The following is a 111302-nucleotide window of genomic DNA, read 5'->3' as shown; positions in this document are numbered from 1 at the left end:
TAAAGTAGCCTGGGTGCAGCGCAGCGGAACCCGGGTTTATCATATTGAATCCCCGGGTTCCGCTGCGCTGCACCCAGGCTACATTGGCTACATTAAAGGAAGAATTGAAAATAAAATGACTTTTGAATTTCTATGGACTGATAAATGTTTTCTCACTTTATTAGCCTTAAGTGTGCTGGTTATTTTATTGGGCTTGCGCAAACAACATATAAGGCGTTCTTTTACCCTAATTTTGCATCGACCAATTGCTGTAAGTGCGGGTATTGTCCTGTTGTTTTTTATTACTATTGGTGTACTGGATTCAATTCATTTTACATCAGTAAATAATGAGGCAGAAACATCCGCAACTGTGTTGGATAGAATTCTGGCTCCTATCGATGAAATTACAGAAAAAACCTATTCGGCTCCTTTGGCTTTAAGACAGTTTATCAGCGAAACCATATTAGTTAATGGCGTAGTCAAGCAAATTTTCCCATTACTTGTTTATCCCAGTAAGCGAATAAAAAACGAAGTAGAAAGAAACGAATTCATTAAAAGTTCAATTTGGGATGCTTTAAAATGCGGTATTTTGGCCGCGTTTTTCATAGGAATTATTTCAGTATTCGTTCGATATGTCAGACGATTGAAACCATTTTATGCTTTAAGCCCTACCAGCTTAAGTACCTTAATTACTCTGAGCTTGCTTACCTTTTTTATTGTGCTTGGTTATGAGCTTTCAAGAACATTTCATGTATTGGGTACAGGGCAAATTGGACAAGATATTTTTTATTTTACTATTAAGAGCATACGTACTGGTCTAGTCATTGGTCTTTTAACTACTTTATTTATGTTGCCTTTGGCTTTATTTTTAGGGGTTGTCGCTGGATATTTTGGTGGTTTGGCTGACGATCTGATTCAGTATGTTTACACTACCTTAAGTTCCATTCCAGGGGTTTTATTGATTACTGCTTCTGTTTTGTCCTTACAAATTTACATTACCAACCATCCTGAACAGTTTACAACTTTAGCTCAAAGTGCGGATGCACGCTTATTAGCATTGTGCTTTATTCTTGGAGTAACGAGTTGGACCAATTTATGTCGACTTTTACGTGCTGAGAGTCTGAAATTACGTGAAGTAGACTATGTCCAGGCGGCACGTGCTTTGGGTTCTAATTGGTTCACTATTATTCGCAAGCATTTATTACCCAATGTGATGCATATTGTGGTAATAACCCTTGTTCTGGATTTCAGTTTTTTGGTTATGGCTGAGGCATTGCTTTCGTATGTGGGCGTAGGGGTTTCGCCTATGACCATTAGTTGGGGAAATATGATCAATAGTGCACGACTTGAGTTGGCACGTAATCCAGTAATTTGGTGGCCTATGTTAGCTGCGTTTGTTTTTATGTTTTTGTTGGTATTAGCAATCAACCTGTTTGCAGACGCGGTCAGGGATGCTTTTGATCCACATCAGTCTCAAGTTTGATGGAGCACCTACATAAACATATGCAAAAACTCTGATTTAGGTTAAAGTTCATTAATTAAGCTTAATGAGTTCAGTTCCTTATGCAACAACGTTTTGTTCATTTACGTGTTCACACAGAATTTTCTTTAGTTGATGGTTTGGTGAGGGTAAAACCATTAATGAAGGTTTTACCGTCTCGAGGAATGTGTGCTGTTGCAATCACCGATTATTGCAATTTATTTGCAGCTGTGAAGCATTACAAAAGTGCTGTTGATGCAGGAATCAAACCGATTATTGGCAGTGATTTACCCTGTCATGATCCCGAACAACCTGAGCGCGTCTCTTCTCTGGTTCTTTTATGTCTTAATTCAGAAGGGTATAAAAATTTAACCTGTCTTGTTTCCAAAGCATATCAAGAAGGACAATATCAAGGGCAACCTAGAGTCCACAATCAATGGATTAATGAATACTCGGCAGGACTTATTGCTTTATCCGGAGGACAATTTGGTGATATCGGTCAAGCCTTGTTGGCAAATGACGATGCTTTAGCCAAAAGTCGCGCTTTATATTGGCAGACCCTTTTTCCCAATCGTTTTTATTTGGAAATTCAACGTACAGGCAGACCTGACGAAACTCGCTATAACGAAAAGTTAATTGCTTTAGCTGATGAACTGCAATTACCTTTAGTAGCGACTAATGATGTGCGTTTTCTTGATCAAGATGATTTTGAAGCTCATGAAGCGCGCGTTTGCATACATGAAGGATATACATTAGCCGATCCGAGAAGAGTGCAAAAATACAGTGCACAACAGTATTTGCGATCTGCAGATGAAATGGTTGCCTTATTTTCGGATTTGCCCTCTGCGATAGAAAATACGCTCGAAATCAGTAAACGCTGCACCGTAAAACTGGATCTCGGTAACAATTATCTACCCAATTTTCCTATACCGGATGGATCTACAGTTGAGGAATATTTATCCCATTTATCGCAAGTTGGTTTAGAAGAGCGCTTGCAGCAAATATTTAAAAATAAATCGCCGGAAGAACTGCAGGCATCTCGAGAAGAATACGACCAACGTTTGCAGGTTGAGCTGGATGTTATAAATAACATGGGCTTTGCAGGCTATTTCCTCATTGTAGCTGATTTCATTCAATGGGCAAAAAAAAATGGGGTGCCTGTTGGACCAGGCCGAGGTTCAGGTGCTGGTTCATTAGTTGCGTATGCATTAAAAATTACCGACTTGGATCCCTTAGAGTATGAATTGCTTTTCGAGCGCTTTTTGAATCCAGAGCGCGTATCGATGCCTGATTTTGATATCGATTTTTGTATGGAAGGGCGCGATCGGGTCATTGATTACGTAGCAGAAAAATACGGGAGACAAAGCGTTTCACAAATTATTACCTTCGGTACTATGGCTGCAAAAGCGGTAGTACGTGATGTGGGACGTGTTTTAGGACATCCGTATGGCTTTGTCGATAAATTAGCAAAATTAATTCCTTTTGAGATAGGCATCACATTAAGCAAAGCACTGGAGCAAGAAGAAGAGCTCAAGCGTCGTTATGATGAAGAAGAGGAAGTGAAAGAGCTCATTGATTTGGCATTAAAACTCGAGGGGATAACTCGAAATGCAGGGAAACATGCTGGAGGGGTTGTCATTGCACCGTCCCAGCTTACCGATTTTACAGCGATTTATTGTGAAGAGGGATCCACTCAAATTGTTAGCCAATTTGATAAGGATGATGTTGAGGCAGCGGGTTTAGTCAAGTTTGACTTCTTGGGCTTAAGAACTCTGACAATTATTGATTGGGCTTTGGCTACCGTAAATAAGAAACAAACTCTTGATGGATTGCCTTTAGTCGATATCAGCCAAATACCTACAGATGATGCAGCAACTTTTGATTTATTAAAGGCATGCAAAACAACTGCCGTATTTCAGCTGGAATCCCGCGGAATGAAAGAATTGATTAATCGCCTGCAGCCGGATTGTTTTGAAGACATCATCGCTTTGGTCGCCTTATTTAGACCAGGCCCTTTGCAATCTGGAATGGTGGATGATTTTATCGATCGAAAGCATGGGCGTGCGGCGGTTGATTATCCTCATCCTGATTTGGAGCCTATTTTAAAACCAACATATGGCGTTATCTTGTACCAAGAGCAAGTCATGCAAATTGCGCAGGTATTAGCGAACTATACGCTTGGCGCTGCGGATTTATTACGACGCGCTATGGGAAAGAAAAAGCCTGAGGAAATGGCGAAGCAGCGGGAGATTTTTACCGAGGGAGCGACTGCTAGAGGGGTTGATGAAAAGGTTGCGACCCATATTTTTGATTTGATGGAAAAATTTGCAGGCTATGGATTTAATAAGTCGCATTCTGCAGCTTATGCATTGGTTGCTTACCAAACTGCATGGCTCAAAGCACATTATCCAGCAGCATTTATGGCTGCAGTAATGTCTTCAGATATGGATAATACAGATAAGGTAGTTACCTTTATCGATGAATGTGCTCATATGAAATTGAAGGTTTTACCACCCTCCATCAATCATTCAATGTATCCTTTTACAGTTATTGATGATACGACCATTATTTATGGTCTTGGAGCTATAAAAGGGGTAGGGGAGTCCGCGATTGATTGCATTACCGAAGCACGAAATGCAGGAGGACAATATTCGGATTTATTTAGTTTTTGCCAACGTCTTGATTTGCGTAAAGTGAATCGACGTGTATTAGAAGCACTGATTAAAAGTGGTGCCTTTGATGATTGGGGTGTGGAACGGGCAATATTGACCGCTTCTTTAGAAAAAGCATTAAAAGTAGCAGAAAAAGAGCACCAAAATCAGTCCAGTGGTCAATTTGATTTATTTTCATTATTGGACGACAAGAGCAATGAGCAAGATTATGTTCCATGTAAATCTTGGTCTGAGGCACAACGCCTGGAAGGTGAACGAGAAGTTTTGGGCTTTTATTTAACGGGACATCCTGCAGATCAATATCGACGTGAATTTGGTGATTTTATTGTTTCAATCAGTCAATTAAACCCCTCCATGCATAAAAAAGCGATTATTTGTGCGCAAATCGTCGGAATCCGCAAGATTATAACCAAGCGTGGAAAGAAGCTTGTGATTCTAGGCATGGATGATTCTACGGCTCGGCTTGATGTCGTTGTGTTTGGTGAGCTTTTTGAATCCTCTGGTTCTGCCTTGGCAACCGGAGATATGTTAGTTATTGAAGGTGAAGTAGCGCATGATGATTATAATGGTGGTGTGAAAATGACCGCAAATAATCTTTATGATGTACCAACAGCACGCACCAAATTTGCCCGATGCCTTGAGTTACGTTTGCATGCTGGAAATCAGGGAATTTTAGCTTCCATTCAGGCATTGTTAAAAGCGCATATTGGGCGTTGCGCAGTTCAATTTTCTTATAGCAACGAATGTGCTCGTGCACAGCTCAGTTTGCCGCCAAAATGGCAGGTAATTCCGAGTGATGAATTACTTGGACTTTTAAGCAATCTTTTGGGTGAAGAGCACGTTGTGATGCGGTATTAAAAGACACGCTGCGCTAATCCGGACTACAAAGTACCAAGGCTACATTTAATGTAGTACTTGTAGCCTGGGTGAAACGAAGTGAAACCCGGGTTCCGCTACGCTGCACCCAGGCTACATTTTAACTACAGTCGTTTAACCGATTAACAATTTATCCATTTTTGCTGCACAAATGAAATCATTATGACTCAAACCGTTAAGTGCATGGGTCATAAAACTGACGCGACAATAATTATAACCAACCTCCAAATCTGGATGATGATTTTCAGTATTAGCTATCCAGGCCAGTGCATTGACAAAAGCCATTGTTTCATAAAAATCTTTAAAAGATAAACTACGTTTGATGATTCGGTTATCCGCACTGACCTCCCAATTTTTATTTAATTGGGGCTTTAAATTTTTAATTTGCTCTGCAGTTAATGCAGCGCCAATGCCTTCACAAGATTCACAATGTTTGCTGCTTAAATCACTAGTCATTTTTTTTCCTTACTTGAAGTAATTATTCAACGCATCAAGAAATCGATTGTTCTGCTCCTTGGTTCCAACAGTTACGCGCAGATAATTGTTCATTTTATACGGATGCAGGGGTCTCACTATGATACCCCTATCTAAAAGATAGTTATAGAGCAACATGCCGTCTTCTTTACAGTCAAAGGTCAAAAAATTGCATGTAGAGGGCAAGTAATTGAGATTTAATTGATCAAATCCGTGTTTCATTTGCAGCATTCCCTCTGCATTGGTTTGCAAGCTTAATTGCATAAACTGCTCATCATCTAGGGCAGCATGGGCTGTAGTCAATGCGACCTGGTTGACGGTAAATGGCAGCTGTATACGGTACATGAGTTCAATTATTGAAGGATGCGCTATGGCATAACCTAAACGAACGCCTGCTAATCCATATATTTTAGAAAAGGTTCGTGTAATCACTAAATTAGGGTGTTGAGCCAGCCAATCGATACTGTTGCAATTTAGTTGAGATGCAGCGTATTCATAATATGCTTCATCAATGACTAAAAGAGTACTCTCAGGAATATTTTCTAACAAGCGTTTTATTTCATTTTGATTGATCAAGATACCCGTAGGATTATTGGGATTGGCAAGAAAAATGATTGCCGTTTTTGAATTGCATGCTTTGATCAAATTATCTATATTAACTTGCAAGTCCGCATTAACCGCAACGGAACGAACTGGAATGTTCAACGTTTGTGCTTGAATCGCATAAGTGCTAAATGCATAATCATGCGTGATAATGTGTTTGTCATGATGCAATGCGAAACAGTTGAGTAGAATAGTGTATATGTAATCCGAACCATTACTTACAAAAAGCTGGTCAGTATTGATATTAAGTTTGTGCGCCAATTTAGGCATTAAAGGATGATTGATTGGTGACGGATAAGTTGCTAAGAGGTGAGGGGACATTTTTTGAAATGCGGCTAGAGCTAAAGGACTGCAACCCAGTGGATTTTCATTACTAGCCATTTTAATAATGTCACTGTCGTTAATCCCTTTTTCACGTGCTAATTCTTCGATAGCTTTACCTGGTTTATAGGGGATTAAAGAGTGTATGCCTGGATGAGGTAATTGTTGAAAGTTAACTGCCATAAATTTTCCCTATTAAAAATTTTCTTCATATTATCCAAGCTTTAGCCTTCTGTCACGAGCTCATTGAAGCAAAGGAGTTATTTTAGTTTGACCGGGGATTGAAGAAACCCCGGTATTGAGATTACCCATAAGAATGGTTTGTTTGGGCAATTAAGTCATCAAAGGCGCGGTTGGGGACCAAATCAGTTTCTTTTAAGAATTGATGATCAAGAGGACACTCATGTTTTGTTTGCACCCAGAATCGAATACCTTTTCCAGTTCCCTTATCGTCATTAAAGGTATGGCCATGGGGATCAATTACGGTAGGAGTCCCATTAATTCCTAATGGCTCAAGAGTAAACGGATCAATAAGCTGATTATTAGCTTCTTTTTTCCTCTGGGCTGATGAAGCTTCACCTTTTAAAGGGCCAAAAAGAAGTTGTGCCCATGATGTGTGACTGTAATAGTCCACTTGTTTGTAAAATTCTTCTGAGTGGATTGCTTGCGCGGGGATACAACAATCATAGTCATGGCTCTCAGTTGTTACTGGAGTTTCTCCTGATTTGGCATAAACGAGTGCGACACCGTGTAGTATCGCGGTTCGACCTAGTTCGAGTAAATCGATGCATTTGCTTATAAAATAAGCGGGCGGAGAGATAAGGATCCCAAGAGCCCAGCCAGAAAGACCACCTATTGCAGAGCAAAGCGCAACAATAGGTTGCGACAAGGATAAAAAAGGCAAGAAAAATTCAAGCGCTTTTGCAATGATAAAAGGTATGGCAGCAAGTGACATGCCTATGGTCGCAGTTCCTATATTCCAAGCTTTTTGCAGAAAACTTGTTGGTTTGTCATAAACAAGCGATTCAAAAAAAGTTGTTTTGCCAATAAATACAGCAAAATCATCCAGAGAGTTCTCTAATTTCTTTTTAAGAAAAATAAGTCCCTGAAGCAAAAGATCGGGGAAAAATAAAACAGTGCCAATAATGGCTCCAATAGGTGCACCAATAACAAATCCTAATGCTTCACCTACCCAGCCAAATATTCCTCGCATCACTCCATAATGACGTGTTCTATCTGCATATTCGATGTATGAGCTGCCTTCTCTCCAATAAGAACTATAATTAGGAACCCAGAACATAGCTAAGATAAGATCGAGAATTATTCCAGGGATACTCGTAATTTCTCTTAATACCACTCGGGTTAATACATGACCTACAGTCAAGCCTTTAGCGAAATAAGCATACATCTTTTTCTTCCTTTTAGTTCTTGCGGAAAAGTTATAGGGATATATCCTGGCGTCATTTTAAACACATAAAAGTCTAATAACAACCTAATGAATTGCATATTGCCCAAATTGTATTAAAAATGTTTTTTAAAGCCCAAAGCCAATGCACAATGGCTTGCATTTTTATTGACACAGCGCTAACCTTTGGACGGCAAACCAACCACAGGAAAATGGAATATGAATCGGCAAAAGGGATTTTCCCTTACTGAAGTATTGGTGTCTTTATTGCTCGTAACCACTATGGCTTTAACTTTGTTCCAGCAGCAAGGGCAGAGCAAACAACTATTAAGTCAGTTGATCTTCCGCATGCAAGCCTCTCAATTTCTTGATCAAGTTGAAGAATCTTTGGTGGCTCAAGTTCCTAAATTACCGACCACCCCTACACCTTATCATTTGGAAATACAACATAAAAATCAACACGTTCTGATTCAACTTGCCTGGTTTGATCAACTAGGAGCTCTAACACGCAAACGTAGTTTCAGAGGTAGTATAAAATGAAAAAACAAGCGGGGATTAGCTTAACCGAGGTTTTAATAAGTCTTTTTCTGACCAGTGTGATTATCAGTACTTTATTCCAACTTTATTTAGGGAGTAAACGCCAATATGTTGAAATTGAAAAGATTTTGTCAACGCGTTTTGATTTGCAATGGGTGAGTGATTTATTGAGTGATAGCATTCGGCGTGCAGGTTTTACTCCTTGTTTGGGTATTGACCGCTTGCACGTTATTGATCGGAGGAATCATCAAAACAGGATTCATGCACTTCAAATTGGTAATCAACCTGTTCAATTCATCCAAGTAAATCGTATGAATGAACATTTTACAAAAATAATTAAAATTCAAGGTGCAACAAGAATATTGGTGCAAAATCCAGTGAGTTTCCATAAAAAGCGACCTGTACTTATCGCTGATTGTGATCATGCTGAGATACACGAAATGTTTGATATAGAACAACATGCTGAGAATTCGCTTATTACTTTAAACAAGCCACTATTTTTTCCCTACGATGGTTCGACCTATATAGGTGAGTATCTTGAGGAGAAATGGTTCATTAAGAAAAATGCACATGCTGAGGATACCTTGCATTATCAATTGGTACAGACAGAAGAAGTAACCCCTTTAATTCATTTTATACATACACGAAATCGACGTATAAAAGAGAAGCAGTTTCTTGAGATTATTATGGGCTTGGATGAAAACAAAACACATGAACTTAGAGTAGCGGTGCGTGGTTCATGAGTAAAAAAGATAAAGGATTTGTTTTACTCATTACCTTGCTTATTATCGGAGTGATTGGCTTACTCACATTGACTTCAATGCAGCATACTTTGTTGTATTACAAGGCAATTAACAAACAAGAAGTAGTGCATCAGAACTTTTATCAATTAGAAGATGTTGCATTGCAATTACTTCATCGACATACAGAGTTTAATCAGGATTGTGTGCTACACACAGATTCTGCAAACCAGGTTATGCATCATCTTCTATATAACAAAGGTTGTTCTTTGATAAGTGGTAAGACCCAGTACAAATATTACATTGAAGATTTAGGCGAGTTTCCTTGTTTAAGAGCCCGTTATAGGGGGAGAAAATCTGCTACACACCATCAACGGATTTCTATTGCACTCATTGAAAATGGTTTTCCTGAATCTTTATTGCAAATACGGTTTGTCAGTAGGGGAGAGGTAATACCTTGCCCCACAAAGGAACATTCAATTTCCCTTGGAGTGAGTAGTTGGCGGTATTTGCCAGTTCTATAAAATATAAAATGTAGCCTGGGTGCAGCGCAGCGAAACCCGGGTTCCGCTGCACCCAGGCTACTAGTCTCTATTAACAATTCGCTAGATAGTTTCATTGGGCCAATGAAGTTGCATGTTAAGATCCTAATATTTCTTGAGCTATCCAAAGCCTGGTTGTATTGTAATGGTTAGGATCAATAGAGAGGTTTTTCGGTGCGTTTCAAAAAAATTTTTGAATTTAAGTATTGGCCGCAAATTGCTGTCCTGGCGCTGTTGCTCGCAGGATATGCTGCTTATCGTTATTTTGCTTATTATGACACACGTTCGAATGATGCATATCTCTCAGCAAATATGGTTAATATGGCCTCTTTGGTTTCTGGGCCGGTGACACAAATTTATGTTAAAGAAAACCAAAGAGTTAAGAAAGGGGATAAGCTTATTGAAATTGATTCTCTTCCTTACACTTATGCCGTACAACAAGCTCAGGCTAAGTTAAATATTGCCAAATTGAATTATGAAAATGGAAAAGCTAACGTAATTAAAGCAGAACAACGATTGCAACAGATCCAAATCCAATTGAATCTAAGCCAGGATCACTATGACCGCTACTCAAAATTGCAATCGAAAGGAGATATGGCCAAAATCACTTTAATTAATTTGGCCGATAAAATGAAAGAACAAGTCGCAGCAATTAAGGAGGCTGAAGAGCAACTTAGAATTGCACAAACCAATTTGGACGATAATGAAATTTTAGCAGCACAGGCAGAGTTGGGACAGGCAAATTATCTTCTGAATCATACTACTCTTGTAGCACCCGAGGATGGTTACATCACCAATTTTAATATACGTGTAGGTCAATACATTAAGGCCGGAGAAGGATTATTTGCTTTTATAGAAACCAAGCAATGGTGGGTAGTTACGCGATATCGGGAAACAGCACTTCGGTTGATTCAACCTGGAGACAAGGCAAAAATTATGATTGATATGTATCCAGGAAAAGTATTTCATGGCCATGTCGATAGTATTGGTTGGGGAATTAATCGAGTACAAAGTGGCAATGTAGCCCCTTCAACCTTAGTTTATATGGAAGCAACTGAAGACTGGATTCGCATTGCACAACGCTTCCCTGTGCGAATTTATATTGATGATTTAACTGATGAATATCCAATGCGCATTGGTGCCAATGCGACTACCATTACCTACAGGTGATTTGTGTTTTTCTGGCCTCAAACCGTTGAAAACAGAGCAGCCATAAGAACAGCACTTGCTGCATTAGCTGCGGTGCTGATTTCATTTAAATTTCATTTAGAAACACCTTTTTGGTCAGGAATGAGTGTTGTTGTTGTGTCCAATTTGTACACGGGTAACATCATCGATAAAGCCATGTTGCGTATTATTGGCACCATTGCCGGCGCGTTTTTGGGTTTTTATGTCGCCGGGTTGGTTGCCAACAGTTTTTTACTTTATTTTCTTTCTTGTTTTTCAATCATGTGCATTGGCTCCTATTATTACAGTTTCAGTGTCAACGGTTATGCTTATTTATTAGGCGCACTTTGTGCTTTCCTGATTATTTCACAAGTCGCTGTGAGTCCACAAAACGCATTTTTCGTAGCGATTTGGAGGCCGGTTGAGATTGGGATTGGTGTTTTGGTATCTGCAATTAGCGCTTATTTTATTTTTCCAAATCACTTAAAAGACAATATTGATATACAACTTCATGATATTTTTACTGATTTTTCAGTTGGACTAGGTCAATTACTCAGTATGCTGAATGATGGTAAACCTGATTTTGATGTGTTGGCGCAAGATAATTTAAAGATAAAAAAGAAACTACGTAAGGCTGTAGAACTCATTGGCGCAATGAACTATGAGTTGGGGGTTACCAAAGCAAGAACGGATCAGGTACGTGCTTTGTTGGATATTTTTTATGATTTATCACGACGGTTACAATATTTGATTCTCATTTCTCCCCAGCACGGTGATTTAACGATTGTGCAATCATTATCGATACAGCCTGTACTGAATGCGATTCAAGCGGATCTGAAGCAGTTGCAGATGGCTTTTTCTAATCAAGAGATGCTTCTGGAATTAAAAACAGAGACTGGAATCACCGAATTGGAACAGCGTGTGAAACAGATGCAAAAAGGGGACGAGGGAGTTTTCTTACATTTGCATCCAAAAGTGAACTCTGACATGGAGGCACAAGAACCTGCTTTTAAGAGTAATTTTGCTTATGCTTTTATCCATTTCCTGCATCAGGTGAATCAAAGCCTTCTTTTGATGCACTCGTTATTAAGCCACATTCCTTTTAACATGACAGTAAAGTTGCAAGTCTTAAAAACCCGAGAGCGAATCCGTACTGATATGGATGTAATTAAGCGCAGCATTAAAGCTGGATTTTCGGTTATTCTGGCTTTGGGTTTTTGGATGGTAACTAATTGGCCTGGTGGTTTAAATGGAATTATCAGCAGTTTGGTGATTTCTATCCGTAAAAATCTTTTTGAAATGAAAAATGTCAGCATTCATCGCATACTTGGCTGCGTTTTAGGCGGAGGCATTGCTTTAGTCTCCTTATTTCTCATCAAGATGGATCTTTATGATTTTATTTTAATATTCTTTCTCTCGATTTGGGCTTTTACTTATTTTATGTTCAAGGTACCCAAATATTCTTATATTGGGCTACAGGCAAATATTGCTTTAATTATTTCTCTTGCCCAAGAAGGAGGGCCTCCTGTTTATTTGGGACCTCCATTGCAACGTTTGGGTGGGATTGTTATTGGAATTGTAGCCAGTTTTATTGTGGCAAATCTTATATGGCGTTCCGACGTTTGGACTATGTTGAATCGTTATCTTAACAAACTGTACGTTTATATAGGACAAAATTTAAAGCAAATACTCCTAACCTCAGAAAATCAAAAGAAAATACATGATTTAGCAAATTTGTTTTGGACTTCGCGGGGATTGCTTGAATCACTTGTTGATGAACCCTTAAGCACTAAAAAACAAAGTCTATTAACTGAGTTGTGGAAGCGTTTTGATTCTTTGGTCATGATACAGGCAACTATAAGTCATATTTTAGGAGCTATTAATCGAGATAAAGTTGAGGAAACGGCCAGATTATTGGGATGTGATTTATTTTTTTATGAACACGAAGTGTGTGTTGCTTTTAACCAACATGATACTGCATATGGATTGAAATTAAGCCATCAATTACAGGATCTATTATCCGAAATTGATAAAAAGAGGGCATTTGCCCAAGTTCCAGATAATGATTTACGAGGTTTTTTAGCTTATATAAATGCTTTAAACCAGTTAGTTTTAAGGATTCATTAGGCATTTCTACTATCTTGGCCAAACTGGCTTGATTTTCTGCGCTCCGATGCTCACATACTTCGTGTATGCTGCGCTTCGGTTCTCGAAAAATCAAGCCATTTTGACTCAAGCTCGCGAAATGGATATTTTTTTTTTATATTGAGAATTTATTCGATTCATTTGTTTGTGCGTTTTGAAGAAATTAATTAGAATCATATTCTTATAAAAAATATGTTTTACTCTTAAAGAGTTTTTTATAAGGGCAAGATGTTTAAAGTTTGTCAAAAATCGTTGCAAAATATTCCATAACGTGTAAAAATTGTCCGCCTATGAAAACGAAAATAATCTCTATTACAGCTATTTTAGCCTTAATTGCCTTGAGTTTTTCAGTATGGTGGTTTTGGCCAGCGAAAAAGCCATCAACCTTGTTTAGACAGGCTGATTTTGATCGATTACCCGGTTGGAAATCAGCGGATCTAAAAAAGTCTTTGCAGACTTTTCAGGCATCATGCCGTGCTTTTATTAAGCAAAGTCCTGAGCAGGTTGTGGGAACAGATCATATTGATTTGCAGGTAAGGGATTGGCAGCCAGCTTGTAACGCTGCATTAAAAATTTCTCCTACTGCCGAAAAAGAAGTAAAACAGTTTTTTGAAGAGTGGTTCACTCCAGTGGAGTTTACCGATACAGGTGAAAAGCCTGGCTTATTTACTGGTTATTATGTGCCTGCAATTAAAGGCAGTTATACTAAATCTAAAGAATTTCATGTTCCTCTTTATGAAACTCCTGATGATTTGGTCACATCTGATTTGGGTCTTTTCTTTAACGATTTAAAAAATCGCCGTATTATCGGTCGCTTAGAAGGGAAAAAGCTGGTTCCTTATTATACTCGTGCACAAATTAATCATGGAGCACTTAAAGGCAAAGCGCGCGTTTTAGTATGGATTAATAGTCCAATAGATCGTTTGTTTTTGGAAATTCAAGGTTCAGGGGTTATCCAGCTTGAGGATGGTAAGAATCTTTACGTTGGATACGATGCCCAGAATGGAGCTCCTTATACTGCTATTGCAGGGGTTTTGATCAAAAAAGGCGTTATGACTAAAGATAATGCGTCCATGCAAGCAATAAAACGTTATTTGGAAGCTCATCCCAAACAGATGGATAAAGTGATTAATAAAAATAAATCTTTTGTTTTCTTCCGTAAAATGTCTGAAGGCGTCGCTTTAGGCTCACAAGGTGTGGCTTTAACTCCCGGTTATTCTCTTGCTGTTGATAAGCAGTGGGTTCCGATGGGAGCACCTCTTTGGTTAGCAACTACGCGTCCAGACAGTACAAATCCTGATGAGAATAAACCCTTGCAACGCTTGATGATTGCTCAAGATACAGGCGGAGCGATACGTGGTAAAGTGCGAGGCGATGTTTTTTGGGGCGGCGGTGAAAAAGCTACTCTGATTGCTGGTCATATGAAAAATCATGGTCATTATTGGATTCTTTTGCCCAAAAATGCGGTATCTCGATTAGAGAAAAATAAATTAATTTCTGGGTAGTTTTGCGCCCTCACCCCCAGCCCCTCTCCCGTTGACGGGAGAGGGGAGTCCCTTTTCCCTTCTCCCCTTTGGGAAGAAGGTGTCCGATAGGGCGGATGAGGGGAGAAAGGCTAGCTTTAATCCTCGGATGTCTTATAAATATCAGCTTTTTTCCCTACCACTTTTATATGGTGGTATCACACTATTTAATGCTTCTTTATTGTTATTCAATGATTGAGCTGTATTGCCTTTTAAAGCATCCGCTAAGCTAATAAATTTGTATCCATTCTTTTTATATAATTCAATGATATCTTCTAAACATAAGCTATTAAGAAGATTTGCATGGATTAATAAAATTTGTTTGACATTCTTTCCTTTAGCACTTTTTTCAGCTCTTAATGTTTGTTTCCAGATGTACGCCAAATACTGTTTTTTGAATGCTGGAAGATTTGCGGCTCTTTTTCTATAAGCTATTCTGTAGAAACGCGCATTAAACTCATAATCTTTGCTATCAATCGTTACTGGAGCAATGGTGTATTGATGTGCAGCCAGGTAGTCATATACTTTTTGCTTTTTGGTGCCGGTACCTTCGGCCAGATAAGGATAGCGAAAATATTTAGGCTCTGTTAGTACAGGTGCTAAGACGTTATCTGCACGGTCTATATCAGCTATGTATTTATCGGCACTGATACTGTTTAAGCTTTTATGAGTATAAGTATGATTTCCTAGAGCAAACCCTTGATTGCGAAATGTTTGCAGCAAATCCCATTCATTTTTCGCCACCGCTCCGCCAATAGCAAAACCTGTAGCTGGAACTTGATTATCAACAAGCGCTTTGACGATTGCCATAAATCGAGCCTGAGTTCTTTTCAGACTTGCAGGTGTGCTTGTACCCGAACCGACAAAGGGTAGATCATCAATTGTAATTGCAATTTCTTTTTCTTCAGCAAAACATGGAGAATTTAGTATGCAAAACAAGAGTGTTACACCGGTCCATCGAAGTAACATGATATCCCCTAAGTTATTATTGTTATTTAAAAATAACTATAGTAGACAATTTTCAAAAAAGCCTAATTTCTTATAATTAATTCTTTATTAAGAAGATTATTTGGTGATATTATAGAAATTTTTTCACTTTAAAATTATTGCTTTTGATGTAGGTTGGACCAAAGCCCTGACGTATCCTCACTTTTTAAACTAAATATCTCTCATTCTACGTCCTGCGGCTTGTCTGTAGGATACACTATGATCTCGTCAATAACAAAAATACATTGCAATTAAGTATATCTCTGGATCCCGCGGACAAGCCTCGGGACGTTGAAGTCTATAAGGTACACAAATTAAAAGGTGAGGATCCCTCAAGCCAAGGCCCAACCTACATCTATATCCCGCTCATTATTCCAATTTTTGTTTTGCTTTTTGCAAGCCTTCAAATATAGGTTCACCATTCATCGTTCCATTGATTGGTTGTTGTTTGAGGTTCGCTTTTTATTGATGCTTTGAAGTCTAGACTAAGAGCGGATAATATTCGAAATAGAGTACTTAATCTCATATTTTCTGGGTTATTTTCAATGGCAGAAATGGTTTTCTGCTTTAAACCCACTAAGTCAGCAACCTCAGCTTGGCTTAGCTGCATTTTTTTTCGTTGATTCTTTATCAATAGTGCCAGTTCCCGTGGCGAGTGGATTAGCATAAACGCTCCTCAGTAAATCAATCATAAATTCGGATAGAGCATGTAACCGCTCAATTTTCAATAGAGGAATACTGCTAACTCGAATGCATTATGCTAAGGGGAGTTTTGATTTAAAATTTGGTATCAAGTATTATCATGAATCATTTATACACCAATGGTGAATTGTTTAACCCCACTTATGGGGCATAAGGACATAAAAATGAAGAAAATTGATTTAAGAAAATTCTTATTTATGGGATTGGTTGGGTTTTCCTTTCTCAATACAGCCCAGGCAAAAACCCCTCTTTGGACGTTTCAAACTGATCCAGCACACCCACCTCATGTGAATATCTATCCATCAGGAAATGTTACGATTCAATATAAGGTAACCAATCAATCATCTAAAACCCATACTTTACGGATGAAATCGATTGATGGGATTACTTCGTCTGGATGTACTGCGCCTTTAGGATATCATCAATCCTGTACCTTAATTCTCAAAGTTTCAGGCAGTTCTTTGCATGGTGATATATCAAGAGGTCCACAGCTCTGCCAAGCTAATCCTGATGGAATACCAAACCCTAATCAATGTTATCGGCCTAGTGAACCCGACAACTTGGCAATTCATTTTCTCAATCAGCCCGCACCAATTCTAACACCGAGTATGACCTTATTAGCACTGTCAACAAACTGCCAACCTCTTTCTTCATGTACTGCTACTCAGAATGCGGCACTAACAGGTAATCCGAGATTAATTACCGTTAAAAATACCGGACCAGTGAGCGCTAACAATGTATTAGTGAGTTCTTCAGGTTTACCCTTAGGAACCAGCATCACAAGTACTACCTGTACGGGAACACTCCTTGCCGGTGATTCGTGCACCATTACTCTTACCCCAGGAAATGTAGCGAGTAGTGATGCGAGCAATACTCCTTGTACTTCAGGTACACAACCGTTACCTGGTGTCGTGATGATCACAGCAGATGGGGGGCTTTCTACTCAAGCCGATGCTCTTGTCCTAGGTTATGGATGCCAGTATCAAGGAGGTTTTCTCTTTGCAGTGGATGATACGACTGTAAATACAGGAAGTATCGGTGGAAAAGTAATGTCTCTAGTCGATCAGGCAAAACCTTGGCTTCCACCGTTTACATCTCCAGGTCCAGGGGTTCCTTGGGATGCGGACCCTGCTTGCGCGACAGCTCCATTGTTCCAATGTACTAATGCAACTGGTGCATGGGATTTCAATTTTGGACAGAACCTAAGTAGTGTAACTGGTAGTACAAACCCTAATAACACGGGAACAAATGGTCCAGGAAATACATGGCAGATTTCAAAAGTTTTGAATGGCCACTTGGGCAACACCAACATCGCACCGGCAACTTATGCAGCAGGAGTATGTATTAGTTACAGTCATGCTGGTTTCAGTGATTGGTATTTGCCAGCTGTCTGTGAGACTGATTCAGTTAATGGTACTGTTTTTACGAACTGTTCATCAACAATGCAAAGCATTGTGGGTAGTCTTCCTTTTTTAATTGGAAGTGAAGCCAGTTCAACTCCGAGTACTTCATGCAATCCACCTACTGGTGCAAATTGTTTAACAGGTGGTTACTGGACTTCTACGGAACAAACTAATCCCGGTTCTCTCTTGTTTGCGTGGCAAGAAAGCTTTGACACCATTACTACCAATCCGCTTGGCAACAGTAAGGAGTTTAGGTTTGGGGTGCGGTGTATACGAGTTTTAAGCTAAATAGTCGAAATATATTCCCCAGGGTGTTTCATGCATCCTGGGATATTCCTTAATGATCTGTCTAGATGTACCAACTAATATTCTATGTATTTTGTTATCTATCATATAATGCTTGTTATCTACAATCGCGTTAATAACAATATTAAGAAAGTAAAATTCCCTCATGAACCCATAAACTGGCACTTTGTTTTTATTAGGAAAATATATTCATGCCGTATGATCAAAAAATTTTTGCTGAAACTATAAATCAACTCGTTACTGAAATTCAGGTTTTGAAAGAATCAGGGAGGAAGTCCCTTAATTTGGCGAGACATAACCTATGCCAAAAATCAGGTGTAGAGCTCGCTACGATGTTAGGTTTTATGAAAGATTCCGGGGTGATGCATCTTATTCTGACTGGAAATGGGCTCGGACAAAAATCAGATGTAGAGCTGGCTGCTATGTTAGCTGCCTTAAACAATTCAGGGGTGAGGTATCTTGATTTGAGTTGGAATGACTTCTGGTTAAAGTCTGGAGCTAACCTGGCCTCTATGTTAGGTGTTTTGAAAAATTCAGGGGTGACACACCTTGTTTTGAGTGGAAATGGTTTGGGACAAAAATCAGAAGCGGAGCTGATTTCCATATTGGCTGCTTTAAAGGATTCTGGAATAACAGATTTTGATTTGAGTTGGAGTGACCTTTGGGTTAAATCAGGCGAAGCGCTAGCTAAGGTGTTACGTGCTTTGAAGAATTCTGGGGTGATGCATGTTGATTTGAGTGGGAATGATCTATGGAAAAAATCAGGAGCTGAGCTGGCCATTATGTTGGCAGCATTAAACAATTCCGGGGTGACACATCTTAGTTTAAATTGGAGTGATTTTTGGCAAAAATCAGGTGTAGAGCTGGCTACTATGTTGGGTGGGTTAAAGGATTCTGGTGTGCGACGTCTTGATTTGCGTGGAAATGATTTTTGGCAAAAATCAGGCATTGAGTTGGCTGCGATGTTTGGTGCTTTGAAAGACTCTGGGGTAAGTCATCTTGATTTACGCGGGAATGAACTATGGAAAAAAACAGCCACTGAGCTTGAGATAATCGTAAATGCTATTCCTAAGGATATATCGATTAGTTTAACTTGTTATGAATTAGAAAAGATGGATGAAGCGCAACGCAAGGTAATTTTGGCTCGTTTTCCAACCGCAGAACAAATGATCCTGGTTGATGAACATGAGAGAAATTTGGATGTATCGCTTCGAAGAGCTGATGCGAATACTTACAGGAAGCTTGGATTTAAAACCGCTGTCCCATCATTCTTAAATCTTTACGCATTATTTGTGGCGCAGAACAAAGAGTTATTGAAAAAACGTGAAGAGCTTCCCATGGACTTAAATACTTATATCAACCAAATCGGGAGATAAACAAAAGCAAAGAGGCAAAATAAAAAAAGATACAAATTACACATTAAGTGAGTTCTTTATACATTTTTAAACTTTTATGTTTGAATAAGAGGCATTACATTGCTAAAATCCCATCCCTCCATTTTACTGAACATATATTTTTAGAACTAGTGCACTATTTAATTGTAATTTTATTCTTATTCAACTCCGTATGTCATGCCAATATTGGTGAGCAGATTTTAAAAGAATATCAGTCTAAATTTTATACTTTACCTGTGACCCATCAAGAACACTTTGCTATGAGAATGTATACTTTAACGGGCAATGAAGAATACATTAATCCGATTATTAATTATCTTTATTTATTAGGTGGTAGATATAGATATCTATATAAAAACCTACAAAATGACACGGTGATTGAAATTGAAAACAAAAGATTATTATCCATTACTGAGAGCGATACTGAAAAAACCAAAAGAAGAATAAAAGAAAGTTTGAAATATCCCAGGATAGCCTACTATCTTAGTTTGCTTATTTTGACCAATAAAATATATTTTTATCATATGGAAGAAACCCCATTATTTCCTGACACGCTCAAAATTATTAATTTTTTAAAAACAAAAAGTAATGATTTTGAAAAATTTATTCTTGATGAAGAGAACATTAAAATATATGGTGCCCAGCTTATTAATTATGTTTATTATCTATACGATTTAGGAATTATTGACTTAAGAAAACCGTATACCCAAAAATTTAAGAAAATTTTCTCTGACAGTCTGGACGATCAATTAACTGATTTGGATTATTCTGCAAAAATTTATGGCATGACGCACTTTATTTTAAGTGAAAGTCGTTATTATCAGAAACAACTTGACCCGCATCGATTTGATTGGATTACTGAATATTTTAAAATCCATATCGATGAAATAATATCACGCACTGAATATGATGTGATTGTTGAGGTTGGTGTTTGTCTTATGCTTATCCAGGCTAACGATTTGAAAACGATTAGTAAAATCAAATCCCATTTAAAAACCATTTACAATAAAAACCATCACATACTTCCTAATAAGGAAAACTCATTTGACCTTATTAAAGGAGAGCACCGCAATATTTTAACAATCATGCTTTTTAGTTGGCCAAATAAATTAACCAAAGTCCCAAAATCATTGTTTCAAATTATGTTGGAAAAAAACTTTATTCTCAGTGAATATGACTCAAAGATACTCTTTGGATTTCGTGTTCCGTATTAGATGCTCGTATTCGTTATGCTAATAAGGGCTGCACATAAGTTGCCACTATTGTCTGAACGGTCAATGGTGCCAACTTATGAGATATAGATAGACATGTAGATATTGTCTTAAATGCAATTTTTTAACGAAATTTAGGTTGCTTGTAATTGTTGTAGCCTGGGTGCAGCGCAGCGAAACCCGGGTTACGTTAAAAAATCACGCTTCTATATCCCGGGTTTCGCTGCGCTGCACCCAGGCTACATGTTCTCTTAAGTTGTCACCATTGCCTGAACGGTTACAAATCTTCTAACTGTGGTAGTGGGGTACACCTGTTACACTATTATATTATTAATGATTCAGCTATATTTTAAAGAGAGGAGTTGAAAAAGGCATTCAAATGAAACTAAGTAAAAAACTCTGCTTTATGTTGGCTTATTTATTGGTACTCCTGCCTTTTATGGGTTTTTATTTTGGTAGTTTTTATACTTTCCTCCCATTTTTTGTGTTATTCACGATGATTCCTTTGATGGATGTTTTGATCGTTGATCAAAGTAATCCAGACAGTACTCAAGAGAACATGTTACTAAAGGACCAATATTTCAAGCTCCTTACCTGGATCTATGTGCCTTTGCAATATTGTTTTATGATTTTTTCGGCTTATTTGGTCGTTCATTTCCCGTTAACAGTAACAGAATTTATTGGATTTAGTCTGTCAATTGGACTTCTAACCGGCGGGATTGGAATTACCCTTGCTCATGAGTTAATGCATAAAAACTCCAGGACGGATCAAATCCTAGGTAAAGCTTTGTTAGTCAGTGTATGTTACGGTCATTTTTTTATTGAACATGTTCGTGGGCATCATGTTCATGTGGCTACACCTAAAGATCCTGCGACATCTAGACTAGGGGAAAGTTTGTATCATTTTCTACCAAGAACAATTGTTGGTTCTTTTCGTTCCGCCCTGCACATAGAGCGTAAGCGTTTAAGCCGTCAAGGATATCCAAGGTACCATTTAAACAATCAATTCTGGTGGATTATTGGCATGCCTCTTGTTTTGGCAATGGCTCTTTTTTGTTATGGCGGATGGCGGGCTCTTTTATTCTTTATCCTTCAATCATTGACTGCCATTTTTTTGCTGGAAGTTATTAATTATATTGAGCATTATGGTTTGGAGCGCAAGAAACTCGCTAATGGGTCCTATGAAAAAGTTTCAGCTCAGCATTCATGGAATGCGAGTCACTGGCTGAGTAACATGATTCTTTTTCAACTGCAAAGACATTCAGATCATCATGTTCATGGAGCACGCCCTTATCAATTGTTAAGACATATTGATTCAAGCCCGCAACTTCCTTCAGGTTATTTGGGAATGTTAATTCTGGCTCTTTTCCCTCCATTATGGAGGAAAGTAATGGATAAAAGAGTGCTGATTTATCGCTCGAAAAACTTATGAGTTCAATTTTGTATTATCTGCACTCCAATACTTGTATACTTTTTCGTCATCCCGAGTGCAACGAGGGATCTCCCAAAGTAACCCAATACAACATCATAGAGATCCCTCGTTGCACTCGGGATGACGCAGAGATAAACAGCCCTCAAGTCAAAATGACCCAAACCTACACCTAAATTAAAAAAATATCTCGTATGAAGTATTTAAAATAAAAATGCATTTTTTTAGTACTTTTTTAAGAAAAATATGTTAGAATTTGCGCAATTCGTAATTACTCAAGCCCAAAATTAATCAAATAGGGCGAGTGGAGGGCTGGTAAGTTTAATTAATCTCGAATCAATAACTAGGCAAAATATGCCTGATGGGTTGTATTTGAGTGCAATTAAGCTATATCAGCCTAAAAAATGCGGAGCATCATTGCCTGTCAAGAACTTAGGCTTCTTTCATTGCTTAGTTTCAACCTATCAAGCTTATTTCTAGCCTTAAATTTTTAAGTTGGTTAATCGCATATTAACCGAAACAAATAAATTTTTAATAGGTATATAGAAATGACACTTCGTATTTTATCATTTGATTTTGATGGCTGTTTATTTAATGGGGCATACATTGATGCACCTTATACAAATTGGAATAAACATCTTACTGATGCAGTAATTGTTCATAATCGGGCATTTTTAGATCAGTTAAAAAGCGAAAATGAACAGTATTCGCAAGTCATTGCATTGATTGGTTCTAATCGCCAATCTTATGATGCTGATTTTGGCAATGCAGGCAATGCGATTCATTTCAAAGGTTCTTGTGCCTCAGCCATTCAAACTGTGTGTGATTATTTGGGTGTTTCCTTTAATCCCTTGTTATTAACGGACCTATACAACTCTCTTGAACCAGGTAGTGCTTACAAGCTTATTATGGAAGAGATTAAGAATAATAAGTGGATAGAAGGGGGGTCCTTTGAACATCCAAACTGCCCAATGGATGAAACTAAAGTAGCACTTATTTTCGCGCAAATGCAAGCAGCTGCTACCGCTCATCCTGATGAAGAAATAATCTTTGATTTTTATGATGATCGCCTTGATATATTGGGTAGGTTACAAGAATTTTATCAAACAAACCCACACATGATCCCACCCAAAGTGACCTTACGCCTTAACAACTATGATGGTTCACAAATCACTTTGAAAGCAGCGTTAGCAGGGAAACCGGAAGGAGTCATTTTCAATAATTATAGTGAAACGGTGGTTAAGCTGCTGGATACTCGTTTTTGGGAGTACAATCAGATTGCCGAAGAGTTGAAGCTCGAAATGCAACAACCTGTGATGCAAGGCGATTTGGTTGCTCAACCAGAACAATTCGACTCTGCAAATGCAAATGCAAATGCAGTGGAAGAGGGTGAGAAGGAAGCGAATTATGAGTCTCAAATTGCAATTGATACCCAACCTATGTTTTTACAGCCTGCTGAAACACTTGAAGATGAAGTCGCTCTGGAAAAAGAAGAACCTTTACCGCTAGAGGAACAAAAGCAAGCCGTTGCTATCGCTGCTCCTGCCGCTCCTGTTGTTGCCGCTGTTCCTGTTGCTGCTCCTGTTGCTGCTCCTGTTATTGAAGAAAAAGCATCCAGGGTCACCGAGGTTACAGCTGCTTCTAATCCAGGACGCAATCGCCATGGTTTTCACAATCAGGCCTCTCATGCCACTAATCGTGCTCCAATACCTGCAAAATATTTTCAAGATAGTTGCGGCTTCAGCAGTCCAACTAGTGGAAGTAGCTGCATTCTTTCCTAAGTTTTAACATCTAGCAATTGTCTTGAACTAAACATTTAAGGCAGTTGCTACACTTGCTTTGTTGGGTCAAAATTGATCCAACCTACTTATAATTAATGTCTATGAAGGAGTCGATGTAATACCTTCTTTGGGGATGATGTCTCCATTACTGGTGGTATTAACTTGAGTACCATATACCATTCTTGATACTGGGCTCCAGAAGAAAGAAAACCAGCCACTACTTGCTTCTACGGTTGTTTTTTCCGGTTCTTTATTTTTTTCTTTGAGGCGATCAACTACACCAAGATGTTCTATAGCATGTCTTTCTGCTAATTTCATGAACTCGGTTTCGGCAATGGGAGGAAGTGCATAGGGTCTGTCTTTATAAAATCGTTCTGCTGCTGTTGCGATTAACCCATTAGCTTGTTTTAGCAAGTGCAGTTCATCTACTTCAATTTTTTCACTAGGGACTATGCTACGCAAGGCAGCTAAGTCATAGATAAAGATTCGAATTTGTTGATAAAGCTTTGCAAAATCTTCAATAGTATTTGCAAATTGTTCTTCATAGCTTTTTGTTAGTTGTTCAATGCTGTATTTTTCTAGCCCTTTTCCACTCAGTTGTTTATAGATATGAGTTATTTTGATTGCTGATGGATGATTGGGCAGTTTTTTATATTCTTCTGAATTGATAATTTCACTCAGAATAACCGAGGGGCTATTCTCGGTATGATTTAATTGCATTAATAATTCACTAAAAAATTTTGTTAAGCGATTATCTATAGATTCCTGCAGGTATTTGAAATCCTTTTTAATGCCTTGGGCTCGAACTACTAATGTATGGTTTATGCTCGTGAAACTTAAAAGAAGAAGTTCTGCGACATACTGTCGAATCGTTAAATTATCTGATTTAGAGAGTTCTTTAAATTTAGTTAAGATATCAATGATTGCTTGATAGAGATCTTCTTTTTCCTTTTCTTTTTCAATGGGGGACCAATCATCAGTTAAATATTGTTGACTAACCTGACGAATCACTACGCCAAATGTTTCTAACACATTTTTGCGATTCACTTCAGAATCCAAAATGGATGCTTCTATGGATGCTTCTTTACTGGCAATTTTTTTAATGTTTTCTTCTAAGACTAAGTTTGCAGTATTAATTAAATCCGCAAGATTTTTTCTTTGTGTATCAAGACCAAAAATTTTAAAAAAATGAGCTTGCATTAATAAAGCATGCTCTTCATTAACATAGCCAGAGTATGTAGTAAAAACGTCATTGAAGAGGCCATAGACATGTCCTTTATTCAATATCTTGCGTTGCTTTGTGAGACCCATGTAGGAATAATAGGTTAAATTATATGCATCATAGCCAATTTGATTTTTGGCTATGATGGCATACAGTTTTCGTAAAATAGTAGGGAAATCGAGTGAACTTAAATTAATTGATTTCGTTTCGGTATCGTCTCCCAAATACTTTCTACCTAAAGCAGAATACTGGTGAAAAATCTGGGTGCCATCATTAAATTCTACATGATGTCTACTTAAAAAATTAAGTATCTTATATATCATTAATTTTTGGACATGAGTGGTTTTATAACCATTAGGGCAGACAATTATTCCTTGTTGGGAACCGTTATTTCCAGTTGATCCTGTTCCATGATGTCCGGGCATGGAATAACGAACATAATTTTGTGTTTCTTTGGAAACTACCTCAGGACAAATTGGGGTAAATCCCCAATCCGAGCGTTCGTTTGCATAAAAAATTAATTCAGTATTTTTTATAATTTGAGGCAATATAAAAAATCGTTCGTCATACCAAGTAATTGGAAAACAATCCCCAGGGACGGGATCTACACCAAAAAGATTTATTGATGCATTAGGCAGAGATGTTTTTAGTAGATTAAACCATTGCTCTTGATCTTCTTTGGGTATCTGATTAATTTGAGATTTTAAAACCTCTATAATATCTGGTGTATTGTTGGTCGGCGTGCCCTTGTGTCGTTTGGTTTGTTGCTCAGTTAAATGTTTCAATACCTCTTCAAAAGAAGCACACGTTGCAACCATTTTTTGTATTGCTTCTAATTCATGAGCTATCAAAATTGATTCAACAACACCTCTACTATGAGCAATAATATTGATTGATGTTTGTCCTCGAGCTATTGCTTTTAATACTGCTGCCAGACCTAGGGCAATTTTTTCTCCTACGTTAGCACCATCCGTTTTAGGTCCATTAACTACGGCAATTTCATCAGCCTGAAAAGGGTACGGATTTTTTAAGTCTCCTTTTGTCGTGTTAGCAGGTGAACTTGTTTTAATTAAAGAAGAGATGATGCTTAATGTTTCTCCCTTAGGATAATCTTTTACTTTGGATCCCTTAGTATAAGGAGTAGGTTTTCGGGTTTGTTTTAATTCAGGGGTAAAATCAGTGAGCGTCCCTAGCATTGTCAGTGTAAATGGTTGCTTTTCAATTTTACTGTCCATAGTATCTGCCTCATATTGTGACACAATGATCTATTATTCTGAATATAATTCATCGATTCTTTGCGGTTAATAACAATCAATCTGTCGAGGTTCAGCCACTTAACCCTTAAATAATTGGTTAGTGGTATTTTTTTATATTTTCATTTTTAGAAAATAATAGCAATAAAAATTGTCTGATTGTATTAAAAAGAAGATGACGCGGAACTCAGTTAGTATTTTATTAATTTTTATGTATAATGCACAAATAATAGTCATTTGAGCTGTGGCTGTGAGAGTTTATAGTAAAAGGAATATAGGGTTTCAGGAGGTTTATACTGATGACGACGTTCTCCCACTGGGTATAGATAAACCAGAGAAGAAACCATTTATTATCTTAACGATACCTGATGATTCTCTGAATACTCTGTATCTAAGTCAGGAGTTCCCCTTGTTTAAAAAACTGGGATACTCTGAGGTCATTAGTCCATCACAAATTTTAACGATTACGAGCAAAAGAAAAGTTGAGTTTGTGATCAACGCAATTCTTTCAAGTGCTGATTACAATCATGCTCAAAATGAGGTTTTACTCAATAGATTAAGGTTAATACAGCAAGAACTGGTTAGAACAATAAAACCCAAAAATCTGCCCCCTAAAAGTAAAAATCTCGCAAACTATCATCCAGTCAATGTCAAAATTACAAGAGAGAATAATGCGCCTGAACCTATCCATAGTGCTACGAAAGTACAAAAACACAATAAATCAACTATAGAAATTTTAAAAATTGAAGAGTCAGGAAGAAGAATTACTGAAATTGAGGCCTTCAATGGCATAGGTTATCGCCTCCTGCTAAATGACCGTACCCCCAGAGTCAGAAGCGTTCATGATGCTGAAGAGCATAGGCGTGGTGTTCTTTCTCAAGAAATAGATAATTTTCAATCTTTGCATGATTACTATCTAAAAGAGAAACAGAAGACCGGTTTCATGCGTTCACCAATGCAGAAGGATATAGTAAAATCAGGTATTGGTAGAATATTAGCTGCTGCCTATACTGAGGAAGAGAATGATCTTCATGGTGGCAATATTCAATATGATCCAATCAAGATTATATCTCGCAAAATTGATCATGACCAAGCAACTTGGCCATTCACCTCAAAATATCGAAATAAAAATCCTAATAAGACACGCTATAAAGAGGACGAAAGAGCTTATGGCTTAAAACCTAAAGACGCTTTTCCTATAACTCAAAGAGATATAACTAATTTTCCGCATTTACAGGATGCTAAACCGCAGGCTTTTCCCGACGAGACTGATAGTGGCCTTTTGGATCTGCAGGGAATTGAAAATGATCCTGATTTTATTAAAGATGCCTTTTCAGTTTTTCTTAAAAGAGCCTTATTCGATGAGCAAGTTTATCGACCTATTGCTAATGCAACTATTGGGAGTCTTAAATTAAGAGAGGAGTTAATCGCTCACAAAATCAGGCGCAGTCAATTACTTAGAAAAGAATTGCTAGAAAACGAAAAATTTTTAAATTTTATTATCAGCAACCCTAGTTTAAAAGCACAGATCCTCGATGAATTTAGAGAATATAACGAGGACTATAAAGAAAATAGCTCATTGCGTCTTAATCTTGATGATTTAGGAAATAAATTTGATGCTTTTATTGGGCAAACATTCAATAAAATAAAAGAAAGGGAAGGCACAGCAGTTAGACTTGTTGAAACCTACTATAAACCTTATCTAGATTATAATTCATATCAATATAAAGAAGCGGTTGATGATTCATCTCAACGAAAACAAGCAACAATAGAACAGATTAAATTAGCGCTTCATGTTACTGACAATCAAGCTGAATCATATTTCAATAACGCCAAGGGAATGTGGTTAAGTAATCCAATAAACACGAAATGGGAAGTTATTAGTCGAAAAGCAGAAAATACTCTTGAGGAAATTTTAGCAGATATTATTAAGCTGGATGGGAAACTTGGGTTTTTTGGGGGTGAAGAACGTACTCTAGATAATGGTAATGAAATTATAATACCCAAAGGTGCTGCCGCTATTTTTGATCTATATAAAAAATATAAAAATAATGAAATTCCTTCTGCAATGGAAGCCTTAGAAGCGATGATTAAACAAGCAGCCATTTCAAACGCGTATAAAGGACACACTTGGTTTAATCGCCGTCAGAATGAAACATCTGATGTTTATAATAATATTGTTGCTATTCAGCATAGAATATTTTTTGAAGATGGGCTGAATAATTCATTAGCGTTCTAAATCGAATAAAAATGGTGTTACTTTATTTCTTAACCACAACATTTTTTAGCATATCACTAGACTCCTCTAAAGCATCATTAAGTTTTGATACTACATCGTAATTTGAATGAAAAAATCGATGTCGTCCACTCCTTACATCCGGTTTGGCTAAAGCAATAGCTTCTTCCTTTGTAATTTCTGCTGCTTTAGCATAGGTTTTAATTGATTGTCGCAAGGTTTTATCTAACTGAGATATTATTTCATAATAATTATTTGATTCGTCAATTGGCTTCGCAAAATCGCGAGTAAGTTGTTCGGTAGCACTTTGTAATTGCTTTATTTTTCTTTGAATAATCTGGTATTTTTCGTGACCTACGCCATATTTTTTTTCTAGCTTATTGGCTATTTCTATTAGAGCTTTCTCCAAATTGACTGCTGCACCAACAACAATTTGCTGCTTTTTTTGAAAAAGGCCATAAACGGCAACAATGTGTTCTTGAGTATTATATTTTCTGATGTAGTCGGCATTATAATTTCTAATGGGGCTAAACGTATGTTTGGAAGGATTGAAGTCTTCAACATGATTCGTATAAACATCTAAAATCTTGTCATATTCTTGATAGTAATTTTTAGTTCGAGACCGGTATTCTGAAGCAGGATACACATCATCAGACCAAGGATCACAAATATAAGCATCTTTACCCCAAGTTTCTGGTTTCTTCGGATCATAATCACTACCTTTTTGTATTCCAACCACTAGTACCACGTGGTTTCCACCTAGTAATTGAAAAACCTCTGCATTAATATGGGGAGCATAATGAGCAATATAATCTAAAGCCAATTCAGCAAGCTCATTGCAATTTCCAATTGAGTATTTTTTACTGCATTCTATCGATTGGTAAAATTCGTAAATATAATAGTCAAACTCCAACCATGAACTTGCAGCTTCTTGAGATTTTTCCCTTATCGCTTTTACTGCGTCACTAAGACTCTTTTTCTTATCAATAGGATACGAATTATTAATAAGTTGAGTTCCACCTTCTATGATAAATTCTCTTGCGTATTTATTAGCAAGCTGAGCTGCATCCTTATTTGAATAAGGGACAATGGGTAAACCTAGTTTCATAATTAATTAAATTGATTGGTTTTAAATCAAATTATAGTTGAAGAAACTTAAGCTTTCATTATTCTGAAAACTGGCAAAATAGAAAAGCTCAAAATTTTTTTTACAGCGATTATTCCATGATACCTTTCCAACCAGGCTTTGGTGGATTGGATTTAAAGTGTTGGCACCGTTCGATGAATATAGGTGCAATAAGATCTGCGGGATAGATTTCCAGGCATCTTTTAAAATGCTCAATAGCCTCATCCCATAATTGTTGTTTATAAACTAAGAAGCCTTGTTCAAAGGCAGAATTGTAAGCATGGAGGTCAAACTCAAGATTTTGAATATCATCAGTTAAGAGTTCGTAAATGCAGCAGCTTTGAGTGCGCCCCTTGACTACAACACAGTCGATCATTCTTAAAATAAATTGATCTTTTATTATTTCATAAACCGTATCACTTACAATAATCTTCGTGCCGTAATTTTTATTGATATTTTCGAGTCGACTCGCAGTATTAATTGTATCTCCAATCGCTGTATAATTTAGACGCTCTGATGAGCCCAGATTCCCTACAATCGCATCACCCATGTGAATGCCAATGCGAGTGAAAAAAGCTTCCTTTCCTTTTTGCTGCCAAATTTTATTTAACTCGTCTAATTTTTTTTGGCATCGAAGCGCTGCTCTTGCGGCATGATGGCAAGGTTGCTCATCGGGTAAAGGAGCACCCCAAAATGCCATAATAGAATCGCCAATGTATTTATCGATTGTTCCTTTTTCATCAATAATAATTTGCGATAACTCTTCTAAATATTCTCCCATTTGCTGCATTAACTCGCTGGGGTCCATTTTTTCAACGATGGTGGTAAATCCTTTAATATCTGAAAAAAGAACAGTCATGGTTTTTCTAACGCCTCCCGTTCTTATATCTTCACCCGATTCAATTAATTGTCTTACAAGAACTTTAGGAATGTATTTTTGGAATAGTTTGAGTCCTAATTTCATTGAATTGACGGCGTTTCTTAATTGAATCACTTCTTTTATTCTGGATTTAATGACAATTTTGTTGCCTAAATTAAATTGCTTGATATTTTCTGTTTCAGCTACCAGTATTTTAAGGGGTTTTACTATATGACTTACTAAACTAGAAACTAAGAATATTCCTAATATCAGAATACTTAAGCTGATGTAAATAGTTACTAAATTCATTTTTCTTAAATTGCTAATAAAATCGTTTTGAGGCGCTATAATGCCAATAAACCAGCCATGAGTTGCAAAGGTTATACTGGGTACATAGGTAACCATATAAGTTTGGTTATTATAGAGATAAGAAAAAGTAAGTAATCCCGTCCCACCTTTTCGCTGGTATTCTTGGAATGTTCTGTCTATTAATGACGTTGAATGAACATCGGTGTTCGCTATTAATTTAGTAAAAGATGAATCCCCTGAGGCGATAATTAAACTCCCTTCTTTATCAACAATAAATACGTAACTGTTGGGGGTTATTTTTTGAATTTTTTTAATAAATTGAGACAAATCATTTAAATTAATATCAAGAGAAAATACCCCAAAGAGTTTCCCATTTTTAAATGCAGGAGTACTAACAGTCACGCCTTTATTGTGAAGAAAATAAAATAAATAAACATTGGTCCAAATGGTTGTCTTTTCTTTTTTTGCTAGAAGGAACCAGGGGCGTGTACGAGGATCATAACGTAAATCATTTGATAAATATTTTTTTATGATTTTTCCTTGAATATCGCGATTAATAATTGTTCTTGTGGCCACTCCATGATTTCGTTGGTAAATATTGGTAGTGATACTGCCATTAGGTTCTTTTAGTGAAAAAATAAAATTACCCTTTTCGTCTGCCCAATGTGCTCCATCTGCTATAGGTATCATTTTAACTATATTTACGGTTAATGGCATGATTTGCAACGCAGAGTTTTGAATCACTTCTTCTTGAATGAGATGAGCTGCGAATTGACTATGTATTTGAGCCGGCATTAGATTTTTATGCAATTTATTTAATATCAGTAACGATTCATTCATCATCCGTTGATGAGCGATACGTGACAGGGCTTCAGAATAGCGTTGAGTGGTTACCAGGAGGATCAATAAGATAGTGGTGACAAAAAGAGAAATAAAAAGAAAGAGCATACTCACTCGCAGGGGCACAATCATATTATTGATTTTTTTTAAAACACTCTTAATCATGCCAGTTCCTATGATTAATAATCTTTTTGATTAATTATAACCCATTTTGAAAGCATGCATCGTTGTGCTCAAGAGTAGGGTAGATCGGGTCTTGGTCCCACATAAAAAGTTGAGGTCTTAAGTATGGCTAGAGCCTGGTTAATAAAACTTGCAAAATTTAAGATACTATTGCACCATGTTTTCTTTTATAAAAACATGATTTAAATGGAAGAATCTGGAAAGGGCTTAGGGACAAGTTTAGTATCAACAGCTATTCACAATCCCCATCTCATTATTGTTGCATGCTTGATTATCCTTCTTATGGGGGTTCTTGCAATTTTTAATCTCCCCAAAGATTTATTGCCTTCAGCCAATTTGCCCGCAATGCAAGTGATTTCTTCTTATCCTGGGATGCCTGTTACAGATGTAGAAGAAAATCTGACGGCACGATTTGAACGTTATACAGCACAAGCAATTGGTATTGAACGACAGGAATCGAAATCTTTAGTTGGGGTAAGTATCGTTAAAAATTTTTTTGAACCCACTACAGGTCTTAATTCTGCTATGGCACAAACTACATCCTTAGTGATGTCTGTTATGAGCCAATTACCTCCTGGAACTCTGCCGCCTTTAATTCTGCCGTTTGATCCTATGGCATCTATTCCTTTGGCGCTTGTCGCAGTTCGAGGAAATAAAAGCATTGAAAAAATATATGACGTAGCTCGTTACACAGTGCGTAACACCATTCAAGCAGTTCCAGGCGCTATGGCGCCTACCTTGATGGGAGGGAGATTAAGAGAAGTGGTTATCTATCTTGATCCGAAAAAACTTAATGAATACAACTTCTCACCTTTAGCAGTTTTAGAAAAGATGGTGCAATTAAACACTTTCATTCCTTCGGGTGATGTAAAAATTGGTAATTTTGATTATCAAATTATTAGTAATGGATTGGTGCAGCATATTCCTGAAATGAATAATTTCCCATTACGAGCAGAATATGGCGTTCCGGTATATCTAAAACAAATAGGGGAAGCAAAAGACTCAGGGCAAATTCAAACCAATGTAGTGCTTATTGATGGTAAAGAACAAGTGTATGTTCCTGTTTATCGACAACCTGGAGGGAACTCCATTCGTGTTGTAGAAAATGTGAAAGAAGCGATTAAAAAGTCGATGAAAACCTTACAAGATATCGATTTAACTTTAGTTGCAGATCAATCGATTTTTATTCGCAAAGCAATATCGAGTATTACTCAAGAGGCTTTATTAGGTGGTGGTTTGGCAGCGATTATGATTTTCTTTTTTTTGGGGAATCCTCGTGCAACTTTTGGGATCTTGCTGTCGTTGCCACTTGCTTTGTTGGCGGCAATGATTGGTTTAAATGCCTCAGGACAAACCATCAACGCGATGACTTTAGGTGGTTTGGCTTTATCCATTGGCGTATTGGTTGATAACTCCATTGTGGTATTGGAAAACATCAGCAAAAAACTAGAAAGAGGGCGTTCACCGAAGCAAGCAGCTTTGGAAGGCGCATCTGAAGTGGCAATGCCCGTTTTAGCATCAACGCTGGCTACTTTAGTAGTGCTTTTTCCGGTGGTTTTTTTAACGGGTATCGTAAAAATATTATTTGCAGCGCTTGCTAAATCAGTCATGTTTGCCATGATCAGTTCATTTCTGATTGCAATGACTGTGATGCCCCTCTTTGCCTCACATTTTTTACACCGTTCTGATCATACTAATTTGCCGCGTTTGTTATTCTGGACACAAATCGCTATTCATCATTTTACTGAGGGCTATGGAAAAGCATTAGCTTTGGCATTGAAGTACAGAAAAACGGTGTTAGCGATTGCAGCTGCTTTATTTCTTGGTGGAATATCATTGATCCCACTTATTGGTACGGAGCTTTTCCCTCGTGCTGATGCGGGTAGTTTTATTGTAACCATGCGCATTGCCTCAGGTACTCGAATAGAAAAAACAACAGAGTTTGCCAAAGAAATTGATGGCAAATTACGGCAATGGATAAAGCCTGGTGATCTGGAGATGATTATTACGAATGCTGGGGTTGAATACGGTTTCCCAGCCGCATTTACTCCCAATGTTGGCACCCAAGACGTGTTTTTTAATATTGCATTGACTGAAAATCGACAACATACATCCCAACATTACGCCAAAATCATTCGAGAAAAAATGAAAAAGGAATATCCTCATGTGGGAATTGGTATTGAATTAGGCGGACTATTAACTTCAGCATTGAATTATGGTCAAAGAGCTCCTATTGATGTTCAAGTACAAGGCCCTGATATCAAAGAAGAATTCAAAATTGCAAGAGAGCTGTCAAAAGAAATCAAAAAAATACATGGAGCGGTAGATGTTCGTGTTCAGGAACGATTTGATGCCCCTTTTATTAATTTAGACATCAATCGTGATAAGGCCATGGATTTAGGAATTACGACCAACGAGGTTATAAAAAATGTAGTGAGTGCGGTCACGGGTAGTGCAACTTTTGCTTCTAATGTCATTTGGGTTGATCCAAAAACGGGGATTAATTATCCTATGGGCGTGCAATTTGCAGAGCAGCAAGTATCTAATTTTGACCAATTTGCGAACATACCCATTCGCGGTCATGAACGAGAACGTGTCACTCCTTTGAAACGAATAGCTACAATTACCAAAACTAAAGGACCGATCCAGATTGATCATGTCAATTTCCAACGTGTCACTGACATTTATTTGGACGCTCAAGGACGTGATATCGGTGGTCTGTCACGAGACGTGCAAAAAATAATCGATAAAACTCAGTTGCCAGAAGGTTATTCGATTGCCATTCGTGGTGAAATCCGCGAGATGATGGATTCGGTACAATCTTTAGGAGGAGGTTTTTTACTCGCTGCAACGTTGGTTTATTTAATTTTGGTGGTTCAGTTTCGTTCCTTTTCACTCCCTTTGGTCATTATGGTTACTGTGCCCTTAGGTGTTGTAGGGATTGTACTGATGTTGGTGATAACCCATACCTATTTTAGTATTCAAGCAGCGATTGGTGCAATTTTTATGATTGGAATTGCTGTAGCAAATGGCGTTTTATTGATTGAATTTATTTCTTATCATACTCAACTTAATGATCATTTAGATGAAGGGATCATTGCTGGTGCCAAAGAACGTTTACGGCCAATTGTGATGACTTCGCTTGCTGCAATTCTTGGTCTTATTCCTATGGCGATTGGAATAGAAAAAGGATCTGAAGCCAATATCCCTCTTGGTCGAGCAGTTATTGGTGGTCAGCTCTTTTCAGTGATGTTGACTCTATTTATTGTACCTATTTTATATCGTATGTTTTTTGCAAAAGCACATAAGAAAGCGCGAGCGACTAAATGAAGCGTATTTGGAACATCATTTTTTTCTGTTGTATTACAGCCTCTGTTTGGGCCAATACAAAACATATTTTAACTACAGAAGAACTACTACGTCTTGCTGAAAGAAATAGCCAATCAATTACTCAGGCACAGTTAGACGTCATCGTGAAACAAAAGGAAATTGATGTGGCTAAAGCACGCTATTTTCCTGTTCTAAGGGCAGAAGCTTTAGATAGTGCGGGTTTCCCAGGATCTTCTGCTTGGTTAGGTACAGAAGGTTTAGTTGGATCTCCTTATCGCTCAGGCCCCACTGCCGGAGTGGTTACCAAACAATTAATTTACGATTTTGGGCGCACTGCTGCTGCTGTAAAAGCAGCGCGCTCGCAAGTTGATGTGGCCAAGCAATCAACACGTGTTACTGCCTATCAAGTTCAATTATTCGCCTTGCAAGCTTATTATCAATGTGCTACTTACAAGAAAAAACAAGAGATATGGTCTAAATTGGCTAAGGAATCAGCGCTCATTACCAAAGAAGCGAAACATTTTGTAAATACAGGCCAGCGCTCTGTGGTTGATAATTATTTGTCGGAATCAGAGACAGAAGAAGCACGTACTGAGCACGCGTTTTTAAAGGAACAAGTACTCGGCAGTCTCAAAGAACTTGCAGTAATTACAGGTAAAGATGCATCCACAATTGATTGTCCGATATTATCAGAGAAGCTTATTGATTCATTGAACTCACGAAGTCGTGTCTATGCAAGTCCTTATGTGAAAAGGGCAATTGCAGATGCTAAAGCTGCTCAGGAACAATTAAAAAAAGAAAAAGCTATTTTCAGACCTGAGATTGTAGCTATTGCCAGTGGCGGGGGGATGGATAAAACTCATTTGGTCCGTAGAGAGGATTATGCTGTTGGGGTTGGCGTTTCAATGCCACTTCTTGATTTCAATATAACAAGTCGCATCAGCCAAGCACAGGCTGAGTTAATAGCAAAACAACAAGCTATTGCAGCACAAAAACAATTTATAGAAGAAATGAACGCAAAACTTGATTTAACCATTAGAGCTACAATAACTCGAATTAAACACCTCAATATAGAGTTAAATATTGCTAAAGAAGGTTTTAAGGTAGCGAAACGACGTTATTTTAATCTCGAAGGAGACTTGGTTGATTTGCGTGAAGCATGGCGTAATTTAGCACGTGCACAAACAATTATAGAAGATGCGCGTAATGATTTGTTACAAGCGAAAGGAGCTAAAGCATTACTTAATGGATGGGGTTATTAATAGGTACCCCCGGGGTTAACAGGAACTATGGGTATCATCTCCGCAGCACAACAGGATAGGCCATCCAATTTAAATAGTCCTTATGTTGAATTAAAATTGAGTGTTATGTGATGGTCAATGTTATAGTTTGTTAATAAATCTTTTGTTTCATCATCTCCTTCATATTCTTCTGCGAGGTCCAAGGCAGTATATCCCTGGTCGTCTTTTTGATTAACATCTGAATTTTGTTCCAGTAATGCGGGTATAAACTCATTGAAAGCATACATGGAAGCCATCATCAACGCAGTTCGGCCAAGAAAGAAAGGAGTTTTCATGTCAAAGTTTTTTTGTTTAATCAATTGTTCCATCAATATAGGAAATATTTGACTGATCGCTCTGGGTTTATCCATGGCGTGATCAAAAGCTGTTTTTCCTAAGTTATCTTTAATTGTGAACAGATCAGCACCTTGTCCAATTAATTTTTGAACTAAAGCCACATCTACGGTTTCAATAGCCCGCATTACTATTGTTTTACCATTGATGTCTTGAGCATTGATGTCACTTAGAGTCTCTGCTGCTTTTGATAACAATTTTTTCCTCATTTCGTCATCAGCATAATCTAATGCTGTTTTCCCAAAATGATCTTTACTGGTAAATGGACCAATACCTTGATCTATAAGTTTATCGATTACGTTTTGATATTGAAATTTAACTGCATAGATTAGTAATTGATCTTTTTCCTCTGATGTGCCTTTCTTTTCTTGTACTTTTTCTAGCCATGAATCGATTAAATAAATTCCTATCTTGTTTAATTTATTACTGTAAGCCCAATCAATCGGCATCTTATTATCTACAGAAATCTCTTTCTCGTTTGCGCCTCGTTGTAACAATTCCACTACAAAATCATATCGACCATAAGCTACAGCATAATGCAATGCTGTATTTCCTTTATCGTCTTTTGCATTGATATCAATCAGTCCTTCTTGTAATAAATCCAAGAATATCTCTTGGCGACCTGCCTGTGCCGCCCACATTAATAAATTTTTTCCGTGTAGATCGGTTTTATGTCTCTTCTCACCTTGAGACCACTCCTCAAGTAAAGGAGTCAATACAGAAAAGTTATTATTTGTTATTTTATCTAAAGCGGAGTTACCTTGCTCATCAACAGCAAAAATATCTGCACCGCAATGAATTAATTTCGGAATAATGTCCGTTTTTTGATGTACAACAGCATGCATTAAAGCTGTTTCTTTCTTGGCATTGACAAGGGTTGCATCTGCCCCTAAATCCAACAATTGTTCTGCAACATCAGTTGGACTATATTCAATGGCCCACATTAATAAGGTATTTCCTTTTTTATCCTGCGCATCAATATCAGACTGACGTCTTTTATTAATCTGTGACATCCATTCACGAATCAAGGTAGGGATGTGACGCGAATAGTTTAAATTATCGTAATATTTCGAGTGATGCTTAGCGGCAAATTCAAGTATGTTCTCATTTTCTGTACCAGCAGACAAAAGTGTCGGCATTTTCCTAACAAGTAATGAGATAAGTTCTTGATTATGTGATTTTACTGCTAGATGTAACGCTGTTTCGTTATTTTTAGTTTGGATGCTGGTATCGCTTCCTTTCTTTGATAGGAGCTTAAGAGATTCTTTTTGATTCTGTAATACGGAATGATGTAATGCAGTTTCCCCTCGATCATTTACTTGATCAATATTGATTCCACTGCCTTTCTTTAGTAACTCCCTCATTAAATGATGTGCGCCAAAACTGGCAGCATACATCAACAGGGTATTTCCATGATGATCAGCATGATTAATGTCTAAATCACCGGATTTAATTTTTTTGTACCAAACATCTAAAATTGGAAAAATAGACCCCACATCATACGGTTCTAATTCCAAAACTGTTTGGTCTTGATCATCAACAGCAAAAATATCTGCACCATGGTTTAATAACGCAGTGACTAATTCGGCACCACCTGGACCTCTAACTCCTCTATGTAATGCTACCACGCCTAAATTGGTTCTTGAATGAACATCAGCCCCATACTTAATTAATAAAGAAATTAATTCAGCGTTACCAAATTCAGCACAATCTACGAGACTACTATTTTCTTTTAAGAACGCTGATATATCTAGATTTTCTTGACGTAACCCTTCTAAAAAATGCTCCATTTGTTCGGGATTTGCAATTTTGAGTAAAATTTGCATTATATTTTTCACATCGTACCTCGCCTTTTTTTCGGGAGGGAATGCAAAATATTTAGATATGGCTTCATCTGTATGAATAAAAAATTCAGAATATAAGGGATATTCACTATGAGCTAATATTCTTTGGACAGCTGAGTCTTGATATCCCCTATGATCAACAGGCAAAACACTTTCTTCCTGCTCATTTATAGAATAACCAACGACTGATGGGGTAGCTGCAAAACCGCCCACTCCGACATTGACTGCGCTTTTACCTTTCTCAATTAATCTCAAAGCTAAAGCAGCATACATTTTAGAAATGATTATTTGGTTTTTTCTTACAGATCTAATATTGTTCTGTGACTCCACAGAATCAAAAACTAAAACATTACCCTCACCACCCCAAGCCCAAGATTGCGCGATGATATCCTTAGGTGATACCGCTCTTGAATCCCCATCATGAGGTGGTTTTCCTTTGCAAAGAACATAAAATCCTCCTTGTTCGCTGGTAACACCATGTCGTGCACAAGCATCTCCATTACTTCCTAGCGATTGACAACATCCGGTGATATAGCCCAATACTGGGCCTTTAGGATCATCCTCTTTTAGTTTAATCATATAGTATCCAGGACAATCAAAATCTTTGCCGTCAACGAATATTGGAGGAATATGTTCGTCACTGCTTTTTGCTTTACTTTTAAGTGAGAGGTAATCATCAAAAATATATTGGGAAATTCCATATTGATGAAATAAACGTGCGGCATCTTTATCTTGTGCTGCATTTTTATATTTTAGGTTTAAAGCGGTTTCAATTAGTTTAGCTACTTTCACTTCTTCCAAAAGGGGATGCTGATCACGGATACTATTTAATTGTTTCTCAATTAATCTGCCTTGATTTTTTAATGTTGTGAGTGCGTTTTGTTTTTCCTTAAGAGTTTTTTTTAACCCCTCAATAATGTTTTCCGATTTAGCCTCCTTCGTTGCCGCATTCATCTTTTTTCTGATTTCAATGATTTGGCCTTCTATTTGTCTGTATTCTTTTTGATTAACGTCTTTTTTTTCTTGAAGTTCCTGAAAGGAGGTTACGATGTCTTGGTCATAAGCCAAGGCAATGTTGTTGTCCTGATTTGTAACTAGTTCATGCTGAACTGCACCTGCATGAGTGATCACGCCACTTTTAATAAATGCTCTATTTTGCATTTGCTCTGCAAATATCTTCCGCCATGTAAGAAGATCCCAATCATCATCCTCCGGCAAATCAAAGAAACAGGCCTCCTGCAAAGGTCTTTGTGCTTGGCTTTGTTTGTAGTGCCCATTAAGATAAGCAAAAGCCTTATCTTTATCACCAAAGATAATAGCCAGTTTGTAGGCATAGATTTCTGGATAGGTCCCCCCCTCCATAAAGCATGCTAATTTACAAAATGCTAATAGTTCAGCATATAGCTGCTCATCAAATCCATAATCACCTACTTTAAAATTAATTGAATGATGAGTAATTGTTGCTTTTAATTCTTTAAACAGCTGTCCAGGTTTATAATTTCCATTTTTTAAATCTGCAATTTCTTTTATTAATTCTTTAGGTACTCTACGATTGAAATCTGATTTTTTGGTGACTGTATAAAGCGCCTCTTGAAATTTTTGAGGTTGGCTTGCATCGTATTCTGTTATTATAAATCCAATCATTTGATTGATTAAATTAATATTTGCCATTATCTTCTCAAATTTATTTTGAAGGTGCATAACACCTATAAGGATGCAGATGTTAATTAAAAATTTATTAATATGACTAATTATAGTACGGATTTTTTTGACTAAAAAATGATATTCATAAAGGAACAAGGTGCATGTGAGCCAAAAGTATATTTCCAGTCTATCATTTAAATAATACCTACATTGGACGTAATATCATTAAGGAATACCATGAATATCCCGGCATTAACCGCATTTGTTTTTTTAAGTGTAGCTACGGTGACCTTTGCAGATAATCATGCATACAACGGACCCGATAACCCAATTATTCCTGCTGATAATGATAAAATCAGATTGGATCTTGCTCAATGTATTGAGGATACCAATGAGGTGATGACCGATAATGAAAATCATGATTTAGCGAAAGATCTATGTAAATTACGGGCACAACATCAAACTGTACGCCAACACGTATTGAAAGGATTGGCTGAATTAGTCGATCAATATAAAGGAGTGACGAATCATGAGCATGATCAGAATTTGGCTCAGACCATTTCATTGATTCAGAGAGGAGTAAAATTGTGCCTGGATACTCTAGCTTCTCAGGAGGTTTGTCACAATATAGGTTGTGCTACTCAACCTGAAGCTGATGCCATCCTTTGTGACAATCAAGCCATGGCCATCATCAACAGACTTCTAGGGCGTGAATAGCAAGGTAGGTTGTTAAGCATACGCCTGCTTTGATTTTACTCTGTGATCTTTACAAACCCTTCTTGAACGAGCTGTATCAATCTTGCCATGGCATCAGTGGTGACTTTGATCCCGGGAAGCAAATCTGTATTTACCCAGTTATGAGCTTTTGCTGTGGCGCCACACAGCTCGACTTGTACGCCGCGCTTTATCAGGTCGGCAATCAGTTCTTTGTAGGGATTACCCGTCGCGATATTTCGTTCAGTGTTATAAGTTTCGTCGTTCAACGTCACATGGCCTGCGTTCGTGTGAAAGACAACGATTACTTCTGATTTAGCCCCCCAATCGGAGAAGTCATTTTCAATGAGCTGAATATGGAAAAGCGCTGCCGGTAGATCGCCTTCGAAGGCCAAGGAGGCAACGCTGAATACTGCTTTTACCTCTGTGAGCTTCACCGGTATATCGATCTGAAGCGGTTTCTTTGAAATAGACATTTTAGATTCCTTTGTCAAATATAGAATTTTCTACCCTTTATGATTATAGAAAGTATAGATTAACCCCCTATGTCTAGAAAGGTTGGTCTTGGCCCGACATTAATCTTTTTGATAGATTGTTAGTTGTTACAGATATCATCAAGAAAGAATTACCAGCGATGGGACTTGATCCAATAGATTACAAATGACGGAGCGTGGACCATGGCCAGACCTTGTGCCCAACCATTATATTAAGGGAGATAATTATGGTTAAACCTATTTTCAAATTACTGATAATTTTATTTGCATCGTGTGTCAGTAGCTTATGTTTCGCTAATTACTTAATCGGTACCTTTTATTGGTCAGGATGGTGGGAAAAACCAGTTCCTGGGCATTACGTAGTGAATGGAGTGGATTGGCGACCTTATTATCCGGGTAGACAACCTCTTATTGGTTGGTATGATGATCAACAATCTGAAGTAGATAATGAAATTATCTTAGCGACGCTCGGCCATGTTGGTTTTTTTACTTTTGATTGGTATACCGATAGACCTTCGCGTTATCCAGGTGCAGAAGAAAATCTTAATAACGGTGTTAAATTTTTTCAGACATCACAATACAAACATCTAATGCAATTTTCAGTCATGTATACCAACGACGATTATTTTGGTATTAAAACTCAATCTGAGTGGCAAGAATCAGTCGCGAAATGGATTACTTATTTTCAAGATCCACAATATTTAAAAATAAATGGCAAGCCTGTATTTTTTATTTTCAGAGCTTCTTCTTTGACTTCTGAGTGGGGTAGTGTAGCCAATGTTAAAGCCGCTCTAAGCGATTTAAGACAAGAAGTGGCAAAAGCAGGTTTCCCTGGTTTGATTTTGGGTGGGGGATTAGTCAATCCAGATAGTGATGGTAGCAATATTAAATCTCTTTCTGAACTCGGTTTTGATTTTTATTTTGCTTATAACTATAACAATGCAGCATTGCCAGCAGGGCCTACTCAATATAGTCGTTATTTGACGTTACTGCCCCAATTGTGGAACTTGTTTAAAACCTATAGTTCCATTCCTTATACTCCAGTAGTTGTCCAAGGATATGATCCGCGTGCATGGGATAATTTAAAGGCTCCTTATTTCATTAATCGTTCACCTGGCATTTTTAACCAACAATTGCAATTGGCTAAAAACTTTGTGGATCAAAATCCAACGATGCAAATTGACGGTCAAAAAATGATAATGATCTACGCATGGAATGAATTGGGAAATGGAGGTGAATTATTACCGGATGTTGAAGATGGTTTTAATTATATTTATCAAATCGGAGCGGTATTTAATGGAATGAGTCCTTAATCGGACTCATTTGTTAGTACTGGCATGCATGAACCAATCCTCTTGGATATATGGTGCAAGCTAATTCAACTCGTTTTTTAACTTTTCTGAATTATTGACTCACCTTAAATAAACCAATGGCTCCCAAGAAAAGGCTTACAAAAAATTGATATTAATGAGTTCCATTGAGGAGCAAGCCGCTTGTTGGAATCTTCCCGACTATCTAAATGCAAAGTAGTTTGTCTATTCTCTTGAACTATAATTTGAGTAGAATATAAAAGGTATTTTAACTATGCGCGCCAATTTTCCAGAATGAAAATGTATACGGGATGGTTGGCTGATCTCTATCATCCGTTTTTCAATGAAACCCCTATCTGTCATTGGGGATACATGTATTATGATTTAATTGGACGTTATCTCCAATTAATATCCGATGAATATTTATTACGATAACGAATTCCATTTTATAGACGGCAGTGGTGGAGGAGATACCTTGGCAACCAATTTTGTTGTGACACAATGGTAACTATAACCTCCCATCTTCCTGTTTTTCCAGTATTTTTTGATGCACTTCCTATATTAGGAGTTGATGGTTCACTGGCAACAGTCACTGAGTTTCAAACGAACCCTAGTCTTTTGGGAGCGACTGGAAAAGTTCATGCAAAAACTGGAACTTTTTTACAAGAAACAAAGCAAGATCTTGTATTAAAAAGCCAAGCATTCTTCGGTTATATTGATGCTACAAGCGGAAGACGGCTGGTTTACCAGCTTGTAGTTAATGATGTCAAAATAAGCTCAATAACTGATGTAATCCAAGTATTTCAAAATGAAGGAATTCTGTCAGCAGTATTGTGGCGTGATTTTTAGCAAGCATAGATTGAGCCATCTATGATTTTTATTATACAGGTTATGATAAATTTACGTACATTGATTAATATTTGACTAATTTTCGACTGTTACAATCTAATTAATTAGATCTTTATAACTGAAAAGAGTTCGTTTAGGGATATATATCTAAGACACCATTTAATCGCTTTGGCATAGTAAGAAATAGGGTGGTTTATGAAATTTGGAATAGTAGGGTTTGGTCGATTTGGTCAGTTATGGGCTCATGCCCTTTTATCATTTGGTGATGTTTTAGTTTATGACAAAAAGACTTCTGATTCATCAATAAAATTTACTTGTTTGGAGGAAGTAGCCCAAGCAGATGTTGTTTTTGTTCTAGTACCTATTTCTGAATTTGAAACAAGTTGTATGGAAATTAAAAGGGTATTAAAGCCAACCTCTTTAGTTGTAGATTGTTGTTCCGTTAAGATACATCCTGTAAAGGTAATGAAAAGAGTGTTTTCACCATCGCAGCCTCTTCTTGCCACACACCCTTTGTTTGGACCGGATTCTGTAAAGAAAAGCGGTGGATTAATGAATCATAAAATTGTGATTTGTCCCTTAACACCTCCTCAAGATGAACATGAGCAACTGCACAGTATTTTTAAAAAAATGGGGCTCATTCCACTGATAACGACTCCAGATGAGCATGATGAACAAATGGCGCACTCTCAAGGATTAGTTCATTTCTTAGGACGAGGATTACAAGCACTTAATTTACATCAACAAGAACTAGCAACTCCTGATTTTAATGCTCTATTAAATATTAATGGCATGGTTGCAAATGATACATGGCAATTATTTTTTGATATGCACCACTATAACCCTTACACAAGAGAAGTACGGCAAAAATTGATCAGTCAATTAGTGAATGTCAATAAATACTTTGAATGAGGAAAGTTTCATGTTTGATCTCGAACTGTTAAGAAAGGAGGTGTTGACGCTGCCATATAATTAGAGTCTATACTCAATGGTATCAGCTTTAAGTGATGGAAATAAATTTTATGCAGATTTTATGTATAGAATCCGAGCATCAACAGCCGTCGAAATCGCTAATGGTTAATGATACTTTGTACCAAATTGATCTATCTAAATATGAAGATTCACTGCGTTTTTATACAACAAATAAAAGCGTTCATATTTTTCGTGAGCTGATTAACAATTTAGACATCAAGACACCATTGATTACATTATTAGGCTCTGGGGATTTTCATCACCTTTCTTATTTTTTTTTAGAACGAATTAAAGAGCCATTTAATTTAGTTGTATTTGATAATCATACTGATTGTAGTTTTATGCCCCCTAAGTTTCATTGTGGTAATTGGCTTTATACTGCCGCGCAGCTGCCACAATGCAAACAGATTCTTCATATTGGTGCTACGGAAGGGTATAGTTGGTTTGATCGGCTATTAGGCTTAAATCAATTAGTACGACAAAAACACTTCATTGCGTTTTCAGCACAAGATATGCAGAATCAAGGAATGAAAGGTTATCAAAATGTTTTACATCAAATTGATACGAATTTACCGATTTATATTAGTGTCGATAAAGATGTTCTCTCAGCTCAAGAAATTGAAACTGATTGGGATCAAGGCATACTAAAAATAACTGATTTTTTTGAAATGTTAACTTTGTTAGCTCAATATAGGATTATAGGAGCTGATATAACTGGGGAGCGAACAGAACCTGCTCATTATAAAAGTTTTATTAAACGGACCATATCGCATTGGGAGCATCCCACATTGCGAACTATTGAGAATAAAAATCGATTAAAGCAAAACGAGATTAACCGGCATATTATTGAAACTTTAGGAGTCAAATTAAATGATGGTACTTGAATGGATTCCATTATTCATATTTTGCTCTATTCTCGAAGCTCTTGGTCAGCTATCTCTTAAAAAATGTGCTCTTGCCAGCGCATCATTATCAGGCATTAAGTATTATTTGAGTCTTTTTAAAAATATCTATTTATTTATAGGAATCACGCTTTTTTTATTAGAATTTATAGCGTGGGTATTCATATTGACACGTTTGCCATTGAACATTGCTTTTCCCCTAACCGGGATACAACAACTTATTATTATTCTTTTTTCATTTTTCTTTTTAAAAGAAAAAATAAATTTTGCTCAGTGGATTGGCGTAGGAATGGTAATCATGGGAATCGTATTATTGGAATAGGACTTTAACATTATCATGGATAGACCGCTGGATTTGTTTGAAGGTAAGGATTGGCTCTCACTTTATTTAGAGCATCCTGATCCTCAGTTTTTGCCCCAAGAAATCAAAATGGAAGATAATTCCTCTACTGTTACTTTTTCTGGGAAAGTGAGTCTATCTAATTTACTTGAAACTTCCTTTCCACTGCCATCATTATCGGTCCTTTTTTGGGGGAGTCCAATTACAGACTTATTCCCAGCGTGCAGTAGTATGAATGAAATTGATATGCAAATTGAACAGGTGTTTAACCTTGCTAAAAGCCAAAATGCCTCAGTTATCGCTGTTAAAGATTTGCCTTGTGGTCATTTTCTTGAAGGAAGTTTAATAAAAAGAGAGTTTATACCAATAGAACACGATCCAATTTGGTATTGTAAAGTACCTACTAGCCTGGATGGATACATCAAAACCTTATCTAAGGGGAGAAGCAGAGGATTAAAAAATAGATGGAACCGTTTTCAAAAATTTGTACAGGTAAGGGAAGCAACTAAGGATGATATTTCATTTATTATGACCGCTTATAATTATACCTGGCAAAAATCAGTATTAAAATTAGAAAAGTTGACCATCGACTTTTATATGGCCGCATTGCTGAACCAGCAATGCAAAATATTTATTTATGAACACGATAATACACCCTTTGCTTTTACTTTACTCTACCTCAAAGATCGGATTATTTTTGATAAATATATAGGGATTATCCCTGCAATAGGGCATAAATTCTCTTTATACTCAATGAGCATTCTATATTTATTAGATTGGGCACATAAAGAAGGATTTCAATGGTATATTGCTGGCCAAGGTGGTGGAAAATCTAAAAGATCATTAGGATTTTCTGTAATTCCTTGTAAGATTTGGGCCAAACCACTGAAATTCACCCGAGTGCTTATGTTTTTTGCAAATAGAATAATTAACATTCATTCTAATAGGATTACATCCATATGAAAGCCTTTTTACTCTGGGTCTCATTGGCCATAAGCGACACAGTTGCACAATTATTAATTAAAAAGGGCGCTATGTTTGGCGTTACGCACCATCATTATGTAAATAGTTATATTTTTTCTGGGTATGCAACCTTAGTCATTTCCTTTTTAATTTGGATGAATATCTTAAAAACCATGCCCTTATATCTGGCATTATCCGTATCCTCATTTGTCTATATACTAATAGCTCTATCTTCTTACTATATCTTGGGCGAAACGCTTACAGCAAAGATTTTTATAGGCACCCTACTTATTGGAGTAGGTATTTATGTCATTAGCTATAATTAATCGATAAGTGAACCAATTTTACTCCTAAGTACATGGCTCATAACTGTCAAAATAGGTGTCAGACACGGCAAATTTTGCCCTAATTTTAATGGCTAATTTGCATGCTCAAAAAGTGAATAATATAATCATATTGATTAAATTTAATTTATTTTAATGTGGAAAAAAAGGAAATGGAGTTTCATGATGATAATTAAATTCTTAGCAACTGGATTAGCGCTTGCTGCTTCCGTAATCCTAACAAACATTCCAAATCAGCCAGTATGTTATAAGGAGTATCATGAGGAAAAAGGATGGCATATGGCTTCAAAAAAATGTCATATCCCTCCGGCTAAAAATTGGCAAGAATATTACAGCGGATTCTACACTCAACCAAGATAACGATAAAACAAGTTATTTATTTGTTGTTCATTTAGCAGTGTAAGCCAGATCGTTTCAGCTATTACAGACCTTTAATACCTGCATCCAATCAAAACTCCTTGTAAGGGCGACGGAAGTTTTAGTGGCATATGAATGTTATTTCACCATTTACAATGAGCTTCATCTAATGTTCTTGTGTATGGGACAAAAGGGGAGGGCTAGCTCTTCTCCAATCCCAATATGTATACAAGGATGATTAAAGAGCAGCCATTCGATTATTGAATTGTTAATCCAACAGGCTCATCAAGTAGTGTATTTCCTCCCGCAATTGTTTGAATTGGAGCGACATTCCCATTGGCTGTGGGTGCGAACACTTTTATTTGCCCGTTGTCACTACCTATATAAATAAACCCTAGGCCATCGATTGCTACTCCATATGGGAAAGAAATCATGGTATTTGCACCTGAAATCTTAACAATCGGTGCCACATTACCTACTGCGTCAGGAGCAAACTTCAGAATGCTATTCGCATCAGAATCAGCAACCCAAAAGTTTCCAGCAAAATCAATCCATAATCCCGTTGGGCGAATAAATGTAGTATTTGAGCCAGATATATTTCGGATGGGAGCTACATTACCATTTGCTCCTGCTGCAAACTCAACCAAACTTGGGGTGCTGAAATTAGAGCCTGAGTTAGCAACAAACACTGTTCCTGACTGCGTAACGGCAATGTATTCCGGAGCGTCAAGATGGGTATTCGAACCAATGATTTGTCTAATTGGCGCCGCATTACCGCTAGCACCTGGAGCAAAGACATTAATGGCATTATTATTATAATCAGCAACATAAAGATTGCCGTAGAAATCTTCTCCAACACCTACAGAACCTTGGATGGTTGTGTTGCTCCCTGCAATGGTTGTCAATGGGGTTACATTCCCGGTTGCTGGAAGATTAAATTGAGTTAATGGAATTGGCCCCGTCCAGTTAGACACCCACAATTTATCAGAATGGTCTATGAAAAGCGCATAAGGGCTGATTATTCCTGTGTTACTGCCGCTAAGATTATCTGTTGGAACAATATTACCTGTCCCCGTTGCAGGAAAGGTCAGAACAAAATTTGTTCCAATATCCCCAATGATAATTGATTTCGCACGAGTCGGCGAGGTTGTTGTGATATTCAAGCTATTGGCTTTACTCGGTTGATAGCATTGATTGGGATTGGGAGTTCCATCCGTGTTGGCTTGGCATGCCACGGGGCCTTTCGTCACCTTACCTGATAATGCACTGCCAGTAATTTCTAATGTGAGTGTGCACGATTGTTGGTATCCCAAAGTGAATGGGCTAGTGCAAAGTGATGCCCCAGGAGCCAGGGATGGGCAATTAGTAGGAGCGGGTGCTTTAGTAATTTGAGTAATACCAGCAGGAAGAGACTGCAGAGTTAGGGTATGGGTTATCGACGATTGATTTGTTACTGTGTACTGAATGCAAGTCGTACTGTTTGTGGGGATTTTGATGGTTGTATCCGTTATTGGTGTAAATGTCCACACGGGCATGTTTGCGTGCAATTGGTTGCCTAAGCAAAGAACGGTGATACTAAATATCAGGGGAGAGATAAAATTCTTTGTTTTCATTGTAATGTCCCTTATGAAAAATAGGTGAGATTGAATAAACCCCTATTGGTGTAAAGGTGGTTAAGAATCAGACCTGAGTTTAACGTTTGTCCATCAGTTCACTAGTTTAAAACAATCTATCAGTTATTACGACCTCAAATAGAAGGTTTTCTTAAGACTCATTTCGTAGTGATTTTGAAAACCGGTTGATTGTGGATCTATTTAGGGAAATGAGTCCCCGTTTGACGGAGTGTTCAGCAACTACTACATTTAGCATGAGAGTACATGTTTTATAATATGATTTAAGGGAATTGATCTGAGAGCAATTTAATAAGGTAAAGAAATGGATACTCTTGAAATATTGAAATCTTCAGAACTATTTTCAAATTTAAGTGATACACAATTGTTACAATTAGTAAGCCTTTGTCATCAAAAGCATTTTGAAAATGGGGACTTCCTTATTAACGAAGGCGATTCTCCTGGTCCCTGTTTTCTAATTGTTTCTGGTCGAGTTCAGGTATATCGTGAGCGAGGCTATGACAGGAAATGGCAACTTGCGGAATTAGGTCCAGGAGCAATTCTTGGTGAACTTGCTATCATTGACGGTTTACCTCGCTCTGCCAGCATCGTTGCCCTAGAAGATACAGAAGCTTTGGCTATTGCTGAGGAGGACTTTAAAAAAATGATGGAGGATAATCCTCTAATCGCATTAAATTTACTTCCACATATTGCAAAAACCCTCAGAAAAACTCAGGATGAACTTTATCTGACAACTTTTGTATTAAAATAACGGATCACTCATGGGTTGTTTCCTCGGAGTTCCCATAGATTTTTGCATCGTTTTTTTGATCCATAGATTTCTATGGAATTAAGTAATTTTTTCTATATTATTGCCACAAGAAATACTCACGAACAATTACAATAAGGATGTTCACACGATGAAAAAAATTGTTTCATTGGCTTTATGTTTGTTTTCTGCTTATGCTGCTGCTGCAAATATCTCCACCCCCCGTAATTTCCAATATTTGGCTGATTTAAGTTTAGGGCCCTCTTGGATAAGTGGAGTAAAAGAAAATCCACAAATATTTAATCGAAATACCGACTATGAAATGGAGTATCTTTATAATAAAAGTAGCAATTCGCCTATACTGGATGCAGAGCTCTTTTTGGGGATTCAAAAAGCAGTTGCATCAAATATCAGGGGACAGTTAGGTTTAAATCTATCTGAAACCAGTATTATTTCGTTGAAGGGAACTATTTGGGAGTTTTCTGATCCTGCCTTTAATAATTTTTCTTATAAATACAGGTTGAGCCATACGGATGTTGCTGCAAAAGGTAAGTTGATTTTCGATTCAAAACTGTTGGTGAATCCTTATGTCAGCGCCAGCATCGGAGTGAATTTCAATCAAACTCAAGGGCTTATAGTTTATCCGCTTACTGATGAGGAAACTTATAATCCCCCTGTAGTCAATCATAACTCAAGTTCTTTCATGTATAGCGTGGGGGTTGGATTACAAAAAACGATAACTGCCCATTCGCAATTTGGTATTGGCTATCAGTTTAAACGTCTTGGTCAGTCCAACTTGATTGTAGATGGAGATCAATTGAACAGCAGTGATCTTTATCTCAATTTTTTACAATTTGAAGTCACTTATTTAATCTAAAGGAATATGATGTGTAATCAACTAAGTAAATTGATGGTAGTATTTTTGGTCTTGTTTTGTGCTGAAGTCATGGCCAAACCAGTGGTAAGCATTGTTGCTTCAGGAAAAACAAGCGTTTCTGTGCCTCAAAATACCCTTGCAGCCATCTATTATACAGTAACTAATAATTCGTCCCGACCTCTTACACTGAATCTTGAACCATTAACGGGGATCACTCAAAGTGTTGCTGGTGCACCCATAGTGTGTGGACAACCTATTGTTTTACCACCCCAAGGCTCATGTTTGTTGACTTTAGTTGCTAACGGTAATAATTTGCCCCGTTCTCCTGTTACAGGATTGCGTTTAAGCCGAAAGACCAAAGCAAGCAAAGTATACAGCATGCCTACACCCGGGCAGGATATTTATGTCATTAGAGGATCCAATACACCTGAATTGGTTGTGATTTCCGGTGATCCCATAATTTTATATGAAGTTCTGAATACAGCTCCCGTTACTAAAGTTTTGACCATTCAAAATGCGTCAACGAATCTAATCGTAAATAGTATTGCTGTCGAATTAACTTCTTGGTCTCAAAGTAATCCGAATGATGTCTTAATCGATGCGAGTAATTGTAATCGCGCGGGAGGGCTTCTGCCAGGCCAAACCTGTATGATTAATTTTACACCGGCCATGTTAGCGACTCCTATCAAGACAACAGAAAAATTTGATGTGATCATCAGTGCTAATGGAAGTTCAAAGACGCAAACAACGGCGCATTTAACTTTAAATCCTCCCGTACCCATTACCTATTCCTCAGCGCAGTACAGCGACAATCCACAAATTGTGCCTTTCCCGTCAGGGAGTTTGCAGTTAACCTTAACAAATATCAGTGGTGAGGCACAAACCCTGAACTTTACTCTTCCGAGTTCTTGGCGTGGTGTTTCTTATACAGGTTGTTCTAACCCTCTAGCAGCGAATTCTTCTTGTATCTTGACATTGTCTTCAACCCAAGCAAACTACGCCAGTCTATTTACCATTAATGCTACTTCATCAAGTGGTTACACGAGTAAAATCCTTGTTCCTGTTGCATTTGTTGATGCAGATAATAATTTAGTATATTCGGTGAACGCTTCTACTTATTCCGCAGTGAACATGAATCATGCGGTGCTTATTAGTACAAGCAATGTAGGGTATCAATGGTGTTCTACAAGTCTTACAAACTGTAATCAAATAACCACAGGCGCGACTAACTCATATAACGGAATGGTAAATTCATCGCAGATAATTGCTGCATTTACTGCGCAAGGTGCAGCCTTAAACACTTATGCAGCAGGTTATTGCGCAACTCTTCCTAATGGAACCTTGAACTTGAATTATTATTTACCCGCAATATGCGAGTTGGGTGATAGTCTACAAGGCGCTGGCTGCAATCCAAATACAGATAATATTTACAGCAATCTGATACAGTACGGATTTTTATCAAATTTTAATGGTCCATTTTGGAGCGCTACCGAAATCACCACTGGAGCAGCCTGGCTAGATTTTTTCTACGGGCCAGTTATCGGATATCAATATCAATACGTTACTAATTTTTATGCCAGTGTGGCGTGCGTTACACAAGGTCACTTATAACAACAGCCATTATTAAAAGGACAATTATGCGTTTTTTATTATTATCAAATTTAGGCGCAGTTAAAAAAATCACATTGTGTTCCAGTGTGTTGCTCGCTATGCAGTATTCATTAACCAGTTATGCTTCGTATAGTGGGAAACCACCACTTACATTCAAAAGTGTCAATCATCAATTAAATATTGCAATGGTAGCAAATCAACCAGCGACTACATTAACGTTGTTTAGCCCCAATTATAACAATGTAGTACCTTGGACATGGGATATTTGCGATATGGCTGATTTTAATTTGAATACCTACACATGCAATACTCCAGCCTCTGCAGATAATCAATACGGGGGACCTTTATTACAACTTCAAAAGGGTGATACGTTAAACATTACCCTCGTTAATAATCTTCCATTGATAAACCCAAATATCTACCCTATAGCTAATTTACAGGGTATTCCTAATTTAAATTTAAACCCTACAAACATACACACACATGGTTTAATTGTTTCTCCTCATTATCCTATTCCAGGCGATCCACAATATGATAACTGGGGGGATAATATCTTCTTAATACTGACAAACTCGGCGAATGGTCCCTATAACACTGGTTCTGGGCACGATCATGGTACCGTGATTGTTAACCCAACGAATTCCGTAGAATATTCTATTTATGTTCCAGAAGACCATCCGAGCGGACTTTATTGGATTCACCCGCATTTACATGGTTTAACATCAGCGCAAATTTCGATGGGCATGCGTGGAATGATTACTATCGGTCAGGTTAGTGATTATGTGTCAATTCCTGGTTTAACAAATACCCAGGTGGATAACAGCACATCCTATTTGGCATTACAAGACTCTCAACTGCTTCCAGGTACTCCAACCTACATCAATACAAACCCGGATCCCACTTTTTGCCCAGCAACACCAAATGCATCTGAAGGAAACACACCAAATCGCCAAGGATTTTGCCCAGGACAAAACTCAAGTGCAATAGAGGGAGGAAACTATATTGGCGGAAGTTGGTACCATTCTGTTTCTGGATTGGTTTATCCTCAGGTAAACGTCACGAATCAAGAAATTTTAGCTATAGCCAATGTGAGTGATTCGACTTCATACAACATTGAGTTACAAGATCGGACCAATAAATGTAACATGCTCATGCAGATTTTGGCTGTTGATGGAATTTCAATTGATACGACTGATGCACAGGCTTTGATGCTCGCAGTGGGAGGTAAATTTGTGCCAGAACCCTGTCCGGAGAGTAATATAACTAATCCAGCAGTATGTACTAGCTCCATTTTAATGATGCCTAGTGCAAGAGTGGAGGTTTTGGCTACTTATAGAGATTGTACTAGTGCGGGTGGTAATGTGATAACACAAGTTCCAGGAATAGGTGCAGGCGCAGTCTTAACAACAACTTCTCATAATACTGGCATCATTGGGGATTATTGGCCACAGGTTGATTTAGTACAAGTCCAATTTGCAGGTTTAGGTATAGGTAACCCTGCTCAGGTCAAACCAATTCCCTATAATTCAGCACTTTTAGCCAGTGAAATAAGGCCTGAGAATCCCAATGTAGTACCACAAGCCTGTCAGCCATTAGCACCGGGTAATAAAAGAAGAATATTTTACGGTAATCCACAGGCATATCCGAATCAATTTGGTCTTGCTTATGAGGTTATTGATCAAAATGGTAATGTTGTCGGTCCACCAGCTACCGATTTAGTTCCCTTTTCATTACATAATCCCTATATTTGTCTCCCTTTAGGACCTAATAACACGCCTGCAACGGAAGTATGGGAGCTTGTTAATGTGGCTACCGAAGATCACAACTTTCATATTCATCAACAGAAATTTCAGATTCTTACGGAAACTGACATTATCACCGGTGAAGTCGTACCTTCTTCAAGCGCTTATTTGATGGATAACGTGCCCATTCCTCATGCGATTGGAAATTGTGGCCAATCAGATGGTTCTAATCCTATTAGCGATTGGCGTACAAAACGATGTAAATCACGTCCAATGACCATACAGCTTAATTTTTCAGCTGCCGGAGATTATGTCTATCATTGTCATATCCTCCAGCATGAAGATGGTGGCATGATGCAAAAGATCAAGGTAATTCCTTTTCCAAGCACCGGCTTAAAATAACGCTAGAGCAGTGATGGTAGGAAGGAGATTTGGGGCCTGAGGAATCCTCACTTTTGATTCCCTCTCCACCACGCTTGTGTGGGGGATGGGGCTAGGGTCACTGCCATTAAGTTAAGCTTTTTTGCCCACCATCCTGAGGAGTTTACGACGAAGGATCCCCTGATATTTAGGAGATCTCTCGCTAATGCTCGAGATCACGGATTCCAACAGCAGGACTATAAGAACGATTCCAAACTGTGGAAAATTTTTCGGGATAAACTGGGCTTCCGGAGAAATATCGATTAACCGGAACACGCTCTTTACTATTTAATTTTTCAGTTACTTCGGTTTGTACCGCGTCAAAAAGAGCATTTTCTACTTTGCCTTTAAGGTTCGCAATGCAAATAAGGACAGCGGGTGTTATTAGTGACAAAATGTTTAATATTCTGAGTACAACCATCTAACATTTGTTGCTTAAGCTCTGGATGAGTAGAAAAGAAATTGGATTGATGTGGAAGTTGTCGACAAACCTGCTTCATTACAGAGGTCATGCAACGTGATACACATTCATCAAAACCCTCTTGTGTGTTGTATGAAATAAAAGGAAGCGTTGCTGGATCTGTTGGTAGTTCTGCACAGATTGTGGCGTCGTCTTTTTCTTCGACTGTAACGGGTAGTTTAGATGCATAATTTGGTCTAGATGTATAATACAATCCGATAAGAATTAATAATAATATAATAACAAGAAATTTGTTTAATGATATGTGCATAGTGTCCTTACCTTTTATCCACTAGCATGAATAATGCATATTATTAAGTGTAGTTTAAATTTAATTCATTACGGTAAGGGGCGAGCTTTAGAAGAAACATGGAATAATAATTTATTGGTGCATGTTTCTTTGGATCAGTTCTTTAAAAACATAAGAAGGAGCGGAGTATGTGGGAGCGAACTGTTAAGACTGCGAAGGCTATTCAACCCATCTCAACCACTGGAATGTTTGCTCATGCCTATAACTGGCTTACTTCTCCTTCGGGAGATCAAGTTTATTATAATCCTTTCTATGACAAAGAAGGAAATCCAGAATTAGAAACTGCAATTTATTTTATCCATGGTACTGCAGATCAATCCTCCGCCTTTCAAAATGTTGCTGAACGTTTAATTCAAGCGGGTCTTCCTAATGAAATATCCTCCCTAAATTTACTTTCTTTTAATAATCGTTATGAGGGAAAAAGCATCGAATTCTTTGCAGAACAACTGGGAGATAAAATCAAAGCAAATCATCACCGAAGAGTTATTTTAATTGCCCATTCTCGAGGAGGATTGGTTGCTTCCTATTTTGCCGAGTTTTTAGCTAAATTAGCGGGTATTGAGGTTCTTTTAATTATTCCGATAGGAGCACCGTTTAATGGTTCTTATCTTGCAATGAAACCTTTATCCTGGTTTTCTGATTCAGTTAAGGAAATGGAAATTGATAGTAGCTTTCTAAAGCAATTAAAAGAAAAAATAATAAATAGCTCCACGATCCCGTATCATTTTTTTATTGCTATAGAGGATGCGATTGTGCCAGGAGAGTCTGGGTATATTAAAGAATACGTTGATAAAAACCCCAATTCGCTCAGTAAATTAGATCGCCATGGCCATCTCTCGATTATGTCTTCTCATCGTTTGGTTGAGCTGATTGCCTTTTTACTTCGCAAACATTTAAACGCACCATTAAATGATCTTGAAGTAATCGTTTCTAAAATGGGGGAAATTAACATCATTGATGACTATTGTTCTCAACCCGAATCGATCCCTACTCCTAAAGTAACAAATACTGGTTTCTCTTGATATTTACAAACGAAGAGCAACCCCATCAATCAATATCTTCCTCATCTCAACAATGATTCAAAGTTTATTTTGTAGACTCTTTGTATCTCAAGATGATTAAGACCCATAGGAACAATGAAATGATTCGGTTAGCGAGATACATTTCTCTTCCATTAACTTACTTGCTTCAGTCTTTACTCCCTGTTTGTGAGAAAAAAAGCCTACGCTCCCAAGGACATGTTCTGGTATTTTTCTATCTCTTTTATTTACTACCTGTAGGACATCTGGAGCCAAATTGTCACGAGAAGCTGTGTATAGTTTAGCAAATAAATTCTGTTGAGAGGTTCTAATTAGCTGCATTAAAGAAGGTTTATGCATATCCTTGATAGCATCTTCAATAATTTTTTTTAATTCACCGCTTCTGTTTGCATATTTTTCTTTTAGCTTTTGAATTTCTTTTTGAGATTTTCCCTGTAATTCTGCTGTTAATGGATACTCTATGAATTCCTCATTCTCCTGTAAAATTAACATCGCTATCGTAGGTAATAATTCTGTTTCTAATACGTTATTTGGAGAAAGTTTTTTTGTAATTGGATCTACAAAACGATTAAAACGTACAAATCCCTTTTCAGCCAGGTGATCACATAATTTTATAAGTTCTAAATTAGTGATTGCGATGTTTATGGCTTCATAATGTGTTTTTTTAGTATATTTATGGGCTTCAATTGCTAACTCCTTAACTTCCTCGACTTGATCACTTTGTATTTCTTCATAGAAAATAGAGTTCTCGTGCTGGCGCTCAGAAGTATGTGCTAAGGTTATTGTCATGCCCAAGTAAGAAGAAGCACGAGTGTCGATTTTATGAGGAATTTCTATGGGGTAATGAACCAAATCACCCTGTTGATATAAATCTTGGTCAGTTTCTATTATACCTGTTTGTCCTTCCAATAGGGCTCTTCTAAATGATGTACTTTCCGAAACTTCATCTTTCATAGTGGGAACTAAATTATAACGATTGAATAAGGGGCCTAGTTCAGTTTTAGCAAATTGATGATTTTTAAATCCACCAATTAAAAATCTAGAAGCCAATTGCCAACTATGTTCATGTATATGGTTTTCATCGTTTCTAATTTTTTTATTTAAATTGCTTAGCACATAGCCTGGTTCATCGCTTTGTCCTACCATGTTATAGATGTGTAATCTTAAAGCCCATCCATGGGGCTTATCTCCTTTCATAAGCACTAACTTATCAAATAAATTACTTCTTCGAGATAGGGAAATAGACATTTCGGTTAGCTCAGGTGTGTCTCTTACTTCTTTTAATAAATTAATAATGTCATCAATAGAGAGATCTTTAATATTTTCGGCTAAAGACCTAGAGGTAGGATTGTCTAGATAATGGAGTTGATATTTCTTTGTTATTTGAGCTTGTATTTCCTTATATCTTTTAGGCATTCACATCTCCTTACATCCTTGAAAAATCGATATATTCTGAATATTTTTAGGAATTTATGGTCATTAATTGATAACTATACATAAATTCTTGTCATCGAGCAATAAGAAAGAGATAAGGATTTCAGAAGCCTCTAGTAGTTGTGGCCCTTATTGTTGTTTTACGCGCTCATTTATTAAATGTTGTAAATGCGACCAAAACATCATAATACATGCAATAAAAAGCGTATTTGGCATCCAACTTGTGATTACTGGATTTAAATAGGATAAATAACCTTGCTCGATATTGCTGGTGCCCACTAAACGAAAACCAATGCCGGCAAAATAACTCGCTGCGAAAGCAAGCACGGTCATTAAAGATAACAATAAAGCGTGCTTATAATGGCGGGACTTTATCTTTTCGTAAAATAGCAGGGCAGCTTTAGCCAAATGTTTGGGTAAATCTTTAATACTCACACTATAGAAAAATACAGTAGGCAAGGTCGCGATCAAACCTACACTGAGAGCTGTCATGTTTTGATATTTGGGATCAGCATTCAAATTGCTATGTAACAGCATTTGTAATCCTTTAACACATTCGGGAATAAAATTAATGATAATCGAAATTGCGCTAACAAAAGCCAACATATATCCTGTGACAAGTACTATTTTTCCAATCAAATGATCTTTTGATGAAGATTTAGCATCAAATGAGCTTGGAGTATTATTCTGTTCGAGAAGATTTCGAAAAAAGCGACGTGCTCCTGCATATCGAGTAGCAAAGTACACGATTAAATTAAGATAAAAACCAATGATCTCACCAGGTATACCTAAAAAAGCCATCGTCTCTTTACCAAGCTCTGCAAAAATCAGACTGGTTATGAAGCACCATATAAAAAGCCCATTTTCAATTAATGAAATTCTGTTTCCGTCCAGTTTTCTTGAAAATTTGTTTTTTAAATAGATAAGGTCACTTTTAATAAGCTCTAAAACGGTTTGAGTAGAGCCCAAAAGATATTTTTTATTAAGACCAGTTAAGACAATAGCGGTTGCGAGCAAACAGATGAGTCCATAGAAGAGCTGACCAATTGATTGATTCATTAGTAAATAACCAATTGCATTTAAAGAGTCGAGTGATTTAAGATTTCCATGCTCACTTTCAAGTGCTGCAAATCCAGATAATATGCTGGTAGGTAATGCAACTAATGCACTGATAGGGTAAATTATTCTATTCAGAATTACCTTTCTTTTTTGCTGTTTTTGTTCGGTTTTCTGATCTGCCTCCGGGGCTATAGTTTTAGACAAGAAACTATCAGCAACTTGCCCCATTTTCTCTGAAGACATTTTGTTACCTATCATTAATGGTTATGTGATTTACTGATCATTATTATTGAATCGACTTGACTCGAAGCATCGAGTCAAGTCTATATTCATTCAATCCCAATCAAGCTTATTGATAGGCCCGAGTTTTCTTCTCATCAGGGTCATGTTGCGGTGCTTGTGAGGGCCCTTGTTTTGCTGTTTTTGGAGCAAACCATCCAGAGCTTCCCCCAAAAGAAGAGTCCGAAAAACTATGAGAGCGGTGAATCCGTGATGCTTTAGGAGGAGTGGAAGTTTCAGTTTCTTTCGGCTTGGTGGCTTTCTCACAACAGTCTTTACCAAAGAATACCGCTTGTGTCACAGCACCAATCGCTCTTTCTTCATCGCGACTCAATTCTTGTACACTATGAGAAGGTTTTACATCTTGTGCCGCTAATTTTGCTGCAGTATATAAAACTCCTGCCCAGACTTGGCAAATTTCAAAACCTGGAGTACCTCCAATTGCAAAATTAACGGATTTTCCTTCATTTAAAACATAAATTGTACGACCATCGAACAGCTTATAAGGTGACAAATGTTGTGCTTCTTCACATTTCTGACGATCTTCTGCTGAGTTTTTACTTTGTGCTGCTAGTTCTTTGAAAAAGTCATCACTGAACTCATCATCTGGTGAAGTACACGATGCAATAAACAAAACAGGGTTCGTGTCAACTTCAGAAGAACGATCAATTTTTCGTAAGTCAGCAATATCTTTGGCAGACAATACTTTTGAACCCGTTGCACTAAATAAAATCTGAGCTTTTTGCAAAGCGAGTGCTTTAGCTTTTTTATCGGTCCCCATCACGACTTGATGTCCGTCAATCATTGCTAATTGCGCACGCAGTGGGTCAATTTCAATTACAGTAACGTCTGGAATCCCTCTTTTTCTACAACTATTTGCAATACTTCGGCCGATTTTTCCATAACCGATAACACAAGCATGTTGTAAAGAATTTAAAGCCGAATGTACACCATAAAGGATTGTATTGCTCGCATCGCAAATAGCAACACCCGTTTGAGCGTCTTCCAATTCTTTAATGTTACTGCGGGCAACAGAAAGATTGGGCATCGCGGTTACTTTTAAAGCTTTATCCAGCTTGTAGTGGCCATTTTCAGTAACCTCTGCAATACCAACTAATCTTTTACTCACTTCCGGATGTTCCATCAACTCTTTAAGAACATAAGAAAAATAACCACCATGGTCCATTATAACCAATTTTTCACCAGGCTTAGTATTTGCTAAAATAAGATCAATTGCTACTTTAGGATCTTTAAGGGCTTCTTTTGTAACATCTAATAGCTTGCAGTTTTTTGCCGCAAATTCTTCAGCTTCTTTAACATGAGTAGAACTTTTCAGAATCACACCCGCTATTTTACCGAGCTTAGCAATAGAATCTACATGTGTTTCAAAGGTTTGCAGACAATGATCTACCACTAAGAAGGTGACATTATCATCAATTTTCAGATTTTCTTTACATAATTTAATGATTTTATCGTAATATTTTTTTGCTTTAACATCAATTTCTGACCAGGATCTAATATGTTTGTCTTGCATTTACTTCTCCGATTTGCGTTTAAGTTTAACTAAGTAATATATAAACAAAGGTTGCATAAAAAGATCTGCCTGATCTAATATTGAGCTGGCAAATGATACCCAATGATGATGTTTAATGCAAGATAAATTTGTTCTATTTTTGATTCTTTGATTGTTTAATTGGGTATTATGATTATTTAATGCGCTATTTGTGAAGCAGCCCATCGTAAAAACCATTGGAAATTATGAAATTTGCTTGATAGTTGGATCTAAATTTAAAATAGGCATAGGCTGGACTGTTATGTCCAGCGTTACCTGATTCTTATCTCAAAGAATTTGGATGTGATGTTTTTTCATAAATTGCATAAACAGCCGCAGATATCGCTACACCTACACCTATAGCCGGAATAGCTCGTTTGAAGAATCCACACCAACTTTTACTTGCTGAATCATCATGAGTACTTTTCGAAGTAACCGCAACAGGCTTCTCTTTTTGTAGTGAATCTGTTTTTCTTTGTTGGCTAAGGAAAGGGCAAGTGGCTGAATCACCTAATGTGTGATGACTCTGCAAAACAGTATCTTTTGTGGAAAATGGACATAGATTTGTCTGCGGTTCGACAATTACGGAAGGAGAATCTGCTATTGTGACCTTGATTCGTCCTATACGATAACTTTGCAACCAACTCTCTGCAGTAGAGCTTCCTTTATGGGTAAGTCGATACATTGCCGTCATATCTCTATCGACTAGCGCTTTGGAAAGAAACATGTCTCTCCCTGCTTTATGGATATTCAGAAAATCAGTGATGTCATATACATTCCCATCAACGGTTACCCAACAACTTTCTTGTGTATTGTGTTTATTAATTTCCTCGAGGGTGAATTCTCTATTCAAAGAAGCATTTCTAACTTCTTCAGGATCTGTAAAACTAAACGCTTCATATACTAATTGAGAGTTTCCAATCATTCTTAAAAATCGCTCTTCACCTAACGCTTTTTTTAACGTTTCCAGGAGGGTCTTTGTAAATGGTACACTTCCGCAGACATAGGTGAAAAATTCTTCTCGTTTAAAACTATCAATAACTTTGTCAATGGCTAACAGTTTGTCTTGAGAAGAGCTGACACTATCAATTTTACTTTTTGTTAACCATTCAACTCGTTTGTCTTTTCCAGTATGAATAACACAACATTGGAAATTGGATAGTAACTGGGTGTTTTGCCTTAATTGCACTTCTAGCCAATCTTCTTGTTCTGAGCGCGTTAAATAAACAAGACATACAGGATTAGTACATTTATTTTTATTCAACTCAGATAGAAAGTGAGTAAAAGGCGCAATTCCATTACCATTAGCGAATAACAAAATAGGTTTATTTTTGTCTTTAGGTAGTGTAAAACTCAATGGGGGCAATATATGACAACTCACTTCTTGCCCCAGACTTTCTTTATTAGTTAAAAAATAAGATCCTGATCCAATGGTTCCATCTCTATAAACTTGTCTTTTTACTAATAAGTTAAGAGTGCCATTTTCTGCATCAACAGAGTTAACAGAATAGACTCTGTCGGGTGCGGGTAAAAAGTTTTCCCTCAAATTGATTGGATTGTCTTTTTTTAGAGATTGAACAAGTTGATTTAAGTCAACATAAACAAGCAACTCTTTTAATGTAAATTTAGTTTTTCCTGTGCATTCTGGCCACTTGCTTAGGGCTCTTCGCCATATTTCATTATCGTGAATATCTACTTCTGCATTAAGGTCTATGTCTATCTTCAAAAACTCCAATAAACTGGTGAATTCAGCTAAATGTTTTATAGAGTTTTTAATAGGAATATAAATGCACGATCCGGGTTGAATCCCTGCAAGAATACTTCTGACTTTGTCCCCCTTACCGTCACAAAGTTTCAACCCAACACTAAAATTGCCGCTATCTGCACTTTCTTCAGAGGATATTTTTTCTTGATCGATGATTTGAAAGCGAATAACGTTTTCAAATTCTGGATTTTCTCTTTCTTTTCTAGCTTCTTCTAAGTTCTCGCCGAGCTTTGTATCTAATTTAACACCGCTTTGGTTAACATTAGATCCAGAAGTTACGACGATGCCGCTCATAGCAACCTCTGTATGTATTCCAAAAAAACCATGTTTTCCAACATATGCCTCTGAAATTTGTTGGAACTTCATCTTTAAAGATGCATTACCGCAGCGGTTAATAAACTCTTTAATATTCGCATCTTTTACATATTGTATAAAAAGTCTATGATTTTCAGGCAATAAGGTTTGTGATGCCTGCATTGACTTTCCTAAACGCGATTCATATTTATTTCTACCTGTCAGTGCATCGAGAATACTAAAAAGGCTGACATCAGAGCCTAATTGGGCTTTTTCTTCAGGATAACATGGTCTAACCGCTTTCATAACGGTGTCTCCCCATGTCTTAAGATCGATAAAACTTTCGCCAGAGCCGCGATGAAAATTGTAAAATTCTGCAAAGGTGTTTGAAAAATGCTGGATCGAGCTCAAAATGATGTCTAATTGATCTGACAACAAAGACAGGTCATTGACTTCCATAGCCTTGACTATATTTTCTATTGCCTGAACGACAGGTGCAATATGGGCCTCAAATACTACTACTCCAAGGTTAGTTACTATTTCTTCTCTATTATCAAAAAGCGGCACTAACTGTTCTAGTTTGTCTAAATCTTTTAAATTTTCCAAACTATGCTGTTCTCTAGGGTTTTTATAACGCCAATTGCAATAGGTAGTATCACTACTTGTAAGAATCGGGAACTCTGGTGAATGATGCATTCTTTCGGCTAATTTTTGCCAAAGTAGAAATAAATTAGGATATTCAATATTAAAATGTGGATTATCCTTTCCAGTGGCATTTAAAATATAACCATAGGCATGCCCAATTTTTCCTATTATTAATTTTGCCCTTGCCAATTCACTATCAGTCAAGTTGTCAATCTCTGTGATTAACAATGGAACATTTAATTCATCATTTAATTGTTTGAATGGTTCAATATTTTTTTCTTTAACCCAGGTTTTTAAATTTTTTGCTGCGTTGTCCAATAACGAAAATTTAGCAGGCAAAGCTGATGCAGGAACCACAGAGGGTAATAATCCAAACCCTGGCGTAACAAAACCTTTAGTAAAATCACTCGTTACGCTTAATTGGCTCATTGTCTCTTTGCTAAACATATGAATTTTTCTCCGCATCTGTTAATTTGGAGAATAAATTTACTATAGTTTCGATATTTATTCAAACTTTATAATCATTGATCACTACAAAGTAATGTTTCAGCTCATATAGGATTATATTTGATCGTTTGGGCTGGCGGTGTATTGCGGTGAGCTTCTTTCTCTGCGTCCTGCCGTCTATGGAGTGACAGAAATAAAGGATTGTCAAACAATTTAAACAATCTGCCTACTTTCTGTAGGGGTCCGTCCCGGACCGTCCCCTCACTCATTACTTTCTCTGCGTCCTGCACGTCTATGGAGTGACAGAAATAAAGGATTGTCAAACAATTTGAACAATCTGCCTACTTTCTGTAGGGGTCCGTCCCGGACCGTCCCCTCACTCATTAATCAAAAAAAGTTATCGTTCAATTTCCAAACTTTCATAGCAAACTCATTAAACAATAAGCTCCTCTTTTTATAATTAAAAGTAGAACTAAAATAGTTATGAGTTTTTAATCATGAGCACGTCCAAAATTTCTGTTGATGTCAACGCTGAGACCAATCCTGAAGATAAATTGTTTCAAGAAAAACTTTTAAAGCTTCAAGAAAGAATTCAAAAAATTCAAGAAAAAAAAGAAATAATTGAACAAGCAGAATCTCTTCCTGACGTTAAGAGAGCTGCTGCATTCGTAAAAAATTATATAGAAGGCAATAAAGAACATAATGATCAACAGCCTTTAGATAAAATTATGATTGTGTTTAGTAATAAGGACGCTCGTGAAAAATTTATAAAAAAACATAATTTATATAAAGAAGAAGCGGGTGACACAGCAAGTGATGACCTACCCTATGTAAAGGTACCTCCTGATCAAATTAAATTAATTTATCAAAATTTGATTTCTGAAAAAGAAGAAAGAATTAGACAAGCAAAATGTATCAAAAATTTTCCTGGCGTTGATTCAGCTCGCCCACATGTACACAATCATAATTGGAAAAATGAAGAACTTAATAGGAAACAGCCTTTAGAGAAAATTGTGATTTGCTTTAGCTCAACGAAACACCGTGATGAATTTATAAAAAGAACTTCTTTACCAAAACACTATATGGAACAACACTCTCGCTTGTTAGAGGTAACCCCTGATGACGTTAAGGTAATTTATGAAAAATGGCATGAAATTAGGAAACAACAGTTAGCTGATCAACAAAAATTTAAGGAAAATTTACTTGAAGAAAAGCAAAAGCAAACCTCCAGCCAGAACTCACATTCATCTGACAAATATATTATATCTGCATCAGAAGAGATGAAGGGGACAATACACTTATCCTCAGAAAAATTAACTAGTCAGCAAAAATTCAAGGAAGTGTTGGCTGCTCAGAAAAAAAACCAGGGGCTTATCTCAGATCCTACAAAATTACTGGATGAATTTATGAAGGAATTTAAAAAATCTTTGGAAAAGAGCAAAATTTTGGGGATTACTCCACCGTCTCAATTAATGGAAAAATATAACCGTGCTGAAAAGTATAATCTGACCTTCACCATTGATGATGTTTTGGCCCATATTAAAAGTCGGGAAGGAAAAAGCTGTAGAAGCAAAGAAGTCTTAGGGAATATAATAGGTAAAGAGAAGTTAGAGAGCCTGATAAAAAAACCTGAAGGGAAGTTAGAGAATTCCATGAAGGACGAGAGCAAGAGATCCATATGTTTCTAAATATGAAAAATTTGTGTTGGTCAAAATGAGCAAATTTACTCATTATTCACTAAGATCCTTTTCTAAGTTTCTATTTCCATTTAATAATTTTTACCTTATCCGGCATACTCGTTTAATTTAATTGTCTGATTGAATCATGAGCATTTGCTATACTTATAGTAGTTCTCTTCCCAGACTTTCTTAAGGAAAAGAAGCAGGTGAAGAAACTGGGCACATAACGGAAGTGTGCATGAAACTACATGAGCTATGATTCCTGAACCAACGGCATAATTCTTCATTTGCACTTGCGTTTTTGAAGAGAGATATGAACTATTTAGGAGTATCAGTATGCCTCCATTAACTGTTTGTGGAAGGATTCCTCCGCTTAATGCAGGTGATAGATTGATGAATGTCAATATGTCAACGTCAAATTCAGGTCCTGAGCTTACCTATGTTTCAAGCAGAGATCAGGTATCAGGTGTCTCTACTGGTGGATTAACTTTTTGTTCTGCCGTTACATTAGTAGGGCGTGGTAGTGATGGAAAGATTCAAAGGCTTGCTATGACCCATGTTAATGGTGGCTTAAATCCAGATATTTTAGATCAAATTGTGGAGAAAGCGAAAAGTGACTCCTTTATCATTTCAGATATCGTAGTTCAATATGGAATACATGAAAACCCTGGTAATAAAGAAAGAGTAGAAAAATGGCTTAATAGTCAAAAAGATTATGCATGTTCTTCGCGGGCAAATGATACATCGAGTTGCATCACTTTTTCAGGTTACATGGGTAGCTTTCCATTTGTTCCCCTTGAGTCAGGAGCATTCGTTATTAATTCGGAGGTGTTATTAAAAGATATGGCTGCTAATAACCCTCAAGCACTAGGCATACGTGACATTATTACAAAAATAAACAGTTCTCCTTGTGAATTAAGTGTCAAAAATAAAATGTATGTATACGCATTCGATTTTTATCAAGCGGTAGTGTTGAAAGAAAAACCTGAAACTGAGAAAAGTAGAGATGTCGAGTATTTGAAAACACAACTCGATGAATTATCTACTAAACCAAGCCCATCACGTGAAGAGAAAAGCACACCTCCATTATCAGAAGATCATGAAAATTTATCAGATACTGATGATGAAGAGGGCCCATCGTTTGAAGGCCCATCAGAACAACAACACGAAACATCAATCGCAGATAAGATGAAGGCAGCGATGGTCGAAGGGCGAGCAAGCAATACTGAACCTGCAAGTGAACACGAAGAAGAAGAGGAAGATGAAATAGACTTTTATGACCCATTTGCACCTAAGGAATGAATCTGGCTCGCATGAAAAAAGACTCATGTAATCTTGTTCATGAATAGGGTACTTAAATACGCAAATGCCATATCACGTCGCTTCCAGGATTGGTGAGGGCATACTGAAAACCTACCGTGAAACACGGATAATAGTCTAGTTCGATCACATTGACTTTCCAATTGGGAGAAGGGAGCGACAATACCGTTGTGGTTACATGACTATAAGGAGGAATTAATAGAATATAAACTTGAAAATAAATTGCGGCTACACGCAGTTTTTTAAATCTCGGGAATTCACCGTAAGTCGTTGATTCTCATGGTGGCCAGAGGCAGAATCGAACTGCCGACACGAGGATTTTCAGTCCTCTGCTCTACCGACTGAGCTATCTGGCCCCGAGGGTTGCTATTAGACTCCGAGAAGCGTTTTGAGTCAAGTGTTGAATGCATTTTTTTTTAAAATAATTATTTTTTATGCTAATGCGATTTGTTTCTGGATATTCACTTTTATGTGTTTTTTAAAAGCATAGTGTTTTTTTTGAATAAGTTATTAATTTTCATCATTATTTTAGTGCTTTATTCTGTCTTTTTGGTATTAATAAATCCAAAATGTAGATTAATTATTCTATTGTGTAAAGTTTGATAACATCTATGGATGATGCTGTTTTTTGGGGCAGATTTTGGCTTTTAACCTAACAGCCCAGCATATGCATGCTCAAACATCAGTCTGGATACCGCGCATAAGGCGCGGTATGTAGTGAGGTTTATAAAGTTTGTTTCTATTCTCTGATATAAAGTGCATATGTAGCAGGTTTGTAAAAAAATGTGGCTATCGTTCAGGATTCGAACGAAGGTTAATTTTATTTATAAATCTCAGACAAATTTAATGGTCTTACTTAGGTGTATAGCCTGCTGGTTTTTCAGAACCTTCACCAAAAAAATATTTTTGCATTTCTTCTTTTAAAAACTCGCGGGCTTTAGCTTCCATTAAATTCAGCCGGTATTCATTGATGAGCATGGTTTGATGGGTAAGCCACATGTTCCAGGCCTGTTTTGATACTTCATTGTAAATCCGGTCACCTAAAGCGCCAGGGAAGGGGGCTTTTAATAAGCCTTCAGCTTCTTGTTTTAATTTACTGCAATATATTATTCTGGTCATGGTTGCCTCATATTTCTAACATCATAAACGCAGCATAGTGTACGTGTTATTCGGCAATTTATTAAATTAATTTTTTAGTCCGAACGGTGTTTTGCTTGCGCCAATAAAATATGTTGGGAAAGAATTTGTTCCTGTTCATGGGTTAATCCATTAAAAGATACTGCGGTTCGGTAACTATGTTCGCTTTGATATTGGCTATAAACCACAGTACCTTCAACAATGATAGGTATCATTTTGGGTTTGGTATAGATTACCAATTTTAACAGGGTTTTTTCCTTAACGAGCTCGGGTGTCTTAAATGCCATTCCACCCAAACTGATATTGACTTTGCGTAGCTGAATCGTATTGGTCATGAGCATTTGCCGTGATAAATAATCGATTTTTGCATTGAGCAGATTAAGATAATGGGCTATTGTTGGTTCTTTAAGTGCAATGACTTGCGTTAGTTCAGCCAACTCATAATCAATTTCTTGAAAATAATGAGCCGCCTCGAGATATCGTTGCCCATTTTTGCCTAAAAGTTGATCCACAACTGTGCGATCAGGACACAGTTCACCTGGTTCCATAATTCGGTAGTTAAAATAGATATGATCTTCTACCCGAAAATGTTGACGTCTCTCATGTATTGGCATAATAGCTCCATTAACTGCATTCAAGTGTATAAGTCACTGCAAATAACTTATTAATTACATAATATTTTTATATTTTCCTCGTGTACCATATCCTGTGGCAGTGAATTCGGTGACGATTTTACTGTCCACAAATCCTCTTCCTTCTCCAGCTTAGTTTCCGTGAAAAGGGGTACCGTTTGCTTCAATTCACTTTGCTGTGAACATGATGCTAGAAGCTGGGTTATAAAAGGCATAGTAAGTGCCGCTAATTGCTGTATCACATCTTTAGCTTTATTGGAGAGTTTTAAGCTTTCTTGCTGTGCTTGTATATAATTTGTTGCTGCATTTGCTCTTTGTACACATTCATCAAGAAAACTTATGAATTGCTGATCCGTGATTTTATCCTGTTTTATTGCTTCCAAGACGACCGCATTAAATTCAGATACTCTATCCAGCTTTAAAGCGGCAGCAAATGCGTCATTTAACTTTATTGGAGCTTTTAAAGGGGGTATCAACCTCTGCAATTGTTGCTGCGCGTCAAAAAAGAATTTTTTAATAACGTGCATGCCAAAACCTCGATCATGAGCTGTAATAATGAACTCTCTAAGTTGTTCTTCAGTTTCAACAATGCATTTCAATCGTTCATCAACAGAGGCCACATCACTATTCATTTTCCCACGATAGCTTGTGATCGTATGCATAATATAAGTTCGATTTCCTGCATTATAGGCCTCTTTAATTGCAGCCAAATCGGCTGGGTCCAAATAGTTTACGGAGGGATCCAGGACCAATTGATGCTCAGGATGGAGTAGGTTTTCTCTTAATGCCATCAATTGCACTTTACTTAACGTGACCGTTTTGGCCGAGGTGAGGGTTATGGAGTCTCCTCCACCACGTCGTATAATAAAATCCACCATCATTGAAGAAACTTTGTCGCCAAAAGTCAGTTGTATTAATCCATTGTTCAGATTCTCAATTTTTTTAAGCTTATTTTGTTGCCTATAGGTCCAAGGGTTTTTAAAAGGGCGGCCATCGTCACTATACAATATAGGATTATGTATTAGTTTTTCAAAAATCAAGGCGTTTCTTATCATAGGTAAATCGACATCTCCTGCTGTTTGCGGGAGAACATCATCGATTGCTGTGAGACGCTCCATTATTCGAGTTTGCAGTGTTTCTGCGTCTTTTTCGAGAAGCATTAGATCACTTAATTCGGAGGTTAAATGGCTTTGCTTTTCAGGGCTCAATGGTTTTTTAAATTGACGCTTAATTCGATTTGCTTGGTGCTGGTGTTGCCATATAACATGAGCAACATATTGTAGAATTTTATTGTTCATAGCGCGCAATTGCATGATGCTTTCAAATTTAGAATGCATGGATGAATCTTCAATGAGAGTACGATTTCTTCCCAAACCATGACGTGTGTGTCTTTTAAGAAATTCTCCAGGAATAAGACACAAGCGGGAATCAAGAATAAATTTGTGAGTATCCATAAGTGACTGGTCAAAAATAAAAAGTGATTTTGCGTTTCTTAATGCTTTATTTTGACAGCTGCCACCTATTGCATCGGTATCGCTACATAGATAAAGCAAGCCAAATGCATTGCCAAAATCGTCAATAAAGCAATCTGCTTGTATTCCTTCACCTAGAGTTTTAATGGTTGAATAGTGGGTATAGCTTTTTCTTACTAGCCATGCATAAAAAGTTTTTCCTAAAGAGAAATTAGTAAGTAACTGTATTTCATCAAAGGGAATAAATAATGCAGGGTGTCCATTATGAGAAATAGTAACTGAAGTTGCTGTATCTAATTCCATTAATCGGGAAATATTGAGTGCCATTGCTTCATGCTGCACTTCTTGAATATTGCCACGTTTGGGTAATTTAATAATGGCTTCTATATTGAGCTTATAGTGTTCTCTCTCAGCATGATAATCTTCTATGCTCAAGCCCTCTGCGCGTTCACATAGATGACGTAACTGCTTTTTTACATTCTCTAAACTCATTAAGGTGATTTTTTCTGTTACACCACCTATATTGTCTTGTAGCGTGCAATAAATGAGTTCCGATCCATTGTCTTGCGGAATAGTGATTCGTTTTAATTCATTGATATTATGGAGATCCAATAAGATATTTAATCTTTTTTCTACCTTTTCTTTCTCTGAATCATCATGGGCCAATCGTTCCATCTCTTCTTGCAGACGTTGGATTAGTGTTGTGACCTGTAATGAGTTGGAGGCATCAAATTGTGTGGCGTCTGGAACAGTTTGGGTGAGTGTGTACAGCTTTGCTCTGCTATTGATGATTAATTCATCTAACTCAGTATCAGTATTTTGTGGTGTATGGGTTGGTCGTGCGTAGTAATCGTCTTTAGGTAATTTAATGATTTCATGAGCATTTAGAGTGTAGCGAATGCCTTCTTCCGCTTTTTTGAGGTCAACACCTTTCAATAGAGGAGGGGAGCCCCCTTTCTCAAAGGTGGAGGAATATTTAATGATGCCACAAAATTCTCGCCACTGCTCTGGATCTGTTTCCAAGGTTTCCAAGTTAAATAAATCGCTTTTATGGAAATCGATATGATCTAATAACTTATCCAGGTCAGAATAACGCGCCAAATCAAGATCTTGCAGTTCCATTGCATCTTGATTTTCACTTTGCTCACTTAAAAATCGTTTGATAATCCTATTTTTTTGCCCCAACTCCATTCATTACGTCCTTATATAAAACCAAATTAATCCTGTTTATAAATATAGACAATTTTTATACCTTTGGTCAAAAAGATCATTAGGGGTTTTCATTTAATAATCAAAGTAAATACAATTGAAAGCATATAAAATTTTATTTGTACTTCATTATTGATTTCAATGAATTAGGTGAAAATTGTTGGGGAAACTCTTCCTTGAGTTTTTCTTTTTTTAATTACATATGCTGATTGAAGTTGAATGTTCGTCTACTGCTACTTTTTCCTGAGAAGGTGGAAAAATTTTATTAATGTGAATGTGGTGTTTTTGCTCTCCTCTAAAGAGGGTACTGCCGACGCGACGAATTGATCCTCTCTTCATAATCGGCGCATTCTCATCGAATTCTTCAGCTGCTGGAAAAAAACTATGACTTTCTGCAAGATTAACAGAAGGTTTTTTCTTATGCTGGGGTTTCTCTTTCGTTTCAAGGACGGGCTTTTGCGTCTCTATTGAGGGTGCAACAAGATTGGATACATGAGAGGAAGATTCCACTGTTACCTCTTGTTCTTTGGACCCATCCTTTTTTTGCGTTTCACTGTTGGTTTTTTTCTTTTTCTTATAGACAATCATCGTACCCGATGGTGTGCTATTAGCAGAGTCTTCTTCACTAGTTTTAGAGGGTTTTTGGGATGATTCTGGCAAATCAGTAGGGGCCTCGGGTTCTTTTGCAACGTTTTCTTTATTTTCTTCATTGCTTTCTTCATCGCTGTTATTTAGCGCTCTTATCTCATCCAAGTGCTCTATAAAATAGTTTTTCAAGTTATTTCCCTCTATGACACCTAAGTTCTCAAGTGCTTCCGCAGGTAAAAATTCGAATTGAATCAGATGACTTCGGAACACCGGATCGTTATAATCCAGATTAATTTTTATTTCTTCTACTTTAGTTATTCTCTCTATCCTGAAGTGACCCAGAGAAAAGATATGGATCGCTTGTCTCCACCAGGGTGCATAGTTCCAGTCTTGATCTGAAAGTGCATCTTCAATTTCTTGAGAAATTTTGGAAAAATAATGTTCTGAATAGTTCGTATAACACTTGATTGCTAACTTTTCAGCGACTCGATTGAGACGTGGCTCACTGGGATTGCGTTCTGATATGGCAACAAAAATCGTATTCGCTTGCTCTAAAAATTCTGAATCTACGAGTTTTTCAGTCCGCAAGAGTTCATTAATCTCATTTAATTCGTGAGTAATTCCTAAGGTTTCTGAAGATAATACTTCTTCAAGATGTTTATTGAATGCTGTTGGATGAGAAACATAGAGTAACAATTTTTGAAATTGTTCTATTGTGAGTCTTTTTTTCTCTTCAGGGTGTGTGAGCTCTTCTGCAAGAATGGACAGATTGATAATCGATTGACAAGGATTTTGAAAATGGGATCGTGCGGTACACCTAAGATCTTCAAAATTGTCCGGTATATCATCCAGTTGGGTCAGTATTAGAAATTCTTTGAGTGCCATACCTATCTGATAGGACATAAGTGGCTCGAGTTTGATGTGAGTGAGGGTCGCTTTAGGTAAGTAATCATCCTGATCCTCATTAAGACATGCAAGATATTGTGGAGGAGCATAACGAGGGGTACAGCGTAGTTTGCTAGCAAGGGGATAGTTAGAACGAGTCAATGCTTTTCGGTCACTAATCAATAACTTATTATTATGCGCCAAAAAATTACTTAATTTAATATCTGGATGATAGGCCTTTGCATCTTTGAGTTTGAGGCAAAATTCATTAATTTGAGTAAAATAATGTTTTACTACAGCAGTAATCATTAGTTGATTTTGCAGTGGTGATCGTTCATCGGACTGAGCTTTTAATCCTTTTACTACTTCCAGTAAACTTCCTTGCTTTGCATATTGACTTAATACTACAGGTCTATATTCAATTTCTTTGTTGTCCTCACTTCTAAATTGCATCATGAAGAGAGCAACGTCATTAGCAAAATATTTTGATACGGGATAAGAATGAAGTTCTTGTTCGAAGCTCAAATTATCTCGGTCTTCAACACGAAATACTAGAGTTTCATCCCATCCTTTCATTTGAAATTTGAAATTAAAATTATTGACACGACGGGAGCCTAAAGCTTCAGTCTTATAGTCAGAGCTTATTAAATCACTTTCTCCTTTAATTGCACTGATTTTTCTTTTGGCTAAGTTTAAAATTTGAGCGTGTTCATCAACTTGTTTTTTCAGCTCTGCATTTTTTTCGGATAAATGATTTAAATGGCAACATAAGTTCTGAAATTGTATTTTTGACGCTTCAAAAGATAAATTGCCCTTTAATAAATCATCACGTTCTTGCAGTAGTTGGTAGAAATCTTGATTATTTTCTTCTATAGAGCTTTGAACTTGGGATTGTACTTGTGTCGCTATTGCTGCTGTGACTGCTCTGGCAAACTGAATTCCTTTGAAAAGGAAAGAGCCGTCAGGGTTTATTCCATAAGTTTCTAGATTGGCCCGCCAACTTTCTTTATCTCTTGCAGTGAGCCACTTATATTCTTCATCCCCTATTTGTGCCGAGTTGATATAGTGGTTGATTTTTTGCAAATAAAATAATCGTTGGATTACATCTTGTGCAGGAGCTTCATTAAACTCCTTAATTAATTTTATTAGTACCCTATGTTTATAGCGATTAAATTTACTCTTTAATGGCATAGACACTCCAACGCAAAAAATCAATTCGATAAATTATTAAGCTAAGCATATTTTGTATTTTTTTTTTTACATTAAGATTCATTCTTGTAATAAGAAAGCTTAAAATGAGCACAAAACATCTTTAGAGGATGTAAAAATTTGAGTCAAATTAACACACGATGATTGACCATTCAAGGAATGATAGGGGATTTAGTAAGTAAAAGTTTATCGTACTGATCTTTTTCGATTTTAAAGTAACCATAAGCTATCTTTAATTTAGAAAGATATGTTCAGACACTGTAACAACTCAGAAAAATGACTATCGTAAAGGGTCTATTTTATGATTTAATATTCATTATTTTCAGCATAAGAAAGGGGTATCATGACTTTTGTAGTAACAGAAAGTTGCATTAAATGTAAGTATACTGATTGTGTTGAAGTATGCCCTGTTGATTGTTTTTATGAAGGCCCTAATTTTTTGGTGATTCATCCAGATGAGTGCATTGATTGTGCCTTGTGTGAACCTGAATGTCCTGTCAATGCAATTGTTTCTGAGGATGATTTAACTTCAGAACAACAACAATTTAAAGAATTAAATGCGGAACTTGCTCAAAAATGGCCTAATATTACTGCCAAAAAAGATGCCCCACCTGATGCTAAAGATTGGGATGAGGTTAAGGATAAACTTCAATATTTACAAAAAGAGTGGTAGAAATCACTTCACTTGCTGAATCATGTCAGCGAATCCTTAGTGAGAAGGGTCGACTTTCCACTGCAATTCCTGGATTTGTGGCGCGTAAGCCACAGTCAGATTTGGCAGTGGCTATTGCTGAAGCAATTGAAGAAAAATCAATTTTAATTGCCGAGGCAGGCACAGGAACAGGTAAAACTTTTGCTTACTTGCTTCCTTGTTTATTAAGTGGCAAAAAGGCACTGATTTCCACAGCAACTAAAACGTTACAAGATCAACTCTATCAAAAAGATTTACCTACTTTGGTTAGAGCCTTAGGATTATCTACACGCATACAAAATCTAAAAGGAAGATCCAACTATATATGTCAATATCGTGTCGAGCTACACTCCGAAGAAGGGCAGTTCCAAAGCCCTCAGTGTGCTCACGAAGTTGCTCATGTGCGCAGTAAATTATCACAAATGGAGCATGGGGATCGGTCAGAATTACCTGAGCTTAGTGAGGATTCTCCAGTTTGGCATTACGTAACCTCCACAGTGGATAATTGCTTAGGCACAGAGTGCCCTAACCATGAAACCTGTTTTTTACTTAAAGCACGCAAACGTGCGCTCGATGCTGATGTAGTGGTGATTAACCACCACCTTTTTTTTGCTGATTCACGCTTGAAGGAAGAGGGATTTGGAGAGTTATTGCCGGGTGTGGATGTTGTTATTTTTGATGAGGCTCATCAACTTGCCGAAATAGCAACTCATTTTAATGGGGAGCGAATTGGAACGCGTCAATTCCATGATTTATTAGATGATCTCATTAAAGAATGGCCTGTCATGGATCTTGCAAATCAACCCTTAAAATCATTAAGCCATAAAGCCGATCAGTTACTGGATGAATTACTAAATTGTTTGCCAGGAACGGATGAACGGCTCAGTTGGGAAGAGATCAAGCAGAATAAATCTTTTATGAATGCCTGGGCTAATTGGTTGACATTAAAAGATGAAGTTATGGATTGTTTTAATGAACTGGCACTGGCTGAATTTCCGGGGCTTGCTCGTTGTAAAGAAAGATTGGCAGAGTTTACCCGGATTTTGTTGTTCTTTACTCAAGAAAATAACAACAAAATTCGTTGGTTAGAGCGTTTTAAACATACCTTAGTTTTTCATATTACCCCCTATGATGTTGCGGAAACGTTCAGTAATTTGCTCATGCGTCAAGACAGTACTTATGTCTTTACCTCTGCAACATTAACGATTGCAGAAACTTTTGATTGTTTCTGTAAACCGCTAGGATTGCATGGTGCTAAAACTTTATTATTGCCCAGTCCTTTTGATTATCGACAACAAGCGTTACTTTATTTGCCTAGAGGGTTACCAGATCCAAAGGATTCGGCTTACTATGAATTACTCGTATCACGGGCTATTCCTTTAATTGAAGCTTTAGGAGGACGCTGTTTTTTCCTATTTACCAGTCATAAAGCATTAAAGCAAGTTGCTCAAATGATGAGCAATGTTTTAAACTATCCCTTATTAATTCAGGGGGCTGAGGCAAAACCCATTTTATTAGAGCGTTTTAGGCAATTAGGCAACGCTGTTTTATTGGGAACCGCAACTTTTTGGGAAGGAGTGGATGTCAAAGGTGACGCTCTTTCTTGTGTTATTATTGATAAGTTGCCTTTTTCCAGTCCGGCTGATCCGGTAATTCGTGGTAGAATGGCTTATTTAAAAGAAAAAGGCTTGTCCGGGTTTGACGAATTATCTTTGCCAGGTGCAGTAATTGCCCTAAAGCAGGGAGTAGGACGTTTAATTCGGGATAACGCGGATAAAGGGGTTTTAATGATAGCAGACCCTCGTCTAACCAGCAGAGATTATGGTGGGCGTATTTTAGCCAGTTTACCCCAATTACCGAAAACACGTGATGAACAAAAAGTGCTTACATTTATTAAAGAATTAGAGCTGGATTATGAAACTGCTAGCGATTGATACATCTACTGAAACAGCAAGTGTGGCCTTGCTGACAGGGAAAGAATTACTTTGTGACGAGCAAAGCAATCAAAAAACGCATGCACAATTTATTTTACCCATGATTGATAAATTGATGGTCAACGCCGGTTTACAACTGAACCAGCTGGATGCCATAGTGTTTGGTCGTGGTCCTGGAAGTTTTACTGGTTTGCGTATTGCATGCAGTATTGCAAAAGGGCTGGCTTATGCTCATGATTTGCATCTGATCCCGGTGAGTAGCCTGGTCGCTGTTGCTTGGTCAGTTCGACAGCAAAAACAGATGAACCATGCACCGGTATTGGCTGTACTGGATGCGCGCATGCAGGAAATGTATTGGGCTTATTTTGCCCAAGATCAATGGATAGCAGAGGAACACGTTAATCCAGTGCATGAACTTAGCCTTCCCGAGAATCAATCTGTAATCCTTGCAGGAGTGGGGGCGGACTTATATTGGGATGCGTTTACTCCGGGAGTTAAATCACAAATCAGTGATAAAATAACAGTGAATCCTTCAGCAGCAGCTATGATTCAATTTGCACAATTTTCTGGACTACAATTCATTTCAGCTGCTCAAGCGCAACCTGTATACGTACGAAATAAAGTGACTTAGGCTCATAGGAGAACTTTGTGGATAAAAAACTACTGGAAATATTGGTGTGTCCTTTATGCAAGGGAAAATTATTATTAAAAAAACAAGAGCTTATTTGTAAATTTGATCGGCTGGCATTCCCTATTCATGATGATATTCCGGTTATGTTGGAACATGAAGCTCGAGTTATTTCATTAGAAGAAAAGGATAAGTTGTAACAAAGGGATGTTTTGTAGCCTGGGTGCAGCGAAGCGGAACCCGGGGAAATTTGAGGCAGAAGATCCCGGGTTACGGCCTGCGCCTTCACCCAGGCTACAAAATAGCTATTACGATCTGGTAATATATTTTTTACGCCAGTACAGTAAAAATGCTGGAATCATCATGATTGCGATTCCCAAAGAGAAAACCAGACGAAAATGTGATGCGCTGCCAAAATTCATAAACTCGACTGGTGGAATAAAACCTACAATTAAAGTCATGGTGCAACCACCTAAACCCAGAATACAGGTTAGATAGTAGCCTGTTTTTTTGCCAGGTATTGCGAAAGGTCGATTAAGATGAGCATATTTGCTTTTTAATTTCCAGGCTGCAATAAACATCAAAACATACATCATGATATAGAGCTCAGTGCTTAAGGCAGTGAACAGCCAATAGATGGCATTTACGCTTGGAAATAATAGAAATCCGCTGCATAAAAGCGTAACCAAAATGGCTTGGGTGATTAAAATTCGTGAAGGCATGCCACGTTTGTTTAATTGACACATAAAATTTGGTAAAAAATTATGATTGGCTGCCATCAACAAGCCTTTGGCTGGCGAAATGATCCAGTTGATCATACTCCCCAAACTTCCCAAAAGCAGTAATGCAATTAAGATAGGCAATAGCCATTCAAGATTGTATGCGTGGAAAAAGTTAGTAAAAGCTTGCAGTACGCCGTCAATCAGACTGATCTTCTCTTTTGGAAGAACAAATGCTATAGCTAAAGAACCAAAAATCATTGTGGTCAAGATAAGCAGCACTGAAAAAAACATCGCCCGAGGAAAATTAGTTTGTGGATTATGCACATTGCGAACGTGTACCGCTGCAAGTTCCATACCTAGAAAGGAGGTCATAATTGCAGTAAGTGATACCCAGGATTGACTGTCTTTCCAGTGTGGTATCAAATGAGATAGGCTTAAATCAATTGCTATAGGATTTCCTTTAATGACCCAGAGCAAGGCGAGAAAAATAATAAATCCCATTGGAAGTATCATGCCTAATATGGCGCAAAGACCTGCAAAATGTGCTGAGGCGCGTAACCCAGATAAAGCAATCAGGGTTAATGACCAAAATATAACAAGAATTACTGAAATTAAATAATACTTATTTTGGGCAAGTTCGGGATTGATTAAATAGGCCAAGACACCAGCAATAAAGGACAGTATTGTTGGATACCAGACTAAGGTATTGATCCATTGCAGCCAGATGGTAAAAAATGCGAGATTTTCTCCGTACGCATGCTTTACCCAACTGTAAATTCCGCCTTCCTCATCAGACCAAGTTGACGATAATTCTGCAGCTACCAAAGCTACTGGGATTAAAAATACAATTGCGGAAAAGATAAAGAAAAAAATTAATGAAGAACCGAATAGAGCAGTTCCCGGTAAATTTCTTATACTATCAATTGCACCTGTAATCAGTAAGATCAATGCCAGGACAGATATTTTTTCAGAAGACCAGTTGTTCATTAATTAAATCGACTTGTTAAAATGCTAGGCATTATATAGGAAGTTGACAATGGACGTTACTATTTATTTTATCACATAGAATCAATTTTGTTGCTTATAAGCCAAATAATTGCGGTAAGATAAGAGTAATATCTTCAGATTACAATTCAAAACGTATTTTTATTACAATGTTGTAGACATTCTTTACACAATTGGGACAATCAGAGAATTTTAATCAATAAAAAGTACCAATAATCTTATAAAGTCATAAAGTTACTGAGCTTTCCAAACTAGGTATACTTTCATAGGTATTAGCTTTTTTTGCTTGTTTGAGCTTTTTAAAGAATGAACTTTTATTGTTAGCCTGATTTTGGGGCTCAAAATCTTTTTTTAGGCACTTCAAGAAGTTATCGAATTCAAGAAAAATATCTATTCTCAATTGATAATCAGATTCTTTATGATCACTGTTTGTTTTATAGAATACTACTGCCTCATTACTGAGAAGGGTTATTTCTTTTTGCAACTCAGCTATTGATTTGTAATGACTACTGAATTGCATTGCTTGCTCGGTTAATTCAACAAATTTTTCTTTATATGTCTCTATCTTCATTTTAAATCCTTTTCTAAATTTATAACTTCATGAAAAAAGCAAAAAAACATGCCGGTTCATTGGATTTGAATTTAAATGTAGCCTGGGTGAAGCAAAGCGAAACCCGGGATTAAAAAGCTGGTTCATGCTAAGAAAACCCGGGTTTCGCTTTGCTTCACCCAGGCTACAAATTAATGTTAAGTACCCCTGTTTTCTTTATTAAAGCCACCTTTACACGCAGGAGAGTTCAAAACGTTTTTGCCCCTAGTTTCCCATTCTTCAGGTGTGAATAAATGCATGCTTAAAGCGTGTAATCCAAGTTCAAATTCTTTTTTCAGTAATTGATTTAAAAGTCTATGCCGTGCGATTCGTGATAAATCGGTAAATTGTGAGGAAACAACAGTGACTTTGAAATGAGTTTGTGCGTTTTTAGGAACATGATGATTGGCCGATTCATCTTCAACATTTAAATAAACAGGAACCAATTTTTGACTGATCAATTCTTCAATACGATTTTTACGTGACATATTTAACTCATATAGAAACAATTTAAAATAAAAAGCCGCTGTGAAGCGGCTTTTGAAAAAGACAGATTAGATTCTGCAGTTCGCAGGAACATATCTATCATCAGCTGCATTTTGTACTGCACAAACCCAGGTAATTGGATTTGTAGGAGGAGTACCTGCAACAAGTGGTTGTCCATTAGATGATGGAGTCAATGTAAGGACCACATTGTTAGCTAAAGCAGTATAAGTAACAGTAATTACACCAGTAGCTGGAGTAACCACAACACTTTGTACGTTAGCTGTTGCTGGGGGTTGAGACCAACCCAAGTCTAAAGCATTAGCACCCGTTGTGGCATTTTCAGAAATTGTAGTCTGTGCTGAAGAGGCAAGACTTAATCCTTCTGTTACACGAGCTCTAACGACGTAATCCTGATAAGCTGGAATAGCAATTGCGGCAAGAATACCTACTATTGCCACCACTATCATCAACTCAATTAAAGTAAAGCCTTTTTGTTTCATCATTTGCTCCCTAATGATTGCTACAGCGATAAACATGCAAAAAAAATGCCATTTATCATAAACTTACAACACAAATAGGCCAAAACAACGATACAACCTGCCATGGCAAGAAAAGGAAGTCCTCTTTACTTACTTTTCCTAATTATTATTGTAGCAGATGAAGTGAAGGGTTGCTTAATTTATAAATGGAACAATTTTTAATAAATTTTAAAATTTTGTAACCTGGGTGCAGGAGCGCGACGCACCCAGGCTGTAATTATTATCGGCTAAGAAGTACTTTGGGTACTAATTGATTCTTCAAACGAACATAATCAGGCAGTCCGTTAATGTAGTCTGGATAAGCTTCGCCTTGAATCAGAGGTGACAAGTACCGTTTACATTCGGCTGTGATACCCATTCCATCTTCAGTAATATATGTTCTGGGCATTTCTTTTTCTTGATTGGCAACATTGGCTAATTGAACATGGCCAATAGACCACTGATAGGGTTCATCATGTTCACGAACGATAATCGGCATGATGGCATTATGTCCCTTTATGGCATATTCTACCGCGGCCTTACCAAGAGCATAAGCCTGATCCAGATCCACTTTTGAAGCGATGTGGCGAGCAGCACGTTGTAAATAATCTGCAACCGCCCAGTGGTATTTGTAATTCAGTTCCGATTTGATGTACTGAGCAATGACTGGTGCAACACCACCTAATTGAGCATGACCAAATGCATCACGAATTCCTGCATCACTTAAGAATTTACCCTCTGTATTACGAATTCCTTCTGAAACGACTACAACGCAATAACCATAGTTTTTAACGCATTCATTAACTTTATGCAGGAATTTGCCTTGTTGAAAAGGAACCTCAGGCAATAAAATAATGTGGGGTGGCTCATCAGGGCTTTGGCTTGCCAAACCACTCGCAGCGGCGATCCATCCGGCATGGCGTCCCATTACTTCAAGAATAAAGACTTTTGTTGACGACGCAGCCATTGAGGCGACATCAAAACCTGCTTCTCGGGTGGAAATAGCTACATATTTGGCTACAGAACCAAATCCAGGGCAGGTATCAGTATAAGGAAGATCATTGTCTACTGTTTTTGGTATACCGATACAGGTAATTGGATAGCCCATGTTAGAACCTAATTGAGATATTTTATGTGCTGTATCCTGTGAATCGCCACCACCGTTATAGAAAAAATATCCTATATTATGCGCTTTAAAAACTTCAATTAAACGCTCATATTCATCTCCATCGTCTTTTAGTTTATAGCGGCAAGAACCAAATGCGCCTGAAGGAGTTTGCAATAATTTGGCGATATCTGCATCGCTTTCTAGGGATGTATCAATGAGTTCTTCATTTAAGGCACCAATAATCCCATTTTTGGCCGCATATACTTTACCAATATGTTCTGGATATTGCCTTGCAGTCTGAATTACAGCACACGCTGAAGCGTTAATTACAGCAGTTACACCACCTGATTGAGCATATATCGCATTTTTTATAGTCATTCTTTCTCCTAGTTAAAGGTTATTACTTGTCTCCATTACTTCTTGAAGAAGAGTAAGAAAAGGAGATAGGTAAACCACTTAAAGTCTTATTTTTTGATTTTCATATTCACTAATTACTGCATCAATACTTTGAATTAATTCCGCAAAAGGAGTAGCGAGCTCTTCAATTGAGGCATGTGCAGCCAGTTTTTCTACGTGAACCACCTTTTTCTGTAAAGTAGGCACACCAGAAAAACAACATGCTCCATGAAGTTTATGTGCCGCTTCTCCTATTTTCTTTATATTTTTATCATGCATTAATTGGATAAATTCTTCGCGATTTTTATGTAATTCCTCGACAAACCGTGCAAGAAACTCTTCTGCAAGCGCTTGATTTCCTGATACTTTTTGCACGCATAACTGCCAATCAATCGCAGCATGTTTTGACTTATCTGCGATACGAAGGATTTGAGTTAGTAGTTGTTTTTCATCTATAGGTTTTTGCAAGCAATAATCCACACCTGATTTTTTTAGATCAATGCTATTCACATCACTCCCATTCGCGCTAATTAAAACTATTGGGGTATGGCGGTTAAGTTGTGATTTTTGTCGAATGAGTCGGGCTGCTTCTAATCCGTTTATTTTAGGCATCTGCAAATCGAGTAAAATTAAATCGAATTTTTTGTCATTACAAGCCGATACGGCCATTTCACCATCATCAACTGAAGTCATATTTGCATGAGTGCCTAACAATGATTCCAGGAGCATTTTGTTCACTGGATTGTCTTCGGCAATGAGCAAATCGGGGTGCATAAAACGTAATTGCTCTCTTAATCCTTCCAATTCATGATTGACTGGTTTTTCGATATTCTCTTGGCTGGTTAGGGATTCAATAACATCTTGAAGTTTTTGAATGCTGATTGGTTTATATAAAAATCCCTGAGCGCCGAGCGCCGTGTAGTCATTAATGAGCCATTTGGAAATCAGTACATAAGGGAAATAACTATGTTCTGAAATAATTTTAGCGATCTTTTGTTCATAACCTTTATTTATATTGAGAAAAGCAATATTGCAGTCTTGATGATTCTTAAGAGCATCCTCAAGATGGTTAAATGAATTTACAGGAATGCATTGAACTCCCCAATAACCTAAGCCATTACAAAGTGCTTCTAAATGTAATGAATTATCATCAAAGCATAACATTTTAAAATGAGCGAAAGGGTGGATTTGATTTTTTTCTATTTCATAGGCAACTAACTTTTCAACTTTAACGTGAGCGGTAAAGCTGGAGCCCTTATTGAGCTCACTGGTAAAAGTAATACGGCCATGCATTTCTTCACAGAGTTTTTTACAAATGACCAATCCCAGACCTGAACCGCCATAACGACGAGTAATGCTTGTATCTGCCTGGTTAAATGCGGTAAATAATTTACTTTGATCTTCTGGAGAAATACCTAAACCAGTATCAGTGATTGTGATGCATAAAGTGTAATCTTTATCGGTTTCCTGTTCTACTCTGGTACGAATCAATACATAACCATGATCTGTAAATTTAACTGCATTAGTTACCAGATTGGTGATAAATTGTTTGATTCTAAAGGGATCACCCAAAACAATTTTGGGTACACTGACATCGGTTATGGGGATTAAATCAATTCCTTTTTTATGCGCATTTGGGGCGGCAAGTGTAAGAACTTCATCAATACAATGACGGATATTTAATGGGATGCAATCAAGGTGAAGTTTTCCGGCATCAATTTTAGAAAAATCAAGGATGTCATTTATAATTCCTAGCAAGTCTTGTGCAGAGGCTTTAATCGTTTTTACATAATCCAATTGCAAGGGATCAAGTTTGCTTTCCAATAAAACGTTAGTAAAGCCAATAACTCCATTCATGGGCGTGCGGATTTCGTGGCTCATATTGGCAATAAATTCTGATTTTTGCCGACTTTTCTCTTCTATTTTTTTCTTCTCAAGCGAGAGTTCAATATTTTTTTCTTCCAACAACTCAAGACTTTGTTGCAAATCTTCAGTAGCTACTTCGATATGTTGATTTAAATCACGAATTGTTTCGAGGTATTTTTTTTGCAAATGGCTACAACCTTGCTCAATGATGCCTAACTCACCTGCGCTCGTTGTTTTTATTTCTGTTTCGAATTCATTTCGTAAAATTTGTTTCATACTCCTACGTAAACGAGAAATTGGTAAATAAATACGCTTGGAAAGAAAGTAGTGGATGGTTAATCCCATAAGCAAACCAAATAGAGTAATAAAGATGGTGACAATGAGCATTTGGTAACGTTTTATTATCATCGAACGGGTATCAATATCAATGGATAACCAACCTAAAATATCATCAGCTTGAGTGGCCATTGGGCTGAGGATATTCTTAAATGATGAATTGGAATAAAGATTGAATTTAGGAATAGTAACTGGTGCGATGAAATTAATTGTAAACGGATTAATTTGCTTACTTTCGATATAATCCCCTGTAAATTTAGGCGGATTAAAGGGTTTATTCAGGGAGTGTTTGCCACCGCGATACGCAAGAAGTTGTCCATCGCTACTGTAAAAGGCGAGGGCCTTTACTTCTGGATTGATTGTGGATGCATTAATTAAACCTTGCAAGGTGCGATCATCACGCCGCAGCATGGCATATTGCGCTGCGGGAAGCAGTTGACGAATGTAGGCTTCACCTAGACGCGACATGTGCTGTTTTAAGTCATTACCAAACAGTCCATTATAAAAAATAGCGAGAAGCAGGGCGACTAAAAAGGCTGGAATTAGGGTGGTAATTCTCAGTTGATACTTAATACCAATGCTTTTCAAAATGACTCACCAAATAGTTCGGATAATACTTTAATTTTAGCCTGCATAGAGCATACTGTAATATGAATGATAATAGGCAGACTAAAATCTGCTCATAATATCCTTCACCAAGGCTTTAAAGTCAGTTATTATAGCCCGATTATTTTATTCCTTACAATGTGGAAGAGATTATGACAGTTAGAACCCGATTTGCACCAAGCCCAACTGGTTTTTTACATGTGGGTGGAGTAAGAACTGCTTTATTTTCATGGCTTTATGCAAAGCGCCATCAAGGCAAGTTTATTTTGCGCATAGAAGATACTGATCAAGAACGTTCTACAAAGGAATCGGTACAAGCTATTCTCGATGGTATGTCTTGGTTGGGTATGGATTATGACGAAGGTCCCTTTTATCAAACGGAACGTTATGAGCGCTACAAACAAGTAGCACAACAATTTTTGAATGAGGGTAAAGCGTATCGTTGTGAGTGCAGTAAAGAACGTCTGGAAGCCTTACGCACTGCACAATTAGATGCGAAAGAAAAACCTCGTTATGATGGACACTGCAGAGATAAAAACTTACCTTTATCCGATAAGCCTTATGTGATCCGTTTCAAAAACCCTGAACAAGGAACTGTCTCATTTCATGATGAAGTATATGGAGAAATCCATGTGGCAAATAGTGAGTTAGATGATTTGATTCTTGTACGCTCTGATGGTCATCCAACGTATAATTTTGCTGTGGTTATCGATGATATAGATATGAAAATAACCCATGTAATTCGTGGTGATGATCATATTAATAACACACCAAGACAAATTAACCTCTTTCAAGCACTGAATGCTCCAATTCCAGTATTTGCTCATTTACCCATGATCTTAGGTGAAGACGGTAAACGTTTATCTAAAAGACATGGTGCTGTAGGCGTGTTGCAATTTAAAGAGCTAGGTGTTTTACCTCACGCATTACTCAATTATTTAGTGCGTTTGGGCTGGTCTCATGGTGATCAAGAAATCTTTAGCGTCAATGAAATGATCGAATGTTTTGATTTAAACAATGTGAGCCGGGGCGTTTCAAGTTTTAATTATGAAAAGTTGTATTGGTTAAATCAACATTATCAAAAGAATGATCCTGTAGAAGAAGTGGCCGAATCATTGCGTTGGCACTTTGAACACGCAGGCATTGATCTGACTAAAGGGCCAAAATTAACAGATTTAGTTGCAATTCAGGCTGAACGATGTAAGACCTTATTTGAAATGTACCAAATGAGTTTATATTTTTTCACTGATTCGATTGAATATGATGAAGGAGCAGTGAAAAAACATTTGCGCCCGGTTATTTTGGAGCCGTTGACTGCGCTTTATGAACGGTTGCAAACAGTGGAGTCTTGGGACAAAGACCATTTGCAAGAATGCATTAATGACATCAGCGCCCAATTTGATATCAATATGGGAAAAATAGCACAACCATTACGAGTCGCTGTAACGGGTTCAAGCATGTCACCATCTATTGACATGACCTTGACTCTGTTAGGTAGAGAAAGGGTGTTAACGCGGCTTAAAAACGCTTTGGAACAATTAAACACTAGGGCTCAAGCCAATAGTTAATTTCCATAGTGGTTGTACTTCATTATCTGCAAGTTAATGCAAACTGATGACTTGCAGATTCTAAATTCTTAGACTCGTGAATATCATGTATTGATTACCATGAGTGATAGTTTTAATGAAACAAGGATGATGGCTATGAAATTAAAATCACAGTTTTTAGGATTGGCCTTTATGGCTTTTTTAACGTCACCAATGCTTTACGCGGGTAATTCTGATACTTCCAACCTCACAAACCAATTGCAGAAAGAAATTGATGATTATTATAAGAAATACAGCGAAAAAGAAAAATTTACGGCGATTGCTGCATCAGTTTTGATTCCCCAGAATCAAATGAGTTCTAAAAAAGAAACCCACACTGTAGAGCACGGCACCATGGGGTTTCCTCCTTTATCCCAGCCTATTACACCAAGCAATTTATTTGATATTGGCAGTATTACCAAATCATTTACTGCACTTATTCTGTTGCAATTGCAGACAGAAGATAAACTGTCTCTAGATGATCATTTAGGGAAATGGTTACCCCAATATCCTAATTGGAAAAATGTTACTTTAAGGCAATTATTAAATATGACCAGCAGTATTCCTAACTATTCTGAAGATGAGGAATTTTCCAAGAAAATGGAGGCTCATTTAGATAGGGTGTGGACGGATGAAGAACTGCTAAAGTTTGCACACCCTGAAAAACCACTCACGAAGAGAAAAGGGAATCTCTTTGAATACTCGAATTCTAATTATATCCTGGCTGCTTTAGTGATAGAAAAAGTGACCAATGATACCTTTGCTAACCAATTAAAATTACGCATTATAAACTCACAAAATGGTCTAAAGGATTCGTTTTACCTTGCAGGACCTGATGGTCAAGCGGTAGGAAAATCAATTGAGGAACGCCGAGTACATGGGTATTTTTATGATGAAAAAAGGAATAAATTAATTGATACACTTACTAATGACTTATCTTGGGCTGCTGCTGCCGGAGCAATCGTTGCGAATACTGAGGATGTAGTACGTTGGGTGCAACTGCTTTATCATGGCACACTAGTGAAACCGATTTATAGAGAGCGAATTCTAGCTGAATTAGAATCTGTTGTCTCTATGAAAACAGGACAACCTATTCCTAACGTAACTGCGGAAGATCCTCATGGATTTGGATTAGGAGTAGGGTATCTTTACGATGAAGTACTCAAACAGCGGTTTTGGGTTTATAAGGGAAGCACTTTAGGATTTCGAGTGATGTATTTTTGGCAACCTTGTAATAATGTGACTACGGTAGTTGCCTTAAATGGCAAAGGTGGTGAAGGTGATCCAAATTCTAAACTAGGTGATGAGATCATGAAGGCCAACCAAAATTTATATAAAGTCATTTTAAAAAATTATCCCGAATTACAGTGTGTATCTTAAGCCTTTCTTTTATGGCCTTTTCCTATTTATAGGTGAAAGTATTTTTTAAGACACGACTTAGCAATGATATGGACTCATCCTCCCTTTTACCCGGCACCTAGATGAGCCACACTGTTAAGGTCTACCAAACCTTATCGGAAGGAGAGTCCAATGAAGAATATTACGTTATTAGGTATAGATTTGGCAAAAGATGTATTTCAATTGCATGGAGTAAATGAACATGGAAAAAAGATCCTTGGAAAAAAAGTAAAGCGCTCAGAATTGCCTACGCTAATTGCAAATTTAGCCTCTTGCAAAATAGTAATGGAAGCTTGTGGTAGTTCAAATTACTGGTCTCGAAAATTCATGTCCTATGGTCATGAGGTATTCCAGATTAGTCCCCAGCATGTGAAGCCATTTGTCCAGGGTAATAAAAATGATAAGAATGATGCACGAGCAATCGTCATAGCAGCACAACAAGATAATATGCCTACAGTTCCAATTAAAACGATAGAGCAACAAGAAGTGCAGATGCTACATCGTTATCGAGAGAGCTTAATACATGAAAGAACGGCATTAGGAAATCGTATACGAGGATATTTGAGAGAGGCAGGCTTATTTTTAGTGCAAGGATTATCACAAGTTAGAAAACAAATTCCTCTGATATTAGAGGATGCTGAAAATGAATTGACGAGTGGCATGCGAGAAATAATATTTAGTTGTCATAAGAAGTTACTCGATTTAGATAAAGAGATAGAAAAATACACACAAAAGATAGAACATTTCTGTAAGCAAAGCTCTGTGTGTGAGCGCTTAATGAAGCTGTCAGGAGTTGGTCCGATAATAGCAAGTATTGTGTATGCAACGATGGGTAGCCCAACTAATTTTAAAAACGGGCGTCACTTTGCTGCCTTCTTGGGATTAGTTCCTAAAGAGCATTCCAGTGGGGGAAAACAGTGTTTAATGTCTATCAGTAAGCGTGGAGATCGCTACATACGCAGTTTACTAATACATGGTGGCCGGGCGGTTGTAAAAAACTCAGGAAAAAAAACTGATTATTTAAATTGTTGGATACAGCGTCTTCACAAAGAGCGAGGTTACAACAAAGCAGCTGTTGCAGTAGCTAATAAAAATGCACGGCATATGTGGGCAATTATGGCCTACGATGATAAGTATGTTGATCATATGAAGCTTTGCGCTTAAACAGGAGCTTATTAGATGATATATCAGCACCGCTTCGCGCTGCGCCTACCTTTTTTGTAATTAGCAAAAGCACTAATTACAAAAAGCTAGGATCATATACCTGGAGAACAAATGTGGAGATGAAAGACTAGCCTGAGTTTTGCAAATAACAGCTGATGTGAAAATGGTAAAATCAACTCTGTAAATACCTGTAGGCTACGGTGGGCATAATTGCCCGTGCAAGCGATAAAGGAGATAGAGTGCGAATATCATCAGGGCCCGAGTGAATAAATAAGTTCCTCATTGAATGGCCGGATATACGTATGCAAATACTAAACTTTTCACTAGCTAATTACTTGCAAAAACGGATGAGTCCATATACGTAGCCTGGGTGTAACGCAGGCTACAAATAGATTAAATAGTAATAAATTGTTGTAGCGTGTCAGTGTAGTAACAATACAAAGCATATGATACAATTTGATCTTTTCGATTCAAAAGTGAGCATGTATGCCTAGTAATACTGTAGAAACTTCATTACCAAATGATGATGAGAATCCTCCATTACTACCCCCACCTAGGTCGCTTAAAATTAATAAAAAAACCGACCATTTTTTTATTTCCATTAATAAGAAGGGCGTACATTCTTTTATTATGCTGGGGATGTATGACCCCGCGAAAAATAAAATACAAAACTTGCTTTGTCGTGTAGGAAAGATGGGTAACAATACAAATCCTAACTATGTGACCAACATACAGTCCATCTGTAACGCACTTTTTTTTAGTAATAAATCGAGATTAGGCGATGAAGGGGTCTGGAGGGAAAAACTAGGTGCAAATCCAATTAGTTATCAAGCTTATGATATTACTTATGATCAATATTTGGATTTTGTGCAAAAATTGGAGTCATTGCAAACGCCTGACAATAAGTTTGGATGCTATAAACCAGTTATTCTAAAAGAACCTGAAGAAGAGGAACAACTCGGTGACAGTCCTGAACCGGCTGTACTAGATCCTGATCAAGCTACATTAACCTATAGCGAAGACAATGTCTTACTGCCTAGCGATGTAAGTAAAATAAAAAAGAGTGTTAGTGAGCTGAGCGTAAGAAACACATGCAGACATTCAGCAATAGCGTTAGTTGAAGAAGTTCAGCATGCACCAGTTGGCTCCTTGGTTTCTTCCAGTTTTTTTATGGAGTTACCCTATCGAACGCTTTTGGTACACGGTAAACCTAGCGAGGATATCCCATTTTATGTACTTCCAGCGCCTCCAACAGCTTTTGCTCAAATCGCTGATGCACAGCAAAAGATAGTCAATAAGTTATACATTCGAATGGAAAATATGCTGTGTCTTGAGCCTGATTCTGAGGATACTCAAGCAAAGTTTTTAAAATTGAAGGAATTGTATTTAGACTTAGTTGGGCCAAAGAAAAAATTATCTCTTGATTCATTACTACAACATATTGAGACTTGGAAAAGTGATAATCAAGCCACATTGGAAGTTTTAAGAAAAACATACTTTTGGGACTCTTTCGTCAAAAGAACATCGTCTACTATGAAGCTAATTGATGAAATAGAAGATGATCTTGAAAAAACACGCCAGTTGCATCATGGCTAGAACAGCCAATTTCTAGTATGCTCAACTGGTAAAGCCTATTATAAAAAATTCTAAGGTTTCTTCTGTCTAAACCCTAGTAATTGACTATGAATCAAAGGAGTTGATATGAAACTTTATTATACCAAGTCAGCGTGTTCCTTAGCAGTACGTATTGTTCTTAACGAGTTAGGTCTTGATTTTCAAGATGAGGAAGTGGATTTAAAGGCAAAAAAAACAAAAACAGATGCGAATTATTTATCAATTAATCCCAAAGGGGCAGTACCAGCACTTCACCTAGATAATGGGGATGTGTTGACTGAAAATCAGGTTATTTTGCAATATTTAGCGGACAAAACGCCAGGTCAAAAGCTTTTGGCTCCGGTAGGTGATTTAAAAAGATATCATACTCTAGAGTGGCTTAATTATGTTGCTACGGAATTACATAAAACAGTAGGTATGTTTTTTTATCCTAATCTCAATGAAGAAACAAAAAACATTTTTATGTCCGTAATTACCACCCGATTGAAGTATGTTAACGAGCATCTCGCGAAGGGACCTTACGTAATGGGTAAGGACTTTACTTTAGCGGATGCCTATTTATTTGTCATACTTAGATGGGCTTATTACTTTAAAATGGATCTTTCAGCTTATAAACATTTAGAACACTTCATGAAAGTTGTTGCAGAACGTCCTGCTGTTGTGACTTCGCTGCAACAAGAAAAACTATAATAAGTGCTTGTTCCTGATTAAGAACGTTTGTATTTGGTGTCTCTTTTCGCCTATCGCATTTAAGTCCAAACGTTCTCCAATTTTTTTTGCTTTGGGATAAGATAATTACCGCTGTAATTCTTTTTTTGGGGGAAGTATGACTGTAAAATCTACTTTTCAAGGTGGAATAGAACTTAATTTTTCCTCACAACGCAAATTTGAATCCATTGCCGGGGTAAAGCAAGAGAAGCAAGCACCGATTATTGCACGTAATGCAGTGCGTTTTTTAATGATGGGATGGACGGAACAGTGGACTGAGTTTTTAACCCCAGCCGTCGCTTATGCTGTTTTTGTAAAACGTGATCATGACTTGGTACGTGAATTACGTTTTGCTTTTCAACAAGGTTTTTTAGACCTTTTCGAGCAATTAAAAGATAAAGAATTAACACCAGAGCAAAAAGAACAAGTTCAGCTTTATCTGAGTAATTGTTTAACTTTGCTTCCTTATGGCGATTTAACACCCTATGAATTCATTAAAATCCCTCAATATATTGATGGCCATTTGGAATTGGTTGAATATCAAATTAAACCAATTGAATTAACAGAAAGGTCTGGATGGAGACGTTTTTTTATTCGTGACAAAGATCGTGTTTTTGCTTATGGGCTTGAACCAATTTTGCAAGAAAAGGCAGAATCTCACTTAATTTTTATGGGTACTACTTATCCTGCCGGACAAGGCTTCTTGCCGCAGGTGAATACTGACTCTAAAGGCTTTGAAACGGTTGGAGAGTCACTTTATCGAAAGGGAAGAAATCGAATCCATGAATGGTTAAGCGCACAAAAAAATAAAATACATGTATGTGGGGTAAGTTTGGGTGGGTCTTTAAGTTTATTGCTTGCGATTGATAAAGGAAATTATATCGTGTCACGTGTTGACGCACTAAACCCTGCAGGGCTTAATGCCTGGCCTAAAAATAGATATGATCATTGGGATGAGTTAACTGATAAACCATTAGTGGTTGTGCAAAAGCAAGGAAATGATCCTGTTTCAGCTTTTGGGATCTGGAAGAATGATTGGTACATTATTCAAGTAACTCCTCCTCCCGATAAACAAGGACCTAATTGTTTTTGTGATCATTTTTTAAATTATGCCGGTTTTGCTGATACAACATTTACCTACATTGAAGCGAAACAGGATAATGAAAAACGAATTGCACGTAATTTTTGGCTTTACCTGCTTGGTAGGAGTTTGATTTATGGCTTTTTCTTTCTGCCATTTACCTATGCAGCGCGTCCACTTGCTTATTTTTTTATACAAAACTGGATGATTTCAGTATCCGCATTAGGAATATTAGTAGGGGCTGGTCTTTCCTTGGCTGGGATTTTGCCCGTAGCAGCTTTTTTGATCATCGCTGGAAGCTTATTAGCTACTGTTTTTGTATATTCAGAGTACCTTGCTAAGAAAAATCCTGAAGCTTCTTCTATTCGATTGCTTGTAGAACAGGAAGGGCTTGCAGAAATGCATGATCCATCTTTACCTCGCAATCCAACTATGGATAGTTACAATAAGGACAATACAGTAGAGATAGAACTGACTTATCAGCAAATACATACCTATTATGACGTGATGCGTCGCCTCGTAAAAGAAAAAGATTTTTTGCCTGATGATGAAAAGAAAAGCAAACACGTAGTAGGAGTGAGCAAGAAAGCATTGCTCGAAGAAAGCTTGGATTCCCAAAAGGCTGCTTTAGCGGTACCTTTTACAGTTACCCGTGCAAAGGCAGCTCATATACGGCATACTTTAAATTGGGTGCAAAAATTAGGAATTGAGAATGAAGCCCTGAAGACTAATTTAGAAAAATGTTACACTGAGTATCGAATCGGTAAGCATATATAATTTATATCATGGTGTTATGGGTTGCATCTATATGCTCCATCATGCAACGACAACTGGAAAAGCGATAATAGGGATCCGGATCAAATCATGCTAGTCCGAGCACGTTGTGTGAGTTTTTTTGATTTTAAAAAATCATTTTAAAAGCGAAAAATTAGATGAGCTGCGACTGAGTAAAGAAAAGGATAATATGAATCCGCTGGATTAAGCTGTGATTCTCCATAACCCGCAGTAAAATTCCCAGCAACCTCACCGCTTATGTGCTCAGCAAAATTGTAATTCACACCTACACTAAAAGTAGGCCCTGGACGCCAATCATCGACAACAATATCTTTACGATGCACGCCAGCAACCCCTGCTCCGGAAAAGATTTTCATTTGAGAGTGAGGAATAGGGACCATGAGTTTCCCCATCAAAGTGACAACTTCAGTTTGAGTTGTTAAGATTTCTAAGCCATCGTGATCGAAACTGAATAAACTTATAGGGTCGAAATGAACATTCGCTTCAGAGAAGTGCATATAATTGGCTTCGATGGCAAAGAAGCGGGTAAATTCATAACCAGCTAAAACTCCCCAGGCACTCCCACCTTCGTCTACATTGATTGGTGTAGATAACATTAAAGCAATATTTTGATTTTCTTCACTAGGAACCAAGCCTTGCCAGGTAGTTGAACCAAAACCCGCAATCGCACCAACATAAAAAGGGTGGTGGGGCATATTGGCTTCTGCAAAACAAAAAGATGTTGAAAGAAATAAGAATGAGAATAAAAATGATTTTGAATTTTTATTATTATGCACAATAAGTACTCTACCAAGATTGTTTTAATCATTAAAATTTCTGGTTGGGTCTTCGACCCAACCTGCATCATTTTTTTGTTGACTGTATTATCTAATATAAGTTACTGGGCAGGACAGGGTTGCTTGTTGGAACTGCAAATCCTTCCGCGAGAATCTACACCGCCGAGACGATAACAATTCCAATTATCAAGACAATCTTGCTTTGTAGTGTAGGGTTGGGCAGCACATGCTTTATCCAATGAACCATATACACTGACCATACGGGCATAAAGCATATTCATATCTTGGCACATGCCAGCAGGCAAACCAGAACTAGTACAGTAACAGGTTGCAACTGTTTTAAATGAAGAACAAAAACTGACATCATCAGTAGGCTTAGCAATACCACAAGCAGTAACATTTACATTTGAAAAAACTGAGAAACTAAGTAAAAACATTAAAGCAGCAGAAAATCCTCGAATCATTTTTAACATCCTCTATAAGGCCGAAATTTTATTTGAATTACTCTATCAGAAAATTAATCTGGCTGCAAAAGATAGGTATTAATATGTGAGTTGAGTTGAACACTAAATTGACTTTCTGATTCGTGTTGTGAAAAAACGCTGAAATGAATCCTAATCCCAAGATTTATTTAAAAAAAGTGCTCCGCATGTTCATGTTTTAAAATAAGCTCACGTGAGTTATTTTCAAATGCGATTGATTCCATGATCTGAATGACCTCTCGTGAAATTTTTTCACGAAAAGCAGGTTGTAAATTTGCTGAAATAACCAAATAATGAGCATTTTGATTGTCATCGCGTATGAAACTGGCTTCAAAAATATAATTTATTGCCAGTAAATCATTATTATTGTTTTTAATCTGTTTTGTATCAAAACCAAATATCGCCATATTTCTATTAGGATGTTCAACGAAATTATCTCTGATATTAAGATTAATAAGAAACTTGGTATTTCGTTTAAATGAAATCATGCGACTACCACATCGTTGTAAAATTTTCCGATAAAAGGATGGTATTTTAAGTAGTTTTGTATAGAGTGGGGTAACTAAATTAGTAAAGAAATTTTCGATCGTATTAGGCTTAAGCGAGTTAATGGAGCAAAGCTTTACTAGGTTTGAGCAATGCTGATAATTACTGGTATCAATAATCGCATTACGTATTTGTTGAGATAAACTAGTTAATGTTGCTTTATCGTCAAGACTAATTTTTGTGGGTTCTACCCTAAGAAAACAACCAATCGTATTATCATAAATGCAATTATCACGTGTGGATTGAATGATATTTATATAAGTGTACGGAGTTTCGCTTTGCTGGTTGCCGCAACAATTTCGTAAAACCAATGCAATCATTCCACATAATGCGTTATTAATACTGATGTGGTTTTTTTCGCAAAAATGTTTGAGATGAGTTAATAAGTCCCTGGGTATTTCTGAATAGGTAGAATAAGGAATATTTGCAATTTGCATGTCAGGAATTACATACTCTTCAGGGAAAGTAAATAAGCTGGCATCTTTCAAATACTCTTCCCAAAATAGAATATCTTCTTCCAAATGCATTTTCATTGCAGTTCGTTCACTAAAAATATGCTCTTTATAACGCGTATCTATTTCAATTTGTTCAAGCGTTATTTGATTATAATGTTGATAAAATTGAGATAATTCAGCGAATAAAATATCAATGCAATGGTCATCAGAAATTAAGTGCGGTATGCAAATTTGCAGTTCTGATTCATGTTCATTTAAGTAAAATAATTTGCCAATAATTAAATGGTTTTTTTTAGGCCATGGATAAAAATTAATAAGCTGAGTTATTGAGCTTTGCAATTCATGTTCACTTTCTTGTATAGAAAGTGGGGTGAGATCGCTAATAATCAATTTAAATGAACAATTTTTTTGTATTTTTTGTGCCGGTTTTAATTTTAATATCTGATAATTTAATGTTTCATGTTTTTTTAAAAGCGCTTGAAAAGCAAACTCTAAAGCGGTTGCATCTAAATGACCGTTCAGCCTCTTTCTCGCAACAATATTTAGTTTTTGTGCTCTAGGTTCAAACGTGTTTGACATCCAGAGTAAAAATTGAAAATCACTAAGAGGGATGTTGATTATTTTATGGTAGTTAGGGAGTTTACCTGAACGTTTTTTCTTATTCTTTTTGGTTTTTTTGATAATTGGGGCGAGTTTGGCAATATTAGTGGCTTTATAAAAGTCATGTATGCTAACGTTTCTATTTAAATCCCCATTTATTTTCGAAATGATGCGTGCTGCAGATAAAGAATGTCCGCCTAAATCAAAGAAATCATCATGAACACCGATGAGCGGCACTCCTAATTCATCTGACCAAATTTGGGCAAGTTTTTTCTCCAAAGCAGTAATCGGTTCAACATAGTTATGACAAGCAATTAATGAAGGTAAAGGTAAGGCTGCCTTGTCTAATTTACCATTGGCGGTCAAAGGGAATGAATCAACTCTTACAAAAACTGAAGGGAGCATGTATTCAGGTAGCTGTTTTTGTAAAAATTGGCGTATTTGATTTGTATTTAATTTATTATTATTGTCTTTTAGTATGTAATAGGCCACTAATCGTTGTTCACCAAAAGAATCTTTTTGCGTCAGCAGAGTAACTTCTCTAATACCAGGATGAAGCATCAAGTATTTTTCTATTTCACCAGGTTCGACGCGATATCCGCGGATCTTGACCTGCTCATCAATTCTTCCTAGGTAATCAATTACTTCATCGGGGCGTTTTTTGCATAAGTCCCCTGTTTTATATAAACGAGTTTTATTACGTGTAATAAATTGCTGTTGTGTTAATTGGGGCTGATTCAGGTAGCCACGAGCGAGACATTCTCCACCAATATATAATTCACCTGGTTCCCCATCCGGAACAGGCTTACCGTGGGTATCGAGAATAATGCAATTCATGTTGCAACCCATTGTTCCAATAGGTACGTTGGTATCTAACTCAGTACAATTTAAGATACCTAGTTTATAAGTTGAAACTGCTACAGTTGCTTCAGTTGGTCCGTATTCATTATATAAAAAATGTTTGGGGTAAAGCTTAAGCCAAGATTGACATTCAGCAGAAGACAAATTTTCTCCACCAAGGATAATAGAGCGTAATTGTGGTAAGGCAACGAAGTTATTTTTTGCTTCATTTAGAAGTATCTTAAAATAACTTGGTGTCAACTTGATGATATTAATGCGTGATTTCATTAGATAATGTAGATAAGAGTGTACCTCTTTCTTAATAAGATCCTCGCAAAGAACTACAGTTAACCCAAGCATTAGAGGGACAATAGTTGAAGTTACTGACATATCAAAAATAGGATTTGCGGAAAAATCAATTCGCTGCTGAGGCTTGCAGCCTGTATAGTCTGAAAACCATTTGCAATAATTAATTACAGAACGATGCTCAATAAGCACGCCTTTTGGGGTTCCGGTGGAGCCAGATGTATAAATAATATAGGCTAAATGCTCTGAGGTATTGGCTGATGGTAGATTCTCTGTTGGCTGTTTATTGATGTTACTATCATCTTGGTCCAAGAGAATTACAGTTCCTTGGTAGGATGTAAATTGATTTCTAAAGGTAGATTTCGTGATTAAAATTGGTGCTTGACTGTCTTGAAGTAAGAATAATAAGCGTTCTTTCGGTTGAGATGCATCCAAAGGCAGATAAGCCCCGCCTGCTTTTAAAATGGCAATAAGTGTAATGAGAAAATCAAATGAGCGTTCCACGCAGAGCGCCACAGGGATATCTGGCTTTAAGCCTGAGCTCTGTAGGTAATGAGCGAGTTGATTCGCCCTTTGATTAAGCTCGCCATAAGTCAGTTTTTCATTCCCTTTTAGAGCAGCGACATAATTAGGGAAGTGGTGCGCATGCTCTTCAAATAAGGCTTGTATTATTTTTTTATTAGCCATTTTTATCCTAAATTCGGCAGTTAAGGAATAGTCTGAAAAACTAAAATCTTACGCTGAATTTAAAGGTTTTTTAGTTATTTTTTTATTCATGACGAAGCATTTATGATCCTAATGCTCTGTTGTCTTCTGTAAAAATTAACTAAAAAACCTTTAAATTCAGTATAGTAAACACTTCTGGTATATTCAACTTAGAGGAAGTAGATGCGCTGAGCTTGAGAATTTAGGATTACAGCTTAGGCAAGAGTCGATCCAACCATTTTGGGAGGTACCAAACCCAATTTTTAAAGAGAGCCATTGTAGCAGGGACTAAAAAGCTTCGTATTAAAAAGGCATCCACAAAAATAGCAACCGCGATACCAAGTCCGAATGCTTTAACCATTAATACATCTGCGATTAAGAAGGAGCAACAAATCACGATAACAATAAGGGCTGCACTCGTAATAATTCGACTGCTTTTTTCAATGCCAAAAATAATACTGTTGTTGTTATCTTTAGTTAGCTGATGAGCCTCTTTAATCCGAGTCAGTAGAAATACCTCATAGTCCATGGAAAAGCCAAATAATGCACAAAATATAATAACTAATAAACTAATATCGAGCATTTCTTGGGGTTGAAAATTAAGTATTTTAGAAAAATATCCTTGCTGGAATACAAAAACCAGCGCACCGTATGAGGCACTAAGGCTTAATAAAGTCATTAAAATTGCTTTCAAAGGCAAGAACAATGATCTTAGGAGTAAAAGCAAGATTAGATAAGAAAATACAATTATCCATAAGATGGCGTAAGGAAGTACGCGATAAATACTATGCAGCACATCAATATTACTCGCCGCGATTCCAGTCAGTTGCACTTTTAATCCCGAACCTAATTTTATGTGATGTAATTCATTAACCAGTTTTTTGGTTTCTTCTGAATTGACTGGATACTTGCTAATTACACTAATAATCGCCATATGTTTGGTTGTAGTTGTCTCCAATAATTGTTTCACACGTATATCGAGTAATTTTTTATTCAAATGATAAAGAGTGTAGTATTGGCCTTTTTTTAGATCTGACTTACTGCTGATAATGCCATTGACTTCTTTGACCAGCGGGTTTTGTTTTAGCTTATGTACCAAATCATATATTTTGGACAAATTATGACGTGATAAGATGGATGAAGAGGGTGATTCAATAACCAGGACTACTGGATTTAATTGTTCAATCTGAAATTTCTTTGCGTACATATCATAAAAAGCACGGTGTTCTGACTTTTCTGGAAAAATGCGATAATCCGATATACCAAATTGTGCCGTCAAAAATGGATATCCAAGCACTAATAAAAAGATAAGTATTGGGAAGAAAAAAAGATAGGGGTGGTGCACGACTCGCTCTGCGAGCCAGCGCCAGTAACTGTAATGGTTTTTATTTCTAAATATACGCACTGATAAAAAATTAATTTTTGATTTGAGTACAGCAAGGATTGCTGGCAAAAAGATAGTCGAAATTAATACTGCAAAAAAAACAGCAGCTAAGCCACCAACGGCAACTGAAAATAAGATGTTGACTGGAAATAAAAATAAAGCACTAAGACTTACAAAAACAGCCAAGCCACTAAAAAAAATTGCTTTACCTGCTGTTTCTTGGGTTGTAGCAATCGCTTCTTCAATATTTAATCCATTTTTCAACTCATCCCTAAATCGACTAATGAAAAACAGTGAATAATCCAAACAAAGGCACAAACCGAGCAATAAAGCGATGTTGATCGTGAAAATAGAAAGGGTGAACAGATGACCAAAAAAATAGAGCGTCGTTAAAATAATTATTGCACAGCCACCGCCCAAGATAATTGGCAGTGTGGCAGCAACTACTGATCCAAATACAAGAATTAAAGTGATAATCGCTACCGGTGTGGCGACAAAATCAGCTTTATATAGATCAGTCTGCGTTTGCTTGTTCACATTTTGAACGAAAAGAGGTTCCCCCCCAAACAGTATTGTCATATGGGAAGGCTTTTTTATTGATTGTTTAAATTGTTTTAATAATTCATCACTAAGGGGTTTATTCGTTTTGAAGATTACTGCAACATAAGCTGTATGTTTATCCTTGGAAATTTGATTTTTATCATCAGGGTAAATGATTTCGTGTTTAATTGGAAAATCTTTTAAATCAGATAATGATTTTTTAATTTTTTCTTTAAATAGTGGCTCAGTTGCTGAAAGGTTTGAACTATGGAACATGATAAGAAATTTATTTTTATCGTTATAGCCTAATTTTTTATCCATGTATTGTTCCGCTTTTGCACTTGCAGAACTTTCATCAATAAATCCAGTTGTTTTAAATGGGGTAATAATGTGCGGTAAAAAAGGGATGCAGAGTAATATAACAAGTAACCAAAAACCTATAATTGGCCATCGCAGCTTGTTTATAAATCTTCCTAATCTGTATGACAGCGCTTTTTTTTGCATTTTTATCGTCGGAACTCCAAATTCCGTGAAGTTACAAAAAATAATGACTCTTTAAATATATTAGTATAAATTAGGCAGTATGTGTAAATTAATGAGTGAAAAGCCATTTGTGCATCAATATCAGGATCTAATAATTCTCTTTAATAATTGTTTTGGAGAAGAGTTTAATACTCAGCTTGTTAAAGGCGACAACGAGCCAATTTACTTACCCGCTGATGAACAACGTCCTTATAATGCGTTATATTTTGCACATGGCTTTTTTAGCAGTGCGCTGCATGAGTGCTCTCACTGGCTTATTGCTGGAGAAGAGCGTAGGAAGCAAGTTGATTTTGGATATTGGTATATGCCAGACGGACGTACAGCAGAGCAACAAGCTTTATTTCAATATGTTGAAGTAAAGCCGCAAGCATTGGAGTGGATACTTTCAAAGGCTGCAGGCCATAAATTTTATATCAGTATCGATAATTTAAATGGGGCTGAATCAGATACTATTGCATTTAAACAGGCGGTTTATCAACAAGTGCTACATTATTGTACCCATGGATTATCACCACGCGCGCAAAAATTTCGTGATGCTTTATGTTGCTTTTATGGTCAATCAATGGCTTTAAGGATAGAGGATTTTTCGCTAGAGGCATTATGAATCATCCAATCATTGTAGCCCGGGAGCAGTACAGGAATTTCCCTTCTCCCCACAGGGGAGAAGGTGCCCGTTAGGGCGGATGAGGGCACTGATTACGATTGATGAACCCTTACACCTAGCCCTCTCCCACAAGTGGGAGAGGGGATTCTAATGAATTACAGATTCGCAGCCTGCCATTAATGATGCAACACTACACCTAAAGTCCAATCCAGATTTTGCGCAGAAGGAACATAATTCACTGTTTGGTTTGCTGTTAAACCATAGCCCTCTACCATTAGAGCATAATAAAACGCTGGTAAGAGGCAATAGGACTCAATGTACTCATTATTTGGAAATTGATTGCTCAGACTTTCCCATTGTTGGTGACAAATCAGACTATTTGCTTGTTGTAACAAATCTTGAATAACTAATTGATTATTGTGGAATTGGAACGGTTTGCTTTCTGCAAGATTTGGAAAACCACCGATGGCATACCATGAATTAATGTGGCTAGCAGAAAGAATAGGTTGCACTTCATTGGTAACTTTATGCATTTTAATTAATGGTGACACCTCTTGTTCACAAGTAAAAGCATCTCCTTGTCCTGAATTTCCGTCTGGAAGAGGATAGCCATCTGAGAAGCATGAGGTAGTATCCAGAAGCTGGTGAGTCATTTCGTTTTGTCCAAGGCCTAGAAAACTGTGAAGGGATAAATTGATATGTTGACCATATAGATTCAATTCAACTTGAGAGCCTTTGTTGTCGACATTTTTTTGAATTGGGAAAACAATTTGTACTGAAGCTCCACCAATATCCATAACTCCTACGGATTGACTAGAAGATGATTGGAGTGCCCCTATGTGATAATTCACTGCAAGCCAGTCATATAATGCCTCATCAAGTCCAGTAATCGTTTTTGCTTCCATTAGTTGCCACTCAGATTTCTGATTAAACCACTTTTGTACTTCTTGGTAATAAGTTTTTTGTTTGGTTTGTGGTACAAGGCGCATTCCTGCTGTTGCATAAAAATAAACAGGGATGTGTTGTGTAGGAGCACCTGAGAAGAGGGTTGTTAGGTACGCATCTATGGTATTTTGATTTGCTTCAATCATTGCAAATCCAGGCTTTACTTTTTTAGACCATATTTCAGAAATATGAGAAGGCGTGTTTGTTTCATCAAGATCATATGCAAACACATGAAGTCTTGAGCCTGTACTCCCAGCATCAACAACGGCAACACATTGGTGTTCAGTACACGAAGAAGAATCAGCATAAACATCGGTAACTACTACAAAGAGACAAGAGAGAACGAACAAAAAACGAAGCATGATTAAATTCTCAATAAAAAAGTAGATAAATGATACGGTATGTATCTTTTATTTTCAATGTGATATTTTGTGGAAAAAATGATACACTATTTTTTAAGTTTTTATGTAGGTTTAATTTTACCTTCCGACTTTCAGGTTGGGCAAGAATCCAACCTTCTATTTTAAGTCAGTTTTCAGGCAGTTATCATAATGATAAATCAAGAATATCGTGGTTCTATCTATGCTATTTTATCTGGATTCCTTTACAGTTTTATTGGATATTTTGGCTTAAGCGCGATGAATGGCAACTTATCCGCAAGCACTATGTTGTTTTGGCGCTTTCTTATTTCGAGTATGATTATTTTAATGATCATGCTCCCGAAAGTTAAAAAAAACAATGACTCTTATAAAAATATGTCCATTGCTTTTTTTACAGGAGTTTTTTTCTATGGTATTTCAACCTGGCTTTATTTTTTAGCCTCTTATTACATAGGTTCTGGATTAGCGATGGTTATCTTTTTTACCTATCCAGTACTGATTATGTTGCTCAACTATTTCTTTTATGATCAGTCAATTCCTAAAGTTTATTATTTCGCTATTGCGGTTATTTTAATTGGTATGGCGCTTATGGTGGATTTAGAGGCATTGTCTTTTAACTTATGGGGAATTTTACTGGGCATTGCGTCCGCTTTTTTTTATGCTTGCTATGTGATCGGTAGTAAAAAAAATGAGCTCTCTCCCAATATGTCCACTTTTATGGTGTGTTTGGGTTGTATGACAACGAGTTTAATTGTTTCTCTTTTTAATCATTCTTTTGCAATCCCGTCTTCTATGGGTGTTTGGTACCATTTATTTGGTATTTCTATTATTGCAACGGTAATTCCCATAGTATTTTTGTTATACAGCTTAAAATACATCAGCTCCGAAAAAGCCTCTATTTTATCCGTTTTGGAACCAGTGTTTGTGGTAATTTTTGGTGTATTACTCCTAGGAGAAGAACTAGATCTGTGGGGTGCAGTAGGCATTGTCTTGGTATTAACTGGCGCATTGCTTACTTTATTCAGCCATAAAATTAACCTTGGCCAATTAAAACTCCAATTCATTCGTAGTGAGAGTGATGGATAAAAATCATACAATCATTGTAACCGTTTCATATTGATCAGAACTGTAGCCTGGGTGAAGCAAAGCGTAACCCGGGTTACGCTTTGCTTCACCCAGGCTACATATTGCAGTAATTTTTAATACCAACTTCCATTGCAACCACCACAACCCCCACAATCACTAGCACACGTTCCGCAACATGGATTATTTGAACAGTTGCCTAGTAAGGCAGTTGAGCACACCAGGATTACAGCCAGTATTATTCTTTTCATTACCTATCCTTATTATGGTATGTATATTAACTATACTCTACGTTTTTGAATTTAACCAATTTATATTCAAAGTTTTAAATTTTTATATTAAGTAAAAAACAGGTCCTAATTTTCAGTCATGTACAACCATTGTAATTTCCATAAATTATAAATAAATATTTGATTTTGTGTAGTATTTATATAAGCAGTAAATGTTTGATGGGATAAGTAGCGATTATTGGCAATATAGCTTATCAAATCATGAGAAACCCCAGCTATATCCCACTCACAACCATTAATATAAAATTGATATTCAGATTGCTCATCTGGAATCTGGTAAGCAAAACGACATGATGCGTCTCTGGTGAGATCTGCCCCAGCTTTTATTTCTTGAATAAAATGTGATAAATCACTTGTCTCAGTCTCTTCTAAAGGCAAAGGTAACTGAAGTTCAGCGTGTTGATCCAATCGTGTTGCAAAACAACCGAACCAGGATTTGATGGTCTTATCATCATTAATTAATTGCTGTAACAGTTTTTGTGCGCTTTGCCAGGCAGGACGAGTGATCTCAGAGGTATTGTGCAACTGTGTCCAGTCTGGATCTTGATATAATGTTTTGAATGTACCTTTCTCAGCTAGATAATCACTAAGACTATCTAACAACTCTTGTCCTTGATAGCTCCGGTAGCCAAAGGAATAGGTCATACATTCTTCGGAAAGTGAAATACCGTAGTGGCCTACATGTGGTGGAAGGTATAACATATCTCCCTCTTCGAGAATTAGGCGTTCTTCTACGTCAAATTGATTCATGATCCGAAGTTCGAGATCGTTAATGTAATTTTCATTAGTACAGCCTTTGGTCGTGAGGGACCATTCTCGTCGTCCCTGGGCCTGGTATAAAAAGACGTCATAATTATCGTAATGAGGCCCAACACTACCATGGAGGACCGCATAACTAATCATGATGTCGTCGATCCGCCATTGTGGAATGAAATCAAAATGATCAAGCAAGCTATAAATTTCTGGAATTAATCGATCCACCCCTTGAACAAGCAAGGTCCAGTGTGTTGAGGGTAGACTACTAAAATCATTTTCACAAAATGGTCCACGCTTTAAATGCCAATAGGGTTTTTCATGAGGTGTTTCAAAGACAAGACGACTTTCGACATCGTCTTCAAGAGCAAGTCCAGCCAACTCATCAGGAGATAATGGAGCAGCAAAGTTTGGTAGCGCATTGCGAATCACTAAGGGCTTTTTTTGCCAATATTCTCTTAGAAAAGTTTCTAAAGAAATTTGAAGATTGATCATGTGTAGTTAATACTCCTCTGAATCATGTAGTCATCGTAGTCTAGGTGTTTGGGTAGCCTGGGTGCAGCGCAGCGGAACCCGGGATCGGTGCCATAGCATTCCCGGGTTCCGCTGCGCTGCACCCAGGCTACGATAAATAAGTTATCATAATGAAATTTGTAATTTTTAACTCGATTGAAGAATACGCTCTAGCTCGCCCTTTGCTTGACGTGAAAAATTGATTAGCTCGCTTTCTTCTTCAAAAAAATCAAAAGACTGGATTAATGTTGCCTCATCATGTTTTCTGAATGCTGATGATTTTTTGCGAATATCCTCATTGTTGTATCCCAGAAATTTCATGACTTCTTTAGTCATAGATAAAGATGAGTCAAATAATTCTCGGATGAAATAATCCACACCGATTCGATGTAGTTCATAAGCATGACGACGGTTACGCGCTCGAACAAAAATTTTTAAGTGGGGGAAGTGTTGTTTGGCGAGCTTAACAATTTTTAGATTCGCATCTACATTTCCAACAGCAACTATAAGCAGTTTAGCGTGTTCAGCACCAGCGCTCTTTAAAAGATCCAATCGACTGGCATCTCCAAAATAGCCAACATAACCAAATTTCCTGAGTAGTTCGATTTGTTCTGGATTTTTTTCCAATACGGTAATTGTTATATTTTCACCGTTAAGTAAACGGCCAATAATCTGACCGAAACGTCCATACCCCGCAAGAATAATTCCATTTCTTTCATTGAAGGAATCATACTCTCGTTCGGGTATGAAACTCATAAACTTAGGTATGACAAATCGATGATAGAAAAGCATTAAAAAAGGAGTGGCAAGCATAGATAATGCAACAACAAGGGTAAAAAATGCCGCAGTTTCCTGATTAATTACTTTGGTAGCCCCAGCATAGTCAAAGAGTACGAAGGCAAACTCACTCCCTTGTGCTAAGGCAAATGCAAAACCAATACTTTGTAGTTTTGTTAAATCAAAGATGGAGCCCAAAAAAAATAAAATAATTGCTTTGATGATAATTAAAGTAAATACAGCGGCCACAATGAGCATCGCATGGTGAGAAAAAAGAGAGAAATTCATCGCCATTCCCACGGATATAAAAAATAATCCAAGCAGAATCCCTTTGAAAGGTTGAATGTCTGCATCAACTGCGTGTTTGTATTCAGAGTTTGCTAACACAACCCCGGCAATAAATGCGCCTAAAGCAGGGGATACACCTATAGACTCCATTAACAGGGTTACACCCACTACCAAAGCAAGAGAAAAGGCGGTAAATACTTCACGTAAATTGGTTTTGGCAATAATCTTGAACAAGTACCTGGATAAATACTGGCCCACTAAAATGACGGCTCCAATGATTCCGGCGACTAGAATCGCATGCAACCATCTGGGAAGATGCATAATGAATGAAGTTTCATGAGGATTAATTTGAATATTCTCATGTTGAGCAAGTAAGGGAATGATGATTAATATGGGGATTACGGCAATATCTTGAAATAAGAGAACTGCAAATGAGGTTTCACCCTCTGCCGTTTTCAGAAGGTTTTTTTCTTGGAGCATTTGCAGTACCAAGGCTGTTGATGACAGGGACAAAGCCATACTTACAGCTAAAGTTGCCTGCCAATTATAACCAAGCATCAATCCAATCCCAGTCAAAACGCATGTAGTTAAGAGTACTTGCAAGTCACCTAAGCCTATAATGAGCTTGCGAAGCTTCCACAACATAGCTGGCTCTAATTCTAAACCGATGAGAAATAGCATCATGATCACACCAAATTCACCAAAATTCATAATTTGTTGAGCGTTTCCAATCAGTTTTAATCCAAAAGGACCAATAAGAATACCAACTATAAGGTAACCCAGGACTGAACCAAGTTTGAAACGGCTGGCAATAGGAACCATAATGCTAGCGGCGGCAAGAAAGATAAAGATATTAAGCAATAAGTGACCATTCATATTTTAACTCTCTTTTCCATGACAATTTTTAAATTTTTTACCACTACCACAAGGGCAGGGTGCGTTACGGGCGATTTTGGGTTTACTGATCTTTTTTAGATCTTGCTTATGCACGCCACTTACATAGAACCAATGGCCATTCTCTTTATGAAACTCACTGAGTTCATGAATAATTTTCACTTGGTTGTGTTCAGAAAAACGTGCTGCAAACTCGACGAATCCTTTATCAGGATCTGACATGCTTGAGTTTATGACCTCTAAATTAATCCAGGTCACACCTTCAGCCCACTGTTTCGCTTCCAGTTCATTAAAGCCTATTAAGGCTTTGCCTTTCATTGTATTTTTGATGTAATCAATTTTGCCCAGAGTATATGCAGTATATCGCGATCGCATCAATTGTTCCGGGGTTTCGGGCAATTGTTTTTTATCCAAATATAAACCGCAACACAGCTCATATGTATTTTGTGATCCACAAGGGCAAAGTGACATGGTATGATCCAGCAAAAAGTAAAAATTGGATTTTGGGATTATATTCGATGTAGCATTAAATTTTTACTAAATTAACGTGAGTTCGACATATTATTTAGGATAAAAGAATGAATTCTTATTTATTCACACAAAACATAGAGCAAATCGATCAACAAAAGAGTATTAATCAATTGGAAGAGGGCAATGTTTTGTTTTTCCCAGAATATTGTTTCTCCCCTGTAGATCCTGCCTTACTATCAGAGCATATTTTGGACGGCAGTCGTAAAAATATAAGTTATGATATTCGTAATAAAAAGTTGAGTGCTTATAAAAAAGAAGTGGGTAGCTTGGATACTAAGCTTACTGCGATGATGCATGGTTATGCAGAATTTGCACATCAATTAATTCAGATGGCTTTGCCTTCTTATGTGCCCCATTTGCAATGGGGGAGGACCAGTTTTAGACCGGCACAAATTTATGGACGTATTTCCTCAAAACGAAAAGATGATACTCGTTTGCATGTTGATTCATTTTCAGCAAGTCCTGTCCATGGTTTGAGAATTTTGCGTGTCTTTTGCAATGTAAACCCCCATAATGTACCTCGGGTATGGAATGTGGGTGAGCCTTTTGCTGATGTTCTTCATCGTTTTGCGCCCAGAATCGCTCCTTACAATAAAATAAAAGCAAAACTGCTGAAGCTGGTTAAAGCAACTAAAACTTTGCGCTCACCCTATGATCATTACATGTTGCATTTACATGACACGATGAAGTTGGATGATGCTTATCAGGCAAAGGTTGAAAAGGTGCAAATTGATTTTCCTGCTCAAAGTACTTGGATCGTTTTTACTGATCATGTCTCGCATGCCGCATTAAGTGGCCAGCACTTGTTAGAGCAAACTTTTTATCTTCCAGTCGATAAAATGGCAACACCTGATCATTCGCCCTTAAATCAATTGAAGAAAATTAGACCCGAGGTGGGTTCTTATCTTGCATAAAGAGGTACAAATGACTTGATAGATCATTATCAAGTCATTTTGATTGTCCACGTCATGAAAAATATTAAAGACGATGCTTTAAAAACTTTTCAATCCCGCGCGAGCTTAAGGGCTTACTGAAAAAGAATCCTTGCACTTCATCACAGTGTTGTTGCTTTAAAAAATCCAGTTGTTTCTTACTTTCTACTCCTTCAGCAATCACTTTAAAATTAAAACTTCGAGCCATAGAAATGATGGCTTCAATGATTACTTCATCACTTCGTGAAGAGGATATATTTTGGATAAACGATTGATCGATTTTTAGTGAATCAATGTGAAGTTGTTTGAGATAATTGATGCTCGAATTCCCTGTTCCAAAATCATCTAAAGCAATTTGGATGCCTATTTGTTTGAGCTGATTAAGTGTCTGTACAATATTTCTGTGCGTTATGATCACATTTTCAGAAATTTCAAATTCTAAATAGTGAGGATCGAGTAGATTTTCTTTTAAAATTTTTTCTACAACATAAATAAAATTAGGCTGTTGTAATTGACGAGTAGTAATATTAACAGCAACTTGAATATAAGGTAATCCTTTTTGATGCCAAGACTTTATTTGGCGACAAACCTCACTGATAATCCATTCACCTATAGGTATAATTAAACCTGTTTCCTCTGCCAAAGGAATGAAATCTAAAGGTAATAACAATCCTTTTTCTGGATGGTTCCATCGAATTAAAGCTTCAACGGCTAATAGGTTTTCTTTATTATCAAGACTGAATTGTGGCTGGTATAATAAAAAAAACTCTTTATTTTTAATGGCATTACGCAAATCGGATTCGAGTTTAAAGCATCTATCAGAATATTCATGCAATTGAGTGGAGTAAAAAGAATACTGGTTTCCTCCACGTTCTTTCGCCTGATACATTGCTAAATCAGAATTTTTTAACAAATCGCCAGGCGTCTTTCCATCTTGAGGGTAGATACTTATTCCTACAGTAGTAGTAATAATTAAATCACGATTTGCTATTTTGAATGGCTCGTGCATTGAGTCTAAAATTTTATTGGCAATAATTCCAACATCTTCATTTTTAGCTATCTCGCGGGTCATGACAAATTCGTCTCCCCCAATTCGAGCCATAGTATCTTCTTTGCGAATTAAAGAAGACCATCGTTGTGCAACTAAACGTAATAATTGATCACCAACTTCATGTGACAAACTGTCATTAACTAATTTAAATCGATCTAAATCAAAATACAAAATAGCGAATTGTTGTTCATTTTTTTTTGCATACTCAATGTGGGCTTGTATTCTGTCAATTAACAAGGCTCGGTTAGGCAGTTGGGTTAATGGATCATGCAATGCTTGATATTTAAGCTGTTTCTCAAGGTTTGCCTGTTCTGTTATATCACGGAAACTCCAAACTCGACCAATCGTATTTTCATTCAAACGGTGAGGAAGCGTGTAGCATTCCAATATTTTACCTTTCCTAAAAGTCACAATTTCTCTAGTGATTTCATCTCTATTTTTCCTGAGACGATTAATATCGGCTAAATATTCTCTGGGTTTAGTGAGCTGATTGAGCATGTAATATAAAATGATATTTCCATCATCAGTTTCTAACATGGATTGTGGGATATTCCACATGGAGACGAATTTCGAATTACAATCAATAATCTTGTTATTCAAATCGACAACTAAAATTCCATCAGCAGACGATTCAAATGTGGATCTTAAAAGCGACAATGATTGCTGTAAGGATTCTGTGCGCTCCTCAACTGTTTGTTGCAGTATTTTCTCATGATGTTTGGAATCATTAGCCAAAATCCATTTTCTCGTTAATGCACAAGCAAGTTGTCGTACTGCTACCACGTCAAAAGGCTTCTTCAGAATAAGATAATTATCTCCCATTCCTAATTCTTTTACTGTTTCCTCCCAACTGTAATCAGAGTAAGCAGTACAAATTACTACTTGAATATCAGGATCAATCTTCCACATGTGCTTCACTGTTTCAATCCCATCCCATCCTGGTGGCATTCTTATATCAACAAAGGCCAAAGCATAATGTATTCCCGCATCGAGATCTTTTTGAATTATATTAATTGCTTCTTTGCCTTGGCAGGCTGTAGTAAAAATAAATTTGGGTAAAAAGCACTCGATGTCAGGGCTACACGGATTGCTTAAAGAGGCCTCATCATCAAATAATTGTTTGTCTAAATGGTTCAATTCTGACTTAGTGTTTGAGGCAGCCAAAACTTTAATAAAATCCTGATGGATTGAAGGATTATCATCAATAATCATAATATGTAATGGTATATCACTCATCAGGAGCCCCCTGTTTATAAGCGCTATCAATAATTGGTAAGGTCAAGATAAATTGAGCTCCATATCCTTCTCCTTTGCTTTCAGCTAAAAGGGAACCACCCATTTCTTGAGCTGATAACGCGGAGCTGTGCAAGCCAAAACCGTGACCATTTTTTTTGGTAGTAAATCCAAAAGCAAAGATACGTTGTAAATTTTCTGTATTAATGCCAATGCCATTGTCTGCAACAATGATTTGCACCGAATTTTTTCCTGTTTTTTGAATCATTAATTTGATTTCTTTAATAGGGGACGCAGTGCTTTCTAAAACCGATTCTTTGGCATTTTGAATTAGATTGATCAATATTTGCAGTAGCTTGGACTTATCAACAGTGACTAAAGGTGCAGGTTCAAGCTCTTTAGTAATCGTAACATGAGCATTTTTTGAGGAGCTCATCGTAATGTTTATTGCGGTATCGAGTATTTCTGGAAGATAAATTTTTTCATTTACACTGGATAGGCCGCTAACTGATTTTTGTGTATCTACTATTTGACTAATAAGCCGTAAATCATTCTGTAAGTTATCTACTTCAATATTATTTTTCTCATTTTCTTCTATAATAATTTTGGCAAGTGCTAGCAGGTATTGAGGAATGATTTTACCTTTAGGATGATGGGATAAAAAATCCACTAAATCCAATTGATGTTGCTCCATCATCTCCATTATTTTCAATAATTTTTGATGATAATCCAGATTGAAGCTGTTTTTTAAAAGGGTAATTGAAACATTAGAG

The 111302-nt window shown here is 37.2% G+C and carries 81 protein-coding genes and 1 tRNA gene; 45 read left to right on the top strand and 37 right to left on the bottom strand.

What is annotated here, in order from left to right:
* Positions 1–115 precede the first annotated feature (115 nt).
* Both Lstg_RS09390 and dnaE read left to right on the top strand, forming a co-directional pair.
* Complete coding sequence (locus tag Lstg_RS09390) at positions 116–1462, top strand: ABC transporter permease (protein WP_058477683.1); 1347 nt, start codon at positions 116–118, stop codon at positions 1460–1462.
* An 80-nt stretch (positions 1463–1542) separates the two neighbouring features.
* Complete coding sequence (gene dnaE, locus Lstg_RS09385; protein ID WP_058477404.1) at positions 1543–4989, top strand: DNA polymerase III subunit alpha; 3447 nt, start codon at positions 1543–1545, stop codon at positions 4987–4989.
* A 132-nt stretch (positions 4990–5121) separates the two neighbouring features.
* Here dnaE and Lstg_RS09380 read toward each other — a convergent pair whose 3' ends face one another.
* From Lstg_RS09380 to Lstg_RS09370, 3 genes are all read right to left on the bottom strand, one after another.
* Entirely contained in the window at positions 5122–5463 is a 342-nt protein-coding gene (locus tag Lstg_RS09380) for a 4a-hydroxytetrahydrobiopterin dehydratase (protein ID WP_058477403.1), read from the bottom strand.
* 9 nt (positions 5464–5472) lie between these two features.
* On the bottom strand, positions 5473–6588 hold the full coding sequence (hisC, locus tag Lstg_RS09375; RefSeq protein ID WP_058477402.1) for a histidinol-phosphate transaminase: 1116 nt from the start codon (positions 6586–6588) through the stop codon (positions 5473–5475).
* Positions 6589–6709: 121 nt separating this feature from the next.
* The gene (locus tag Lstg_RS09370) at positions 6710–7813 is read right to left on the bottom strand and encodes an RING finger protein (protein ID WP_058477401.1); all 1104 of its coding nucleotides are present in this window, start codon (positions 7811–7813) and stop codon (positions 6710–6712) included.
* Between the two features lie 216 nt (positions 7814–8029).
* On the opposite strand from Lstg_RS09370, the gene Lstg_RS09365 reads away from it, so the two are divergent.
* From Lstg_RS09365 to mltA, 6 genes are all read left to right on the top strand, one after another.
* Entirely contained in the window at positions 8030–8350 is a 321-nt protein-coding gene (locus tag Lstg_RS09365; RefSeq protein ID WP_058477400.1) for a type IV pilus modification PilV family protein, read from the top strand.
* Entirely contained in the window at positions 8347–9090 is a 744-nt protein-coding gene (locus Lstg_RS09360) for a PilW family protein (protein ID WP_058477399.1), read from the top strand. Before Lstg_RS09365 ends, Lstg_RS09360 begins: the two co-directional genes overlap by 4 nt.
* Positions 9087–9611, top strand: a complete 525-nt coding sequence (locus Lstg_RS09355; RefSeq protein ID WP_058477398.1) for a hypothetical protein — start codon at positions 9087–9089, stop codon at positions 9609–9611. The genes Lstg_RS09360 and Lstg_RS09355 overlap by 4 nt, the downstream gene beginning before the upstream one ends.
* 192 nt (positions 9612–9803) lie before the next feature.
* The gene (locus Lstg_RS09350) at positions 9804–10799 is read left to right on the top strand and encodes an HlyD family secretion protein (protein WP_238585406.1); all 996 of its coding nucleotides are present in this window, start codon (positions 9804–9806) and stop codon (positions 10797–10799) included.
* Between the two features lie 3 nt (positions 10800–10802).
* The gene (locus Lstg_RS09345; RefSeq protein ID WP_058477397.1) at positions 10803–12923 is read left to right on the top strand and encodes an FUSC family protein; all 2121 of its coding nucleotides are present in this window, start codon (positions 10803–10805) and stop codon (positions 12921–12923) included.
* Positions 12924–13231: 308 nt separating this feature from the next.
* Positions 13232–14446, top strand: a complete 1215-nt coding sequence (mltA, locus tag Lstg_RS09340) for a murein transglycosylase A (RefSeq protein ID WP_058477396.1) — start codon at positions 13232–13234, stop codon at positions 14444–14446.
* 141 nt (positions 14447–14587) lie between these two features.
* Here mltA and Lstg_RS09335 read toward each other — a convergent pair whose 3' ends face one another.
* Entirely contained in the window at positions 14588–15433 is an 846-nt protein-coding gene (locus tag Lstg_RS09335) for a polysaccharide deacetylase family protein (RefSeq protein WP_058477395.1), read from the bottom strand.
* Positions 15434–15866: 433 nt separating this feature from the next.
* A complete protein-coding gene (locus Lstg_RS09330; protein ID WP_058477394.1) occupies positions 15867–16118 on the bottom strand; it encodes a helix-turn-helix domain-containing protein in 252 nt (83 codons plus the stop codon).
* A 199-nt stretch (positions 16119–16317) separates the two neighbouring features.
* On the opposite strand from Lstg_RS09330, the gene Lstg_RS09325 reads away from it, so the two are divergent.
* The 5 genes from Lstg_RS09325 to Lstg_RS09305 all read left to right on the top strand — a co-directional run bounded on the left by Lstg_RS09325 (position 16318) and on the right by Lstg_RS09305 (position 23677).
* Positions 16318–17844: a hypothetical protein gene (locus Lstg_RS09325; protein ID WP_058477393.1), complete on the top strand. Its 1527-nt coding sequence runs from the start codon at positions 16318–16320 to the stop codon at positions 17842–17844.
* Positions 17845–18053: 209 nt separating this feature from the next.
* The gene (locus tag Lstg_RS09320; protein WP_058477392.1) at positions 18054–19238 is read left to right on the top strand and encodes a leucine-rich repeat domain-containing protein; all 1185 of its coding nucleotides are present in this window, start codon (positions 18054–18056) and stop codon (positions 19236–19238) included.
* A gap of 149 nt (positions 19239–19387) precedes the next feature.
* Positions 19388–20470 carry a DUF3541 domain-containing protein gene (locus Lstg_RS09315; protein ID WP_058477681.1) on the top strand — a complete coding sequence of 361 codons (1083 nt, stop codon included), beginning with the start codon at positions 19388–19390 and terminating at the stop codon, positions 20468–20470.
* A gap of 376 nt (positions 20471–20846) precedes the next feature.
* On the top strand, positions 20847–21899 hold the full coding sequence (locus Lstg_RS09310) for an alkane 1-monooxygenase (protein WP_058477391.1): 1053 nt from the start codon (positions 20847–20849) through the stop codon (positions 21897–21899).
* Positions 21900–22444: 545 nt separating this feature from the next.
* Positions 22445–23677 (top strand): hypothetical protein, encoded by a 1233-nt coding sequence (locus Lstg_RS09305; RefSeq protein WP_058477390.1) that lies wholly within the window; start codon positions 22445–22447, stop codon positions 23675–23677.
* A gap of 99 nt (positions 23678–23776) precedes the next feature.
* Here the strand turns inward: Lstg_RS09305 and Lstg_RS09300 are convergent, their stop codons facing one another.
* Positions 23777–26134 carry a hypothetical protein gene (locus tag Lstg_RS09300; protein ID WP_058477389.1) on the bottom strand — a complete coding sequence of 786 codons (2358 nt, stop codon included), beginning with the start codon at positions 26132–26134 and terminating at the stop codon, positions 23777–23779.
* A 427-nt stretch (positions 26135–26561) separates the two neighbouring features.
* Between Lstg_RS09300 and Lstg_RS09295 the strand changes: the two genes are divergently transcribed.
* Positions 26562–28391 (top strand): hypothetical protein, encoded by a 1830-nt coding sequence (locus Lstg_RS09295; protein WP_058477388.1) that lies wholly within the window; start codon positions 26562–26564, stop codon positions 28389–28391.
* Positions 28392–28413: 22 nt separating this feature from the next.
* On the opposite strand, the gene Lstg_RS09290 is transcribed toward Lstg_RS09295, so the two are convergent.
* Positions 28414–29496 (bottom strand): hypothetical protein, encoded by a 1083-nt coding sequence (locus tag Lstg_RS09290; RefSeq protein ID WP_058477387.1) that lies wholly within the window; start codon positions 29494–29496, stop codon positions 28414–28416.
* Between the two features lie 109 nt (positions 29497–29605).
* Positions 29606–31687 (bottom strand): adenylate/guanylate cyclase domain-containing protein, encoded by a 2082-nt coding sequence (locus tag Lstg_RS09285; RefSeq protein ID WP_058477386.1) that lies wholly within the window; start codon positions 31685–31687, stop codon positions 29606–29608.
* 204 nt (positions 31688–31891) lie between these two features.
* Here Lstg_RS09285 and Lstg_RS09280 point away from each other — a divergent pair, with 204 nt between their 5' ends.
* Together Lstg_RS09280 and Lstg_RS09275 are read left to right on the top strand one after the other, a co-directional pair.
* Positions 31892–35035 (top strand): efflux RND transporter permease subunit, encoded by a 3144-nt coding sequence (locus tag Lstg_RS09280; RefSeq protein WP_058477385.1) that lies wholly within the window; start codon positions 31892–31894, stop codon positions 35033–35035.
* Positions 35032–36297, top strand: a complete 1266-nt coding sequence (locus Lstg_RS09275) for a TolC family protein (RefSeq protein WP_058477384.1) — start codon at positions 35032–35034, stop codon at positions 36295–36297. The genes Lstg_RS09280 and Lstg_RS09275 overlap by 4 nt, the downstream gene beginning before the upstream one ends.
* 80 nt (positions 36298–36377) lie before the next feature.
* On the opposite strand, the gene Lstg_RS09270 is transcribed toward Lstg_RS09275, so the two are convergent.
* Positions 36378–40184 carry an ankyrin repeat domain-containing protein gene (locus Lstg_RS09270; protein WP_058477383.1) on the bottom strand — a complete coding sequence of 1269 codons (3807 nt, stop codon included), beginning with the start codon at positions 40182–40184 and terminating at the stop codon, positions 36378–36380.
* A 210-nt stretch (positions 40185–40394) separates the two neighbouring features.
* Between Lstg_RS09270 and Lstg_RS09265 the strand changes: the two genes are divergently transcribed.
* Positions 40395–40874, top strand: coding sequence for a hypothetical protein (locus Lstg_RS09265; protein ID WP_058477382.1), 480 nt, complete (start codon positions 40395–40397; stop codon positions 40872–40874).
* A 35-nt stretch (positions 40875–40909) separates the two neighbouring features.
* On the opposite strand, the gene Lstg_RS09260 is transcribed toward Lstg_RS09265, so the two are convergent.
* The gene (locus tag Lstg_RS09260; protein WP_058477381.1) at positions 40910–41347 is read right to left on the bottom strand and encodes a DsrE family protein; all 438 of its coding nucleotides are present in this window, start codon (positions 41345–41347) and stop codon (positions 40910–40912) included.
* Between the two features lie 245 nt (positions 41348–41592).
* Between Lstg_RS09260 and Lstg_RS09255 the strand changes: the two genes are divergently transcribed.
* From Lstg_RS09255 to Lstg_RS09220, 8 genes are all read left to right on the top strand, one after another.
* The gene (locus tag Lstg_RS09255; protein ID WP_058477380.1) at positions 41593–42678 is read left to right on the top strand and encodes a glycoside hydrolase family 99-like domain-containing protein; all 1086 of its coding nucleotides are present in this window, start codon (positions 41593–41595) and stop codon (positions 42676–42678) included.
* A 498-nt stretch (positions 42679–43176) separates the two neighbouring features.
* A complete protein-coding gene (locus Lstg_RS09250) occupies positions 43177–43524 on the top strand; it encodes a D-alanyl-D-alanine carboxypeptidase (protein ID WP_058477379.1) in 348 nt (115 codons plus the stop codon).
* A gap of 195 nt (positions 43525–43719) precedes the next feature.
* On the top strand, positions 43720–44436 hold the full coding sequence (locus Lstg_RS09245) for a prephenate dehydrogenase/arogenate dehydrogenase family protein (RefSeq protein ID WP_058477378.1): 717 nt from the start codon (positions 43720–43722) through the stop codon (positions 44434–44436).
* A gap of 110 nt (positions 44437–44546) precedes the next feature.
* Entirely contained in the window at positions 44547–45380 is an 834-nt protein-coding gene (locus tag Lstg_RS09240) for an arginase family protein (protein WP_058477377.1), read from the top strand.
* Positions 45367–45720, top strand: a complete 354-nt coding sequence (locus tag Lstg_RS09235) for an EamA family transporter (protein ID WP_058477376.1) — start codon at positions 45367–45369, stop codon at positions 45718–45720. The genes Lstg_RS09240 and Lstg_RS09235 overlap by 14 nt, the downstream gene beginning before the upstream one ends.
* Positions 45721–45969: 249 nt before the next feature.
* Positions 45970–46701, top strand: coding sequence for a GNAT family N-acetyltransferase (locus Lstg_RS09230; protein WP_162264077.1), 732 nt, complete (start codon positions 45970–45972; stop codon positions 46699–46701).
* Complete coding sequence (locus Lstg_RS09225) at positions 46698–47027, top strand: EamA family transporter (RefSeq protein WP_058477374.1); 330 nt, start codon at positions 46698–46700, stop codon at positions 47025–47027. The genes Lstg_RS09230 and Lstg_RS09225 overlap by 4 nt, the downstream gene beginning before the upstream one ends.
* A gap of 180 nt (positions 47028–47207) precedes the next feature.
* Positions 47208–47405, top strand: a complete 198-nt coding sequence (locus tag Lstg_RS09220; protein ID WP_238585405.1) for a hypothetical protein — start codon at positions 47208–47210, stop codon at positions 47403–47405.
* A 254-nt stretch (positions 47406–47659) separates the two neighbouring features.
* Here the strand turns inward: Lstg_RS09220 and Lstg_RS09215 are convergent, their stop codons facing one another.
* Positions 47660–49015, bottom strand: a complete 1356-nt coding sequence (locus Lstg_RS09215) for an NHL repeat-containing protein (protein ID WP_058477372.1) — start codon at positions 49013–49015, stop codon at positions 47660–47662.
* A gap of 322 nt (positions 49016–49337) precedes the next feature.
* Here Lstg_RS09215 and Lstg_RS09210 point away from each other — a divergent pair, with 322 nt between their 5' ends.
* The 4 genes from Lstg_RS09210 to Lstg_RS09195 all read left to right on the top strand — a co-directional run bounded on the left by Lstg_RS09210 (position 49338) and on the right by Lstg_RS09195 (position 54413).
* Positions 49338–49784 carry a cyclic nucleotide-binding domain-containing protein gene (locus tag Lstg_RS09210; RefSeq protein ID WP_058477371.1) on the top strand — a complete coding sequence of 149 codons (447 nt, stop codon included), beginning with the start codon at positions 49338–49340 and terminating at the stop codon, positions 49782–49784.
* 148 nt (positions 49785–49932) lie between these two features.
* Positions 49933–50658, top strand: a complete 726-nt coding sequence (locus tag Lstg_RS09205) for a hypothetical protein (RefSeq protein ID WP_058477370.1) — start codon at positions 49933–49935, stop codon at positions 50656–50658.
* Between the two features lie 9 nt (positions 50659–50667).
* Positions 50668–52269, top strand: coding sequence for a hypothetical protein (locus Lstg_RS09200; RefSeq protein WP_058477369.1), 1602 nt, complete (start codon positions 50668–50670; stop codon positions 52267–52269).
* 26 nt (positions 52270–52295) lie between these two features.
* Positions 52296–54413: a multicopper oxidase family protein gene (locus Lstg_RS09195; RefSeq protein WP_058477368.1), complete on the top strand. Its 2118-nt coding sequence runs from the start codon at positions 52296–52298 to the stop codon at positions 54411–54413.
* 365 nt (positions 54414–54778) lie between these two features.
* On the opposite strand, the gene Lstg_RS17680 is transcribed toward Lstg_RS09195, so the two are convergent.
* Entirely contained in the window at positions 54779–55162 is a 384-nt protein-coding gene (locus Lstg_RS17680; protein WP_058477366.1) for a hypothetical protein, read from the bottom strand.
* Between the two features lie 167 nt (positions 55163–55329).
* Between Lstg_RS17680 and Lstg_RS09180 the strand changes: the two genes are divergently transcribed.
* Positions 55330–56223, top strand: a complete 894-nt coding sequence (locus tag Lstg_RS09180) for an alpha/beta fold hydrolase (RefSeq protein ID WP_058477365.1) — start codon at positions 55330–55332, stop codon at positions 56221–56223.
* Between the two features lie 96 nt (positions 56224–56319).
* Here the strand turns inward: Lstg_RS09180 and Lstg_RS09175 are convergent, their stop codons facing one another.
* The 4 genes from Lstg_RS09175 to Lstg_RS09155 all read right to left on the bottom strand — a co-directional run bounded on the left by Lstg_RS09175 (position 56320) and on the right by Lstg_RS09155 (position 63698).
* Entirely contained in the window at positions 56320–57657 is a 1338-nt protein-coding gene (locus Lstg_RS09175; RefSeq protein WP_058477364.1) for a hypothetical protein, read from the bottom strand.
* A gap of 147 nt (positions 57658–57804) precedes the next feature.
* Complete coding sequence (locus tag Lstg_RS09170; RefSeq protein ID WP_058477363.1) at positions 57805–58977, bottom strand: hypothetical protein; 1173 nt, start codon at positions 58975–58977, stop codon at positions 57805–57807.
* Positions 58978–59083: 106 nt separating this feature from the next.
* Complete coding sequence (locus Lstg_RS09165) at positions 59084–60547, bottom strand: NAD-binding protein (protein ID WP_058477362.1); 1464 nt, start codon at positions 60545–60547, stop codon at positions 59084–59086.
* 301 nt (positions 60548–60848) lie between these two features.
* Positions 60849–63698, bottom strand: coding sequence for a cytochrome b5 domain-containing protein (locus tag Lstg_RS09155; RefSeq protein WP_058477360.1), 2850 nt, complete (start codon positions 63696–63698; stop codon positions 60849–60851).
* A 515-nt stretch (positions 63699–64213) separates the two neighbouring features.
* On the opposite strand from Lstg_RS09155, the gene Lstg_RS09150 reads away from it, so the two are divergent.
* Both Lstg_RS09150 and Lstg_RS09145 read left to right on the top strand, forming a co-directional pair.
* Positions 64214–65404, top strand: coding sequence for a hypothetical protein (locus Lstg_RS09150; protein WP_058477359.1), 1191 nt, complete (start codon positions 64214–64216; stop codon positions 65402–65404).
* Positions 65405–65731: 327 nt separating this feature from the next.
* Positions 65732–66697 carry a hypothetical protein gene (locus Lstg_RS09145; protein WP_058477358.1) on the top strand — a complete coding sequence of 322 codons (966 nt, stop codon included), beginning with the start codon at positions 65732–65734 and terminating at the stop codon, positions 66695–66697.
* A 298-nt stretch (positions 66698–66995) separates the two neighbouring features.
* Here the strand turns inward: Lstg_RS09145 and Lstg_RS09140 are convergent.
* The 5 genes from Lstg_RS09140 to legK7 form a co-directional block, all read right to left on the bottom strand.
* Positions 66996–67071 (bottom strand) — tRNA-Phe (locus Lstg_RS09140).
* Positions 67072–67567: 496 nt separating this feature from the next.
* Complete coding sequence (locus tag Lstg_RS09135) at positions 67568–67834, bottom strand: oxidative damage protection protein (RefSeq protein WP_058477357.1); 267 nt, start codon at positions 67832–67834, stop codon at positions 67568–67570.
* Positions 67835–67908: 74 nt separating this feature from the next.
* Positions 67909–68466, bottom strand: a complete 558-nt coding sequence (locus Lstg_RS09130; RefSeq protein ID WP_058477356.1) for a PilZ domain-containing protein — start codon at positions 68464–68466, stop codon at positions 67909–67911.
* 50 nt (positions 68467–68516) lie between these two features.
* Positions 68517–71147, bottom strand: coding sequence for a hypothetical protein (locus Lstg_RS09125; protein ID WP_058477355.1), 2631 nt, complete (start codon positions 71145–71147; stop codon positions 68517–68519).
* Positions 71148–71357: 210 nt separating this feature from the next.
* On the bottom strand, positions 71358–73829 hold the full coding sequence (gene legK7, locus Lstg_RS09120; protein WP_058477354.1) for a LegK7 family Dot/Icm T4SS effector kinase: 2472 nt from the start codon (positions 73827–73829) through the stop codon (positions 71358–71360).
* A 361-nt stretch (positions 73830–74190) separates the two neighbouring features.
* On the opposite strand from legK7, the gene fdxA reads away from it, so the two are divergent.
* From fdxA to Lstg_RS09100, 4 genes are read left to right on the top strand one after another with little or no spacing between them, the layout of a single operon-like run.
* Entirely contained in the window at positions 74191–74520 is a 330-nt protein-coding gene (gene fdxA, locus Lstg_RS09115) for a ferredoxin FdxA (RefSeq protein ID WP_058477353.1), read from the top strand.
* Positions 74514–76472 (top strand): DNA repair helicase YoaA, encoded by a 1959-nt coding sequence (locus tag Lstg_RS09110; protein WP_058477352.1) that lies wholly within the window; start codon positions 74514–74516, stop codon positions 76470–76472. The genes fdxA and Lstg_RS09110 overlap by 7 nt, the downstream gene beginning before the upstream one ends.
* Positions 76453–77103: a tRNA (adenosine(37)-N6)-threonylcarbamoyltransferase complex dimerization subunit type 1 TsaB gene (tsaB, locus tag Lstg_RS09105; RefSeq protein ID WP_058477351.1), complete on the top strand. Its 651-nt coding sequence runs from the start codon at positions 76453–76455 to the stop codon at positions 77101–77103. The genes Lstg_RS09110 and tsaB overlap by 20 nt, the downstream gene beginning before the upstream one ends.
* A 17-nt stretch (positions 77104–77120) precedes the next feature.
* Positions 77121–77300, top strand: coding sequence for a Trm112 family protein (locus Lstg_RS09100; protein WP_058477350.1), 180 nt, complete (start codon positions 77121–77123; stop codon positions 77298–77300).
* A 108-nt stretch (positions 77301–77408) separates the two neighbouring features.
* Here the strand turns inward: Lstg_RS09100 and Lstg_RS09095 are convergent, their stop codons facing one another.
* The 6 genes from Lstg_RS09095 to letS all read right to left on the bottom strand — a co-directional run bounded on the left by Lstg_RS09095 (position 77409) and on the right by letS (position 84717).
* Positions 77409–78809: an APC family permease gene (locus tag Lstg_RS09095; RefSeq protein WP_058477349.1), complete on the bottom strand. Its 1401-nt coding sequence runs from the start codon at positions 78807–78809 to the stop codon at positions 77409–77411.
* Positions 78810–79053: 244 nt separating this feature from the next.
* Positions 79054–79398: a hypothetical protein gene (locus Lstg_RS09090; RefSeq protein WP_058477348.1), complete on the bottom strand. Its 345-nt coding sequence runs from the start codon at positions 79396–79398 to the stop codon at positions 79054–79056.
* A gap of 176 nt (positions 79399–79574) precedes the next feature.
* The gene (locus tag Lstg_RS09085) at positions 79575–79904 is read right to left on the bottom strand and encodes a BolA family protein (RefSeq protein WP_058477347.1); all 330 of its coding nucleotides are present in this window, start codon (positions 79902–79904) and stop codon (positions 79575–79577) included.
* A gap of 66 nt (positions 79905–79970) precedes the next feature.
* Positions 79971–80402, bottom strand: a complete 432-nt coding sequence (locus tag Lstg_RS09080) for a pilin (protein WP_058477346.1) — start codon at positions 80400–80402, stop codon at positions 79971–79973.
* Positions 80403–80661: 259 nt separating this feature from the next.
* Entirely contained in the window at positions 80662–81906 is a 1245-nt protein-coding gene (locus Lstg_RS09075; protein ID WP_058477345.1) for a 6-phosphofructokinase, read from the bottom strand.
* Between the two features lie 78 nt (positions 81907–81984).
* On the bottom strand, positions 81985–84717 hold the full coding sequence (letS, locus tag Lstg_RS09070; RefSeq protein WP_115324548.1) for a two-component system sensor histidine kinase LetS: 2733 nt from the start codon (positions 84715–84717) through the stop codon (positions 81985–81987).
* 167 nt (positions 84718–84884) lie between these two features.
* Here letS and gltX point away from each other — a divergent pair, with 167 nt between their 5' ends.
* The 6 genes from gltX (at position 84885) to Lstg_RS09040 (ending at position 93060) form a co-directional block, all read left to right on the top strand.
* Positions 84885–86300, top strand: coding sequence for a glutamate--tRNA ligase (gene gltX, locus Lstg_RS09065; protein ID WP_058477343.1), 1416 nt, complete (start codon positions 84885–84887; stop codon positions 86298–86300).
* A gap of 192 nt (positions 86301–86492) precedes the next feature.
* Entirely contained in the window at positions 86493–87698 is a 1206-nt protein-coding gene (locus tag Lstg_RS09060; RefSeq protein WP_415583203.1) for a serine hydrolase domain-containing protein, read from the top strand.
* A gap of 150 nt (positions 87699–87848) precedes the next feature.
* Positions 87849–88880: an IS110 family RNA-guided transposase gene (locus Lstg_RS09055; RefSeq protein ID WP_058477341.1), complete on the top strand. Its 1032-nt coding sequence runs from the start codon at positions 87849–87851 to the stop codon at positions 88878–88880.
* 486 nt (positions 88881–89366) lie between these two features.
* Positions 89367–90476 carry a hypothetical protein gene (locus Lstg_RS09050; protein WP_238585404.1) on the top strand — a complete coding sequence of 370 codons (1110 nt, stop codon included), beginning with the start codon at positions 89367–89369 and terminating at the stop codon, positions 90474–90476.
* Between the two features lie 105 nt (positions 90477–90581).
* Positions 90582–91184, top strand: a complete 603-nt coding sequence (gene gstA / locus Lstg_RS09045; RefSeq protein ID WP_058477340.1) for a glutathione transferase GstA — start codon at positions 90582–90584, stop codon at positions 91182–91184.
* A gap of 136 nt (positions 91185–91320) precedes the next feature.
* On the top strand, positions 91321–93060 hold the full coding sequence (locus tag Lstg_RS09040; protein ID WP_058477339.1) for a hypothetical protein: 1740 nt from the start codon (positions 91321–91323) through the stop codon (positions 93058–93060).
* Between the two features lie 137 nt (positions 93061–93197).
* Here Lstg_RS09040 and Lstg_RS09035 read toward each other — a convergent pair whose 3' ends face one another.
* The 4 genes from Lstg_RS09035 to Lstg_RS09020 form a co-directional block, all read right to left on the bottom strand.
* The gene (locus tag Lstg_RS09035) at positions 93198–93773 is read right to left on the bottom strand and encodes a hypothetical protein (RefSeq protein WP_238585403.1); all 576 of its coding nucleotides are present in this window, start codon (positions 93771–93773) and stop codon (positions 93198–93200) included.
* A 182-nt stretch (positions 93774–93955) separates the two neighbouring features.
* Positions 93956–94318, bottom strand: a complete 363-nt coding sequence (locus tag Lstg_RS09030) for a hypothetical protein (protein ID WP_058477337.1) — start codon at positions 94316–94318, stop codon at positions 93956–93958.
* A gap of 167 nt (positions 94319–94485) precedes the next feature.
* Entirely contained in the window at positions 94486–97770 is a 3285-nt protein-coding gene (locus Lstg_RS09025) for an amino acid adenylation domain-containing protein (RefSeq protein ID WP_058477336.1), read from the bottom strand.
* 226 nt (positions 97771–97996) lie between these two features.
* Complete coding sequence (locus Lstg_RS09020) at positions 97997–100216, bottom strand: MMPL family transporter (RefSeq protein WP_058477335.1); 2220 nt, start codon at positions 100214–100216, stop codon at positions 97997–97999.
* 109 nt (positions 100217–100325) lie between these two features.
* On the opposite strand from Lstg_RS09020, the gene Lstg_RS09015 reads away from it, so the two are divergent.
* On the top strand, positions 100326–100859 hold the full coding sequence (locus Lstg_RS09015) for an elongation factor P hydroxylase (protein ID WP_058477679.1): 534 nt from the start codon (positions 100326–100328) through the stop codon (positions 100857–100859).
* A 176-nt stretch (positions 100860–101035) separates the two neighbouring features.
* Here Lstg_RS09015 and Lstg_RS09010 read toward each other — a convergent pair whose 3' ends face one another.
* A complete protein-coding gene (locus Lstg_RS09010) occupies positions 101036–102166 on the bottom strand; it encodes an acetate and sugar kinases/Hsc70/actin family protein (RefSeq protein ID WP_058477334.1) in 1131 nt (376 codons plus the stop codon).
* Between the two features lie 189 nt (positions 102167–102355).
* Between Lstg_RS09010 and Lstg_RS09005 the strand changes: the two genes are divergently transcribed.
* On the top strand, positions 102356–103270 hold the full coding sequence (locus Lstg_RS09005; protein ID WP_172462833.1) for a DMT family transporter: 915 nt from the start codon (positions 102356–102358) through the stop codon (positions 103268–103270).
* A 353-nt stretch (positions 103271–103623) separates the two neighbouring features.
* Here Lstg_RS09005 and Lstg_RS09000 read toward each other — a convergent pair whose 3' ends face one another.
* The 3 genes from Lstg_RS09000 to Lstg_RS08990 form a co-directional block, all read right to left on the bottom strand.
* Positions 103624–104805 carry a cupin domain-containing protein gene (locus Lstg_RS09000; RefSeq protein ID WP_058477332.1) on the bottom strand — a complete coding sequence of 394 codons (1182 nt, stop codon included), beginning with the start codon at positions 104803–104805 and terminating at the stop codon, positions 103624–103626.
* 165 nt (positions 104806–104970) lie between these two features.
* Positions 104971–106764, bottom strand: a complete 1794-nt coding sequence (locus Lstg_RS08995) for a monovalent cation:proton antiporter-2 (CPA2) family protein (protein ID WP_058477331.1) — start codon at positions 106762–106764, stop codon at positions 104971–104973.
* Positions 106765–106767: 3 nt separating this feature from the next.
* Complete coding sequence (locus Lstg_RS08990) at positions 106768–107253, bottom strand: YchJ family protein (RefSeq protein WP_058477330.1); 486 nt, start codon at positions 107251–107253, stop codon at positions 106768–106770.
* Between the two features lie 107 nt (positions 107254–107360).
* On the opposite strand from Lstg_RS08990, the gene Lstg_RS08985 reads away from it, so the two are divergent.
* The gene (locus Lstg_RS08985; RefSeq protein ID WP_058477329.1) at positions 107361–108227 is read left to right on the top strand and encodes a Kdo hydroxylase KdoO; all 867 of its coding nucleotides are present in this window, start codon (positions 107361–107363) and stop codon (positions 108225–108227) included.
* 64 nt (positions 108228–108291) lie between these two features.
* Here the strand turns inward: Lstg_RS08985 and Lstg_RS08980 are convergent, their stop codons facing one another.
* Both Lstg_RS08980 and Lstg_RS08975 read right to left on the bottom strand, forming a co-directional pair.
* Complete coding sequence (locus Lstg_RS08980) at positions 108292–110532, bottom strand: EAL domain-containing protein (protein ID WP_058477328.1); 2241 nt, start codon at positions 110530–110532, stop codon at positions 108292–108294.
* On the bottom strand, positions 110525–111302 hold a 778-nt coding region (locus Lstg_RS08975), incomplete at its 5' end, for a sensor histidine kinase (protein ID WP_156413867.1). The genes Lstg_RS08975 and Lstg_RS08980, both read right to left, overlap by 8 nt.

Source organism: Legionella steigerwaltii, assembly GCF_001468065.1.
Taxonomy (GTDB): Bacteria; Pseudomonadota; Gammaproteobacteria; order Legionellales; family Legionellaceae; genus Legionella; species Legionella steigerwaltii.
Note: the sequence above shows the minus strand (reverse complement) of the source record. Positions and strands in the feature narration are given on the sequence as shown.

Excerpts from the sequence above, each read along its gene's own strand:
- Lstg_RS09390 (WP_058477683.1), top strand. The coding sequence starts at position 116 with ATGACTTTTGAATTTCTATGGACTGATAAATGTTTTCTCACTTTATTA.
- dnaE (WP_058477404.1), top strand. The coding sequence starts at position 1,543 with ATGCAACAACGTTTTGTTCATTTACGTGTTCACACAGAATTTTCTTTA.
- Lstg_RS09380 (WP_058477403.1), bottom strand. The coding sequence starts at position 5,463 with ATGACTAGTGATTTAAGCAGCAAACATTGTGAATCTTGTGAAGGCATT.
- hisC (WP_058477402.1), bottom strand. The coding sequence starts at position 6,588 with ATGGCAGTTAACTTTCAACAATTACCTCATCCAGGCATACACTCTTTA.
- Lstg_RS09370 (WP_058477401.1), bottom strand. The coding sequence starts at position 7,813 with ATGTATGCTTATTTCGCTAAAGGCTTGACTGTAGGTCATGTATTAACC.
- Lstg_RS09365 (WP_058477400.1), top strand. The coding sequence starts at position 8,030 with ATGAATCGGCAAAAGGGATTTTCCCTTACTGAAGTATTGGTGTCTTTA.
- Lstg_RS09360 (WP_058477399.1), top strand. The coding sequence starts at position 8,347 with ATGAAAAAACAAGCGGGGATTAGCTTAACCGAGGTTTTAATAAGTCTT.
- Lstg_RS09355 (WP_058477398.1), top strand. The coding sequence starts at position 9,087 with ATGAGTAAAAAAGATAAAGGATTTGTTTTACTCATTACCTTGCTTATT.
- mltA (WP_058477396.1), top strand. The coding sequence starts at position 13,232 with ATGAAAACGAAAATAATCTCTATTACAGCTATTTTAGCCTTAATTGCC.
- Lstg_RS09335 (WP_058477395.1), bottom strand. The coding sequence starts at position 15,433 with ATGTTACTTCGATGGACCGGTGTAACACTCTTGTTTTGCATACTAAAT.
- Lstg_RS09330 (WP_058477394.1), bottom strand. The coding sequence starts at position 16,118 with ATGCTAATCCACTCGCCACGGGAACTGGCACTATTGATAAAGAATCAA.
- Lstg_RS09325 (WP_058477393.1), top strand. The coding sequence starts at position 16,318 with ATGAAGAAAATTGATTTAAGAAAATTCTTATTTATGGGATTGGTTGGG.
- Lstg_RS09320 (WP_058477392.1), top strand. The coding sequence starts at position 18,054 with ATGCCGTATGATCAAAAAATTTTTGCTGAAACTATAAATCAACTCGTT.
- Lstg_RS09310 (WP_058477391.1), top strand. The coding sequence starts at position 20,847 with ATGAAACTAAGTAAAAAACTCTGCTTTATGTTGGCTTATTTATTGGTA.
- Lstg_RS09305 (WP_058477390.1), top strand. The coding sequence starts at position 22,445 with ATGACACTTCGTATTTTATCATTTGATTTTGATGGCTGTTTATTTAAT.
- Lstg_RS09300 (WP_058477389.1), bottom strand. The coding sequence starts at position 26,134 with ATGGACAGTAAAATTGAAAAGCAACCATTTACACTGACAATGCTAGGG.
- Lstg_RS09290 (WP_058477387.1), bottom strand. The coding sequence starts at position 29,496 with ATGAAACTAGGTTTACCCATTGTCCCTTATTCAAATAAGGATGCAGCT.
- Lstg_RS09285 (WP_058477386.1), bottom strand. The coding sequence starts at position 31,687 with ATGATTAAGAGTGTTTTAAAAAAAATCAATAATATGATTGTGCCCCTG.
- Lstg_RS09280 (WP_058477385.1), top strand. The coding sequence starts at position 31,892 with ATGGAAGAATCTGGAAAGGGCTTAGGGACAAGTTTAGTATCAACAGCT.
- Lstg_RS09275 (WP_058477384.1), top strand. The coding sequence starts at position 35,032 with ATGAAGCGTATTTGGAACATCATTTTTTTCTGTTGTATTACAGCCTCT.
- Lstg_RS09270 (WP_058477383.1), bottom strand. The coding sequence starts at position 40,184 with ATGGCAAATATTAATTTAATCAATCAAATGATTGGATTTATAATAACA.
- Lstg_RS09265 (WP_058477382.1), top strand. The coding sequence starts at position 40,395 with ATGAATATCCCGGCATTAACCGCATTTGTTTTTTTAAGTGTAGCTACG.
- Lstg_RS09260 (WP_058477381.1), bottom strand. The coding sequence starts at position 41,347 with ATGTCTATTTCAAAGAAACCGCTTCAGATCGATATACCGGTGAAGCTC.
- Lstg_RS09255 (WP_058477380.1), top strand. The coding sequence starts at position 41,593 with ATGGTTAAACCTATTTTCAAATTACTGATAATTTTATTTGCATCGTGT.
- Lstg_RS09250 (WP_058477379.1), top strand. The coding sequence starts at position 43,177 with ATGGTAACTATAACCTCCCATCTTCCTGTTTTTCCAGTATTTTTTGAT.
- Lstg_RS09245 (WP_058477378.1), top strand. The coding sequence starts at position 43,720 with ATGAAATTTGGAATAGTAGGGTTTGGTCGATTTGGTCAGTTATGGGCT.
- Lstg_RS09240 (WP_058477377.1), top strand. The coding sequence starts at position 44,547 with ATGCAGATTTTATGTATAGAATCCGAGCATCAACAGCCGTCGAAATCG.
- Lstg_RS09235 (WP_058477376.1), top strand. The coding sequence starts at position 45,367 with ATGATGGTACTTGAATGGATTCCATTATTCATATTTTGCTCTATTCTC.
- Lstg_RS09230 (WP_162264077.1), top strand. The coding sequence starts at position 45,970 with ATGAATGAAATTGATATGCAAATTGAACAGGTGTTTAACCTTGCTAAA.
- Lstg_RS09225 (WP_058477374.1), top strand. The coding sequence starts at position 46,698 with ATGAAAGCCTTTTTACTCTGGGTCTCATTGGCCATAAGCGACACAGTT.
- Lstg_RS09220 (WP_238585405.1), top strand. The coding sequence starts at position 47,208 with ATGATGATAATTAAATTCTTAGCAACTGGATTAGCGCTTGCTGCTTCC.
- Lstg_RS09215 (WP_058477372.1), bottom strand. The coding sequence starts at position 49,015 with ATGAAAACAAAGAATTTTATCTCTCCCCTGATATTTAGTATCACCGTT.
- Lstg_RS09210 (WP_058477371.1), top strand. The coding sequence starts at position 49,338 with ATGGATACTCTTGAAATATTGAAATCTTCAGAACTATTTTCAAATTTA.
- Lstg_RS09205 (WP_058477370.1), top strand. The coding sequence starts at position 49,933 with ATGAAAAAAATTGTTTCATTGGCTTTATGTTTGTTTTCTGCTTATGCT.
- Lstg_RS09200 (WP_058477369.1), top strand. The coding sequence starts at position 50,668 with ATGTGTAATCAACTAAGTAAATTGATGGTAGTATTTTTGGTCTTGTTT.
- Lstg_RS09195 (WP_058477368.1), top strand. The coding sequence starts at position 52,296 with ATGCGTTTTTTATTATTATCAAATTTAGGCGCAGTTAAAAAAATCACA.
- Lstg_RS17680 (WP_058477366.1), bottom strand. The coding sequence starts at position 55,162 with ATGCACATATCATTAAACAAATTTCTTGTTATTATATTATTATTAATT.
- Lstg_RS09180 (WP_058477365.1), top strand. The coding sequence starts at position 55,330 with ATGTGGGAGCGAACTGTTAAGACTGCGAAGGCTATTCAACCCATCTCA.
- Lstg_RS09175 (WP_058477364.1), bottom strand. The coding sequence starts at position 57,657 with ATGCCTAAAAGATATAAGGAAATACAAGCTCAAATAACAAAGAAATAT.
- Lstg_RS09170 (WP_058477363.1), bottom strand. The coding sequence starts at position 58,977 with ATGTCTTCAGAGAAAATGGGGCAAGTTGCTGATAGTTTCTTGTCTAAA.
- Lstg_RS09165 (WP_058477362.1), bottom strand. The coding sequence starts at position 60,547 with ATGCAAGACAAACATATTAGATCCTGGTCAGAAATTGATGTTAAAGCA.
- Lstg_RS09155 (WP_058477360.1), bottom strand. The coding sequence starts at position 63,698 with ATGAGCCAATTAAGCGTAACGAGTGATTTTACTAAAGGTTTTGTTACG.
- Lstg_RS09150 (WP_058477359.1), top strand. The coding sequence starts at position 64,214 with ATGAGCACGTCCAAAATTTCTGTTGATGTCAACGCTGAGACCAATCCT.
- Lstg_RS09145 (WP_058477358.1), top strand. The coding sequence starts at position 65,732 with ATGCCTCCATTAACTGTTTGTGGAAGGATTCCTCCGCTTAATGCAGGT.
- Lstg_RS09135 (WP_058477357.1), bottom strand. The coding sequence starts at position 67,834 with ATGACCAGAATAATATATTGCAGTAAATTAAAACAAGAAGCTGAAGGC.
- Lstg_RS09130 (WP_058477356.1), bottom strand. The coding sequence starts at position 68,466 with ATGCCAATACATGAGAGACGTCAACATTTTCGGGTAGAAGATCATATC.
- Lstg_RS09125 (WP_058477355.1), bottom strand. The coding sequence starts at position 71,147 with ATGGAGTTGGGGCAAAAAAATAGGATTATCAAACGATTTTTAAGTGAG.
- legK7 (WP_058477354.1), bottom strand. The coding sequence starts at position 73,829 with ATGCCATTAAAGAGTAAATTTAATCGCTATAAACATAGGGTACTAATA.
- fdxA (WP_058477353.1), top strand. The coding sequence starts at position 74,191 with ATGACTTTTGTAGTAACAGAAAGTTGCATTAAATGTAAGTATACTGAT.
- tsaB (WP_058477351.1), top strand. The coding sequence starts at position 76,453 with ATGAAACTGCTAGCGATTGATACATCTACTGAAACAGCAAGTGTGGCC.
- Lstg_RS09095 (WP_058477349.1), bottom strand. The coding sequence starts at position 78,809 with ATGAACAACTGGTCTTCTGAAAAAATATCTGTCCTGGCATTGATCTTA.
- Lstg_RS09090 (WP_058477348.1), bottom strand. The coding sequence starts at position 79,398 with ATGAAGATAGAGACATATAAAGAAAAATTTGTTGAATTAACCGAGCAA.
- Lstg_RS09085 (WP_058477347.1), bottom strand. The coding sequence starts at position 79,904 with ATGTCACGTAAAAATCGTATTGAAGAATTGATCAGTCAAAAATTGGTT.
- Lstg_RS09080 (WP_058477346.1), bottom strand. The coding sequence starts at position 80,402 with ATGAAACAAAAAGGCTTTACTTTAATTGAGTTGATGATAGTGGTGGCA.
- Lstg_RS09075 (WP_058477345.1), bottom strand. The coding sequence starts at position 81,906 with ATGACTATAAAAAATGCGATATATGCTCAATCAGGTGGTGTAACTGCT.
- gltX (WP_058477343.1), top strand. The coding sequence starts at position 84,885 with ATGACAGTTAGAACCCGATTTGCACCAAGCCCAACTGGTTTTTTACAT.
- Lstg_RS09060 (WP_415583203.1), top strand. The coding sequence starts at position 86,493 with ATGCTTTACGCGGGTAATTCTGATACTTCCAACCTCACAAACCAATTG.
- Lstg_RS09055 (WP_058477341.1), top strand. The coding sequence starts at position 87,849 with ATGAAGAATATTACGTTATTAGGTATAGATTTGGCAAAAGATGTATTT.
- Lstg_RS09050 (WP_238585404.1), top strand. The coding sequence starts at position 89,367 with ATGCCTAGTAATACTGTAGAAACTTCATTACCAAATGATGATGAGAAT.
- gstA (WP_058477340.1), top strand. The coding sequence starts at position 90,582 with ATGAAACTTTATTATACCAAGTCAGCGTGTTCCTTAGCAGTACGTATT.
- Lstg_RS09040 (WP_058477339.1), top strand. The coding sequence starts at position 91,321 with ATGACTGTAAAATCTACTTTTCAAGGTGGAATAGAACTTAATTTTTCC.
- Lstg_RS09035 (WP_238585403.1), bottom strand. The coding sequence starts at position 93,773 with ATGCCCCACCACCCTTTTTATGTTGGTGCGATTGCGGGTTTTGGTTCA.
- Lstg_RS09030 (WP_058477337.1), bottom strand. The coding sequence starts at position 94,318 with ATGATTCGAGGATTTTCTGCTGCTTTAATGTTTTTACTTAGTTTCTCA.
- Lstg_RS09025 (WP_058477336.1), bottom strand. The coding sequence starts at position 97,770 with ATGGCTAATAAAAAAATAATACAAGCCTTATTTGAAGAGCATGCGCAC.
- Lstg_RS09020 (WP_058477335.1), bottom strand. The coding sequence starts at position 100,216 with ATGCAAAAAAAAGCGCTGTCATACAGATTAGGAAGATTTATAAACAAG.
- Lstg_RS09010 (WP_058477334.1), bottom strand. The coding sequence starts at position 102,166 with ATGCTTCGTTTTTTGTTCGTTCTCTCTTGTCTCTTTGTAGTAGTTACC.
- Lstg_RS09005 (WP_172462833.1), top strand. The coding sequence starts at position 102,356 with ATGATAAATCAAGAATATCGTGGTTCTATCTATGCTATTTTATCTGGA.
- Lstg_RS09000 (WP_058477332.1), bottom strand. The coding sequence starts at position 104,805 with ATGATCAATCTTCAAATTTCTTTAGAAACTTTTCTAAGAGAATATTGG.
- Lstg_RS08995 (WP_058477331.1), bottom strand. The coding sequence starts at position 106,764 with ATGAATGGTCACTTATTGCTTAATATCTTTATCTTTCTTGCCGCCGCT.
- Lstg_RS08990 (WP_058477330.1), bottom strand. The coding sequence starts at position 107,253 with ATGTCACTTTGCCCTTGTGGATCACAAAATACATATGAGCTGTGTTGC.
- Lstg_RS08985 (WP_058477329.1), top strand. The coding sequence starts at position 107,361 with ATGAATTCTTATTTATTCACACAAAACATAGAGCAAATCGATCAACAA.
- Lstg_RS08980 (WP_058477328.1), bottom strand. The coding sequence starts at position 110,532 with ATGAGTGATATACCATTACATATTATGATTATTGATGATAATCCTTCA.